Annotated in this window: 92 protein-coding genes; 51 read left to right on the plus strand and 41 right to left on the minus strand. The window is 66.3% G+C overall.

Going from position 1 to position 98,649, the window contains the following annotated elements; all coding sequences use genetic code 11:
- Nucleotides 1-140 precede the first annotated feature (140 nt).
- The 3 genes from C1878_RS14025 to C1878_RS14035 form a co-directional block, all read right to left on the minus strand.
- Nucleotides 141-1,409, minus strand: coding sequence for an ArsB/NhaD family transporter (locus C1878_RS14025; protein ID WP_114602233.1), 1,269 nt, complete (start codon nucleotides 1,407-1,409; stop codon nucleotides 141-143).
- Nucleotides 1,410-1,535: 126 nt separating this feature from the next.
- Complete coding sequence (locus C1878_RS14030) at nucleotides 1,536-2,945, minus strand: SLC13 family permease (protein ID WP_114602234.1); 1,410 nt, start codon at nucleotides 2,943-2,945, stop codon at nucleotides 1,536-1,538.
- 53 nt (nucleotides 2,946-2,998) lie between these two features.
- Nucleotides 2,999-3,970 (minus strand): amidohydrolase family protein, encoded by a 972-nt coding sequence (locus C1878_RS14035; protein WP_114602235.1) that lies wholly within the window; start codon nucleotides 3,968-3,970, stop codon nucleotides 2,999-3,001.
- A 314-nt stretch (nucleotides 3,971-4,284) separates the two neighbouring features.
- Here C1878_RS14035 and C1878_RS14040 point away from each other — a divergent pair, with 314 nt between their 5' ends.
- The 3 genes from C1878_RS14040 (at nucleotide 4,285) to C1878_RS14050 (ending at nucleotide 8,536) form a co-directional block, all read left to right on the plus strand.
- Nucleotides 4,285-5,229 carry a LysR family transcriptional regulator gene (locus C1878_RS14040; RefSeq protein WP_158539827.1) on the plus strand — a complete coding sequence of 315 codons (945 nt, stop codon included), beginning with the start codon at nucleotides 4,285-4,287 and terminating at the stop codon, nucleotides 5,227-5,229.
- A gap of 199 nt (nucleotides 5,230-5,428) precedes the next feature.
- Complete coding sequence (locus C1878_RS14045; RefSeq protein ID WP_241963763.1) at nucleotides 5,429-6,943, plus strand: glycosyltransferase; 1,515 nt, start codon at nucleotides 5,429-5,431, stop codon at nucleotides 6,941-6,943.
- A gap of 27 nt (nucleotides 6,944-6,970) precedes the next feature.
- A complete protein-coding gene (locus tag C1878_RS14050; RefSeq protein WP_114602237.1) occupies nucleotides 6,971-8,536 on the plus strand; it encodes a DEAD/DEAH box helicase in 1,566 nt (521 codons plus the stop codon).
- 701 nt (nucleotides 8,537-9,237) lie between these two features.
- Here the strand turns inward: C1878_RS14050 and C1878_RS14055 are convergent.
- From C1878_RS14055 to C1878_RS14065, 3 genes are read right to left on the minus strand one after another with little or no spacing between them, the layout of a single operon-like run.
- The gene (locus C1878_RS14055; protein WP_114602314.1) at nucleotides 9,238-9,489 is read right to left on the minus strand and encodes a hypothetical protein; all 252 of its coding nucleotides are present in this window, start codon (nucleotides 9,487-9,489) and stop codon (nucleotides 9,238-9,240) included.
- A 36-nt stretch (nucleotides 9,490-9,525) separates the two neighbouring features.
- Nucleotides 9,526-9,900 carry a DUF1667 domain-containing protein gene (locus C1878_RS14060; protein WP_241963764.1) on the minus strand — a complete coding sequence of 125 codons (375 nt, stop codon included), beginning with the start codon at nucleotides 9,898-9,900 and terminating at the stop codon, nucleotides 9,526-9,528.
- Nucleotides 9,897-13,019 (minus strand): FAD-dependent oxidoreductase, encoded by a 3,123-nt coding sequence (locus tag C1878_RS14065; RefSeq protein ID WP_114602238.1) that lies wholly within the window; start codon nucleotides 13,017-13,019, stop codon nucleotides 9,897-9,899. Before C1878_RS14065 ends, C1878_RS14060 begins: the two co-directional genes overlap by 4 nt.
- A 100-nt stretch (nucleotides 13,020-13,119) precedes the next feature.
- Between C1878_RS14065 and C1878_RS14070 the strand changes: the two genes are divergently transcribed.
- The 4 genes from C1878_RS14070 (at nucleotide 13,120) to C1878_RS14085 (ending at nucleotide 16,824) form a co-directional block, all read left to right on the plus strand.
- The gene (locus tag C1878_RS14070) at nucleotides 13,120-13,494 is read left to right on the plus strand and encodes a NifB/NifX family molybdenum-iron cluster-binding protein (RefSeq protein WP_114602316.1); all 375 of its coding nucleotides are present in this window, start codon (nucleotides 13,120-13,122) and stop codon (nucleotides 13,492-13,494) included.
- A gap of 243 nt (nucleotides 13,495-13,737) precedes the next feature.
- On the plus strand, nucleotides 13,738-14,400 hold the full coding sequence (locus C1878_RS14075; protein WP_114602239.1) for a response regulator transcription factor: 663 nt from the start codon (nucleotides 13,738-13,740) through the stop codon (nucleotides 14,398-14,400).
- Nucleotides 14,397-15,797: a HAMP domain-containing sensor histidine kinase gene (locus tag C1878_RS14080; protein WP_114602240.1), complete on the plus strand. Its 1,401-nt coding sequence runs from the start codon at nucleotides 14,397-14,399 to the stop codon at nucleotides 15,795-15,797. The genes C1878_RS14075 and C1878_RS14080 overlap by 4 nt, the downstream gene beginning before the upstream one ends.
- A gap of 94 nt (nucleotides 15,798-15,891) precedes the next feature.
- Nucleotides 15,892-16,824 (plus strand): hypothetical protein, encoded by a 933-nt coding sequence (locus tag C1878_RS14085; RefSeq protein ID WP_114602241.1) that lies wholly within the window; start codon nucleotides 15,892-15,894, stop codon nucleotides 16,822-16,824.
- A 470-nt stretch (nucleotides 16,825-17,294) separates the two neighbouring features.
- Here the strand turns inward: C1878_RS14085 and rplT are convergent, their stop codons facing one another.
- Genes rplT through infC form a run of 3 tightly spaced genes read right to left on the minus strand, consistent with a single transcriptional unit; the run spans nucleotide 17,295 to nucleotide 18,450 of the window.
- Complete coding sequence (gene rplT / locus C1878_RS14090) at nucleotides 17,295-17,648, minus strand: 50S ribosomal protein L20 (RefSeq protein ID WP_114602242.1); 354 nt, start codon at nucleotides 17,646-17,648, stop codon at nucleotides 17,295-17,297.
- A 20-nt stretch (nucleotides 17,649-17,668) separates the two neighbouring features.
- Nucleotides 17,669-17,866 (minus strand): 50S ribosomal protein L35, encoded by a 198-nt coding sequence (rpmI, locus tag C1878_RS14095; RefSeq protein ID WP_114602243.1) that lies wholly within the window; start codon nucleotides 17,864-17,866, stop codon nucleotides 17,669-17,671.
- Nucleotides 17,866-18,450 carry a translation initiation factor IF-3 gene (infC, locus tag C1878_RS14100; protein ID WP_199519357.1) on the minus strand — a complete coding sequence of 195 codons (585 nt, stop codon included), beginning with the start codon at nucleotides 18,448-18,450 and terminating at the stop codon, nucleotides 17,866-17,868. The genes rpmI and infC overlap by 1 nt, the downstream gene beginning before the upstream one ends.
- 415 nt (nucleotides 18,451-18,865) lie before the next feature.
- Between infC and C1878_RS14105 the strand changes: the two genes are divergently transcribed.
- Nucleotides 18,866-19,279 (plus strand): DUF454 family protein, encoded by a 414-nt coding sequence (locus C1878_RS14105; RefSeq protein WP_114602244.1) that lies wholly within the window; start codon nucleotides 18,866-18,868, stop codon nucleotides 19,277-19,279.
- Between the two features lie 44 nt (nucleotides 19,280-19,323).
- Here the strand turns inward: C1878_RS14105 and C1878_RS14110 are convergent, their stop codons facing one another.
- The 4 genes from C1878_RS14110 to C1878_RS14125 form a co-directional block, all read right to left on the minus strand.
- Nucleotides 19,324-19,647, minus strand: a complete 324-nt coding sequence (locus C1878_RS14110) for a hypothetical protein (protein ID WP_114602245.1) — start codon at nucleotides 19,645-19,647, stop codon at nucleotides 19,324-19,326.
- A gap of 83 nt (nucleotides 19,648-19,730) precedes the next feature.
- Nucleotides 19,731-20,576: a class II fructose-bisphosphate aldolase gene (locus tag C1878_RS14115; RefSeq protein ID WP_114602246.1), complete on the minus strand. Its 846-nt coding sequence runs from the start codon at nucleotides 20,574-20,576 to the stop codon at nucleotides 19,731-19,733.
- Nucleotides 20,577-20,665: 89 nt separating this feature from the next.
- Entirely contained in the window at nucleotides 20,666-21,664 is a 999-nt protein-coding gene (locus C1878_RS14120; protein ID WP_114602247.1) for a dihydroxyacetone kinase subunit DhaK, read from the minus strand.
- A 70-nt stretch (nucleotides 21,665-21,734) separates the two neighbouring features.
- A complete protein-coding gene (locus C1878_RS14125; RefSeq protein ID WP_114602248.1) occupies nucleotides 21,735-22,370 on the minus strand; it encodes a DAK2 domain-containing protein in 636 nt (211 codons plus the stop codon).
- 251 nt (nucleotides 22,371-22,621) lie between these two features.
- Here C1878_RS14125 and C1878_RS14130 point away from each other — a divergent pair, with 251 nt between their 5' ends.
- Nucleotides 22,622-23,443, plus strand: a complete 822-nt coding sequence (locus C1878_RS14130) for an arylamine N-acetyltransferase (protein WP_114602249.1) — start codon at nucleotides 22,622-22,624, stop codon at nucleotides 23,441-23,443.
- 119 nt (nucleotides 23,444-23,562) lie between these two features.
- Here the strand turns inward: C1878_RS14130 and C1878_RS14135 are convergent, their stop codons facing one another.
- The 4 genes from C1878_RS14135 to C1878_RS14150 are packed head-to-tail and all read right to left on the minus strand — an operon-like array spanning nucleotide 23,563 to nucleotide 26,770.
- Nucleotides 23,563-24,759 carry a histone-lysine N-methyltransferase gene (locus C1878_RS14135; RefSeq protein WP_114602250.1) on the minus strand — a complete coding sequence of 399 codons (1,197 nt, stop codon included), beginning with the start codon at nucleotides 24,757-24,759 and terminating at the stop codon, nucleotides 23,563-23,565.
- A gap of 34 nt (nucleotides 24,760-24,793) precedes the next feature.
- Complete coding sequence (locus tag C1878_RS14140) at nucleotides 24,794-25,162, minus strand: SURF2 Surfeit locus protein 2 (RefSeq protein WP_114602251.1); 369 nt, start codon at nucleotides 25,160-25,162, stop codon at nucleotides 24,794-24,796.
- A gap of 40 nt (nucleotides 25,163-25,202) precedes the next feature.
- Nucleotides 25,203-25,997, minus strand: a complete 795-nt coding sequence (gene fetB, locus C1878_RS14145; protein ID WP_114602252.1) for an iron export ABC transporter permease subunit FetB — start codon at nucleotides 25,995-25,997, stop codon at nucleotides 25,203-25,205.
- On the minus strand, nucleotides 25,994-26,770 hold the full coding sequence (locus C1878_RS14150; protein WP_158539828.1) for an ATP-binding cassette domain-containing protein: 777 nt from the start codon (nucleotides 26,768-26,770) through the stop codon (nucleotides 25,994-25,996). The genes fetB and C1878_RS14150 overlap by 4 nt, the downstream gene beginning before the upstream one ends.
- Before the next feature lie 463 nt (nucleotides 26,771-27,233).
- Here C1878_RS14150 and C1878_RS14155 point away from each other — a divergent pair, with 463 nt between their 5' ends.
- From C1878_RS14155 to C1878_RS14180, 6 genes are all read left to right on the plus strand, one after another.
- Nucleotides 27,234-27,755: a nitroreductase gene (locus C1878_RS14155; RefSeq protein WP_114602254.1), complete on the plus strand. Its 522-nt coding sequence runs from the start codon at nucleotides 27,234-27,236 to the stop codon at nucleotides 27,753-27,755.
- Nucleotides 27,756-28,072: 317 nt separating this feature from the next.
- Complete coding sequence (locus C1878_RS14160; RefSeq protein WP_114602255.1) at nucleotides 28,073-29,707, plus strand: ABC transporter substrate-binding protein; 1,635 nt, start codon at nucleotides 28,073-28,075, stop codon at nucleotides 29,705-29,707.
- Nucleotides 29,708-29,938: 231 nt separating this feature from the next.
- The gene (locus tag C1878_RS14165) at nucleotides 29,939-30,958 is read left to right on the plus strand and encodes an ABC transporter permease (protein ID WP_114602256.1); all 1,020 of its coding nucleotides are present in this window, start codon (nucleotides 29,939-29,941) and stop codon (nucleotides 30,956-30,958) included.
- A 5-nt stretch (nucleotides 30,959-30,963) separates the two neighbouring features.
- Entirely contained in the window at nucleotides 30,964-31,893 is a 930-nt protein-coding gene (gene nikC, locus C1878_RS14170) for a nickel transporter permease (protein ID WP_199519358.1), read from the plus strand.
- Between the two features lie 4 nt (nucleotides 31,894-31,897).
- Nucleotides 31,898-33,016, plus strand: a complete 1,119-nt coding sequence (locus C1878_RS14175) for an ABC transporter ATP-binding protein (RefSeq protein WP_114602258.1) — start codon at nucleotides 31,898-31,900, stop codon at nucleotides 33,014-33,016.
- Nucleotides 33,013-34,083, plus strand: a complete 1,071-nt coding sequence (locus tag C1878_RS14180) for an ABC transporter ATP-binding protein (protein WP_199519359.1) — start codon at nucleotides 33,013-33,015, stop codon at nucleotides 34,081-34,083. The genes C1878_RS14175 and C1878_RS14180 overlap by 4 nt, the downstream gene beginning before the upstream one ends.
- A gap of 246 nt (nucleotides 34,084-34,329) precedes the next feature.
- Here C1878_RS14180 and C1878_RS14185 read toward each other — a convergent pair whose 3' ends face one another.
- On the minus strand, nucleotides 34,330-35,217 hold the full coding sequence (locus C1878_RS14185; RefSeq protein ID WP_158539829.1) for a LysR family transcriptional regulator: 888 nt from the start codon (nucleotides 35,215-35,217) through the stop codon (nucleotides 34,330-34,332).
- A 264-nt stretch (nucleotides 35,218-35,481) separates the two neighbouring features.
- Between C1878_RS14185 and C1878_RS14190 the strand changes: the two genes are divergently transcribed.
- From C1878_RS14190 to C1878_RS14205, 4 genes are all read left to right on the plus strand, one after another.
- Entirely contained in the window at nucleotides 35,482-35,799 is a 318-nt protein-coding gene (locus tag C1878_RS14190) for a hypothetical protein (protein WP_114602260.1), read from the plus strand.
- Between the two features lie 102 nt (nucleotides 35,800-35,901).
- Complete coding sequence (locus tag C1878_RS14195; RefSeq protein ID WP_114602261.1) at nucleotides 35,902-38,904, plus strand: insulinase family protein; 3,003 nt, start codon at nucleotides 35,902-35,904, stop codon at nucleotides 38,902-38,904.
- 462 nt (nucleotides 38,905-39,366) lie between these two features.
- Entirely contained in the window at nucleotides 39,367-40,143 is a 777-nt protein-coding gene (locus C1878_RS14200; protein WP_114602262.1) for an ABC transporter ATP-binding protein, read from the plus strand.
- Between the two features lie 56 nt (nucleotides 40,144-40,199).
- The gene (locus tag C1878_RS14205) at nucleotides 40,200-41,129 is read left to right on the plus strand and encodes a SufD family Fe-S cluster assembly protein (protein WP_114602263.1); all 930 of its coding nucleotides are present in this window, start codon (nucleotides 40,200-40,202) and stop codon (nucleotides 41,127-41,129) included.
- Between the two features lie 238 nt (nucleotides 41,130-41,367).
- On the opposite strand, the gene C1878_RS14210 is transcribed toward C1878_RS14205, so the two are convergent.
- Nucleotides 41,368-42,348 carry an ABC transporter substrate-binding protein gene (locus tag C1878_RS14210; RefSeq protein WP_114602264.1) on the minus strand — a complete coding sequence of 327 codons (981 nt, stop codon included), beginning with the start codon at nucleotides 42,346-42,348 and terminating at the stop codon, nucleotides 41,368-41,370.
- A gap of 560 nt (nucleotides 42,349-42,908) precedes the next feature.
- Here C1878_RS14210 and C1878_RS14215 point away from each other — a divergent pair.
- From C1878_RS14215 to C1878_RS14225, 3 genes are all read left to right on the plus strand, one after another.
- Nucleotides 42,909-43,655, plus strand: a complete 747-nt coding sequence (locus C1878_RS14215; protein WP_114602265.1) for a ComF family protein — start codon at nucleotides 42,909-42,911, stop codon at nucleotides 43,653-43,655.
- Nucleotides 43,656-43,779: 124 nt separating this feature from the next.
- Nucleotides 43,780-44,052, plus strand: coding sequence for a hypothetical protein (locus C1878_RS14220; RefSeq protein WP_114602319.1), 273 nt, complete (start codon nucleotides 43,780-43,782; stop codon nucleotides 44,050-44,052).
- Between the two features lie 2 nt (nucleotides 44,053-44,054).
- Nucleotides 44,055-44,321 (plus strand): ribbon-helix-helix protein, CopG family, encoded by a 267-nt coding sequence (locus C1878_RS14225; protein WP_114602266.1) that lies wholly within the window; start codon nucleotides 44,055-44,057, stop codon nucleotides 44,319-44,321.
- 224 nt (nucleotides 44,322-44,545) lie between these two features.
- Here the strand turns inward: C1878_RS14225 and C1878_RS14230 are convergent, their stop codons facing one another.
- The gene (locus C1878_RS14230; RefSeq protein ID WP_114602267.1) at nucleotides 44,546-45,871 is read right to left on the minus strand and encodes a glycosyltransferase family 2 protein; all 1,326 of its coding nucleotides are present in this window, start codon (nucleotides 45,869-45,871) and stop codon (nucleotides 44,546-44,548) included.
- A 425-nt stretch (nucleotides 45,872-46,296) separates the two neighbouring features.
- Here C1878_RS14230 and ahcY point away from each other — a divergent pair, with 425 nt between their 5' ends.
- From ahcY to C1878_RS16635, 6 genes are all read left to right on the plus strand, one after another.
- The gene (ahcY, locus tag C1878_RS14235; protein ID WP_114602268.1) at nucleotides 46,297-47,562 is read left to right on the plus strand and encodes an adenosylhomocysteinase; all 1,266 of its coding nucleotides are present in this window, start codon (nucleotides 46,297-46,299) and stop codon (nucleotides 47,560-47,562) included.
- A gap of 154 nt (nucleotides 47,563-47,716) precedes the next feature.
- The gene (locus C1878_RS14240) at nucleotides 47,717-48,205 is read left to right on the plus strand and encodes an NUDIX hydrolase (protein WP_114602269.1); all 489 of its coding nucleotides are present in this window, start codon (nucleotides 47,717-47,719) and stop codon (nucleotides 48,203-48,205) included.
- 98 nt (nucleotides 48,206-48,303) lie between these two features.
- Nucleotides 48,304-48,849, plus strand: a complete 546-nt coding sequence (locus C1878_RS14245) for a DUF6036 family nucleotidyltransferase (protein ID WP_114602270.1) — start codon at nucleotides 48,304-48,306, stop codon at nucleotides 48,847-48,849.
- Complete coding sequence (locus tag C1878_RS14250; protein ID WP_114602271.1) at nucleotides 48,846-49,373, plus strand: hypothetical protein; 528 nt, start codon at nucleotides 48,846-48,848, stop codon at nucleotides 49,371-49,373. The genes C1878_RS14245 and C1878_RS14250 overlap by 4 nt, the downstream gene beginning before the upstream one ends.
- A 25-nt stretch (nucleotides 49,374-49,398) precedes the next feature.
- Nucleotides 49,399-49,908 (plus strand): histidine phosphatase family protein, encoded by a 510-nt coding sequence (locus C1878_RS14255; RefSeq protein ID WP_158539830.1) that lies wholly within the window; start codon nucleotides 49,399-49,401, stop codon nucleotides 49,906-49,908.
- Between the two features lie 46 nt (nucleotides 49,909-49,954).
- Nucleotides 49,955-50,119: a hypothetical protein gene (locus tag C1878_RS16635; protein ID WP_158539831.1), complete on the plus strand. Its 165-nt coding sequence runs from the start codon at nucleotides 49,955-49,957 to the stop codon at nucleotides 50,117-50,119.
- 118 nt (nucleotides 50,120-50,237) lie between these two features.
- Here C1878_RS16635 and C1878_RS14265 read toward each other — a convergent pair whose 3' ends face one another.
- Nucleotides 50,238-50,930 (minus strand): pentapeptide repeat-containing protein, encoded by a 693-nt coding sequence (locus tag C1878_RS14265; RefSeq protein WP_114602274.1) that lies wholly within the window; start codon nucleotides 50,928-50,930, stop codon nucleotides 50,238-50,240.
- A 280-nt stretch (nucleotides 50,931-51,210) separates the two neighbouring features.
- Here C1878_RS14265 and C1878_RS14270 point away from each other — a divergent pair, with 280 nt between their 5' ends.
- Nucleotides 51,211-52,074 (plus strand): MerR family transcriptional regulator, encoded by an 864-nt coding sequence (locus tag C1878_RS14270; protein WP_114602275.1) that lies wholly within the window; start codon nucleotides 51,211-51,213, stop codon nucleotides 52,072-52,074.
- 118 nt (nucleotides 52,075-52,192) lie between these two features.
- Here the strand turns inward: C1878_RS14270 and acs are convergent, their stop codons facing one another.
- From acs to C1878_RS14285, 3 genes are all read right to left on the minus strand, one after another.
- Nucleotides 52,193-54,184 (minus strand): acetate--CoA ligase, encoded by a 1,992-nt coding sequence (gene acs / locus C1878_RS14275; protein ID WP_114602276.1) that lies wholly within the window; start codon nucleotides 54,182-54,184, stop codon nucleotides 52,193-52,195.
- A 45-nt stretch (nucleotides 54,185-54,229) separates the two neighbouring features.
- Nucleotides 54,230-54,868, minus strand: coding sequence for a hypothetical protein (locus C1878_RS14280; RefSeq protein WP_114602277.1), 639 nt, complete (start codon nucleotides 54,866-54,868; stop codon nucleotides 54,230-54,232).
- 457 nt (nucleotides 54,869-55,325) lie between these two features.
- Entirely contained in the window at nucleotides 55,326-56,777 is a 1,452-nt protein-coding gene (locus C1878_RS14285; protein WP_114602278.1) for an MFS transporter, read from the minus strand.
- Between the two features lie 228 nt (nucleotides 56,778-57,005).
- On the opposite strand from C1878_RS14285, the gene C1878_RS14290 reads away from it, so the two are divergent.
- Nucleotides 57,006-58,151: a GGDEF domain-containing protein gene (locus C1878_RS14290; RefSeq protein ID WP_158539832.1), complete on the plus strand. Its 1,146-nt coding sequence runs from the start codon at nucleotides 57,006-57,008 to the stop codon at nucleotides 58,149-58,151.
- Between the two features lie 3 nt (nucleotides 58,152-58,154).
- Here C1878_RS14290 and C1878_RS14295 read toward each other — a convergent pair whose 3' ends face one another.
- Nucleotides 58,155-58,967: an SDR family oxidoreductase gene (locus C1878_RS14295; RefSeq protein ID WP_114602280.1), complete on the minus strand. Its 813-nt coding sequence runs from the start codon at nucleotides 58,965-58,967 to the stop codon at nucleotides 58,155-58,157.
- Nucleotides 58,968-59,333: 366 nt separating this feature from the next.
- Between C1878_RS14295 and C1878_RS14300 the strand changes: the two genes are divergently transcribed.
- Nucleotides 59,334-60,545, plus strand: coding sequence for an MFS transporter (locus C1878_RS14300; RefSeq protein WP_114602281.1), 1,212 nt, complete (start codon nucleotides 59,334-59,336; stop codon nucleotides 60,543-60,545).
- A gap of 7 nt (nucleotides 60,546-60,552) precedes the next feature.
- Here C1878_RS14300 and C1878_RS14305 read toward each other — a convergent pair whose 3' ends face one another.
- Nucleotides 60,553-61,341, minus strand: coding sequence for a rhomboid family intramembrane serine protease (locus C1878_RS14305; RefSeq protein WP_241963765.1), 789 nt, complete (start codon nucleotides 61,339-61,341; stop codon nucleotides 60,553-60,555).
- 320 nt (nucleotides 61,342-61,661) lie between these two features.
- Here C1878_RS14305 and C1878_RS14310 point away from each other — a divergent pair, with 320 nt between their 5' ends.
- Both C1878_RS14310 and C1878_RS14315 read left to right on the plus strand, forming a co-directional pair.
- On the plus strand, nucleotides 61,662-63,098 hold the full coding sequence (locus C1878_RS14310) for an MFS transporter (RefSeq protein WP_114602283.1): 1,437 nt from the start codon (nucleotides 61,662-61,664) through the stop codon (nucleotides 63,096-63,098).
- 211 nt (nucleotides 63,099-63,309) lie between these two features.
- Nucleotides 63,310-63,705: a metallopeptidase family protein gene (locus C1878_RS14315; protein ID WP_114602320.1), complete on the plus strand. Its 396-nt coding sequence runs from the start codon at nucleotides 63,310-63,312 to the stop codon at nucleotides 63,703-63,705.
- A 76-nt stretch (nucleotides 63,706-63,781) separates the two neighbouring features.
- Here the strand turns inward: C1878_RS14315 and C1878_RS14320 are convergent, their stop codons facing one another.
- Together C1878_RS14320 and C1878_RS14325 are read right to left on the minus strand one after the other, a co-directional pair.
- Nucleotides 63,782-64,345, minus strand: a complete 564-nt coding sequence (locus C1878_RS14320; RefSeq protein ID WP_114602284.1) for a DUF1062 domain-containing protein — start codon at nucleotides 64,343-64,345, stop codon at nucleotides 63,782-63,784.
- A gap of 720 nt (nucleotides 64,346-65,065) precedes the next feature.
- Nucleotides 65,066-65,497: an Rrf2 family transcriptional regulator gene (locus C1878_RS14325; RefSeq protein ID WP_114602285.1), complete on the minus strand. Its 432-nt coding sequence runs from the start codon at nucleotides 65,495-65,497 to the stop codon at nucleotides 65,066-65,068.
- A gap of 481 nt (nucleotides 65,498-65,978) precedes the next feature.
- On the opposite strand from C1878_RS14325, the gene sufC reads away from it, so the two are divergent.
- The 7 genes from sufC to C1878_RS14360 all read left to right on the plus strand — a co-directional run bounded on the left by sufC (nucleotide 65,979) and on the right by C1878_RS14360 (nucleotide 74,361).
- Complete coding sequence (gene sufC, locus C1878_RS14330; RefSeq protein WP_114602286.1) at nucleotides 65,979-66,824, plus strand: Fe-S cluster assembly ATPase SufC; 846 nt, start codon at nucleotides 65,979-65,981, stop codon at nucleotides 66,822-66,824.
- Nucleotides 66,825-66,836: 12 nt separating this feature from the next.
- Nucleotides 66,837-68,249, plus strand: coding sequence for a Fe-S cluster assembly protein SufB (gene sufB, locus C1878_RS14335; RefSeq protein ID WP_114602287.1), 1,413 nt, complete (start codon nucleotides 66,837-66,839; stop codon nucleotides 68,247-68,249).
- Nucleotides 68,249-69,517, plus strand: a complete 1,269-nt coding sequence (locus tag C1878_RS14340; RefSeq protein ID WP_114602288.1) for a SufD family Fe-S cluster assembly protein — start codon at nucleotides 68,249-68,251, stop codon at nucleotides 69,515-69,517. The genes sufB and C1878_RS14340 overlap by 1 nt, the downstream gene beginning before the upstream one ends.
- Nucleotides 69,514-70,887 carry an aminotransferase class V-fold PLP-dependent enzyme gene (locus C1878_RS14345; protein ID WP_241963766.1) on the plus strand — a complete coding sequence of 458 codons (1,374 nt, stop codon included), beginning with the start codon at nucleotides 69,514-69,516 and terminating at the stop codon, nucleotides 70,885-70,887. The genes C1878_RS14340 and C1878_RS14345 overlap by 4 nt, the downstream gene beginning before the upstream one ends.
- Nucleotides 70,877-71,317 (plus strand): Fe-S cluster assembly sulfur transfer protein SufU, encoded by a 441-nt coding sequence (gene sufU / locus C1878_RS14350; protein ID WP_114602289.1) that lies wholly within the window; start codon nucleotides 70,877-70,879, stop codon nucleotides 71,315-71,317. The genes C1878_RS14345 and sufU overlap by 11 nt, the downstream gene beginning before the upstream one ends.
- Nucleotides 71,318-71,686: 369 nt before the next feature.
- On the plus strand, nucleotides 71,687-73,105 hold the full coding sequence (locus tag C1878_RS14355) for an ATP-binding protein (RefSeq protein ID WP_114602290.1): 1,419 nt from the start codon (nucleotides 71,687-71,689) through the stop codon (nucleotides 73,103-73,105).
- A 272-nt stretch (nucleotides 73,106-73,377) separates the two neighbouring features.
- Entirely contained in the window at nucleotides 73,378-74,361 is a 984-nt protein-coding gene (locus C1878_RS14360) for a bile acid:sodium symporter family protein (protein ID WP_114602291.1), read from the plus strand.
- Between the two features lie 206 nt (nucleotides 74,362-74,567).
- Here C1878_RS14360 and C1878_RS14365 read toward each other — a convergent pair whose 3' ends face one another.
- Nucleotides 74,568-74,942 (minus strand): VOC family protein, encoded by a 375-nt coding sequence (locus C1878_RS14365; RefSeq protein ID WP_114602292.1) that lies wholly within the window; start codon nucleotides 74,940-74,942, stop codon nucleotides 74,568-74,570.
- Nucleotides 74,943-75,237: 295 nt separating this feature from the next.
- On the opposite strand from C1878_RS14365, the gene proC reads away from it, so the two are divergent.
- Nucleotides 75,238-76,032: a pyrroline-5-carboxylate reductase gene (proC, locus tag C1878_RS14370; RefSeq protein ID WP_114602293.1), complete on the plus strand. Its 795-nt coding sequence runs from the start codon at nucleotides 75,238-75,240 to the stop codon at nucleotides 76,030-76,032.
- A 119-nt stretch (nucleotides 76,033-76,151) separates the two neighbouring features.
- Here proC and C1878_RS14375 read toward each other — a convergent pair whose 3' ends face one another.
- Nucleotides 76,152-77,576, minus strand: a complete 1,425-nt coding sequence (locus C1878_RS14375; protein WP_114602294.1) for a C69 family dipeptidase — start codon at nucleotides 77,574-77,576, stop codon at nucleotides 76,152-76,154.
- 269 nt (nucleotides 77,577-77,845) lie between these two features.
- Between C1878_RS14375 and C1878_RS14380 the strand changes: the two genes are divergently transcribed.
- The 3 genes from C1878_RS14380 to C1878_RS14390 are packed head-to-tail and all read left to right on the plus strand — an operon-like array spanning nucleotide 77,846 to nucleotide 80,981.
- Nucleotides 77,846-78,865, plus strand: a complete 1,020-nt coding sequence (locus C1878_RS14380) for an alpha/beta hydrolase (RefSeq protein WP_114602295.1) — start codon at nucleotides 77,846-77,848, stop codon at nucleotides 78,863-78,865.
- Entirely contained in the window at nucleotides 78,838-80,328 is a 1,491-nt protein-coding gene (locus tag C1878_RS14385; protein WP_241963767.1) for an alcohol acetyltransferase, read from the plus strand. The genes C1878_RS14380 and C1878_RS14385 overlap by 28 nt, the downstream gene beginning before the upstream one ends.
- Complete coding sequence (locus tag C1878_RS14390; RefSeq protein WP_114602296.1) at nucleotides 80,325-80,981, plus strand: DUF6320 domain-containing protein; 657 nt, start codon at nucleotides 80,325-80,327, stop codon at nucleotides 80,979-80,981. The genes C1878_RS14385 and C1878_RS14390 overlap by 4 nt, the downstream gene beginning before the upstream one ends.
- Nucleotides 80,982-81,490: 509 nt before the next feature.
- On the opposite strand, the gene C1878_RS14395 is transcribed toward C1878_RS14390, so the two are convergent.
- The gene (locus tag C1878_RS14395; RefSeq protein ID WP_114602297.1) at nucleotides 81,491-82,504 is read right to left on the minus strand and encodes a DUF559 domain-containing protein; all 1,014 of its coding nucleotides are present in this window, start codon (nucleotides 82,502-82,504) and stop codon (nucleotides 81,491-81,493) included.
- Between the two features lie 371 nt (nucleotides 82,505-82,875).
- Here C1878_RS14395 and C1878_RS14400 point away from each other — a divergent pair, with 371 nt between their 5' ends.
- The 4 genes from C1878_RS14400 to C1878_RS14415 all read left to right on the plus strand — a co-directional run bounded on the left by C1878_RS14400 (nucleotide 82,876) and on the right by C1878_RS14415 (nucleotide 86,399).
- Entirely contained in the window at nucleotides 82,876-83,610 is a 735-nt protein-coding gene (locus tag C1878_RS14400; RefSeq protein ID WP_241963768.1) for a response regulator transcription factor, read from the plus strand.
- Nucleotides 83,611-83,731: 121 nt separating this feature from the next.
- Nucleotides 83,732-84,643, plus strand: coding sequence for an ATP-binding cassette domain-containing protein (locus C1878_RS14405; protein ID WP_114602298.1), 912 nt, complete (start codon nucleotides 83,732-83,734; stop codon nucleotides 84,641-84,643).
- On the plus strand, nucleotides 84,636-85,517 hold the full coding sequence (locus tag C1878_RS14410) for an ABC transporter permease (protein ID WP_241963769.1): 882 nt from the start codon (nucleotides 84,636-84,638) through the stop codon (nucleotides 85,515-85,517). Before C1878_RS14405 ends, C1878_RS14410 begins: the two co-directional genes overlap by 8 nt.
- 3 nt (nucleotides 85,518-85,520) lie before the next feature.
- On the plus strand, nucleotides 85,521-86,399 hold the full coding sequence (locus tag C1878_RS14415; protein ID WP_114602300.1) for a HAMP domain-containing sensor histidine kinase: 879 nt from the start codon (nucleotides 85,521-85,523) through the stop codon (nucleotides 86,397-86,399).
- Nucleotides 86,400-86,447: 48 nt separating this feature from the next.
- Here the strand turns inward: C1878_RS14415 and C1878_RS14420 are convergent, their stop codons facing one another.
- Nucleotides 86,448-87,035, minus strand: coding sequence for a hypothetical protein (locus C1878_RS14420; RefSeq protein WP_114602301.1), 588 nt, complete (start codon nucleotides 87,033-87,035; stop codon nucleotides 86,448-86,450).
- A gap of 226 nt (nucleotides 87,036-87,261) precedes the next feature.
- Here C1878_RS14420 and C1878_RS14425 point away from each other — a divergent pair, with 226 nt between their 5' ends.
- Nucleotides 87,262-87,792 carry a flavodoxin family protein gene (locus tag C1878_RS14425; RefSeq protein ID WP_114602302.1) on the plus strand — a complete coding sequence of 177 codons (531 nt, stop codon included), beginning with the start codon at nucleotides 87,262-87,264 and terminating at the stop codon, nucleotides 87,790-87,792.
- A gap of 153 nt (nucleotides 87,793-87,945) precedes the next feature.
- Here the strand turns inward: C1878_RS14425 and C1878_RS14430 are convergent, their stop codons facing one another.
- The 3 genes from C1878_RS14430 to ahpC all read right to left on the minus strand — a co-directional run bounded on the left by C1878_RS14430 (nucleotide 87,946) and on the right by ahpC (nucleotide 90,291).
- Complete coding sequence (locus tag C1878_RS14430; protein ID WP_241963770.1) at nucleotides 87,946-89,136, minus strand: DUF3810 domain-containing protein; 1,191 nt, start codon at nucleotides 89,134-89,136, stop codon at nucleotides 87,946-87,948.
- A 3-nt stretch (nucleotides 89,137-89,139) separates the two neighbouring features.
- Nucleotides 89,140-89,604, minus strand: a complete 465-nt coding sequence (locus C1878_RS14435; RefSeq protein WP_241963771.1) for a GNAT family N-acetyltransferase — start codon at nucleotides 89,602-89,604, stop codon at nucleotides 89,140-89,142.
- A 123-nt stretch (nucleotides 89,605-89,727) separates the two neighbouring features.
- The gene (gene ahpC / locus C1878_RS14440; RefSeq protein ID WP_114602305.1) at nucleotides 89,728-90,291 is read right to left on the minus strand and encodes an alkyl hydroperoxide reductase subunit C; all 564 of its coding nucleotides are present in this window, start codon (nucleotides 90,289-90,291) and stop codon (nucleotides 89,728-89,730) included.
- A gap of 442 nt (nucleotides 90,292-90,733) precedes the next feature.
- Here ahpC and C1878_RS14445 point away from each other — a divergent pair, with 442 nt between their 5' ends.
- Both C1878_RS14445 and C1878_RS14450 read left to right on the plus strand, forming a co-directional pair.
- Entirely contained in the window at nucleotides 90,734-90,988 is a 255-nt protein-coding gene (locus tag C1878_RS14445; RefSeq protein ID WP_114602306.1) for a hypothetical protein, read from the plus strand.
- Nucleotides 90,989-90,992: 4 nt separating this feature from the next.
- The gene (locus tag C1878_RS14450; protein WP_114602307.1) at nucleotides 90,993-91,271 is read left to right on the plus strand and encodes a ribbon-helix-helix domain-containing protein; all 279 of its coding nucleotides are present in this window, start codon (nucleotides 90,993-90,995) and stop codon (nucleotides 91,269-91,271) included.
- Between the two features lie 126 nt (nucleotides 91,272-91,397).
- Here C1878_RS14450 and feoB read toward each other — a convergent pair whose 3' ends face one another.
- From feoB to C1878_RS14480, 6 genes are all read right to left on the minus strand, one after another.
- Nucleotides 91,398-93,974, minus strand: coding sequence for a ferrous iron transport protein B (gene feoB, locus C1878_RS14455; protein ID WP_114602308.1), 2,577 nt, complete (start codon nucleotides 93,972-93,974; stop codon nucleotides 91,398-91,400).
- 158 nt (nucleotides 93,975-94,132) lie between these two features.
- Complete coding sequence (locus tag C1878_RS14460) at nucleotides 94,133-95,089, minus strand: sensor histidine kinase KdpD (protein WP_114602309.1); 957 nt, start codon at nucleotides 95,087-95,089, stop codon at nucleotides 94,133-94,135.
- Between the two features lie 15 nt (nucleotides 95,090-95,104).
- Nucleotides 95,105-95,878 carry an ABC transporter permease gene (locus tag C1878_RS14465; protein ID WP_241963773.1) on the minus strand — a complete coding sequence of 258 codons (774 nt, stop codon included), beginning with the start codon at nucleotides 95,876-95,878 and terminating at the stop codon, nucleotides 95,105-95,107.
- A complete protein-coding gene (locus tag C1878_RS14470; RefSeq protein WP_114602311.1) occupies nucleotides 95,878-96,795 on the minus strand; it encodes an ABC transporter ATP-binding protein in 918 nt (305 codons plus the stop codon). The genes C1878_RS14465 and C1878_RS14470 overlap by 1 nt, the downstream gene beginning before the upstream one ends.
- Nucleotides 96,796-97,106: 311 nt before the next feature.
- Nucleotides 97,107-97,814 carry a response regulator transcription factor gene (locus tag C1878_RS14475; protein WP_114602312.1) on the minus strand — a complete coding sequence of 236 codons (708 nt, stop codon included), beginning with the start codon at nucleotides 97,812-97,814 and terminating at the stop codon, nucleotides 97,107-97,109.
- 226 nt (nucleotides 97,815-98,040) lie between these two features.
- On the minus strand, nucleotides 98,041-98,424 hold the full coding sequence (locus C1878_RS14480) for a metal-dependent transcriptional regulator (protein ID WP_114602323.1): 384 nt from the start codon (nucleotides 98,422-98,424) through the stop codon (nucleotides 98,041-98,043).
- Nucleotides 98,425-98,649 lie beyond the last annotated feature (225 nt).

Genomic DNA, 98,649 nt, shown 5'->3' on the forward strand with positions numbered 1-98,649 from the left:
CAAGAGCATTTAGGGTACACGTTTTGACCGAGTGCGCAGTTGATGCGATTCAACTGTAGAGACAAATTATCGAACGCTGGTCAGGCTTTATGACCTCAATTTGGGTACAAGTTTTGGCCTATAACCCTCGCCCGACAGGACTACCCGAACAGCGCCAGTAGGTACACGTTCGCCAGCAAAACGGTTGCGACCATGAGGGGGAACCCTATCTTCAGGTAGCCGATGAACGTAACGGGATGCCCTTCCCGATTACCCATGGACGACAGAACGATGTTCGCGCTCGCGCCGACGAGCGTGCCGTTGCCACCCAGGCAGGCGCCCAGCGACACCGCCCACCACAAAGGCGCGATGTCGGTGCCGCCCGCGCCGAGCGCCAGCACGATGGGAATGATGGTGGCGACGAAGGGGATGTTGTCGAGCACGGCAGACACCAAGGCGCTCGCCCACAGCAGAACCACCATGGTCAAAACGACGTCCCCGGCCGTGGCCGCGGCGATCGCCTGCGCCAAAAGCCCGATGACGCCCGTCTCGACCAACCCGCCCACGACGATGAACAGACCGGCGAAAAAGCCAATGGTGGTCCACTCCACGTCCGTCACGACCTGCTCGATGCTCGTCCTCGTCACCACCAGCATGACGGCCGCTGCCGAAAGCGCGATAACGCCCGATTCGACGCCCAGGACCTCGTGGAAGGAGAACGCCACCGCCACGACGCCCACCATGGTGATGCTCTTCGCGAACAAGCCGCGATCGAGGATGTATGCGCGCTCGTCGAGCGCCATGACGGCCTCGATCCTGCTTGCGGCGGCCGTCAACTTCCTTCCGCCCAGCACCCACAGGTAGGCGACCAAAAACGCGAGCGCCACCGCCACGATGGGCCCGTTGACGACGACGAAGTCCAGAAAGCCCAGGTTCGCCGCCGACCCCACCATGATGTTGGGTGGGTCGCCGATGAGCGTCGCGGTTCCTCCGATGTTCGAAGCCGCGATCTGCGAGATCAAAAACGGCACCGGATCGACCTCCAGCATCCGGCAGATGGTCAGCGTCATGGGACCTATGAGCAGCACGGTCGTGACGTTGTCGAGCAAGGCGGACAACACGGCGGTGATCAGTATGAACGCCACCATGATGCGCCAAGGGCTCCCCTTCGCGATCTTGGCCGCCTTGACGGCCACGAACTGGAACAAGCCCGACGGCTTCATGCAAGCGACGAGCAGCATCATGCCCAACAGCACGCCGAGCGTGTTGAAGTCGATGCACGCCACGCCGGCCTCGAAATCGAGCACGCCGACGAAGACGAGCACCATCGCGCCGATGAGAGCGGCCGTGCAGCGGTGGACCTTTTCGGTCACGACCAGGGCCATGACGCCCGCGAACACGGCGATGGCAGTGATTTGCTGAAAAGACATGGGACGACCTTTGCTGAACCGCGGACGGACTGTTTTGCTTGATCGTCCGAAGAGGGAGCAGGGGAAGTAGCGCCCCCTCTTCGGAGACCGGCGAGAAAAAGCCTGCGAAACCTGGCGCGCAGCCCGTCAGACCAACCCGACGAGCTGGGCCGCAAGCGGTATCCAGGCCGCCATGACCACCGCGATGCCCACCTGCACGGGCGCGGAGACCTTGGGCAGGTCAGCCATCGAGTAGTAGCCTGGCGCGTACGTGATGGCCGGCACGGTGTCGAAGGGGAAGATGATGCAGTTGCCCGCGCACATGCCCAAGGGCAGCAGGAACAGCACGGGCGACAGGCCCGACACCGCCGCGAGCGCGGCGAGCGGGGCGGCCAGCAGGTTGATGATAGCCGGGGCCGAGGGGATGACGATCATGAGCGCGAAGATGATCAGCGACACAATGAGCACGGCCAAGAAGGAGCCCATCGCGAGCGTCTCGGGGAACACGAGCCCGCAAAGCCACGTGGTCACGCCGTTCTTCACCAGCGTCGTGCCCACCATGATCATGGTCGAGATGATGATGTAGGGAGTCCAGTTGATGCCCTTGATGTACTCCTTGTAGGTGAGGATCTCGATCTTCGGGATGAACATGAAGATGCATCCGATGGTCGCCACGAGCGTGATGTCGAGGAAGGGCACCCACGACGACGCGATCCAAAGCGCGAACATGACCACGATAACGCTCAGCACGTACTTTTCCTTGAAGTCCATCTTCGCCGGGATGGACTCCTCGCGTAGCTTGTTCCGGTAGGCCGCGATGTCCTCCTTGCTCAGCTCGGGCATCTTGAACACACGCGTCGTGAGGAACCATGCGAGCAGGGTGCACACGAAAGCCGCGGGGGTGCCGCACACCATCCACTGCAGGAAGGTGATGCGCACGTCGGCGAACTCCTGAACGAACTCGATGATGAGCAGGTTCAGAGAGGAGCCCGCCGGAGTCGCCATGCCGCCCAGCGTGGCGGATATGGCGATGCCGATCATGAACAGCTTGCCGGCCTGCCTCCCTGTTGCCTCGTCGTCGTAGATGTCGAAGAACTTGATCGCGATGGCGACGAAGATGGCCGCCGTGGCGACGTTGGAGATGAACGCCGACAGGATGCAGATCGTGATCATGAAGGCGAGGAGTATCTGCTTGATGTTCTTTCCGAAGAGCTTCATCATGTTGAACAGAAGCCGGTTGCCCAGCGGGACCTTGGTGATGGCGATGGAGAGCGCGAACGACACGATGACGAAGAAGGACGTCGTGTTCGTGAATCCCGCCAGGGTAGCGGCGAAGCTGTCGACCGCCCCGAACAGATACATCAAGGAGATGCAGATGAAGCAGGTGATGGGCGTGGCGAACGTCTCGGTCAGCAAAAGCGCCAGCGTGATGGCGAGCACCCCCACCGTGTGCAGGGCCACTTCCGAAGGCAGGCCCAACGCCTCGTAGGGAAGAACGAAGCTCAGGATGCCGAACAGAACCGACAGGCTCAGTCCGACGATCTGCTTGGTCTTCATAAGGCTCGATCCTTTCTACTCGTCGGGAAGTCCAGACGATCCCGAAAAGGCCCTCACAGCCCCAGCTTGAAGAACTCGTTGGCCGTGTCGCGGGCTATCTTCTTCTTGTCGGTCTCGCTTATCTGGAGCCCGTCGAACCACACGCAGGCGTCGGACACCTCCTCGAACGGGTAGTCCGTGGCGAACATGATGCGGTCGGCGCCCATCTGCATCATGGTGCACACGAGCGGGGGCAGCGTGAACTGGCCGCTGGTCGTGACCCACACGTTCTCGTTCAGGTACTCGGGCAGGGGCTTCTGCGCGGGCATGCCCCTCCGGCGCTTGTTGAGGTGGTTCTGGGCGCGCCAGATCAAGAACGGCAGCCCCTCGCCCAAGTGGCCCAGGACGATGCGCAGCTTGGGGTACTCGTCGAACAGGCCGCTGCACATCAAGCGGAGCGTGTGGGTGGCCGTCTCCACGCCGAACGCCCACGGCGCGCCGTGGATCCAGTAGTGCCCGTCGAGCGTGTGGGCATTGCAAGGCATGGGCTCGCGGGGATGCAGGTAGAACGGAACGTCCATCTTCTCCATCTCGGCCCAGAACGGCCGGTAGAGCGGATCGTCCAGATACAGGTAGTTGTCCTCGCTGCCGATCTGCGAGTAGCCGTTCGCCAGCACGCCCACGAACCCCAGCTCGTCGATCGCGTAGTGGAGCTCCTCGATGGCGAGGTCGGGATCCTGCAGCGGCAGCGCGGCGAACCCGCGGAAGCGGTCGGGCTCCTTCGTTATCGCGTCGGCCAGCTCCTCGTTCGCCTTGCGCGAGAGCTCGGCCGCCCGCTGCGGGTCGCAGATGGACTGGATGGCCGGACTGTTGAGGGACAGGATCATCATGTCCATGCCGTTCTCGTCCATCTGCTGGATGCGCAGATCCAGCAGGTCCAGCAGGCGCGTCGTGCGCAGGTCCTGCTCGCCGGTGAAGTAGACGAGCGATCCCCCCAGGGTGTCGGGAATGGCGAAGTGCTCTTCCAGCCCAATTTTTCCGTACATGTTTTCCTCCTTGTTCGAAAAACCGTCTCGGAAAGCCCACGACAGGGCTTTCGGGGCGCAGGATAGCAAGTTCCCGCGGCATACGAAAAATGAAATAACAGCAGGCCGCACCTCTGTTTTCCCGATCCCCCGCCGTCCATCCCCCAAAGGCGGCCATCGCGAACCTCGAAAGCGCCTATCGACAATCGGCATAGGCGTCTTCTCGTTTCGGAAAACCCCTCGGCGAGGAATCGATGCCGAACCGTGCCCCGATCGACGCGTCGCGGTCTCGTACGTTTGGTAGAATGGGGTATACGATGTCGAGGGGGTGCGGCATGGATCTTCAAGTGCTCAAGGAATACGTCGAATTCGCCAAGTATCTGAACTTCAGCGCGGCCGCCAGGATGCTCCACATGTCCCAGTCGAGCCTGAGCAAGCACATCGCCGACCTCGAGAAGAACCTGGGCTTCGTCCTCGTCTCGCGCAAAGGGACGCCGACGCTGACCCCCGCGGGGCAGATCTTCCTCGAAACCGTCGAGGACGTGCTGTTCCAACTGGAGAAAACGGTGGAGAAGTGCAAGGAGGTCCAGCACGGCCACGTCGGGCGCATCGTGATCCAGGACCCCCTGATAGACGCCACCATCGGCAACCAGAGCATCAACGCCTTCATGTACTTCTCCGAGCACTACCCCATGATCAGCATCGACCTCCACACCATACGGGGCCAGACCTCCCTGGAGGCCCTGAACGACGGGACGGTGGACATCGCGTACTACATGGCCTACGGAGACGAGGCCGAGATCATCGAGGAGCGGGCGCGCCTGGGGGTCACCGCCTTCCCCATGCGCCGTCGGCGGTTCGCGGTGTGGATGAGGAGGGACCATCGGCTCACCAACTTGGAGGAGCTGCACATGGCCGACTTGCACGACGTCCCCTTCCTGATTCCGGCGGACCGGCTGTTCGACGACTGGAGGGTGGTTCTCGAGCAGGCGAGCTTGGCACACGGGTTCTTCCCGAAGGTCAACCTCAAGGTCACGCCCACGATCAACGGCTACTTCGCCCTCAACACGAAGGACGGGGTCGTCATCTTGAGCGAGGCGTTCCTCCGGGATCCCCGCTTCCTGATGCGCGACGACATGGTCACCCACGAACTGGCCGATCCCGATTGCTACTACACGCTTTTCATCGTCTACCGGGAGGACAACGAGAACCCCGCCCTGCCCCCGTTCGTCGAGCGCCTGAAGATGGCGGCGGCGGAAGAGGTCGACCAAGGCCTGTGAAGGTCGCCGGCACGACGCGCATGCCGGCCGAGCTTCGAGCAGGGGGCGAAGCAAGCGCTCCCGGCGCGCGACGAAGCTTTCCCTGAAAGCTTGCCCGAGTTAGAGGCGCGCCGGAGCGCCTTACGGGGCCAGTTTACCGGACGGCCGGCGGCGCGGCGTCCCGTCCGCCGTTCGTCACGGTTCTGTAACCATCGGGCTCATGGAAACCGCCAGGTTCCACTCGTTCCGTGAAGCCGAGGGCCGCTTGGCCGCGAAATCGCTCCGCAAGCGGGGACGTTGCGGTATGATGGAGGGCATGGATATCGACGAGGCGGCAGCGCCGCAATCCCCATACGAGAACCCCGAGGGCGACCCCGCTCCCTCCGCGGACGGCGAAGAGCATGGCGACGAGCCCGTCGGCCTCGTCATGGCGGAACCCGAACCGGAGCCCGAGCCGCCCAAGCCGCGCGTCATCGTCATGCACGCGTCGGTCGGCTCGGGCCATCGCAGCGCGGCCATGGCCGTGGCCCAGGCCCTCGAGCTGCTGCGCGACGAGGCGGCGGCGAGGCGGCGGAACGCCGCGGACGGCGTCGACGAGGACCCGCTCGTCCCCGAGGACCTGGAGGTCGAGGTCGTCGACATCCTGGAGTGGGGGCGCATCGTGTTCGACGGCGACCACGCCGCATCGCTCTTCACGGGAGCTACCCGTCCCATCTACGACCTCACCTGGCGTTTCACGCTCACGGGCCGCTTGCTGTGGGGCGGAGGCACCGTGTGGTCGCGCGTCATGTACCCCGCCTTCACCGACCACGTGCGCGAGGTGCGGCCCTTGGCCGTGGTGTGCACGCACATCACGGCGGCGAACGTGGCCGTGGGCGCGCGCATGCTCTCGGGCGTGGAGTTCCCCATCGTCTGCGTGCCCACCGACTACGAGACGGAGGGGCTCTGGCCGCATCGCAGCGCCGATTTGTTCTGCGTGGCGAACGAGTCCATGGCCGAGACGCTGCGCCCGCGCAAGGTGGGCGACGAGCGCATCCTCATCACGGGCATCCCCACGCGCGAGGACTTCCGCCGCACCTACGACCAGCGCGCGACGCGCGAGCGCCTGGGGCTTCCGCTCGACAAGACCGTGGTGCTGGCGCTGGCCGGCGCGCAGCTCCCCCGCCCCTACGTGCACTTCCGCGAGGCGCTCGACAAGCTGCTGCCCTACGTGCACGCGCTTTCGGACATGCACTTCGTGCTCGTGGCGGGCAGCGACGCCGAATACGCGCGTCACCTGCGTCACGAATGCACCGAGCTGGGGCTCTCCAACGTCACCGTGCTCGACTACGTGGAGGGCATGGCGGCGCTCATGGCGGCGAGCGACCTGGTGATCTGCAAGTCCGGCGGCCTGGTGGTCACGGAATGCCTGTGCGCGCAGGTGCCCATGATCCTGCTGGGCCGCGCCTACGGCCAGGAGAAGGTGAACGTGCTCATGCTCACCGCCGTGGGCGCGGCGATGCACGTGACCACGTCGCGCGAGCTCTTGGACGCCTTGCGGCACATCGAGAAGAACCCGGAGAGCATCCGGTCCATGCTCGTCAACGGCAGGTTCCTGCGCCACGAGTCCGCCGCGCGCGACGTCGCGCACGCCGCGCTGGAACTTGCCGCGCATCCCAAAAAACCCGACGACCCGCTGCGCAAGAGGCACTTCATGGGCTTCTACTGGGGCGGGAAACCCGCGCATATGCGCTAACCATCGAAAGGAACGCAAGCGATACCCATGACCGAATTCAACGAACTGGGGCTTTCCCCAGAAGTGCTCGACGCCGTCGCCCGCTTGGGCTATGAATCCCCCACCCCCGTGCAGGAGCAGGCCATCCCGCTGGTGCTGGAAGGACGCGACCTCATCGCCGCCGCCAAGACCGGCACGGGCAAGACGGCCGCGTTCTCGCTGCCCACGCTGGACGGCCTCGGCCACGCCAAGGGCGGCCAGGGGCCGCTCATGCTGGTGGTCACGCCCACGCGCGAGCTGGCGCAGCAGATAGGCGAGGTGTGCTCCGCCGTGGCGGTGTCCACGCACCACCGCATAGCCACCGTGGTGGGAGGGCTGTCCTACGAACCGCAGATCCAGAAGCTCAAGCACGGCGTCGACGTGCTCATCGCCACGCCGGGCCGTTTGGTGGACCTCATGGAGCAGGGCGCCGCGCGTCTGGGCGACGTGGAGGTGCTCGTGCTGGACGAGGCCGACCGCATGCTGGACATGGGCTTTCTGCCTTCTATGAAAAAGATCATCGGCGCGACGCCCGCCTCGCGGCAAACACTTCTGTTCTCGGCCACCATCGACCGGTCTATCATGGGCAGCGTGGGCAAGCTTTTGCACGACCCGGCCATGGTTGAGATCGCGCACAAGGGCGACACGGCCGACACGGTGGAGCAGTTCATCGTGCGCGCGCCGCAGACGCTCAAGCCGGCGCTGCTGAAAGCGGTGCTCGCCGAGAAAGGCCACGAGCGCGTCATCGTGTTCACGCGCACCCGCAGCCGGGCCGACGCCACGTGCCGCCGTCTGAAGAAGGCGGGCTACACGGCCGAGGCCATCCACTCCGACCGCAGCCAGAACCAGCGTCGGCGCGCACTCGACAACTTCATGAACGGGGCCACCGACGTGCTCGTGGCCACCGACGTGCTGGCGCGCGGCATCGACGTGGAGAGCGTCGACCACGTCATCAACTACGACCTGCCCACCGTGCCCGAGGACTACGTGCACCGCATCGGCCGCACCGGCCGCGCCGGCGAGGAAGGCTGGGCCATCTCGTTCGTGAGCCCCGAGACCGAGGACGCCCTGCGCGACATCCAGAAGCTCATCAAGCGCGAGATCCCCGAGATGGAGATATCCACGTTCGACGAGGAGGAGGCCCTGGCCGAATCCGCCGCCCACGCCACGCGCAAGGCGGCGCGCACCGATCCCGAGATCGCGCAGGCGGCCCGCGAGCTGAACGCGCGCGAGCGCAGGAAGCAGCGCGCCCGCGAGGCGGCCGCCGAGGAAGCGCAGGCCGCGCCCGCCAAGGGACAGGGCTCAGGCGCGAAGGGCGGCGCCAAGAAGCGCGCGACGAAGAAGCCGGCCGGCACGGCGGGAGCCCAACCCAACCGCCAGCGCCCCGCGCAGAAGGGCCCGAAGAAGCCCGCCGGCAGCAAGGGCGCGGCGAACGCGGCGGGTCGCCAAGCGCAGCCGAAGCAGCAGGCGTCGAAGGCGCCCTCCGCATCCAAGCCCGCGCGCGGCGGATCCGACCTGCGCCCCGGCCGTGCCCACCGCGCCGACGTGGCCAAGCGCCGCGGCAAGCAGCGGTAAAAACGACAGGCACGCGGGCACCGCTCTTTCCGCCGCGATACGCGCTCGGCGGACGGGCGCGCATCGCGGTGCGGCGCTCGAAGGGCGCGATGCGGCGCAGTGATTTTGACGCGCCCGCGCCACGCCGCGGGCGCACGGGCGCGGCGTGGCGTGCAAACCTCCGCACGAAGCCTTCGCGAAAGGCTCCCTCGCACGGGGGCCACCATACGCCCCTCCCCGTGCGCTCCGGTTCGCAAACGGCAAGCGGCGGCACGTGTCGACGACGGTTAGGCAGAAAGAACGGCGGTTTCTGCTAAAAAATTACGTTTGTGCATGACCTTTTTGAAGGATAATTAAAAGTACATTCCGACCATCAGGCCTTTTAGAAGATGACCTTTTTACATCTATATAAAAAGTCAGGGAAATTCGTTCACAAACGTCATTTTTTAGCAGAAACCGCCGGACAAGCGAGTTTTCTCCTTGGTTAGAGCGATCCGCCGTTAAACAAGAATTGACGCAAGCCCGTTCGAGGCCGTTAACGCCAGGCCGCCTTCAGACGCCAAGCAGAGGCGCGTCGATGGCGGCTTAACAGCGAAAAGAGCGGTAGCCACGTCACTCGGACGCGGACGGATGAGGGCGGCTTGTAAATGTTCTCGAGGTCGCCGCGTGCGATCGGGTACCCGGGCGGCTGCGGCTTCACCCGCTCTTGAGGCCTTTCGCCTCTATCCCATAGGATCCTTGTTCTGGTTGGCGGCCACGCGCACCAGGCGGTTGGCCAGCCACACCGCCCCCACCAGCACCACCAGCGCGCCGCCCGCCAGCAACCAAGCCCCCTGCAGCAGCTCCCCCAGCAGAAGGAACGCGGCAGCGGCCGCAACGAATATGAGCGCGACCACGCCCACCGCAACGACGGCCGTTCCCGCAAGGCGCGCGCCGCGCCCTTCCTCGTGCTCCCGCTGTTCCTCGTCCGCCATGGCGGCCACCCTGTCCCTTCGTTCGATCCGTGCCCGCTATGGTACGCTTTTCGTGGCCACCACGGCCACGCCGGTTCCGCACACGTCGGCGACGACGACGTCGCCCGCCGCGACCGGCGCCGCAAGGCGCGCGGCGGAACAGGCGGACAGCACGTCGGCCATGAGGTCTTTCGGCACGGGGGCGGACGTCTTCACGCTCACCGGCTCCAGGCACCCCTCAACGGGTAGAACGGCCGTCACCATGCGCTCGGGCGCCGTGGCCTCGCGCGCCGCGTAGTCGGCCCCGCGCTTGCACGTGTTGCCCGACACCTCGGCCACGCCCCCCTGCTCGTCCAAGGCCACCTCCAGCTGGCAGCCCAGCGGACAGCAGATGCAGGTGAACGTGGTTATCTCAGTGGCCAGCTGCATCATTCGGCTCCCCCTCCCGCCACGTCGGAGCGGCCCTCGACACGGGAGGAGGCGCCGAGGGGCATTGCTTCGGAGGCATCCTCGAATCGGCCTTCCACGCGCACGTGAAGCGAAGAGAGCCCCGCCACGTCGGCGCCTGTAAGCTTGATCTGCACCATCTCCGCCGGCACCGCCACCATGGTCTTGGCTTTCTTCACCGTGCGCATCGAGCCGTCGGCGGAGACGCCCTCCACGAAGAAGCGCGGTTCGCGCAGGGCGCGCGACACGCGCAGCGACAGCGTGAGTCGCTCGTCCGCGCCCGTGGCCGGATCGATGCGCTGGGGCACCACGTAGCGCACGCCGTCGTCGGGAAGCACCGGCACGGGCGCGGCTGAAGCAGGCGCGCCCGTGCTCTCAGGCGTTTCCAACGCATCGTCGACGACGCGCGCGGGCGAACCCGGCGCCTCCCGAACGCACGAGCCGCCCGCCGCGACGCGGCGCGCGTAGGCGGCGGCCGCCCTGCCGGCAACCTCCCCCTCCGCCGACGCGTGGTCCACCAAATCGTGCACGTGCAGCGCGTTTCCGCAGGCGAACAACCCGGGCACGCTCGTGGCCAGGCGGTTGTCCACGCGCGCGCCGCCCGTCGTCGCGTCGAGCTCCGCTCCGGCCGTCTTGGCCACCTCGTTCTCGGGAATGAGCCCCACCGACAAGAGCAGCGTGTCGCACGGCACGCGCCGCTCGGTGCCCGGCACGGGCGCGAGCGTGACGGGGTCGACGTCCGAGACGTGCACGGCCCCCAAGCGCCCCTCCCCCTCCAGGCGCGTTACCGTGCGGCTCAGGTACAGCGGGATGCCGAAGTCGTCCAGGCACTGCACGATGTTGCGGCGCAGGCCCGAGGGATGGGGCATGAGCTCGTACACGCCCTCGACCTCGGCGCCTTGGGACGCCAGGCGGCGCGCCATGATGAGGCCGATGTCGCCCGACCCCAGGATGACGGCGCGCCGGCCCGGCAGGCAGCCCTGCAGGTTCATGAAGTTCTGGGCGCTTCCGGCCGAGAACACGCCCGAAGGACGGCTCCCAGCCATGTTGAGCGCGCCCGCCCCGCGCTCGCGCGACCCCGTGGCCAGCACGACGGCGCGGGCGCGCAGCACATGGGCGCCCGCCTCGCTGACCGCGTGCACCGCAAGCTCGCCCTCGCCGGCGCGCGCCGCGTCCACCGACAGCACGGACGCGCCGCGCAGCACCTCCACGCGCCCGTCTCCGGCGCTTTCCCCTGCGTCGTCGATTTCAGGCGCGCGCCTCTCGAGCGAAGCGGCCTCGCGCGCCGCGTACTCGGGCCCGGTGAGCTCCTCGCCGAAGCGGTGCAGGCCGAAGCCGTTGTGCACGCACTGCTTCAGGATGCCGCCGAGCTTCGCCTCGCGATCCACCAGCAGCACCCGGGAGGCTCCCCCGTCCGCGGCCGCGCGCGCCGCCGCCATGCCCGCCGCGCCGCCGCCCACCACCACCACGTCGTAAAGGTCGTCCGGGAAACCCGCAGGCGGCCCGTCGAACGGCGACGCCCCCGTAGGGGCGCTCTCCAGAGCACCCGTTCCGGCACAGGCGGAAAACCGACGGGAATCGGCCCCCTGCCCCGCCCGCGCGTCCTCGAGACGCGCCAATTCCGCGTAATCCCCTCGCGCGGTCGCGACCAAGGGCGATCCCGGTAGCCGCTTGTCCAAACGGTCCGGCGCCACGCCTGTCTCGCGCGCGACGATCTTCGCGATCTCCGGCGAGCAGAACCCGCCGTGGCACCGTCCCATCGTGGCGCGGGTGCGCCATTTCAGCGCGTCGAGCGACAATACGGGCACCGGGCCGTGCAGCGCCTCTACGATCTCGGCCTCCGTCACGTCGCAGCAGCGGCACACCACGCGACCCGCGCGCGGGTCGGCGGCGACGGCCCGCGCCCGTCCGTCTTCGTCGAGCTCCGAGAACGGCACTGCACGGCGCCGGCGGGGGTCGAAGTCCGCGCGCGCCGGCGCGTCCAGCAACTCCGCCACGTCGCGGGCGACGTCTGCGGCCACGGCGGGCGCCGACGTGAGGCCGGGCGAGTCGAAACAGGCCACGTTGAAGAAGCCGGGGGCGTCGTCCGGCTGGCCGATGGCGAAGTCGCCGTCCGCCCCGGAGGCGCGCAGGCCCGCGAAGTTCGCTATCACGCCGCGCGTGCCGGCTCCGGGCCAGGTGCGGCGGGCCGCCTCGAGCACGAACGCGAGGCCCTCGGCGCTCGTGGACACGTCGTCTTTGCTCCCCTGCTCCACGGCGTTGGGCCCCACCAGCAGGTTGCCGTGCACGGTGGGCGTCACCAGCACGCCCTTGCCCGCCCGCGACGGCGCTTGGAACATCGTATGCGAGAACGTGCGGCCGAAGTCGGTGTCGTAGAGGCAGTACTCCCCGCGGCGCGGGACGATGCGCAGGCGCCGCTCGCTCACCAGGTTGTTGATCTCGTCGGCATGCACCCCGGCCGCGTTCACCACGGCCCGGGCGGCCCAGCGCGCCCCCGACGCCGTTGCCACCAGATAGCGGGCGGCCGAGCCGGCATCGCCGTCCTGCGAAAGCCGCGCCACGGAGCTCACGCGCTCGTTGAAGCGCAAGCGCGCGCCGTGGGCGACCGCCTGCTCGACGCACGCGAACGCCGCTTCGTACGGATCGCAGATGGCGCCCGTCTCGGCGAGCAGCGCCCCCTTGACGGCCGCGTCGACCTGCGGCTCCAGCGCGCGCACCTCGCCTGCGTCCAGCTCGCGCACCCCTTCGACCCCGTTTCGGGCGGCGCGCGCCACGAGCGCTCGCACGCTCGTCAGCTCCTCGTCGGAGAACGCCAGCACGAGCGACCCGTTGCGCCGGTACGCGAACCCCAGTTCGTCGGCCCAGCGCGCGTACAGGCGCGACCCCTCCACGTTGTAGCGCGCTTTGAGCGTGCCGGGCGCTGGGTCGTAGCCGGCGTGCACGATGCCGGAGTTGGCGCGGGTCGCCCCGCAGGCCACGTCGTTTCCCGCCTCGAGCAGGACGACGTCCAGCCGGTAGCGGGAAAGCTCGCGCGCGCAGGCCGCGCCGGCGACGCCCGCGCCGATGACGACGACGTCGCAAAGAGGTGCGTTCATGGTATCCATGTCGTTCAGCTTACTATTTTTCCCCGTTGGGCGAAAGAGCGGATGCAAAATCGCGCGAACACGTTATCGTATGGCAGACGGATTCAGCGAAAGGGTGCTCATGAGGATCGCAGTGGCGAGCGAAGGCTTGGGGGTCGCCCCCCGTTTCAGTCAATGCTCGAGCTACATGTGTTACACGGTCGACCGGGGCGTCATCGTGGAATGCCAGAACATGCCGAACCCCGGCATGTCGACGGCCAAGCTCGTCACGTTGTTCTCCGAAATGGGCGTGGACACCATCATCGTGGACGCCATCGACTACGACGTGGCGAACGTGTTCTGCCACGCGGGCATAGAGGTGATAGCCAGCGCACGCGGCGGCACGCGCGAGGTGGCGCAAGCCTACCTCACCCGCACGCTCACCGGCGTCGACGAGCTGTGCCATCTTGGCGACTGGGAACACGACGACCTCGACCACGATCTCGCCGAGGCGTAAAGCCTCGCAAGGCCGCCGCTGGCGGCCTTTTTTATCTTTCCAAATTGCCAGACGAAGCCGGCGAAGATCGCGCCGCTCGGTCCCTGGCTCCGAAATGCACCCCTTCCCCAGCAAAACGAAGGCACTGCCCCGCAGGATCCTCGCTCGCCGCGCCAGCGAAACGAGCCCTTCCGTCGATACAGCTTCGTGACACGTTCGTGAGACAATGGCCTCTACGCACAACAGCAGGAAGGAGGGCCGGCCATGGCGCGCATACTCGTAGCCGAAGACGAACGCCCCATCAACGACCTCGTCTGCCGCAACCTGGCGCTCGTGGGTCACGAGGCCGTTCCGTGCTTCGACGGCGACGAAGCCCTGCGGCTCGCCGGACAAGAGCGCTTCGACCTCGTGCTCCTGGACGTCATGATGCCGGGGCCGACGGGCTTCGAGGTGAAGCGGCGCATGGACGCGGGCATCCCCGTGATATTCGTGACGGCGAAAGACGACCTGGCCAGCCGTTTGGACGGACTGGGCATGGGAGCCGACGACTACGTGGTAAAGCCTTTCGAGATACTGGAGCTGCTGGCCCGCGTGGAGGCGGTGCTGCGGCGCACCGACCAGCACCAGCGCTCGTTCGAGCACCAAGGAGTGCGCGTCGACCTGGCCACGCGCCAAGCGTTCAAAGACGGCGTGGAGGTGGCGCTCGCACCCAAGGAGTTCGACCTTCTGGAGACGCTCGTGGTGAACCGCAACCTGGCCCTGTCGCGCGAGCAGCTGCTGCGGCTGGTGTGGGGCTACGACTTCGAAGGCGAGAGCCGCACCGTGGACATGCACGTGCTGCGCCTGCGCAAGAAGCTGGGCTGGGAGGACGTCATCCAAACGGTGTACAAAGTGGGCTACCGCCTGAGCACGAGGCGGCGCGCATGAGGTCGCTGCGCTTCTGGCAGAAAGCCTACCTGCTCACGTTGGCCCTGTTCCTGGCGGCGCTTTACGGAGGCGTCGCGTTCATCGGCTGGCAGAACCAGCAGCAAACCATGGCCAGCGAGGTGGAGAAGGCGCGCGGCGAGCAGAGCTTCGTCGCGCAAGGGCTCGCCCAGGATCTTGCCGCCGTCGAAGGCGGCAACGCGCGCTTGCAGAAAGCGTCGCTCGCCCGCTCGTACGGCACCTACTACGCGCAAAACGGCATCCTGCTGGCGGTTTCGCAAAACGGCGAGGAGATGTTCTCCAACCTACCCGCTGGAGGCGACGCCGCCCTCGCGGCCGACAAGGGCCGGCAAAGCTGGGCGCTGCGCACGCTCGACGGCACGCCCTACCTGCTGGTGGCGTCCGCCCTGCCGGGCGGGCTGGACGACTACGCCCTCGTCTGCGGCCGCTCGATGGAGCAGCTGTACGCCACCTGGGCGCAGATGCGCGCGACGCTCGTGGTCAGCAGCACCATCGTGTCCGTCGTGCTGGCGGCGGGCCTGTTCCTCATCCTCAGACGCCTGGCGAAACCGCTCGAGCGCCTGGCAGGGGTCGCCGACGAGTTCGCCGCCGGCAACTACGCCGTGCGCGCCGAAAAACGCAGCGACGACGAGGTGGGCATGCTGGCGGCGAGCCTCAACGCCATGGCGGACGCCGCCGAGCGCGACATCGCCGAGATACGCCGCGTGGCCGAGCAGAACGCCCGCATGGCGGCGAACCTCTCCCACGAGATACGCACGCCCCTCACGGCCATCAAAGGGTACGCCGAGTACCTGCGCATAGCAGAGCCGACGGACGACGAGCGCGAATCGGCCCTGCGCTACATGACGGAGCAGAGCACGCGCCTGCAGGGCATCGCGCAGCGCATCCTGCAGCTCTCATCTCTCGAGCACGGCGACGTGGAGTTCGAGCCCGTAGAACTGGGGGAGGTGATCGACCGGGTGACCCGGTCCGTGCAACCCCTTGCCGAGCGACAGGGGGTCGAAGTGCGCGTGAAGCCCTTTGACCCCGCCAGCGTGCTGGGCGACGCGATCCTCCTCGAAAGCCTGTTCACGAACCTCGTGGAGAACGCCGTGCGGGCCTGCGAGCCGGGCGGTCGCGTGGACGTGGGAATCGAGGCGCGCGGGTCCTCGGTCGCCGTGCGGGTGGCCGACGACGGGCGCGGCCTCGCGCCGGACGAGCTCGCGCGCCTCGGCGAGCCGTTCTACCGCCCCGACAAGGCGCGCAGCCGCGAAGCGGGCGGCGCGGGTCTCGGCGTGGCGCTCTGCAACGAGATAGCCCGAGCCCACGCCGCCGAGCTCGCCTTCGCCTCGGAACCGGGGCGGGGAACCACGGCCGCCGTTCTTTTTACCGGTTCGTGACAACTCGGTGCCCGTGCCGTGACCGCCGCGGGCGATACTTCGAAGCACCGAAGCGCGCACGGCGCCTCGACACCGAAAGACAAGGAGCGCACCCATGAGATCGAAGATAGCGAGAGGCGAATCGTTCATCGTCATCGGCGTAGCCGCGGCCCTCATAGCCATCTGCGTCGCGGGCCTCGGCTCGTTTCTGGCCCACGCCGAAGGAGCCGAAGCCGACACCGTTCACGACGAGGCCCTGCCCACCGCCGACCTGACCCTCACCGACGAGGTGACCGCCCCGGAAGGGCTGACTGTGAAAGTGGACACCCGCGGCATCGACCTGCCCGAAGACGCCGTATCGGCCCAGTACGCCGCAGCGCTCGCAGCCGATATCGCCGAGCACTCGTTCAACCTCGCGCCCTCCGGCCGTTGCGCCGTCTCGCTGTACGACAGCGCCACGACGCTCGACGAGGACTACTACGGTTTCTCCGGCCTGTACTGGAACGTGGAGCTGGAAACTGAAAACGGCCTCATCAGAACGAGCATCGCGGCCTCCTCCGGCGTCGACTTCCAGTCGAACCTGGTCCTGCAAGACAAGGTGGACTGGCAATGGTTCGACACGTGGAACGGCGACGAGAGCAGCAGCGGATACTACGGCACCGAGCAGGAGCTTGTCGCGCAGTACGAAGAGGTAGTCGAAAAGTACGGCGAAGACTACGGCAAGCCGCTCATGACCGAAGACGAGATCGCCTACGTGCACGACATGAAGCGCGTCGCCATGATGGAGAACGCGGCGAGCTGGGTCGAACTCCCCCATGCCGAGAAGGCCGTCGAACTCGTGAACGACCGCGGCATCGGAAACGGCGCGACGGCCGTATCCGCCCGCACGCTCATGAGCGGAGGCAGCTCCAGCATCGGCTCCATCTACGTGGTAGAGGTGACACTCGACGACGGCACCTACCTGTTCGTGAACGTCGGCGAGGAAAGCCTGGAACTGAGCGGCTACCAACGTTCGGCCACCGACCTTCCCACCCTTATGTACGAATAGTACTTCGAGAAACGAGGGAACCGGCCTTCCGGTCATTTCAATGTCCTAAAAAGTGCCTGACCCCTTTTAGGATACGGTCATTGCGAGACTCCCCGTAGGGGCGATCCCCTGATCGCCCCTTCCGGCGAAGCCGGAAAAGCAACCGGAACCCGCATTCCCGCGCTCCGCGCGAGCGGGCGATCTGGAGATCGCCCCTACGAAAGAGCAACGTGAGAACCCTCTTCCTCTCTCTCATCGAACGAAGGCCCTGCCCCCCCCCCGCAGGACCTTCGTTCGGCTCACCCGCAAGAAGCCCATCCCCGTGTTGGCTTCAGCTCGCGCCCAGGGCCGAGGGGGCCGTGCAGTGCGACGAACTTTCGCGAAGTGTGTGAGGAGTACTGCACGGCCCCCTCGGCCCGCCCCGCAGGTAGAAAAAAGCCCCGCGAGATTTCGCAGGGCTTTCATCAATCTATGACGGGTTAGCAGTCGGCCTACAGGGCCTTCTTCGCCACTTCCACCACGGCGGTGAACGCCGCAGGGTCGTTGACGGCCATGTCGGAGAGCACCTTGCGATCCAGCTGCACGCCGGCCTTCTTCAGGCCGTTCATCAGCACGGAGTAGCTCAGGCCGTTGATGCGGGCGGCCGCGTTGATGCGGGTGATCCACAGGCGGCGGATCTCGCGCTTCTTGTTGCGGCGATCGCGGTACATGTACTGCAGCGAGTGCTGCACCTGCTCCTTCGCGGCACGGTAGGAGCGGGACTTCGCGCCGTAGTAGCCCTTGGCGCGAGTAAGAACGGTGCGACGCTTCTTATGGGCGTTGACTGCACGCTTGACACGAGGCATGGATGATCACTCCTTATCGATTAGCGAAGCCCGAGGTTGCGGGCGATGACCTTCTGGTCGGACTTGGCCACTTCGGTCTCGTGGCGGAAATTGCGCTTGCGCTTCTGGCTCTTCTTCGTCATGATGTGGCTCTTGAACGCCTTGGAGCGCATGATCTTGCCGGAACCGGTGACGCGGAAACGCTTCGCGGTGCCGCGATGGGTCTTCATCTTAGGCATTACTCGTCCTTCCCTTCAGCTTCCTTCTTCTCGTTTTCCTTTTTCTTCTTCGCCGCCACCACCGAAGGCAGGGGAGCGATGAGCATGTGCATGTTGCGGCCTTCCATCTTGGGCTGGTTCTCGATGACCGCTTCGTCTTTCAGGTCGTCGGCCAAGCGCTCGAGGATGGTCAGACCCAGTTCCGGGTGCGCCATCTCGCGGCCGCGGAACATGATGGTGATCTTCACCTTGTTGCCGTCGTCGAGGAAGCGCATGACGTGCTTCTTCTTCGTCGTGTAGTCGCCCACGTCGATCTTCGGCCGGAACTTCATTTCCTTCGTCTCGACCTTGCTCTGGTTCTTGCGGGCCTGCTTGGCCTTGATGGCCTGGTCGTACTTGAACTTGCCGTAGTCCATGATGCGGCATACGGGCGGTTCTGCGTTCGGCGCGATCTCCACGAGATCGAGTCCTTGGTTGTCGGCGACCCGCTGGGCCTCCGACGTCACGTAAATGCCCATCTGCTCGCCGTCGAAGCCGATCAAACGGCATTCGCGGACGGTAATTTCTTCGTTGAGCCGAGGCTCTTGAGCAGCTATCGCGCTCACCTCCCAATCTTTAAGCGTTTGTCGCGCTTCAATGAAAAACCCGCCGCCTTGGCAGGCGACGGGTTCGCATTCAGATGACCGGGCCGCATGCGGCCCCGTATTCGAGCGACCCATCAGCAGCCGAAGCGCCGAATCAGGTGGAGGGTCTCCCCTCGCTTGAGTAAACAACTTGCTTATTCTAACACAGCCGATTTCCAATGCAATTGTTTTCGCACCTTTTCTGAAACCTTTTTTGCACGCCCTCTTCCTTCCCCGACACGGGGAGCACGCCGCGCTCCAGGCGCCCCACGGGAGAAACCCGCCGCTTCCCTCTTCGAGAACAACGGTGCCCGCGCGGTTTGCTATACTCGCGTCATCAGATGCCCGCATGCTTCGGCCTTGGCCCGGAGCCCGCCATTGACGACGGAAGGACACCATGAAACGCCTGCCCCGCCTGCTCATGCTCGCCGGCGCCTGGATCGCCTGCATCCTGGGGTGCGTGGGCGTGTTCGTGCCGGTGCTTCCCACCACCCCGCTGTTGCTGCTGGCCACGTTCCTGTTCGCCAAATCCTCGCCGCGCTGCCATGCATGGATCGTCTCCACGAAGGTGTACCGCACCTACGTGGCCGCGTTCAAGGAGGCGGGGGGCATCCCCGCCGCGACGAAGGTGCGCATCCTCACCGTGTCGTTCGTGCTTATGGGAGCGAGCGCGCTTATTGTCCAGAAGCCCGTCGTCTGGATCGTCCTGGGCTGCGTGGCCGTGTTCCTGATCTACCTCATGTGCGTGCGCATACCCACCATCTCGCTGGAAAACGCACGTACGGCACGAGATGCTAAAGAAGCGGATTAGCCCCTCGTGCGGGGCGCACGGAAAACGCGCACCCCGCACGACCCCTAGTTCTTGTCTTCGTACAGCTCGATCACGGCGCCGTCCTTCTCGACGAAGGCCAGGCGCACGCCGGGGCCCGCATCCATGGGGCCGCAGATGATGCGGTCGGCGTCGTCGGCGTAGGCGTCGAGGTCGTCCACCGCGTAGGCCACGTGCCAGCGGCGATGCAGCTCTTCAGGGAAAGGCGTGCCCTCTTCGAACTTGAGGTACTCCACCTTGTAGTCGTAGTCGTCGACGTTCGACACCCAGAACTTCATGGCCTCGTTGTAGGCCATGTTCGGCTTCTTCTCCGTTATGGGGATGCCGATGTGCATATAGGTTGCGGTCATGATGCGCTCCTCTCGATTTCCCGGACGATGCCTGCTGGCGCCGCACGGGATCCTTCGACTTCGGCGGCTCGCGCCGCCTTCGCTCAGGATGACATCCTGAACATGTCCATGGCGGCTTCGGCGTCGGCCTGCATGGCTTCGGTGGCGGCGTTTGCCAGGGCATGGAAGTACTTCGGATGCTTCTCGGCGATGAGCGCCTCGACGGCGCGCACGCCCGCGTTGCTCATGTAGCTGAAGTAGTTGATCTTGCGGATGCCGGCGCGGATGGCCGCGCGCGTGTCCTCGCACGACAGCCCGCTGCCGCCGTGCATGACGAGCGGCACGCCGCAGCGGATGCGAAGTTCCTCGATGAGCTTGAAGTCGAGCTTCGGAGCGGCCTTGTAGAAGCCGTGCACCGTGCCCACGGATGCCGCGAGCGCGTCGATACCCGTGTCGGCCACGAAGCGCGCGGCTTCGTCGGGGTCGGTGTACACGTTCTCCCGGTCGTCGTCGGCAAGCTCGAGTCCCTCGTGTCCCGTCGTGAAGCCGATCTCAGCCTCGACATCGGCTCCGTACTCGTGAGCCAGCTCCACGGCACCCAACGTCAGCGCCACGTTCTCCTCGTAGGGCAGCTGCGAGCCGTCGATCATGACGGCCGAGAACCCCAGATCGAGCGCCCGACGCACGTAGTCGATGTCTTCGCCGTGGTCGAGCATGACGCACACCGGAACACGCGACGCCTCGGCGCGCGCCACCATGATGGGGCCGATCACGTCGATGGACGTCTCATCCTCGTGCAGCTGGGCGTGCTGGATGATGACGGGCTCGTCGCGATCCTCGGCCGCGCCGATGGCCGCCAGCAGCAGCTCGAGGTTCGGCGTGTCGAAGGCGGCCGCCGCGCAGCCTTGCTCTTCCGCCCAAGCGAGGACGGATCTCAGGGAAACCAGCAAAAGGGGCTCCTTTCGGATCGAGGGGAGGGGGCCTCCCTGTCGCGCGGCGGCGAAACCGCGGTCGCCCACGCCGCGCGAGGGAGGGCGGGCTACTTCTTCAGATACGGCGTGTTGCAGGGGGCGTTCCACAGGCGCAGCAGCTCGTCGTCCATGCGCGCCATGAACATCTGGAACCCGGCCTGCTCCTGCACGGTCAGCATCTCGCCCACGAAGTTCGCGACCACTTCGATATCCTGCTTCGCCAGCTCCTTGACCGCGGCGCGGTACACGATGAGCTGCTCCATGAGCGTGGTGGCGCCCGAGCCGTTAACGATGAGCATGACCTTCTCGCCCGGCTCGATGCCGATGTCCCGCACCAGCGCGTTCACCATGATCGCAGCGGTTTCGTCGGCGGACTTCATGGGCTGGCGGCCGCCGCCCTCCTCGCCGTGCTGCCCCATGCCGATCTCCATCTCGTCGTCGCCGAGCTCGGCCAGCAGCGTGCCCGTCTGCGGGTGCGTGGCGCCGCGCACGGCCACGGCCAGCGTGGCCATGTTGTCGGCGAAGCGCTGCGCGACGGCGGCAACCTCCTCCAGGCTCCCGCCCTCGGCGGCTGCGGCGCCGGCGATCTTGTACGTGGGAATGCAGCCCACCAGCCCGCGACGGTCGTCGGCGTTCTCGCGCGTGGCGTTCGACACGTCCTCCTGCGTGACCACGCGCGCCACGTTCAGACCCTGCTTCTTGCACTGCTTCATGGTCATGTTGCCCGTGAGCATGTCGCCGGCGTGGTTGAGCACGATGTAGAGCACGCCCTTGCCCTTGTCGGCCAGCTTGATGGCGTCGACGCAGGCCTGCGGGCCGGGCGCGGCGAAGATGTCGCCCACCACGTCGATGTCAACCATGCCCTCGCCCACGAAGCCCTCGATGGCCGGCTCGTGGCCGGCGCCGCCCTGCGTCACGATGGTCACGCGGTCCGCCTCGGCCAGCTTTTTGTTGACGACCATGTTGTCCTCGCCCAGCTCGAGGATGTCGGGGTTGGCCATGGCCAGGCCCTCCAGCAGCTCGGCAGTGAGGTTCTCGGGGTCGTTGATGAACTTCTTCATCTGCACGGTGCGCTCCTTCTGGTCGGATGACAGCCGGAATAGAAAGGCCCGCCGCGCTCGCGGCAGGGCCGGTACCCTAGCGTTGCGCGGCGCCTTCCGCAAGCCCGCGGAAGAACAGCGAGGTGGACACGGCCCCCGCGTCGGGCGTGCCGATGGTGGCGTCGCCGTAGCTGCGGGCGCGGCCGAACTTCGAGGCGAAGCCCTCGGAGGCGCGCGCGCCGTTCTCGGCCGCCTCGGCCGCCGCCGCGAACACGGCCTCGGCGCCGCCCGGCGACGTCTCGACGGCCTGTGCGGCGGCTACGGCGGGGACGAGCGCGTCCATCATGGTCTTGTCGCCCACCCGCGCGTTCGTGATGTCTTGCATCTCGGCCAGACAGCCGGCGAGCATGCGCCGCGCCGTATCGGCGGAAAGCTCGTTCTCGTCATCGCCCAGCTCGACGCCCAAACCGCCTATCATCGTGCCGTAGAGCGGACCGGCGGAGCCTCCGCGCACGGCCATGGCGGCCGTGCCCAGGTCGTCAAGGAAGTCTTTGATGGACGCATCGTTCCATGCGGCCACGTGGTCTTGCACGAGCTTGGCGATTTTGGTGATGGTGACGCCGTGGTCCCCGTCGCCGAACTTGGAATCGATGTCGCTCAAAACGTCGGCGTTGTCCAGCATGAGCCGAGCGCTGGCCGAGAGCATGCGCCCGAACGTTTCGCGGTCGATCATGGGAGCCCCTTTCCCGTCGGTAATCGCTTGCGCCCAACTCTACCCGCATCGTCCGGCTTGGTCAATGACGGAGCGGAAGGCTGCGGCAAAAGACCGCCAGGGGCGCAGGTGAGACGCCTGTCCTCTTCGCGTTCCCGCGACAGGCACGCGAAGAAAGGCTCTCTTTCCCGCGGTGTTTGCGCTATCATGGGCAACGTGACGCCGCAGGCTCAGGGAAAGCCCGGGCGCCGTGGACAGGACAGGGGATATCCATGGGGAACGAATTCGCTCTCAGCGCGCGAGACGCGTGCGCCTACCTCGAACGCATCGGGCTTGGTCGGCCCGAGCAGCCCACGCGGGAAGCGCTCGACGACCTCGTCTACGCGCATCAATGCTCCATTCCGTTCGAGACCATCGACATGTACCGTTGCGCCGAACCGCCCGACCTCGCACTCGACCGCGTGTTCGACAAGCTGATCACCCAGCACCGCGGAGGCTACTGCTTCGAGCTGAACGCCCTGTTCGAAGCGCTGCTCGCCAGCTTGGGCTACGAGGTTCGCCCGTGTCTGTGCCGCGCCGTGTGCGGTGCCAAGGTGAAGGACCCCATCAACCACCGCGCCGTGCTCGTGAACTTGGACGGCGAAGAGGTGCTCGCGGACGTGGGCTTCGGAGGGCCGCTGCCCTCGGCCTCGCTCTCGCTGGTCGACGGGCAGGAGCAGATCATCCGCGGCGAGTCGTTCACCGCGCGCCGCATCGACGATTACTGGTGGGCCGTCGACCGTGTGACCGGGGCGAAGAAGGACCTCTACGGCATCGAGGGGCCGTCCCGCACGCAGACCGAGCTGGAACTGTGCCTGGCCGCCGTGACCGACAAGGACTTCGCCGCGCTCAACCTGGCCTGTTCGCAGCCGGGCATGGAGTTCTACGAGCACCGCATCGCCAACCTGCGCACCAAAACGGGCTACTACGGCATCTGGGACGACACGCTCACCGTGCGCGAGAGGGGCGAGAAGGTCCGCACCGCGCTCGCCGACGAGGCGGCCTTCGCCGACGCCTGCGAGCGGTACTTCGGCTTCCGTCCGCACGGCGCGTAGCGCGCTCGCCCGTCCGCTTCCGCCCGCAGGCGCAAAAGCGGACGGCAGGTTGGCGCAACGGAACGGCGGGGCCGGCCGCAGCGTCGGCAGGTTCCGGCGGCCGGCAGGCTGCCGGAACCCTAAGCGTTGATGTACACGTAGATGATGCGGACGGTGTCGGCCAGGTTGCCCGACATGTTGGCCGTGGTGTAGTTGTAGGACAGCACGGCCGACCATTCGTGGGCGGCGCCGTTCAGATCCACCGTGCCGGAGAACGAGCAGTTCTCCTTCACAAGCGTCGTGCCGTCGGTGTCGTACGTGGAGTACACGGTCTTGTCCTCGGGCAGCGTCGCCGCCCCTTCGGCCACGGGGATGCCGGCCTCCTGCAGCGTCTTCTCCACCACGTGCTCGTTCTTCACCGCGTCGGCGAAGCTGAGCGATCCGTAGCCGAGCGCGGCCGTGGAAGCGGAGTAGCCCGCCTGCACGACCTTGCCCTCCTCGTTCAATCCCAGGTACACCGTGGGAGTGCCCGTGCGCGTGTCGGCCGGCTCGTCGGTGAGCGCCACCGTCACGTTCTTCTTGACGGGGTTGCCCTCCTCGTTCACGTCCTTCGAGCTGGTCACCTCGGCGCCGTGTTTGAGTGCCGCCACGGCCTCGTCCTGGGTGAGGCCGAGCACGGAGGCCAGATCGGGGGCCTCGGTCTTTTTCGCCGTCTCGGTGGAGGCGTCCTTCGTCTCCTCCTGCTGGATGGCGGTGACCTCCTGCGCGTCCTGCTGCTGCTGCGTTTGCTGCGTCGCCAGCGTCTGGCTCTCGTCGATCAGGCGGAACGTGAAGTAGCCCAGCGCGGCCAGCAGGACCGCCAACAGCACCACCACCACGATGAGCACGCGCCGCATGCGGCGCGATTTGCGCATATGAGGGGGCACGTCCGGCTTGTCCTTCTTGCCGTGGCGGCCCACCGGCTGCTCGGGCTCCAAGGGCAGCTCGTCCTCGGCGAGCAGAAGCGGGGGCACCTCGCGCGGCTCCAAGCTGTCGAAGGCGTCGGGGTACTCGTCGTCGGTGTCGCCTTTGTAGCTGAAGCCGCCGGCGTGCGCCGGGCCTTCGGAGGAGCCGCCCACCGGGGCGAACGCCTGCGTCAAGCCGATGGCGTTGTCGCGGCCTTCCGCAGGGGCGTCGGGCTCGTCGACGACGGGATCGACGCTCACCGGCGAGAACGCCTCCGTCAAGCCGATGCGGTCGTCGCGCTCGTCGTCCGGAACGGGAGCGTCGGAAGCCGACACGCGATCGGCGGGATTCGATGAGGTGCCATGGGGTTCGTTTGCAGCGTGTTTGGGCATCGATTAACCTTCCTACCAGAAAAAGGTGCGCTCGTTAGCGCATGAAGAAGAAGTAGTACACGGCGAACCCGACTATGAGCAGCAGGGCCACCGCCAGAACGGCCTTCTGGGCTGCGGGCATAGGCGCGCTCGCCAGATCTTCGAGCTGTTGCTCGCGATACGAGCCCTCGCGCTCGGGGCGCGCGTCGTCCTGCCCGCCCGCATCCGGCGCGTCTCCCGCCGCGGCGTCCTCGGCGGGAAGGGGTTCGTCCGGCTCGGCGATCGGGACCTCCGGCTCGTCGACGGCCGTGACGGGCTCGGGCACGGCCCCGCTCGGCTCCGTGCGCGCCCCGGCCTGGATGACGATATCGTCCTCGTCGTCGGCCGAAACGGTGATATGGGAAAACGCCTTCTCGTCAGCCACGGCAACGTCCTTTCGTGTCCTGCCGATTATAAGGTACGGTCTATCCGCGCAAGCCCTTGTCCAAATAATATCCATCGGGCGAGAAGCGCTTGCGGTACGTGAGGTAGCTTGCCATGACGATGGCGACGGTGTTGGCCGCGGACAGCATGAGCATGACCACGATCTGGTACTTCGCGGCCGCCACGGGGTCGGCGCCCGCCAACAGCTGGCCGGTCATCATGCCGGGAAACGTCACGATGCCCGCAGCCGACATGTTCGCCAGCACCGGCGTCATGCCCGCCCCGATGGCGGCCTTGAGCGACGGCGCGGCCGCCTCTCCGGGAGAGGCCCCCAGGGCCACGAGCGAGAACATCTCGTTTGCGCGCGCGTCCATGTCGGAGAAGAGCCGGTCGATGGCCACGGCCACGGACGACATTGCGTTGCCCATGATCATGCCCACGATGGGCACCACCTGCCGCGCGTTGAACCACGGGTCGGCGTGGATGACGCCCTCCACCACGATGAAGCCGATGGCCGTGGACGACACCAGAAGCGACACGAATACGGAGGGAACGAGCCCCGGGATGCGGTTCTTGACGCGTGACGTGGCGATCTGGGTGGCGGCTATCACCATGCCCGCCAGCACGAGCCCCACGAGCCACCACGTTTGGAACTCGAACAGGTACGTGAGCAAGAAGCCCGCGGCCAGAAGCTGCACGAAGCAGCGCACGGACGACACGGCGATGCGCCTCGTCTGCCCCAGCTCCAGCTTCCACGACACGAGGCCCGCCACCAACATGAGCGCGCTGGCCGCGAACAGCTCCACGTAGCCGATGTCGACCACGCCGCCGCTCACGGTCGCTCCCCTTCCCCAACCGCCGCAGGTCTCTCGGACGCCAGGTCCTGCAGGGCGGCGTAGTCCGCCGGGTCGAACCCCTCCGCGCAGCTCGCGCCGTCCGCGGCGATCGCGGCGTCGGCGTAGGCGAGCCGCCCGTCGCGCAGCTCGAAGGAGCCGGACGCGAAGCCGTCCGCAGCCCGATGGCGGATGCGCAGGCACGTGGTGCGCTCGTCGACGAGCGCCTTCGTCAAACGGCCTATGGCGCAGGCCGACTCGTCGTCGAGGGCGGCGTCCACCTCGTCGAGCAGCATGACCGGGGGTCGCGTGGCGAACGCGCGCAAAAGCGCGACGCGGGCCGCCTGGCCGCCCGACAGCTGCGAGACGTCGCGGCCGAGCTCGACGTCGGCCAGCTCGGCGAGCGCGAGCATGCGGGCAAGGGCCTCGTCGGCGGGCGGGCGCTCCCCCGCGTTCACCTTGAGCGTCCACGGCAGGCGCAGGTTGTCGCGCACCGTACCCGCCACGAGGGACGCCTGCTGCGGCACGAGGCACACCCGGCGCCTCCATTCCGACGGCTTGAACGACGAGGAAGGGACCCCGTCCAGATACAACTCGCCCGACGAGCGCTCCATCATGAGCGCGCACGCGCGCAAAAGCGTCGACTTGCCCGCCCCCGACGGGCCCACGAGATCGTAGACGGAGCCGGCCTCGAGCTCGAGGCCCACGTCGTTCAGAAGCGGCACGGCTTGGCCGTCGCGCGAGTAGGATACCGAGAGATGTTCGACTGAAAACAATGGCATGCGCCTATAGTATCACCGTTCCCCGGCGTCGTCCGAGCGCAGGGCTCGGAGCACGGAAAAGACCCCCGGATCGCCGGAGCCTTGCGGAGCGCGGGGGACGGAAGCCGTCGACGGCTGCGAGTCAGTGCTTCTTGTTCCACCACCACGCGCCGATGAGCAGCGCGCAGAACACGAGGTCGGCGAAAGCGGCGGTGTTGGCGGTGGCAAGCACGAGAACCTTTCCGATAGGGTGTTGTCGATCTGCCGTCAGTATAGCGCCCGTCGCGCCGCAGGGAAAGAGGTCGGCGCGGCCCGTATGCGAGCCGATCGATTTTGTTACCTTTCACCCGCCGTCCCGAGCAAGCCCCGTCCCGGTCGGGGCCCTGTCGAAGCGGCCCTTGCCGGCCGCTTTTGACGACCCGCCCCGTTTGGCGTAGCATCGAGGGACGCGCTAACCGACCGAGAAAAAGGAGCTGCCATGGAAGCGTTTGACATGTTGAGGAACCGTCGGAGCATTCGGAAGTTCAAGTCGGATCAAGTGTCGGAAGACGCCCTCGAACAGGTGCTGGAGGCCGGGCTGTACGCCGCGTCCGGCGCCGGGCGGCAGAGCGCCGTGACGGTGGTCGTGCAAGACCCCGCGACCGTCGCGAAGATCGACGAGTTGAACGCCAAGGTCCTCGACTCCGACCAGGCCGTGCACCCCTATTACGGCGCCCCCACCATCCTCGTCGTCCTCGCGCCGAAAGACGCGCTGACGCCGACGGAGGACGCGGTGCTCATGGCCGGCAACATGCTCAACGCGGCCTACGCCGCAGGTCTGGGCTCGTGCTGGATCCACCGCTCGAAAGAGGTGTTCGAGATGCCCGAGGGCAAGGAGCTTCTGCGCGCCTGGGGCCTGCCCGAGGACATGGCGGGCGTGTCCTCCATCGCCCTGGGCTACGCCGACTGCCCGCAGCCCGAGGCCGCTCCTCGCAAAGAGGGGCGCGTCGTCCGAGCGTAGCGCCCCGTTCCACCTGGACAGCGCCCGGAGGCGGGCCCTCGCCTCCGGGCGCCCGCCGTTTCACGCCGTTGCGGCCTCCTTCCCCCTCTCCTTTCGCAGCCTGCGGCGCTTCCGAGCGCGCCTTTAGTCGGATTTTCGCACCGCAGGCGGACAAAAATCGTTTCAATGCGGTAAATTACCTGCTGCACCTTGCTCTATTGTACTAAAGTATACGGATACGCAACGGTTGCCCCCAAGGCGCGACCGGGCGTAGCGAGCTGAAAGCTCGAAGGAGGGCCCCGTTGGGAAGCGGGGTTTGAGGGAAGGAGACATCCTTTATGGAAAGTAAGAGTTCGTTCAGCAGGCGTCAGTTCATGGAGCTGCTCGGCGTGTCTGCGGCAGGCTTCGGCCTCGTCAGCATGGCGGGCTGCGGCGGCGGTGGCGATGACGCCAAGAATGACGGCGGCTCGGACGGCGCGGCCGGCGGCGGCGCGTCCGACACCATCACGTACAGCCTGACGGCCGACCCGCGCGCGGTCGACCCGGCGTACTTCGACGACGGCGAGTCCGCCGTGGTGTCCTGCAACATGTACGAGGGCCTGTACCAGTACGGCAAGACCGACGCGAAAGTGTCGCCCTGCCTGGCCAAGGAGCTGCCCGAGATCTCGGACGACGGCCTGGTCTACACGATCAAGCTCAACGAGGGCATCAAGTTCCACGACGGCACCGACTTCAACGCCGACGCCGTGAAGCAGTCCATCGAGCGCCAGCTCGAGCCCAACCGCAACTCCGACATGCCCTACGCGTCGTTCGTGTTCGGCGAGAAGGAGCTCGAAAACGGCGTGGACACGGTCGAGGCCGTTGACGATTACACCGTGAAGATCACGATGCGCGCGGCTTCCGCCCCGTTCGTGAAGAACCTCGCCATGGCCCTGGCCTCCCCCATCGTGGCGCCGAGCGCCATCGAGAAGGCCACCGACGGCCAGGCCATCACCGAGCCCGTGGGCACCGGCCCCTACAAGTTCGTCAACTGGACGAAGGGCGCCTCCATCACGCTCGTGGCGAACGAGGACTACTGGGGCGACGCTCCCAAGACGAAGAACCTCATCTTCAAGATCATCACCGAGGGCAACACCCGCATCACGTCGCTCATCAACGGCGAGTGCGACATCATCTCGAGCGTCGACCCCTCCGCGGTCGACCAGATCGTCGACGGCGGCTTCGAGCTGTTCTCCGAAGACGGCATGACCATCAACTACATGGCGTTCAACACCGAGACCGGCAAGTGCACCGACCAGGAGGTCCGCAAGGCGGTGGCCCAGGCCATCAACGTCGAGGAGATGGTGAAGTCCATCTACGGCGACTACGCCACCGTGGCGAACTCGGTCATGCCCCTGTGGATGGCCCCCTACGACAAGGACGTCAAGCAGACGGCCTACGATCCCGAGGCCGCCAAGAAGACGCTGGCCGACAAGGGCATCACGTCGCTGCAGTGCATCACCTACACCACCGCCCGCCCCTACAACCAGAAGGGCGGCAGCGACCTGGCCCGCATGATCCAGGGCTACCTGGCCGAGGTCGGCGTGGACGTGAGCATCACCGAGTACGACTGGACCACCTACAAGACCAAGGTTCAGACCGACCCGTACGACATCTGCTTCTACGGCTGGACGGGCGACAACGGCGACCCGGACAACTTCATGAACCTGCTCGCTGACACGAACTGGTCCATGAACGTGGCCCACTGGCAGGACGACGAGTACAAGGCGCTCATCGCCGAGGGCCTGGCCACGCCGGACGGCGACGAGCGTGACGCCATCTACCTGAAGTGCGAGGAAATGGTTGCCGAGAAGCAGCCGTGGGTGCTCATCTCCCACTCCAAGAACCTGCTGGGCTACAGCCCGAAGGTCAAGGACTTCTACTACCATCCCACGGGAGTCGCGTTCTTCAAGGGCGTCTCGAAGGAAGCGTAACCGCTGTTCCCGGCGTTCGCGAGGACGCCGGGTTTTTCCTTGTGCGGCCCGTGCGTCGTATTCTCGTAGCGCACGGGCCGCACTTGCGCTACACTGTCATCCGGTCGTAACGATCCGATGATCTGCACGTCAAAGACGAGTTGGCGTGCTCGAAGCCGGGGGCCACGGGTCTCCGGCTTCGTTCCTGTATCCGTTCGGATAGCGGTGCAGGGCAGGCAAGAAAGGTGCTCTATGCTCAAATACATCCTCAAACGAATCCTTATGGTGATTCCCGTTTTGCTGGGTGTTACGATCATCATCTTCCTCATCACGCGCGTGTTGGCCCCGGACCCGGCTCCGGTGGTTCTGGGCGAGCACGCAACCCCCGAGGCGATGGCGACGTGGCGCGCGGACAACGGGTTGGACAGCCCCATCTGGATGCAGTACATCAACTTCATCGTGGGCGCCGTGCAGGGCGACCTCGGCTTGTCCTACTACACCCACCAGCCGGTCACGGCCGAGATCGCCGCGCGCTTCCCCGCCACGGCCGAGCTCGCCATCTGCGCCATCATCGTGGCGTCGCTTCTGGGCGTGACGCTGGGCGTGCTGGCGGCGGTGAAGAAGAACAAGCTCGCCGACAACGTGAGCATGCTCATAGCCCTGGTGGGCGTGTCGATGCCCATCTTCTGGTCGGGCATCCTGCTCATCTTGCTGTTCGCCGGCATCCTGCACGTGCTGCCGTCCAGCGGGCGCGTGACGCCCCTGCTCCAACCAACCGGAGGAACCGGGTTCTTCATACTGGACACCATCATGCGGGCCGATTGGACGGCTTTGGGCGACGTGCTCATCCATCTGATCCTGCCCACGCTGGCGCTGTCGTTGTACTCCATGGCCATCATCACGCGCATGACGCGCTCGAGCATGCTCGAGACGCTGAACGCCGACTACATCCGCACGGCGCGCGCCAAGGGCCTGAAGAAGGGCACGGTGAACATCAAGCACGCGCTGCGCAACGCCATGCTGCCCGTGTCGACGGTCATCGGCCTGCAGTTCGGCAGCCTGCTGGGCGGCGCACTGCTCACCGAGACGGTGTTCGCCTGGCCCGGCATCGGCAAGTTCGCCGTGGACTGCGTGCTGAAGAGCGACTTCCCCGTGGTGCAGGGCATCGTGCTTTTGGTGGCCGTCATCTTCGTTATCATGAACCTGGTCGTCGATATCGTGTACGCCTACCTTGACCCCCGCATCAAGTACGGCGCGAAGGAAGAGGGGTGATATCGATGAGCAAGAACGAGAAGCTCGCCACCGAGCCGGCCGCAGGCGCGGCCTTGGCCGTGCAACCGGTCAAGGAGAAGCGCGAGAGCATCTGGAAAGACGTGTTCGCCGGCATCGTGTCGAACAAGGCGTCGCTCATCAGCGGCATATTCATACTGATACTCGTCATCATCGCCTTGGTCACGAAGTTCGTGCCGGGCGTGCTGCCCTACGACCCGTACGCGCAGAACCTGAGCGAGTCGCTGGTCGGGCCTTCGGCCGCGCATTGGTTCGGAACCGACATCCAGGGCCGCGACATCTTCAGCCGCGTGCTCGTGGGCACGCAGATCACGCTCACCGTGGGCCTGGCCGCCGTGGCCATCTCGCTCACCATCGGCGTGCTGCTGGGCTCCATCGCGGGCTACAAGGGAGGCAAGACGGACACGGTCATCATGCGCGTCATGGACATGATGCTGGCCATCCCCTCCATCCTTCTGGCCATCGCCATCATGGCGGCCCTCGGGCCCGGCATCGAGAAGGCGGTCGTGGCCATCGGCCTGGTGTCCATTCCCGAGTACGCGCGCATCGTGCGCTCGGAGATACTGTCCATCAAGGAGAACGACTACGTGGCAGCGGCGCGCGTCGTGGGCGACTCCAACGCCGCCATCATCTTCCGCCACGTGCTGCCGAACGTGCTGCCCTCCATCATCGTGCGCGCCACGCTGGGCATCTCCACCGCCATCCTGGACGCCGCGGCGCTCGGCTTCTTGGGCCTGGGCGTGCAGCCGCCGGCGGCCGAATGGGGCGACATGCTGGGCCGCGGCCGCAACGAGCTGTTCCGCGCTCCGTGGCTCATGATCTTCCCCGGCCTGGCCATCACGCTGACCGTGCTGGCGTTCAACCTGCTGGGCGACGGCATCCGCGACGGCCTCGACCCCAAAGCAAGGAAGAGGTGATCGCATGCTGTTATCGGTGAAGAACCTCTCCACGGAGTTCCCCGTCAAGAAGGGCGTCGTCAAAGCCGTCGAGGACGTGAGCTTCGACGTGGACGAGGGCGAGATCCTGGCCATCGTGGGCGAGTCGGGCTCGGGCAAGTCCGTGACGAGCCTGTCGGTCATGGGCCTTCTGGCCGAGCCGGGCCATGTTGCCGGCGGGTCGATGGAGTTCGAAGGCAAGGACCTGGTGCACCTGTCCGAGCGCGAGTATCGAGCGCTGCGCGGCAACGACATGGCCATGATCTTCCAAGAGCCCATGACGTCGCTCAACCCCGTGTACCGCGTGGGCAAGCAGATCGTGGAGGCCATCCGCACGCACGAGAACGTGTCGAAGAAGGAGGCACGCGAGCGCGCCATCGACATGCTGCGCAAGGTGGGCATCCCCAGCCCCGAGAAGCGCATCGACGACTACCCGCACCAGATGTCGGGCGGCATGCGCCAGCGCGTGATGATAGCCATGGCGCTTTCGTGCAACCCGAAGCTCCTGATAGCCGACGAGCCCACCACGGCGCTCGACGTGACCATCCAGGCGCAGATACTGGACCTGCTGCGCCGCCTGCGCGACGACACCGGCATGGCCGTGCTGCTGATCACGCACGATCTGGGCGTGGTGTCGGAGACGGCCGACCGCGTGGTGGTCATGTACTGCGGCCAGGTGGTGGAGGAAGCCGAGGTGCGCACGCTGTTCGACCACCCCATGCACCCCTACACGCTGGGCCTGCTGAAGTCCATCCCCCGCCTGGAGGACGACGACTCGAAGCGCCTGTACATGATCAAGGGCATGGTGCCGAACCCCCTGGAGATGCCCCCGGGCTGCCATTTCTCGGACCGCTGCGACTCGTGCATGGACATCTGCCACGAGAAGATCCCCGACCTGGTCGACCTGGACGGGCACAAGGTGCGCTGCTTCCTGTACGAGAACGCGGAGGGCGAGGCGAAGAGCGACGCCGCCATCGCCGAAGCCGAAGCGGAGGCCATCGCCGACGTCGAGGCCGCCCGCAACGTGGAAACCGCCGAGGCCCTGCTCGCCGGCGAGGAGTTGCGCGAGGCCGAGGTCGAGGACATTGAGGAGGCGAGCCGATGAGCGAGCACAACGAGCAAGTCGCTGGCGCCGCCCAGCCGCAGGCGGGCGCGGACGGCGCGTCCGCGCCCGAGCAGGATATCCTGCTCGACGTCCAGCACCTCACGAAGCGCTTCGCCGCCGAGACGAACTTCTTCGGCAAGGCGACCTCGCACGTGCAGGCCGTGGACGACGTGAGCTTCCACATCCGTCGCGGCGAGGCGTTCGGCCTCGTGGGCGAGTCGGGTTGCGGCAAGACCACCGTGGGCAAGATGCTGGTGAACCTGCTGCGCCCCACGTCGGGCAAGATCGTCTTCGACGGCCACGACCTCACGGCCATGAAGCCGGGCGAGCGCAAGCAGTACTGCAAGGACATCCAGCTGATCTTCCAGGATCCCTACGCGTCGCTCAACCCGCGCATGCGCATCGGCGACATCATCGCCGAGCCCATCCTCACGAACAACATCCTGCCGAAGGACAAGGTCGAGGATCGTGTGAACGAGCTTCTGGAGTGCGTGGGCCTGGCGAACTACATGCGCAACCGCTACCCCCACGAGTTCTCGGGCGGGCAGCGCCAGCGCGTGGGCATCGCACGCGCCCTGGCCGTGAACCCGAAGCTCATCGTATGCGACGAGCCCGTGAGTGCGCTCGACGTGTCCATCCAGGCGCAGGTGCTGAACCTGCTGGACGACCTTAAAGAGCAGTTCGGCCTCACGTACCTGTTCATCGCCCACGGCCTGAACGTGGTGAAGCACGTGTCCGACCGCGTGGGCGTCATGTACCTGGGCAAGATGATGGAGATCGCCCCGAAGAAGGCGCTGTACGCCGACCCGCTGTCGCCGTACACCCAGGCGCTGCTGTCGGCCATTCCGTCGGTCGACCCCGCCACCAAGAAGGACCGCATCATCCTGGAGGGCGACGTGCCCTCTCCCATCGACCCGCCGCCGGGCTGCCGCTTCGCCGGCCGCTGCTTCGCGAAGGTCGAGGGCTGCGACGAGGTCATGCCGCCGCTCGTCGAGGTGAAGCCGAACCATCAGTGCGCTTGCCATCGGTACGACGAAGGCGGGCCGGGGACGGCGGTCGTGGCGTAGCGCGACTTGCGTTATTCAACCTGCGACGGGAGGCATCCAGGACATGCCCAGTCGCTCAAACAGTCCTGACTCGCACGGAGGCCCCACTGGGGCCTCCGGCTCGTGCGGAACTCGCTTGGTGGGCACGCCCTGGATGCCTCCCTGCTGCAAGAGGGCAGGACGGGTCGACGAGCGGGTCAGGGAGAAGGGGGATCGACCTGCGAGGTTTGGGTTGATGGGGGGCGTTTTAGGACCTGGCGCTCGGCCTCAGCTCGCTCGGAAGCCGGCGGTGCGGAGGTGAGCAGCTAGGAAGTCGAGGAACTTGAGCGACTCGGCGCTGGCGCGGACGCGGGACGGGGTGCCCACGACGATGCGGCGCTGGAAGTCGGGTTCGGCAAGGCGGACGAGGCGCACGCTCGATCGGTCGGGCGTACCCCAGCTGATCTCCGGCCAGAAGCCCACGCCCTGCCCGAGGCCGATCATGCGCTGCACGACCGACGGGTTGTCGCTCTCGAACGCCACGACGGGCTTGAACCCGTGGCGCGCGCACAGGTCGTCGCAGATGCCGCGGAAGCGGCGCGACCCGGCCAGGCACACGAATTCCCAGCCCTCCAGATCGTGCAGCGACAGCTCGGACCCGGCCAGGGGGAAGTTTGAGGGAACGGCTGCGAAGATGTCCTCCACCAAGGACACGGCCGCCTCGCCACCGGCCAACGCTGCGTTGGCCGAAGCCGAAGCCGGAACGGTATCCACCAGCACGTCAGCCTCGAAGCCCCGATCGCCCTGCCCTATCTTGAACAGGGTTCCGGGATGCGCCGCGCGATAGGCCGTGACGGCGTCGATGGCGATGCTCGAGGCGGACATCAGGCTGATGCGGACCGTGCGCGCCCCTTCCTCATCAAGAGAGGCGAGCTCGGCCGCCACGCCGTCGAGGGCGCGCACAAGCGGGGCCACGCGATCCCTGAGCAGGCGCCCGCCCGGGGTGAGCCGTATGTTCCGCCCCACGCGCTCGAACAACGGGGAGCCCAGCTCGTCCTCCAGACGATGCAGCGAGCGCGAGAGCGCCGGTTGCGCGACACGGAGGCGCTGCGCGCTTCTGGTGACGTGCTCGCTTTCGGCAACGTCGAGGAAGTACCTCAACTGCACCAGGTCCATGTCGCACCGTTCCTTTCGCCGTCGAAACGTCGCCGAAAGACGCGTTTTCGACAACCGCCTCGTGGGGCAGAGGCGCTGCACTTGCCCCACGAAAAACGCTCCGGCGGCATGCTTGCCCCCGCCATCGTCGTTCTCGTTCTCGTTCTCGTTCTCGTGATACATATCATAATTGATATTGATTTTGCTTGAAACATATATTTGATTGCATTGTTTCAGAATCATATCATCGTACAGGACGTCAAGAGAAAGAAAGGTCGTTTCAGCATGGCTGAGATACTCGAGGCGGCGATGCTGGTCTGTTTCGGACTGTCGTGGCCGCTCAACGCGTTCAAGAACTACAAGGCGGCCACCGCCGTCGGAACGAGCTGGCAGTTCATAGCGCTCATCACCGTCGGCTACGTGGCCGGCATCGCGGCGAAGTTCGCGTCGGGCCAGACCAACTGGGTGCTCGTCGTGTACTTCGTCAACATGGTGTGCTTGGCGGCGAACTGGCTCGTGTACTTCAGGAACCGCCGGCTCGACAAGGCGCAGGCCGCCGCTCGCGAAGAGGGGCGCTCCTTCGAGCAGGCAACGGTAATCTGATGATGCGGTGAACGGCTCGGACGCCGGCAAGCGGCCGGTCGGGGGTTGTGCGACAATGAGGGGAAACTCTTATGGCGCACTCCTTACGAAAGGCGACCTCCCATGGAACTGGAAATCGACGACCGATTGCACGGGTTCACCGTGCTCACGCGCGAAGAACTGCCCGAGATCGACGGCACGGCGTACACGCTCGCACACCGGAAGAGCGGCGCGAGGCTGCTCTACCTGGCGAACGACGACGCCAACAAGGCGTTCTCCATCGCGTTCAAGACCCCGCCGGCCGACGACACGGGCGTGTTCCACATCCTTGAGCACTCGGTGCTGTGCGGGTCGGACAAGTTCCCCGTGAAGGAGCCGTTCGTCGACCTGCTGAAAAGCTCCATGCAGACGTTCCTGAACGCCATGACGTTCCCCGACAAGACCATGTACCCGGTGGCCAGCACCAACGAGCAGGACCTGCTCAACCTCATGGACGTGTACCTGGACGCGGTGCTTCATCCGGCCATCTACCGCAAGCCCGCCATCTTCGAGCAGGAGGGATGGCACTACGAGCTGGCGGCCGACGTGGAGGCCGACGAGGGCGATTCCGTGGCGGGCGAGATGGTGGCGAGCACCGAGGCGCAGGACGGCTCCGCCGAGCTCGTGCTCAACGGCGTGGTGTACAACGAGATGAAGGGCGCGCTGTCCGACCCGAACTCCGTGCTCTACGACGAGTTGCAAGCGGCGCTTTTCCCCGACACGGCCTACCGCTTCGAGTCGGGCGGCACGCCCCGCGCCATTCCCGACCTCACCTACGAGCGGTTCCTCGAGGAGCACGCGCGCCACTACCGCCTGAGCAACAGCTACCTCACGCTCTACGGCGATGTGGACCTCGACCGCATGCTGGCGTTCTTGGACGAGGAGTACCTCTCCCCCGTGTCGGACGAGGAGGCTGCCCGCGACGCCGCGCGCACGGAGGCCGGCGAGCCGCCGCTCGCCCCCCACGCGCTGGAGGCCCAGGCCCCGGTGACGAACCCCGACGTGGTGAGGATCATGGACACGGCCCCCGAGAACGCCTGCGCGGGCTTGGGCTACGTCATTGGCGACGTCGCCGAACGGACGCGCATCGTGGCGGTGGACATACTGCTGGACGCGCTCATGGGCAGCAACGAGGCGCCCGTGAAACGGGCCCTGCTGGACGCCGACTTGGCCGACGACGTGCAGGCTTTCCTGGCCGACTCGCTGCTGCAGCCGTTCGCGGTCGTGCAGTTGCGGGGCTCGAAGCCCGGGGCCGCCGAGCGGTTCCGAGGCGCCTTCGAGGACGCGCTGCGCGCCGTGGCGGAGCAGGGCGTCGACCGCACGCTGGTGGAGGCGTCGCTCTCGCGCGCCGAGTTCGTCATGCGCGAGCGCGAGTTCGGCATTCCCGACGGCGTGGCGCTTTCCATGACGGCGCTGTCGGGCTGGCTCTACGACGACGAGATGGCCACGACCTACCTGCGCTATGAGGACGACTTCGCCTTCCTGCGCCGCGAGCTGGACAACGGCTACTTCGAACGCCTGCTGGTCGACGTGTTCCTGGAGAGCGACCACTGGGCGCTGGCCGAGGTGCGCCCCGTGGAGGGCGGCGAGGACGCCTACGAGGCCGACCGCCTGCGCGCCGCCGAAGCGGGCATGGGACCGGACGACTTTGCGCGCGTGGCCGACGAGGAGGCCGAGCTGCGCCGCCTGCAGACCGAACCGGACGCGCCCGAGGCGCTCGCCACCCTGCCGCGCCTGTCCGTGGCCGACATCGGAGGCGCACCCGAGGAGCCTTCCTACGGGCTGGTGGACGGCACCCCCGTTCCCTGCCTGCGCCACGACGTGGCAACGCACGGCATCGCGTACGCCTATCGCTACTTCGATCTGGAGCGCGCGAGCTTCGAGGAGCTGCCGTACGTGAGCGTGCTGGGGCTCGTGCTGGGCAAGCTGGGCACCGCGCGGCACACGGCCGCCGAGATCGACACGCTGGTGAACGGGCGGTTGGGCAACCTCTCGTTCTACGCCGAGATCCACGAGAGCGAGAACGATCCCCACGCGCTGACGCCGAAGCTCGTGGTGAGCGCGAGCGCGTTGACCGAGAACGTGGAGGCCACCTGCGAGCTGCCGCTGGAGATCATGCTGGAAACCGATTTCTCGGACACGGGAAAGATCAAAGATGTGCTGCAGCAGAAGCGCATAAGCATGGAGCAGAGCTTCGCCGCGGCGGGGCACGCGGCCGCCATGGCTCGCGTGGCGTCGTACTACCTGCCCGCCGGCGTGCTGCGCGAGCAGCTGGGCGGCGTCGACTTCTACCGCTTCCTGAAGGATTTGCTGGCCCATTACGACGAGCGCGCGGACGAGTTGGCCGAGCGTCTGGCCGACCTTGCCGGGCGCCTGTTCGTGGACGACGGCTGCACGGTGAGCTTCACGGGCGCCGACGGGGACTTCGAGCGCTTCTGGAAGGCCGGCGCCGTCACGGGCCGCACGGGCTCCTCCGCCCGTCCGCTGGCCGCTCCCGAGCCCGTCGTGCGCAACGAGGCGTTCGTCGTGCCCTCCGACGTGTGCTACGCGGCGCAGGGCTTCGACCGGCGCGCCACGGGCGGTGCCTACACGGGCGCCTGGCAGGTGGCGGCACGGGCGCTGTCCTACGACTTCCTCTGGAACGAGGTGCGCGTGAAGGGCGGTGCCTACGGCGCCGGCTTCGGCGCGACGCGCACGGGCAACCTGCGCTTCTACTCGTACCGCGACCCGCACCTGGACGAGACGCTCGCGCGCTTCGCCGACTCCGCCGCCTGGCTCGCAGCGTTCGAGCCGGAACCCGAGGCCATGGAGGGGTACGTGGTGAGCACGGTGGCCGGCTTCGACGCGCCGCTCAAGGCCCGCATGCTGGCCCGCCGCCAGGACGGCGACTTCTTCGGCGGCCGCACGCCCGAGGCGCGGAGGCAGACCCGCGAGGAGATGGTGGGCGCCGATCCGCAGGCCGTGCGCGCGCTGGGCGCCCCGCTGGCCGACGCCGTGTCGCGCGACGCCGTGTGCGTGTTCGGCGGCAAGGACATCCTCGAGGCCTCCCGTGCCGGCCTTGCCATGGTGGACCTGTTGAACGAGTAGCGCGCCCTCCCGCAGCCCGCACCGAAAATGCGCTCCAGCAAGCTAACGCGCTGGAGCGCATTCGTTTTTTCATCCTCCTTTTTCCATCGTCCGGTCTTCACCACCCGTTTCCTTAAACGCCCCCTCCTCGATGCTCGTTTTTTCCTCGGCGTCGACAGGCGTTCGCACACGATGTTTCATGTGAAACATTTGTACGTTTTTCCGAACGGTGCGCTCGCCTTGTCGCAAACAAAAAGAACATTCATGTTTCCGCACCGGTCATTTGAGCTAGAATTAGCGGTTGGAACGAATCGGCGCATGAGAGGGTCGCCCGACCTTCGCGATCGACCGGCCGCGCCTGCGGACCGGTGGCCCGAAGGCGGCACGCGTTCAGGGGGTTCGCGGCCGCCGCCGCTTGACCTCATGCGCCATAAATGGTAGTAATAGAGTATCAATTAGAGGGAGAGACGGAGAGCACCTGCCATGTTGGAACTGAAGAACCTCACGTTTGAAGTGCCGCTGTCAGAGGGCGCCCAAGAGACGAAACGCATCATCGACGACCTCACGCTCACGATCCCCGACGACCGGTTCACGGTCATCACGGGCCCGAACGGCGGCGGCAAGTCGACGCTCGCCAAGCTCATCATGGGCGTGGAGCAACCGACGGGCGGCCAGATCCTGTTCGACGGCGAGGATATCACGAACCTGTCCATATCCGAGCGCGCCAAGAAGGGCATCGGCTACGGCTTCCAGCAGCCCGCCCGCTTCAAGGGCATGAAGGTGAAGAAGCTGCTGGACATCGCCGCCGGCAAGAAGCTGCCCATGCTGGCGTGCAACGAGTACCTGGCCCGCGTGGGCCTGTGCTCGGCGAACTACCTCACCCGCGAGGTGGACAAGAACCTGTCCGGCGGCGAGGTGAAGCGCATCGAGATAGCCACCATCTTGGCCCGCGATCCGAAACTGGCCATCTACGACGAGCCCGAGGCGGGCATCGACCTGTGGAGCTTCGACCGTCTGACCGAGACGTTCCGCGACATCCACGAGGCGCGCGACGGCCGCTCCATCGTCATCATCTCGCACCAGGAGCGCATCATCCAGCTGGCCGACGAGATCGTGTTGCTGCGCAACGGCAAGGTTGTCGAGACGGGCTCTCCCGCCGACCTCATGCCGAAGCTCGGCTTCGTGGCGAAGGGCATACCCGGCTGCACGTTCACCGAGCCGCCCGAGCTGCACCTCACCGAAATCGCCACGACCTGCTAACCCCTGGCGGCGCGCCAACGCGCGCGGGCCGCACGAACCCTGAAAAGGAGGCCATCATGGCCGTTGATCTTTCCCCTATCGACGAGAGCCTGCTCGCCGAGATCGCCAACATACACGGCATGCCGAAAGGCGCGTTCAACATCCGCAAGGACGGACAGCTCGTGGAACGCCATTCCTCGGCGAACATCGAGATTTCCACCAAAACGGACAACCCCGGCATCGACATCCGCATCAAGGCCGGCACGAAGGGCGAGACGGTGTACATCCCCGTCATCGTCACGCAGGCGGGCCTGAAGGACGTGGTGTACAACACGTTTTACATCGAGGACGACTGCGACGTGACCATCGTGGCCGGCTGCGGCATCCACAACGAGAGCCACCAGGCCTCCGAGCACGACGGCATCCATACGTTCTACTGCGGCAAGAACAGCCACGTGAAGTACGTGGAGAAGCACTACGGCGAGGGAACCGGCACCGGCGAGCGCATTTTGAACCCCGTGACGAACGTCGTCATGGAGGAGAACTCCAGCTGCGAGATGGAGCTCACCCAGCTGCGCGGCGTGTCGTCCACCGTGCGCGACACGAACGCCGAGCTGGGAGCGAACGCGAAGCTCGTGCTGACGGAGAAGCTGCTGACGCACGACGACCAGGTGGCGACGTCGAACATGAAGATCGAGCTCAAGGGAGACGACTCCAGCGTGCAGGTGGTCTCGCGCTCGGTGGCGCAGGACAACTCCAAGCAGATCTTCAACCCGCTGGTCATCGGCGAGGCGGCCTGCCGCGGGCACGTCCAGTGCGACGCCATTATCATGGGCAAGGCCAAGGTCACGGCCATCCCCGGCATCGAGGCCGCCAGCGAGGACGCCATGCTGGTGCACGAGGCCGCCATCGGCAAGATCGCCGGCGACCAGATCGTCAAGCTCATGACGCTGGGCCTGAACGAGGAAGAGGCCGAGCAGGAGATCCTGGAGGACTTCCTGAACTGATCCGTTACGTTGGCCTTGCGGCCGGCGAGATAGAAGATTCGATGCAGGAAAGGGGCCGCGAAGGCCCCTTTCCTTTTGAGGGCCGCATTGCAGGTCGTCGGAAGAAGGGGCATCGGCCGAGGCGGACAAGGTCGCCGCCTGCATGAACGAGCAAGCGCCCGTCGCTTTGCATGGCGACGGGCGCTTGCTTGCGAATCCCGGCAGGCTCAAGCCTCCCGCCGACGTTCGATCGGAAACGCTATGCGGCCTGCGGCTGGACGGCGTTCTCGCCGGCGTTGTCTCCTGCGTCGCCCTCTTCCTCATCGGCATCCGACCCGTCGCCGTCCGAGGTGCTGCTCGCCGCCGCGTTGCCCTGCTGGGTGGTGGTGCCCGTGCCATTCGTCTTCGTGGACGTGGCGCCCGCCGTGAGCGGCAGCGTCGACGTGTCGAGCGCGGAGCCGAGCCACTTCTTCTCTATGACCGACACCATGCCGCCGCCCGTGAGCGACTCGACCGCAGCGGACACGGCCTGCTTCAGCTCGGTGTTCGTGTCGAGCACGCCGACGCAGTAGCCGCCGGGCTGCTGCATGAGCGCAACGATGTGCGCGTCGTAGCCGTTGCCGTTCGCGGCGTACATGCCGATGATGGCGTCGGCCGCCACGTACTGCACGGTTCCCGCGTCGAGGTCGGAGAACGCGCTCTTCAGATCGTTCTCGGCCACGAGGGAGTCCTCGCCGAACTCGTTGGTGACCTGCCAGGAGCTCGTGGACGACACCTGGGCGGCTATCTTGGGTGCGGACGCCTTCGTGGGCACCGTCGTGTTCGATGTCGTGGAGAACAGCGCAACGCCCTTGGGCAGGTACGCCGCCGACCGCCAGAACGACACATCGGTTTCGGAGCCGATACCCATGGCGATGTCGACCTTGCCCTCCTTGAGCGCGGTTTCGGGGTCCGTGCCCACGTCGACGATCTCCAGCTTCAAACCCAGTTCGTCGGCGAGCGCGGCGGCCACGTCGACGTCGATGCCCACGATCTTGGACGAGGACGAGGGTGATCCGGCCATCGGCGGGGATCCGGCGTTCACGCCCACGCGCAGCGTGCCGTCCTTGCCGATGGTCGGCGTCGTTACGGTCGGGCTCTTCTCGGGAGGGGTGTAGCTTTGCTGCGACGAGCACCCTGCCAGCACCATCGCCAGGCAAGCGGCCGCCGCGCAGCATGCGAGCGCCTTCATACGCTTCATATTCGGTGTGCCTCCATCCGTTTCTCTCTCAAAGCGCCCCTTTCGACTGACCTAGTCTTTGCCCCCACACTCGCGCACCGGAGCCCAAGCTTGCACCGGGAACCCTCTCGCCCGTCGCGGCCGTATGTCGCGTTTGTAAACGGGCGGTGCGACTTACCTCTAGGATGCGCCATGATCGCCGACCGACCGAGCCGGTGCGACTTACGTGGATCCTTTCGACCGCATCTGCCATGGACTTGGGGCAAACGCCCCGCAACTACAGACTCGAAAGAAGCACCGTTCAGTTTACCAGATAGGGAAAACCCTCGGAAGCACAGCCCCCAGAAACGCACGAATAGGTCCGGAGGAGCGCTACCGTTCGCATTCGCCATCTTGTACGCGGGCCGGAGTCGAAGCGGCTTCGCACGGCGGCCGCACGATCATGCAAGGTTGCGGTGGCGGGCGCGCAAGGCTCGCGCGGCCGACGAGCAAGGTCCGCGCGGTTTTCGCGCAAGATCCGTGCAAGGTTCGCGCGACGCGGCGACGGTCGGAATACGGTCGGCGGGCAAGGTTGCGGCGCTATGCTCGAAGGCATGTCCTTCCTTGTCGAAAGAGCGCACGTGTACGCCGCCGGCGCGGCCGAGGCCTTGGCCGAAACGCTGTGGCCGACCCGCTGCGCTGTGTGCGACGCGCCCGGGGAGGTGCTGTGCGGCTCTTGCCTGCGCGCCCTGCCCTATCTGGACTGGTGGCGCGCCTGCCCGAGATGCGGGGCCCCGTTCGGGCGCGTGCAGTGCAGCGAGTGCAACCCCGTGACGCTTTCGCGCGCGGGTCGGGACGGCGTGCCCTTCGACGGGTGCGCGAGCGCCGTCACGTTCGAGGAGGATGCCGCCCGCATCGTGCGCGCGTACAAGGACCAGGGGGAGCGCCGTCTGTCCGAGTCCATGGCCCTGCTCATGGCTCGCGCCTGCCCGCCCACCTGGGAGGCCGACGCAGTGGCATTCGTGCCGGCCTCGTCCGCCGCAAGGCGGCGACGCGGATTCGACCATGCGGAGCTGCTGGCGCAGGGCGCGGCGCGGCGTCTCGGCCTGCCGTGCACGTCGCCGCTCGCCCGCCCCCGCACCCGCGACCAGCGCTCGCTGTCGCGCCGGGCGCGCCTGGACAACACGGCCGGCCGCTTCGAGGCCCTGCCGGGGGCCACCGTGCCCGAGCGCGTGCTGCTGGTGGACGACGTGTGCACCACGGGCGCCACGCTGTTCGACGCCACCGACGCCCTGCGCCGCGCCGGCGCCGAACGCGTGTGGTGCCTCACCTTCGCCCGCGTTTGGTAGAACCGGCCCGCAATGCAGAAAGGACGGCCTTCATGAACGACCCGTAGGCGGCATCGGCTTGGCCAACTTGACCGAAAATCAAACGATCATTATACTTATGCAATACAAAAGTAGGAGCCTTGATATGGATCCAAACATCACCGTGCATCGTCGCGTTCGAGATCGTCACCCGGAACTTGCGAACGACGACGTACTCGCAGCTTGGAAGAACGCCATCGCATCTACGCAGAGAATACGGAAGAGCCCGAACGAATACGTTGCCATCGGCTTCGACGGCAACGGGAGACTCGTAGAGATGGTGGCAACCCGGCTCGCCAACGGCAATTGGCCCATATACCACGCCATGACGCCGCCTTCCGCGAACACGTTCAAAGAGCTGAGGATCGAAAGGAGCTGAAAATGGAATACAAAGCAGACGACGGCACTGTCTTGACCGACGAAATGCTCGACAAAATGGCGGAAGAATACGAAAAAGGCACGTGGCGCGGACACGGAGAGGTTGTCATGGGACGTCCGAAACTCTACGACGAGGACATGGAGACGGTGTCTTTCCGCCTCCCCCGCTCTCGCATCCGAGCCGTCGAGGCCGCAGCGAAGCAACGAGGCGAAAGCAAGTCGGATTTCTTCCGCAAAGCCATCGACAGAGAGCTTATGAACAGCAGGTAGCCTCGGCGGAGGCGAACCAAACGCGGTGCCCCCCCTACGCCCTGCGACGCCCCCGGCACCGAGCGCGGCTCCCTCCGCCGTCCCTCCCTTCGCCGGCGAGAGTGTTCCGGCTTCGCCGGAATCGACGGACTGCGCGGTTTTCGCCATCGCGTGCCATATCGAAGGCGAAAAAAACGGCGGGCCCGCAGGCCCGCCGTGCGATGTTTCCGGCTTTCAGCCGAACGTTATATCGTGCGCTCGCGCTTGGCGTTCGCGGCGGCGTCGGAGAACTCGGCCACGTCCACCGAAATGCTGTGCTGGATGGGCTTCCACTTGCACTTCTTCACCAGCGCGACCAGCGCGATGGGGATGTAGGTGAGCATGAAGAAGGGGAACGTGAACATGTAGAGCACCTTCTTGCCCGTGGCGGCGTGGATGGAGTCCCACTCCACGAACGTGGTGAGCACGCCGAACATGAACATGAACACCAGGTAGTTGAACAGGCAGAAGAAGATGGACGAGAGGGACGAGGCTATCATGATGCCCGTGGACATCATGCCCGTGGCCGCCAGCACGATGATGATGGCGTTGAACAGCACCGACACGATGGTGAGCAGCATGCCCGGCGCGATGGTCATGAGCATGTCGTAGCAGGCGAAGCGCGCGCCCTTGGGATTTGCCACGGTGCCCTTCACCAAACGGGCGCCGTAGTGCCAGAAAACCTGGTAGAAGCCCTTGGCCCAACGGAAGCGCTGGTTCCACGAGTCGCGGAACGTGGTGGGCTGCTCGTCGTAGAGGATGGCCGTGGGGGTGTAGCTGATGCGCACGCCCTCCAAGATGCTGTTCGTGGAGAACTCGATGTCCTCGGTGAGCAGGTGCCACTTCCAACCGCCGTGCTTCTCGATGATGTCGGCGGCGATGAAGAAGCCCGTGCCCGACACCACGCAGCTCGTGTTGAGCGTGAGGCGCGCCTGGCTCAGGAACTTCGCCTCGCGCAGGAACCACACGGCGTAGCCGGCGGAGATCCAGTTCGAGTCGTAGTTCTTGGAGTTGCGGTAGCTGGTGGACGCCTTGGCGCCGTTGTCGAACGTGGCGTTCATCTCGCGGAAGTAGTTCACGTCGAGCACGTTGTCGGCGTCGAACACGAAATAGGCCTCGTAGCCGCGGTCGGCGTACTGCTCGCGGATGACCTGGAAGCCGTAGTCGAGCGCGTAGCCCTTGCCCACTTCCTTGTCGTTGCGGCGGGGGAACACGATGGCGCCGGCCTCGCGGGCCACGTCGGCCGTGTCGTCCGTGCAGTTGTCGGCGATGACGAACACGTCGATGAGCTCGGTCGGGTAGTTCTGCACCTTGATGGAGTGGATGAGGTCGCCGATGACGGCGCTCTCGTTGCGGGCCGAGATGACGGCGGCGAAGCGGTGGTTCTTCTTGGCGACGAGCTTCTTGGGCTTGCGCGTGAGCACCACGAACACGTAGTAGAGCTGATAGGTGTAGCAGATGCTGAAAGTGAGAAACACGCAGAAATTGAAGATGTCGACGAACGATATCTGCGAGAAAAATTGGTCTAGCACTCCATTTGCTCCTTTTACGGGCCGTCCCGCTTTCGCGACCGGCCGTCCTCTGCCCACTCGCACGCGCGCCGGCAGAAGGGCCTCGGCGCCCGTTAGCTGCCTGGTGCGTTTGAAATGCATGTGCCGTTGTGCGAGTTCGCAAGCTCGGACGATTATAGCGACTTCGCGGCCGTTCGTCCTAACGGGGAGTCTCTTCGTTGCCGTTTCTTCCGTTTTTTGCGAGGGAAATGCCAAGGATTCACAAACGTTGTGCATACGAACTCCACAAACGCCGCCGCTCGCACGTGCGGCGAAAGCGCGCGAGGCGCCCTTCTTCCGTCGCTTTTATGAAACGGACGGCGGCGGGTGCCGTGGCGATCGGAGCGTGTGCTACGCTTGCGGTTACGAGATTCTCCCTTGCTTGAGCACCATATACAGGAGGCATCATGCCCGAGAACTACGACATCAAAGACATCGCGCTGGCCGACGAGGGCCTCGCCCGCATCCGATGGGCCGACCGCGACATGCCCGTGCTCGCGTCCATCCGCGAGCGCTTCGAGCGCGAGCGCCCGCTGGAGGGCGTGCGCATCGGCGCGTGCATGCACGTGACCACCGAGACGGCGAACCTCATGCGCGCCCTCACCGCTTCGGGCGCCAAGGTGACGCTGTGCGCGTCGAACCCGCTGTCCACCCAGGACGACACGGCGGCCGCGCTCGTGCGCGACTTCGGCATCTCCGTGCACGCCGTGGCCGGCGAGGACATGGGAACCTACGAGAAGCACATCGAGGCCGTCATCGCCACGAACCCGCAGATCATCATGGACGACGGCGCCGACCTTGACACGGCGCTGCACACGAGGTTCACCGACAAGCTGGAACACGTGCTGGGCGGCACCGAGGAGACCACCACGGGCGTGGTGCGCCTCATGTCCATGGCGGCCGAGGGCACGCTCGCCTATCCCGTGTTCAACATCAACGACGCCAACACGAAGCACTGCTTCGACAACCACTACGGCACCGGCCAGTCCACGCTCGACGGCATCATCCGCGCCACGAACCGCCTCATGTGCGGGCGCACCATCGTCATCTCGGGTTACGGCTACTGCGGCAGCGGCCTGGCCCTGCGCGCGAAGGGCATGGGCATGCGCGTGATCGTGTGCGAGGTGAACCCCCTGAAGGCGCTCGAGGCGCACATGGAGGGCTACGAGGTGATGCCCGCGGCCGAAGCCGCACGCTTCGCCGACGTGTGGGTCACGGTGACGGGCAACTGCAAGGTGGTGGACGCCCCCGCCTTCGAGAACATGAAGGACGGCGCCATCGTGTGCAACTCCGGCCACTTCGACTCCGAGATCAACCTGGTGTGGCTCGAGGAGCACGCCGTGAAGAAGACGGAGCTCAAGCCGCTGGTCGAGGAGTACACGCTGGGCGACGGCCGCACGGTCATCGTGCTGGCTCAGGGGCGCCTCGTGAACCTGTCGTGCGCCGAGGGGCACCCCGCATCCGTGATGGACATGAGCTTCGCGAACCAGGCCCTGGCCGCCGAGTACCTGTACCTCCACGCCGGCGAGCTGGAGAACAAGGTGTACGACGTGCCGGCCGAGATCGACGACGGCGTGGCCCGCGTGAAGCTGGAAACGCTCGGCATCGAGATAGACACGCTGACCGAGGAGCAGATCAAGTACATGAACTCCTGGGACTTCAGCCAGGCGTAGGAACCGCATAGGACGCGGAAACCCGATGACGCCCACGTGCCTCGACGCCCCGTTCGCACCAGCGAGCGGGGCGTTGCTTTGAACTCGCGGACAACCCGCAAAAAGAGACAAGCCGGCGCGAACCTCGGCCGAGAACGAGGAAAGGCGGTAGCCCATGGACGTGACGTATTCGACGAGCGAGGGACGATTCAACTACCGGGTGGGCGCGGTTGCGGTCGACGCGGGGCGGCTGCTCGTCATGCGCGATTGGCACTGCCCTTACCTTTACCTGCCCGGCGGCAAGGTGGAGCTCCACGAAACGGCGGAGGACGCCGTGCTGCGCGAGCTGCGGGAGGAGATGCAGGCGGAGGCGCGCATCGTGCGGCCGTTGTGGCTCAGCCAGGCGTTCTTCACCGAAGACGCCAGCGGAGAGCGGTTCCACGAGCTGTGCCTCTACTTCCTGGTGAGCCTGCCCGACTCCCTTTTGCCCTCGCACGGCGAAACGTTCTCGCGCGAGGAGAACGGGCGGCGGAACTCCTTTTTCTGGCTGCCGTTCGAGCAGCTGGAGCGGGAGTACCTCCACCCCTCGTTCGTCAAGTCCGCGATATTCAACCTGCCCGAGCACTTGGAACTGGTGAGCGAGAGCGAGTTGCTTCTAGCATAGATTCAGTCGTTTCGGCCCGCATGATTCTCATTTTCTTGCGTCGTATAGTATTATTATATATAATTAATACTATTGAACGAAACGAGGGAGGCGGAGGCATGGACAAAACGGAACTCGTTGACAAGCTTGCTCGCGTTGACGAAGATGCGTTCTTCTCCGGAGTTGGGCGGGACGGTCGCAAGGTGCGGGTGATCGTCGTTGGAGCGAGCGCCCTTTTGCTGAACGACCTGTCGGCAACTCAGAAAACGAAAGACGTTGACATTTTCGAAGCGGAATCGTCGGTACGCGAGTGCTTGTACCGCGACCCGGACTTCAACTCGCAGTGCCAGGCTTTCTGCTCCTGCCTCCCCTACAACTTCGAGGACAGGTTGGTGGAAATCGGGCTCGACACCATGTCGATAACGTATCAAACTCCTTCCGTGGAGGATTTGGCGGTAATGAAGCTCTATCGTTGGGAGGACCCCGACAAAGCCGACCTAACTGCCGAGGGTTTCCTCTCCAAACTCGACTGGCAACAGCTCGATTACCTTGTTCACGATCCGAGCGAAGCCGCCGCTTCGAGATCGGTCCCTCCCGAGCGCGACCGGGAGTTCCAGAACTTGCTGCACAACTACGACGAATACCGAAAGGAGTGGAGAAGATGAGGGGGAGCTTCGGCCATTTTCTCCTCGGATACTGCCAGGAGCTTACCGGGTGCGACGGCACCTCAAGCCTGAAACGCCTCTTTCAGGCTATGCGCTCGAACAATCCGCGCGCCGCCGAACCGTTGCTGCTGCTCGCCCTTTGCCAAGGGCGCGAAGGATATCTTCTGAAAACGGCTTCGAATACGAAAGTGGAATCGTCCTACCGTGCTTTCCTGTCCGATTATCGCGAATCCGGCAAAGCGCTGGAAACGTACCTCGACACCCTTCCGGAAGGAAACCGCTTCAAGAAAGCCTACGTTGCCTGGCAAGCGGAGCGAACCCGACTCCAGCGCGATCGGCTCACGCTCGAAAACGTAAGCAGAGACATAAGCGAAATGCTTGACGAGAAGAGGATTTCTCGTGCCGATGCCTGCCGTGCTCTGAGTTTGAACAAGGGAAACTTCTACGCGTTTCTCAAGGGGGATACTTCGAAGCTGAGTCGCAAAACCGCCGTCGATGCCTACAAAAAACTCGCGAACATCTAAACGGGCGGCGAGGAAGGCGGCAACCATGGCTAAGGTGCTGGTGCTGGTAAGGCACGGGAAGGCGCAGAAGCGCTCCGCCGACGTGCCCGACGAGCTGCGCGCGCTCACAGAGGCCGGGCGGAAGGCGCTCGCCGCCCATCTGCCGCAGGCGCTCGCGCTGCTCGACGTCGCGGACGGGCCGGACGTCGCGGTGCTCGCAAGCCCGGCCGTGCGGACGAGGCAGACGGCCGACGAAGTCGCGAAGGCCCTAGGCGCCGGGGCGCCCGTCGACTGCGAGAGCCTTTTCGCCCAGGACGCCGAATCGTTCATGCAGGATGTCGCGAACGCGTCGGCGGACATCGTGGTGGCCGTGGGGCACAACCCGTTCGCGGAAGAGCTGACCGAACGGCTCTGCGGGGCGCGCATCGGGTTCTCGACCGGGGCGATGGCGGCGATCGAGCTGTCCGAGGACACGGACGACGGAACCGCACGGCTCCTTTGGTTCGTGCAGGGACCCCGGCCGCGCCCGTCGTTGAAAGCGACGGCCCTCCGGTAACCGGAAAGATGGTATGATCTGGTCATCCGAGGGAAAGGCGGCCGTCATGAAAATCTTGGGCATGGGCGTTCCGGAGATGTTCATCCTTGTTATGTACGTCTTCTTTATCGCGATCTTCGCCGCCGTCGTCTACGCGGTGGTGAAAGCCGCGGTCAAGAAAGCCATCATCGAGGCGCACGACGAGATAGAGGCGCGCGGCAAGCAGGGCTGACGCCGGACGTGCGACGCAGGGCTGAACGGGCGGCGCGCAGGGCCGGTTGCGCCGACGCGCGGCGAACCGCACCGCGCCGGGCAGGCGCGCGTTCGGTCGAACACCGTCCGGCGCGACGCTAGTCGGCGATAACGACGCCGAGGCGCTGGGCGATGCCGGCGGCTTGGTACAGGTCCATGCGACAGCCGCGCAGCTCCCCCATGGCGTCGGACAGCACGATGTCGGCCAGCTGGCAGGCGGTGAAGTCGATGCCGGACAGGCTCGTGCGGAAGAAGCTCGTGCCCACGAAGCGCACGTCGTCGAACGCCGTGCGCTTGAGGCGCGCCTCGGACACGTCGGCGTGCGAGAAGTCGGTCGCACGGGCCGTCGCGTCTTCGATCTTGGCCTTCGCGAGCGACGCATAGGAAAGCGTCGAGTCGCGCACCTCGACGCGGCGCAGCACGGCCTCGGTGAAGTTCGCTCCCGTGAACTTGCACGACGCGAACGTGCAGCGTGTGAAGTTCGCCTCGGAGAAGTCGCTGTTGGAGAAGTCGCAGCCGGAAAACGCCACATCGGCGAACGAGGCACGGGAGAAATCGCAGCCCGCGTAGCGGCAGCCCTCGACGCGCGCCTCGGACAACTCGAGCAGCGCGAAGTCAACGCGCGCGGCCTCGTCGCCCGAGACGAGCACGTGCGCCACAAGGGGGTCGCCGTCGCTCTCGTGCTCGATCCACGCCGCAAGGGATCCCGCATCGGCCAGCTCGCCGGGAACGGCCGGGTTCGCAGGCATCGGCGAAGCGTGTCGGAACGAGTCGTGCGAACGGTCTTGCATGGGACGGCCTCCTTCTCTCCCCGCCATTCTACCTGAACGAGAAGATGCGGGAGCGGCAGGCGGCCTGGGTTTCGCATGGCGCACAAGCAGGGCGCTGGCGGGCCGAATCGCAACGCTCCCCTAATCATCAGGTGAAACGTTTTTCCTGTATGATAGAATCGAGCCGATGGCCAGCCCCGGCGCCCCTTTCGGGCGACTCCGGGCGAACCGCCCGACCGCTCTCCTGACGCCGGCGCGACGCACCGGGCGGAATCGGCGTCGTCGGCATAAGGAGGTTGCCATGCAACAGCCCTTGCTCCTGTCCACCGGCGAGTTCGCGCAGATGTGCAACGTCAGCCGGGAGCTCTTGGTGCATTACGACAAGATCGGCCTGCTCAAGCCAAAAGAGGTCAAGGGCAACGGCTACCGCTACTACTCGCTCAAGCAGCTGTACCTGTTCGACGTCATCAGGTTCTTCATGGACACGGGCATGTCCACGAAGGAGATCAAGGAGTATTTGGACGGCCGCACGACCCAGCTGTTCCTCGACAGCATCCAGACGAGCATCGACCGCATGCAGTTGCAGCGCGACATACTGGACGCCCGCATCGGCATGATGGAGAAGATGCGCTACATCACCCAGCGCGCCGTGACGTTCCCCAAGGAGCAGCCGCGGCTCTCGTATTGGGACGAGATCTGGTTCCTCACCACCGACGTGCGTCGCGAGCGCACGCAGCAGGTGTACGCGCAGGCCGTGAGCGAGCACTCCGACTTCTGCCGCAACACCGCCGGCATGGCCACGTTCCCCCTGGGACGCGTCATCGACATCCCCGACCCCCGCAACCCCGCCGAGTTCTACTACACGAAGCTCGTCACCTGGGTGTCCCCGCCGAAGAACCCCGAACGGCTCGAAGGGCGCATCGAGCGCAAGCCGAAGGGCAACTACGCCGTCATCCTGCACCAAGGGGGCACGAGCACGGTCGAACGCTCCTACGAGAAGCTGCTGGACTACGTGGAGCGGGAGGGCTTCGAGATGCGGGGGCCGCTGTACGAGCTGGACATGAACTCGTATCTCATGTCGGACTCGGCCGACGACTACCTGCTGCACATCTCGGTGCTCGTGGACGTGGAGGACGCCGCCGACGCGTTCGCGCCGAGGTTCTGACGCCCCTTCCCAGCTCGGATAAGCCGGGAAACGCGCAACCGCCCGCGAAGGAGAACGTCGCGGGCGGCACGCCAAGGAGGAGGTAGGCCGCCCGGGTGGGGTGGGCGGCAGCGTATGGTTAGGCGCTCAAGCGCTTGGTTTCCCGAATGAGGTCGCGAACCACGGAGGGCTCGGACAACGTGGAAACGTCGCAGAGGTCCTCGGTCTCCTGCGCGGCGATCTTGCGCAGGATGCGGCGCATGATCTTGCCGCTGCGGGTCTTGGGCAGCGCGGCCGTGAAGTGGATGACGTCGGGCGTGGCGATGGGGCCGATGCTCTCGCGCACGTGCCCGACCAGCTTGGCGCGCAGATCGTCGTTGATGACCGTGCCCTCCTTCACCGTGACGTAGGCGTAGATTCCCTCGCCTTTCACCGGGTGCGGGCAACCCACGACCGCGGCCTCGGCAACTTGCAGGTACGACACGAGCGCGCTTTCCACCTCGGCCGTGCCGATGCGGTGTCCCGACACGTTGATGACGTCGTCGATGCGACCCGTGATCCAGAAGTAGCCGTCCTCGTCGCGGTAGGCGCCGTCGCCGGTGAGGTAGCGTCCCGGCACGGGGAAGTACACGTCCTTGAACGCGGTCTCGTTCTGGTACACGCCCAGCATCATGCCCGGCCAAGGCCGCGAGACGACCAGGGTGCCGCCCTCGTTCGGGGCCGCCTCGGTGCCGTCGGGACGCAGGACCTGCGGGGCCACGCCGAAGAACGGCAGGGCCGCCGAGCCCGGCTTCATGTCGACCGCGCCGGGCAGGGACGTGATCATCACGCCGCCGGTCTCGGTCTGCCACCACGTGTCGGCGATGGGGCAGCGGCCCTGGCCGATGGCGGAGTAGTACCACATCCACGCCTTCGACGTGATGGGCTCGCCCACCGATCCCAGAAGGCGCAGGCTGCTGATGTCGTGGCCGTTCACCCAGCGCTCGCCCTCCTTCATCATGGCGCGGACGGCGGTGGGGGCGGTATAGAGGATGTTCACGCCGAACTTCTCGACGACCTCCCAGAAGCGGTCGTGCTTCGGGTAGCTGGGCACGCCCTCGAACATGAGCGACGTGGCGCCGTTGGCCAGCGGGCCGTACACCAGGTAGGAGTGCCCCGTGATCCAGCCGACGTCGGCCGTGCACCAGTAGATGTCGGTTTCCTTGAGGTCGAACACGTACTTCATGGTGAGCGTGGCGTACAGCAGGTAGCCTCCGGTGCCGTGCACGATGCCCTTGGGCTTGGCCGTGCTGCCGCTGGTGTAGAGCACGAACAGCGGATCGTTGGACTCCATGCGCTCCGGCTCGCAGACCGGCGACGCGCCCGCCATGAGGTCGTCCCACCACAGGTCGCGCTCGGCCTCCATCACGGTGCGCTTCTCGATGCGGCGCACCACGACGCAGCTCTTCACCTGCGGGCATCCTTCGAGGGCCTTGTCGCAGATGCCCTTGAGCTGCAGGATCTTGCCCGAGCGGTAGCCGTAGTTGGCCGTGACCACCACGCTGGCGCCCGAATCGACGATGCGGTCCTTCAGCGCCTCGGCCGACAGCCCGCTGAACACGACGCAGTGAATGGCCCCGATGCGGGCGCACGCCAGCATTGCGATGGCCAGCTGGGGGATCATGGGAAGGTAGAGCACCACGCGGTCGCCCCTCTTCACGCCCAGGCCCTTCAGCACGTTCGCGGCCTTGCTCACCTCGCGGTGCAGGCGCTGGTACGTGTAGACCTCCACTTCCTCGGAGGGCTCGCCCTGCCAGATGAGGGCGGCCTTGTTGCGGCGCGGGCCGTCGAGGTGCCTATCGAGGCAGTTGTGGGACGCGTTGAGCTCGGCGCCGCGGAAGTAGCGGACGAACGGCTTGTCGGAGTCGAAGTCGTACTCCTCCACCGCGTCCCACGGACGGTACCAGTCGAGCGTCTCGCGGGCCATCTGCCCCCAGAACGCCTCGGGCTCGTCGATGGAACGGCGGTACAGCTCGTCGTAGTCTTGGCGGCTCTTCACCAGGGCCTTGTAGCTGAACTCGGGGGAAGGCTCGATCGTTCGCTCGTCTTTGAGCATCTGCCTGATAAAGGCGGCACGGGTGTTGTGCTCCATGGTGGGTCCCTTCTACTCGTCTTGGGAGGATTCGCGGATGCGCGCTTAGGCGACGTTGTCTTCTCGGGTGAGGTCGATGTACACCACGTTGTTGGCCACGACGGGCATGTACATGGCCTTCAGGTGCAATTCTCCGGGGCTGCAGGCGCGCAGGCTTCCGCCCAAGTCCGGACGGGCGTGCATGAGGTGGGCGAACGTGTCCTCCAAAAGGACGGTCTCGTGCATGCCCTGGCACTCGTGCAGGGCGAGGCACAGCGCGTCGACCGTGCCCGAATCGCATCGGGCGCACCAGTCGAAGTCGGCGATGTCCATGAGCACCACGGCGTAGGCGATGAGGTCCTTGTCGCGCAGGCAGGGCACGAGGCGCTCGAGGTCGACGCGGGAGAGGGGCTTGCCGTCCAGCAGTTCGTCGAGGCGCAGAAGCGCGTCCCTCCTCAGGTAAACGGGGGCGTCGCTGGCGGCGAGAGCCACGAGGGGCAGCGTGTCGATGAGTCGGGAAACGGCGGCGATCTTCGTCGCGCGGCTGGCGTCCTCGTCGAAGACGCGGGCGAGCGGCTCGAGTCCGCGGGCGTCGACGCGGGCGGTCTGAGCGAGCAAGGCGCTCAAGGTAACCGGGGGCCGATTGGTTGCGGGGTTCTGGTTTTGGCTCTTCGTCAGTTCGATGACTCTTTCCTTCGCGTTCATGATGCGCCTCCTTCGCGTTCAACTCATATTGTCCTCACGGTTCGGATCGCCGCCGATCGGTTTCGATCGACGAAGGTTCGGGCCGACGCCGGGACTCGGAGTGCACCAGCGTCGGTCGCCGTGGGCCCATCATGGGGGTTGCAACGATTACAAGGTCAAGGAAGCGCGCGCACGGACCCCTCCGGCCGGTGGAATTTCGACCGCGAGCGGAGGAAAAACGGGCGAAAAGAATCGTGCGGGACGGGTCGAAGGCTAGGCGGCGTTGAGGTCCAACTGCATCAAGTACACCTCTTCGCGCAGGTCGCGGGCCGTTTCGCGGCTGATCTCGCCCCGTTCGCGATCAAGCCAGCGGTTCAGTCGCTGACCCAGTGAGTGACTCGGTGACCCAGTAACTGACCCAGTAAGTGACCAAGTTGAGTTCCGCGCGACCGCCCCGACAGGGCCGCGCTCGCCTGCTTCAGCGGCCGCTGCACGGCGGTTCGACCGGCTCGGTCGCCGAACCGCCTCGCTTCTCGCGCGCTCGCAAAGCCCTGGAGTAAAAGAACGCGAGCACCAGCCCCGCCGCCGCGATGCCCACGGCTATCGTCAGCGTGTGCGCGAACGCCGACGCGTACGCCGGGGCCTTCGCGAGCCCTGCCGCCGTGTCCCTGAGCACGTCGGCCGAGAGCACGCCCACGAACAGCGACGACCCGATGGCCGAAGCTATCTGGACGGCCGTCGAGTTGATGGAGGCGCCGTGCGGGTACAGGTCGGGCGGCAGCTGGCCGAGCGCCGCGGTCTTGGACGGGGCGACCACGAAGCCCGCGCCCGCGTACACCGCGGCCGAGGACGCAACCACCAAAGCGACCAGCAGGCCCTCCGCCGAGAAGAACGCGCCAGCCTGCCCTATCAGCACCAGCACCAGGCCGCCCGGCACGAGCGGCCATATGCCCCACCGGTCGAACACCTTGCCGCCCAAAAACGTGAACGCCGCGTTCACCAGAACGGGACCCATGAGCAGCATGCCGGCGAGGAACGGCGTGTACCCCAGCGCGCCCTCGTAGTACAGCGGAAGCAGGATGCTCATGGAGAAGGACGTGAGCATGCCCACCATGACCAGCACGATGCCCGCCGCGAACCTCGCATGGCCCAACGGCCGCAGGTTCAAAAGCGGGTCGTCCAAAACGAGTTGGCGCCAGACGAACAACCCGAGCACCGCCGCGCCGGCTACGAGGGCCGCGATCGACGGCGCCGGATCGTGGGTGACCTCCCCCAGCCCGTACATGAGCGCCCCCAGACCCACCGGGCCGAGCACGACGCTGAGAAGGTCGATGGAGGAGCGCTCCGTCGCGCGCGTCCCATGAATCAAGAAGTATCCCGTCGCCAGCAGCGCAAGGGCCATGACGAGCGGCGTGACGAACAGGGCGCTCCAACCGAAATACGTCAGCACCAAGCCCGACGCGGTGGGGCTCACTGCCAATCCCACCGCGATGACGCCGCTGTTCAACGCCAGGCGGGCGCCCCTGCTCCCGGCCGGCGAGTTCGTCATGATGGCGCTGGTCACCAGGGGGAAGAACAGCCCCGTGCAAACCGCCTGCACCAGACGGCATCCGAACAGCGTAGGGAAATCGGGGGCGAGCAGGGCCAGCCCGCTGCCCAGGGCCATCGCTCCGCAGCCCGCGAAGAACACCCGGCGCAAACCGAAGCGTTTGAGCAGGAAGGCCGACAGCATGATGGACGTGGCGGCCACCACCATGTACCCCACGATCAACCAGTTCGCCACGGAGAGCGTGACGTCGAAGCGGCGCGCCACCTCGGGCAGGGCGGCGTTCATCATGCTCTGCCCGAACGACGCGGTGAACGAGCATCCCAAAAGGGCGGGCAGCAGCGCGCCCGCAGCGCCCTTTCCCGACTCCGCAGCCTTGCCCATCCGACCCTTCTTTCCGCGCTCTCCGCACCATCTTAACGCCGCACCAAGGCGGCCAACCTCCTCAGTCTAGCGACGGCCCGGCAGGAAGACGAAAACTCCCCAGAGGCGCTACGATACGGTAATCGAGCCGATCGTCTCCTGGCACAAAATCCACCGTTCGAGGTTCGACGGACGCGTATAATGGGCGCGTGCGCAGTCGGGCGCATCGGCGAAGGAACGGGAGGGCGCATGGACGTTGACGTCGGCATCGCCCTCGACTCCCTATCCGTCGTGTTCATGCTCGTCCTGGTGGGGGGCATGTGGGGCTCCCGCGCCAAAAGCGCGTCGAGCAAGCTCTACTTTTCGCTGGTCGTGGCCGTCATCGTCCTTTTGTGCTCCGACATCGGGTACATGGCCCTGCTCGGCAACGAGGAGGCGCGCGGCGCGCTGACGGCCGTGAAGAGCCTCTACTTCGTTGCGAACGCCGCCGTCATCTGGATCTGGGCGATCTACGTCGACTACACGGTGCTCGGAGACCGCACGCGCTTCAACGCCTTCGGAAAGCTGTGCACCGCCATCTTGGCCGTCAACCTCGTCCTGGTCGCCATCAACGCCGTCACCGGCTGCATGTTCTCCATCACCAAAGCCGGAACGTTCGAGGCGAACCCCGCAGGCATGTGGGCGTTCACCACCCTCAACTACCTGAGCGCCATCGTCATGCTGGTGGCGCTTCTCATGCACAGCGCCGAGATCAGGCGCGGGGTGCTCGTCCGCTTCGTGCTGTTCCCCATGATCCCCTTCGCGGCCGAATCGGTTCACCTGGCCGACCCGAGCTTGGTGCTGACGTGCTCTTACGCCGTTTCGGCGCTGATGGTGTTCCAAATATCCCAAAGCAACCTGGTGTACACCGACGAGCTGACGGGGCTCGGCAACCGAAGGCGGCTGACCGACCGTCTGAGCCGCTGGTTCCACGGCGTGCAGAACGCCGCCGTATGCGGGATCATGATCGACCTCGACGGCCTGAAGAGCATCAACGACACGCACGGGCACGCCGCGGGCGACGAGGCCCTGATTTTGGTGGGCGACGCGATCCGCGCGAGCGCGCCCAGGGAGTCCGTCGCGGTCCGCTACGGCGGCGACGAGTTCATCATAGCGTGGAATGCGGACGAAGGGCCCGAACCCGAGGCCGTCGCGGCGCAGCTCGAAACCGAGAAGGCGACGGCGAACGAGCGCCCCCGCCCCTGGGGGCCGCTCGACTTCAGCGTGGGGTTCTTGCGAAGCGACGCGGCGTCGTGCCCGGATCCCGAGGCGTTCGTCGAGCGGCTCGACGCGCTCATGTACGAGGCGAAGCGCCTCAAGAGGCCCGTCGGCTCCGGGCAAGCGCAGACGGACTGAACTCTACCCCTTCCGCTTCGGCAGCTGCAGCGCGGCGGCGGCGTAGGCCATCCAGCTGCGCGGGACCAGGCGCGTGGCGAACACGAGCGCCTTCGGCACGATGCCGGGCACGCAGAGCGTCTTGTTCCAGCGCAACGCCCGCAAGCCGGCTCGCGCGACGCGCGGGGCGCCCATCGCCGCGTGCGCGAGCAGCGTCTGGCCGGCGTCGGCCGCGTTCCAGAACTCGGTGCGCACGGGGCCGGGACACAGCGCGGTCACGTGCACGCCGGAAAGCCGCAGCTCGGCGTGAAGCCCCTGCGTGAACGTTTGGACGAACGCCTTCGAGGCGTAGTAGGTGGACATGAAGGGGCCGGCCATGAAGCCGGCCATGGACGCGACGTTGAGGATGCCTCCCGCGCCCCGCTCGACCATGCCGGGGGCGAACGCGCGGCACAGCTCCACGACGGCGGCGACGTTGACCTGCATCAAAGCGCGCTGACGCGCAGGGTCGCTCTCCACGAAGGGCGCGTCGCAGCCGAAGCCGGCGTTGTTCGCCAGCACGTCCACCTCGAGCCCCAGCTCGTCCACCGCGGCCTTGACGCGTCCCGCCGCGCCGCGGTCGGAAAGATCCTGCGCCACCACCTGCGCCGCGATGCCGTAGGCCCCTTCCAGCTCCGACGCCGCCTCGCGCAACCGCTCCTCGCTGCGCGCGACGAGGACCACGTCGCAGCCGTCGGCCGCGAGCAGGCGCGCCAATTCCAACCCGATGCCTCCCGACGCGCCGGTGACGAGCGCCACGCGCCTTCCGTCCGCCTTCGCCGCACCCGCGCCCGCCATAGCCGCCTCCTTCGCTCGCCTGCCGCCAGCATAGCAAAACGCGCGGACGTGCGCGCGGCACAAGGCGGAAGCGAAACGCAACGGCAACCGCAGCGGGCGAACCCGCGGCGCCGAACGATCCAAGCGGACGCAAGAACCGACCGCCGGGCCGTGCGGGCATGCCGGAGCCGACCGCCCCGTCCGCAGGGGCCGATCGGCGAACCCGCGACCGCCGCCCGTGCGCTCGATGGAGGCTTTGTCGCGTTCCGAGCGAATTTTGTCATGTTCTCGGCAAATTCCCACCGGCCCGGCCGGACGCATGGCATACTGTCCCAGCCGAATTCGAGCACCCGTGCAAACATCGTCCGGAAAGGAACCGCGCCGCCCATGAAGAAGAGCCTCCTCGCCCTCGCCAGCGGGTCGTTCGCCCTCGGTTTCGCCGAGTTCGTGATGATGGGCATCCTCGCGAACACGGCCGCCGGGCTGAACGTGAGCGTGCCCGCCGCCGGAGACTTCGTGTCCGCCTACGCCCTGGGCGTGTGCGCGGGCACGCTGTTCCTGGTGTTCGGCCGGCGCGTGCCGCCGAAACGCCTGCTGCTCTTCTTCGTCGCGCTCGTGGCGGCGGGCAACGCCTCGGCCGCCCTCGCCCCGAGCGCCGAGGCCCTCGTTGCGGCGCGCTTCGTGTCCGGACTGCCGCACGGGGCGTTCTTCGGCACGGCCACCATCGTGGCCAAGGAGCTCGCCGACCCCGGCCGCGAGGGTCGGGCCGTATCCGTCATGGTTCTGGGCCAGACGCTCGCGAACATGCTGGGGGTGCCCGGCGGAACGCTCTTGGCGAGCCTCGTGTCGTGGCGCGCGGCTTTCCTGTTCGTCGCCGTGTGGGCGGTGGGCTCCCTCGTCTTGGTCGCGCGCTTCGTGCCGCGCGTCTCCCCTATCCCCGACGCAGGGCTGGCAGGCCAGTTCCGCTTCCTGAAGAAACCTGCGCCCTGGCTGATCATCGGGGCGGTGCTGCTGGGCAACACCGGCATCTTCTGCTGGTGGAGCTACGTGTCGCCCTGGCTCACCGACGTCGGGGGCTTCCCCGCCGTCGACCTGCCGGCGCTGCTCGTGCTGGCAGGGCTGGGCATGGTGGCGGGCTCGCTCGTGGGCGGAAGGCTTGCCGACCGCACCACGCCCGGCAAGATGGCGGCCCTCGGGCAGGCCATCGCCGGAGGCGTGCTCGCGCTGATATTCCTGTTCTCGGGCGCGCAGGTTTCGGCCGCCGGGCTCATGTTCCTGTGCTCGTTCGGCATGTTCTTCGTGTCGAGCCCCCAGCAGCTGCTCATGGTGGAAGTGGGCCGGGGCGGCGGCGAGATGATAGGGTCGGCCTGCGTGCAGGTGGCCTTCAACCTGGGCAACGCCTTCGGCGCGATGATCGGCCAGGCGGTGCTGAACGCCGGGGCCACCTACGCGTGGCCGAGCCTGGCCGGCGTGCCGTTCTCGCTGGCGGCCGTGGCGTTGCTGGTGGCGTTCTTCACGCGCTACGAGCACCGCTACCGCGGAGGCGGGCCGCGACGGGCTCAAGAGGCCCCCGTCGGCCCCAGCGCGCAGCGGGCGTGACGCGCCCCTAAAGCGCAAGCAGCCCCTGGCTTGCCAGCAGGTAGCCCAACGCGGCCACCCAGAGCACAGCCGTCGCGACCCGCACGGCGTTCGGCACGCGCAGGTTCTTGGAAGGCAGCATGAACATGGCCACCAGCCCGCCCAGCGCGCCGCCCAAATGCCCGCTCACGGATATGCCCGGCACCAGGAAGGTGTACGCCACGTTGACGGCGATGATGGTGAGCATGCTCTTGCTGTACTGGGCGAACACCGAACGGTTGCCCTTGTGCAGAAGGCCGAGCAGGGCAACGGCCACGAACAGGCCGAACACGCTCGTGGAGGCGCCGGCGCTCACGGTGGCCCCGCCGCCCAGGAACACGTCGGCCGCGTAGGACACGGCGTTGCCCGTGATGCCGCCCACGAAGTAGAGCGCCAGGAAGTTCCCTTTGCCCAGCACGCGCTCCAGCACCTCGCCCACGCTGTAGAGCGCCACCATGTTGAAGCCCAGGTGCATGAGGTCCATGTGCAGGAACATGGGCGTGACGAACCGGTACAGGTCTGCCGCCGACTGCACCCACGGCGCGTACATGGCGCCCATCTCCACGAGCACCCGGGTCGATATGTTCACGCGAAAACCGGACAGCACGGCCTCGACGGCGAACACGGCGACGTTGAAGGCGATGAGGCAGAGCGTGACCATGCGGAAGCGGTTGCGCTGGAGGAAACCGCGCTGGTTCTGCTTCATCATCCGCTTCAGCTGCTCGTCGTCGATCACGTTGCGGGCGGGAATCGGCGCGCTGCTCTGGTCTTCCGGCACGGCTTGCTCCTTGGGGAACGGCATGGCTGCTTGTTGTTTCTACGGCATCCTACCACGACCGCCACCGGTTCCGCGTTACGGTTGAATCGACGACAACCCCTCGCCCGGCCGCCGAGGGCGGCGAAACCACAACCTCTCCACTTACGCCGGCTTGAAGATTCCGCTAGGATGAATGCGATACGAACGTCTGCGCCTATTTCTCACGGAACCGAACACGAACCGAATACCGTCGCCGCCGCGCGACCCCGCCCCCGTGCGCCCTGGTGCGGGAGGGCTCGGCCGCGCACGGCATCCCGCACCCAGAAAGAGGTACCAACCGCATGAGTTCAACCCCCATCCGCAACGCGGCAGCCGTGCTTTTCACCGTGGCGTTCGCCACGCTGCTCGCCACGTTCAACGAGACGTTCCTCAACGTCGCCCTCACGCCCATCATGGCCGACTTCGGCATCGACGCCGGCACCGTGCAGTGGGTGACCACCGCCTACATGCTGGCCGCCGCCGTCATGGTGCCCGTGACCGGCTTCCTGTACCGCAGCGTGCCCACGAAGCGCCTGCTGATCGTCGCGCTCGCCTTGCTGCTTGCCGGCACCGTCGCGGGCGCGTTCGCCCCGAGCTTCCCCGCCCTGCTCGCAGGCCGCATCGTGCAGGCGCTCGGCACCGGCATGATCGTGCCCATCGGCATGAACCTGACGCTGGCCGTGGCGCCGCAGGGCAAGCTGGGAACCTACATGGGCGTGGTGAGCGCCATGACCACGCTCGGACCCGCGTTCGGCCCCATCGTCGCCGGCGCCGTGCTGGCCGCAGGCAGCTGGCATATGCTGTTCGCGGTGTTCGGCGTGCTGGTGGTGGCGTGCCTGATTGCCGCCGTGGCGTTCGTGCCCGACGCGGCGGAGCTCACGAACCCCAAGCTCGACCTCGCGTCCACGGTGCTGGTGGGCCTCGCGCTCATCGGCATCCTCTACGGCATCTCCACCGCGTTCTCGGGCGCGACGGCGATTGCGGCGATTGCACTCGTCGCGGGCGTCGGCTGCCTGGTCGGCTTCGTCGCGCGCCAGCGCGTCGTTCCCGAACCGCTCATCGACCTGCGCCCGTTCTCGAACCGCGGGTTCGTCTGCGGGCTTCTGGTCATCGTCATCGCGCTCATGACGGTGTTCTCCATGAACATGATCCTGCCGCTGTTCATGCAGGGGTCGCTGGGCTTCTCGGCGCTCGACGCGGCCATGACGCTGCTGCCCGCGTGCGTGCTCTCCTGCGTGCTGGCGCCCGTGGCCGGCAAGGTGTACGACCGGTTCGGCCTGCGCCTCATGCTGCCGGCGGGCCTCGCGCTCATGACCGCGTTCGGGTTCGCGCTGTCCACGTGCACCGAGCAGGCGGGCTCGCTTCAGATCGTGGCGTTCTACGCGCCCGTCATCATCGGTTGCGCGCTGTCCATGGGGCCGGCGCAGAGCTTCGCGCTGTCCAGCCTGAAGCCCGAGCTGTACCCGCACGGCGTGACCGTGGTGTCCACGTCGTTCCAGATCGCCGGCTGTCTGGGATCGTCGCTGTTCGTGGGCGTGCTCTCCGGCGTGCAGGCCGCCTCGCTCGCGCAGGGCGCGGACGCGGCCGTCGCCACGGCCGGCGGGTTCCAGACGGCGTGCCTCGTGGCCGTGGCGCTGGGCGCGGCGGGCTTCTGCCTGTCGTTGGCGCTCGGCCGCATCGAGCGGAAGCGCCGCGCGAAGAACGCGCCCGCGGCGAAGGCGGCCGCGCAAGCTCTGTAGGGCGAAGGCGCCCGGCGAGCGGAACGGATGCGACCCCACGGGTTCTCGGCAGCTCGGCAGGCGCGATCCCTCCGCCCTGTCCGCTCGCCTGCAAGTCGACGTTCGGCGCAGGCGCCCCTTCGCCCGCGCCGCGCTGTCGGGTACAATGCGGCGTGCGGGCACCAAGCCGGAGGAAGCCGGCGTCGAGCACCCCGCGGGCGAGGAGGCGCGCATGCGCAAGATGAGCGACAAGGAGTTCGAGGACGCCGTCGAGGAGGCGCTGGAACGCATTCCCGCGCGATTCCTGGAGGCGCTCGAGAACGTGGCCGTGGTGGTGGAGGACGAGCCGAACGACTACCACTGGGACGCGCTGGAGGCGCCCGACTCGCTCGGTGCGGCGACGTGCGGCGACGAGCTGCTCGGGCTCTACGACGGCGTGAACCTGCTCGATCGGGCCGACGGCTACGACGGGGACCTGCCCGACGTCATCACCGTGTTCAAGGGCCCGCACGAGCGCTGCTTCGGCTCGCGCGAAGAGATCGTCGAGGAGATAGGCAAGACGGTCGTCCACGAGATAGGCCACTACTTCGGCCTCGACGACGACCGCCTGTACGAGCTGGGCTACTAGCGCGGCAGGCGGAGCATCGCCGATAACAGGGGGAGGGGGCTTTCACCCCCTCCCCTCGACGCCGTGCCTCAACCGGTCAGTCCCGCTGCGGCCGCACGATGACGGCCTGATGCGGCCGGAGCTTGGCCGCGAGCACGTCCGTTCCGTCGGCGGCGCTCACACGTCCCGCCTCCGCCAGATGCTCCAGCTCGCTGCGCGAAACGCCCAGCTTCTTCCGCAGCACCTCGGCAAGCCGCATGCCCGCAAGGGGCCCGCCATCGATCTCGACCCGGCAATCCTCGCCGTCGTCGGGCGCGGGGCCCTCGACGACGAAGGACACCGGGGCCCGCCGCGCGCCGTTGCGCTTCAGCAAGCCCGCGTCGAGCGAGCATCGAAGCGCCAGTCGAGCGTCGTTGCCCAGGAACCGGTCCAACTCCTCGCTGCCGATGCTCCCCGGCCGCGCACGGCCCACCACGGAGCAGTTCCACACCGCGCCGCAGGTCGAGCACCGGTAGATGAGCCATACGTCCAAGCGTTTCTTCTGGGCGTTCACCCGAAACGCACCCGTGGACGAGAACGCCGCGTCAGCACCGCATTTCCCACAAGCGCGCAGGGCGGCCGGCGCCTCGGCCGGCGCCACGCGCCACGCTATTGTTTTCATAAGGGGTTTTGCCTTCCTTCGCAATCCGATCGCATTCGAAAAGGAAGGCGGGCACAGGCGGAACGACGCTGTTGTTCAGCTTTTTCATAGGGAACCTCTCTGATTGTCTCGACCGGAAAAGCCCATCGCAAAGCAACCGCGCGTCAGCGCGACGGCAGGCAGGGCAAGGTGTGTCGCGTGGTTTACCGGTTGGGAGGAACGGTCATGAGAGAGGTCCTTTCAAGGGAACGAGCCGTTCGCGGCTCGGGCGCCATCATAACGGACCGGACGGCGACGCGTCAACCGCACAGGTAGCGCACCCGCTTTCACCTTGCCTTGCCCTAGCGTCAGGGACAGAGAGAACAACCATCTTGGCACTATATTGACCGATTCTCTGCATGCGAACCTGCTCTCGATTAGCGCTGATTTACGCGATCTGGGCAAACGATCAGCGTGGGCGGCAGGTGACGGGTGGTGAGAGCGTTTTCAGTCCGAAACGTGCAGAGAATCAGTCATTACTGTGCCAAACGTGGGGCCGGTCTGCGATCCGGAAGAGTCGAACCGGTCCGTCAGCCAAGACCGGCCGGAACCGAGCGAAGGGGCACGCCGTTGCGTCCCTTCGAGGCGAGCGGCCCTGCGCCCATTCAAGCGACCTGCAAGGTCGAGCAATCGCAGGCCTCTGCCACGCCAAGTCGTTGCGCGCTCTTGCACTTTCCCTGTTGCGGAGCGCCGCGCGTCCGTTCACGCACGCCCCGGCACGGGCGCCCCCGCTCCCGCCAGGTCGGCCAGGGTCACACCGTCCACGTAGCGCTCGATGACGTCGTCGAGGCCCGCCCAGAAGCGCACCGTGGTGCATGCGTCGGAGCGCGGGCACGTCGACCCCTCCTCCAGGCTTTTGCAGGCCACCGGCGCCGTCGTGCCCTCCACGGCGCGCAGCACGTCGCCTGCGCGCACCGCGTCGGGGTCCTGCGCAAGGGCGTAGCCGCCGCCCTTGCCGCGCACGCTGCGCAGCAGACCGGACTGCACGAGGGGTCGCGCCAGCTGCTCCAGGTACTTCATCGAGATGTCCTCGAGCTCCGCCGCCTCGCGCAGGGACACCTTCCCTCCCGGGCCTGCTTGCGCTATGCACACCATCAAGCGCAGCGCATAGCGTCCTTTCGTCGATACGAGCATAAAACCGTCCTTTCGTCCCGCGCCATCGGAGCCCGACGTTCTCGTTGCGCATAGGGCGCGGCCGCTTGCGTAGCCCCGCCGCATCTCCAACGTAGCCGCGCCCGGCAACTCATCACGTTTTCAGCGCCGTTGCGTCCGCTGAACCCCGACGCTCCCTCGCGCCGTCGCGTTCGACGCCTCGAGGCGCCCACGCCCTCGGCGCCGTCAACACTCGGCGACCCGACATGCGCTCGGCACGACCGCGCAACGCCCCGACGCGTACTCGATGCGGTTACCCGTTCGAAACAACCACTCCCTGAACGTCGCCTCACCCACGGGACAGCGATACGCTGGCCGAGCGCGATCGCCCGGCAGCTTTCCGATCGCCCGCAGCGCGCTTGCAGTAAATTCTAGTGAAATAGTAGGATTAAGTCTTGACTTTTATCCTGCGCAATCTATTTTAATCATAGCAAAACTATATGATTAATGAAAGGCATGCGACATGGCAGACGAGCACACCATCAACCAAACGCCCGAAACGGGCGCTGAAACCCTCCTTTCCGTCCAGAACCTCACCGTCTCGGCCGACGGCAAGACCATCCTGCACGATGTCGACCTCGCCGTGGGCGCGGGCGAGACGCACGTGATCATGGGACCGAACGGCGCCGGCAAGTCGACGCTCGGGCACGTGGTCATGGGCGATGCCGCCTACGACGTGGAAGACGGCGCCGTCGTGTTCGACGGCATTGACGTGACCGACCTCTCCCCCGACAAGCGCTCGCGCGCAGGGCTGTTCCTGAGCTTCCAGGCTCCCGTGGAGATACCCGGCGTGCCGGTGTCCAGCTTCCTGCGCGCGGCCGCCGCAGGGCGCGAAGGCGTGGGCGACTTGAAGGGCAAGCAGTTCCGCAAGCACGTGCGCGAACTGGCCGGAGAACTGGACATGGACCCGGCCTACCTGGACCGCGAGCTGGGCGTGGGTTTCTCCGGCGGCGAGAAGAAGAAGCTGGAGATGCTGCAGCTGCTGCTTCTGCGCCCGAAGCTGGCCATCCTGGACGAGACGGACTCGGGGCTGGACGTGGACGCGCTCGGCGTGGTGTCGCGCGGCATCGACGCCTACCGCCGCACGGCGGACGGCGCGCTGGTCATCATCACGCACAACACCCGCATCCTGGAGCACCTGGACGTGGACCGCGTGCACGTGATGGTGCGCGGGCGCATGGTGGCCGAGGGCGACGCGTCGCTCGTCGCGCGCATCGACGAGCATGGTTTCGAGCAGTTCGAGCAGGCCGCGCCCGACGCGGCCCCCGACGAGCGGGCCGAGGCAGCGCCCGTCGCCGCGGCCTGTTAGGGAGGCCGCCCCATGGAAAAGAAACGCACGCAGGTCGACGACATCGACCGCAGCCTATACGACTTCGCCGACGACGAGGCGGGAGCCGAGCGCCTGGACGCCGGCCTCACGCCCGGGATCGTCCGCGAGATCTCGGCCAAGAAGGACGAGCCCGACTGGATGCTGGACTTCCGCTTGCAGGCGCTCGACACCTACCTGCACATGGCCGCCCCCGACTGGGGCCCGGCGCTCGACGGCCTGGACATGGACCACATCGTGACGTACGTGAAGCCGAACACCGAGCAGCAGAGCGACTGGGAGAGCCTGCCCGACGACGTGAAGAACACGTTCGACCGCCTGGGCATCCCCCAAGCCGAGCGCGCCTACCTGGCGGGCGTCGGCGCGCAGTACGACTCGGAGCTGGTGTACCACAACATGCAGGACACGGCCGCGAAGCAGGGCATCGTGTACTCCGGCATCGAGGAGGCGCTGCACGACCCGCAATGGGAGCCCCTCATCCGCAGCAAGTTCATGACGCTCATCCCGCCCACCGACCACAAGTTCGCCGCGCTCCACGGCGCGGTGTGGAGCGGCGGCTCGTTCGTCTACGTGCCCGCGGGCGTGAAGCTGGACTTCCCCCTGCAGAGCTACTTCCGCCTGAACGCGAAGGGCGCCGGGCAGTTCGAGCACACGCTCATCATCGTGGAGGACGACGCCGACCTGCACTTCATCGAAGGATGCTCGGCCCCGAAGTACAACGTGGCCAACCTGCACGCGGGCGCCGTGGAGCTGTTCGTGGGCAAAAACGCGCGCCTGCGCTACTCCACCATCGAGAACTGGTCGAAGAACATGTACAACCTGAACACGAAGCGGGCGCGCGTGGACGAGGGCGGCGCCGTGGAGTGGGTCAGCGGGTCGTTCGGCAGCCACGTGGGCTACCTCTACCCCATGTCCATCCTGGCCGGGCGCAAAAGCACCTGCACGTTCACCGGCATCACGTTCGCCGGCGCCGGGCAGAACCTGGACACCGGCTGCAAGGTGGTGCTGGCCGCGCCCGACACCTCGGCGGCCGTCGAGACGAAGTCCATCTCGAAGGGCGGCGGCATATCCACGTTCCGCTCGTCGGTGGTGGCCACCGAGGCCGCGCACGGCTCTGCCGCGAGCGTGTCGTGCCAGTCGCTCATGCTGGACAACGCCAGCCGCAGCGACACCATCCCCGCCATGGACATACGTTGCAAGAACGTGGACATAGGACACGAGGCCACCATCGGCCGCATCTCCGACGACACCGTGTTCTACCTCATGAGCCGCGGCGTCTCGGAAGAGGAGGCCCGCACCATGGTGGTGAACGGCTTCGCCGAGCCGGTGTCCAAGGAGCTGCCGCTCGAGTACGCCGTGGAGATGAACAACCTCATCAAACTCGAAATGGAAGGGGCGATAGGATAATGGCTGCCACACCTGCGGCGTCCGCGAACGCGGCGCCGACCATCACCTTGCACCACGTGAACGCCATGCCGGCCCCAACGTGGCACCGCCTGCGCGTGAACGAGACCGGCGTCGAGTTCCCCGCCGATCTGCGCGCCGAGCCCGACGTGCAGGTGGAAGCGCCGCAAGAGCTCCTGGGCGAACCGGGGGCCTTCGAGACGGCGTTGAAGCGGCTCGAAGCGCACCTGAAGTCGACCGGCGAGCTGGCCGCAGCGTCGCCTGCGGGCGCCGTCGCCGACCCCCTCGACCAGCCGGCCCTCTCCGCGTTCCAAGCCGCCTCGGCGACCGTCGAGGCGTCCGGCTCCCTCGAGCGCGCCTTCGAGACGGGCATGGGTTCGGAGGCCTTCGCGTACCTGCGCGAGGCGGCCGGCGAGCCCGTCGTCATCGCCACGGCACCGGGCCAGCAGGGCGCCCGGGCCGCCGTGCGCGTGCGCGGCGTGGACGGGGCGGCGAGTGCGGCCGCCGTCGACGTGGTGGCCGCCGAGGGCAGCGACGTTTCCGTGAGCATCGCGCTGGACTCCCCCGAGCCAGGCGCGGGCGCGGTGGGCTGCTCGCTGCGCGTGTTCGCCGGACGCGACGCGCGCGTGAGCATCACCTCCACGCAGACGCTCGACCCCGCCTGGATCGCACTGGACGACACCGGCATGATGCTGGACGAACGAGCCCGGGCGGACGTGCGCCACACGGTGCTGGGCGCCGGGCAGTCCTACACGGGCCTGGCCGGCGACCTGCGCGGCGAGGAGGCGAAGGTCGCGGTGGACACGCGCTACCTGGGCAGCGGCGCGCGCGAGCTCGACTTCAACTACGAGCTGCGCCACCACGGCGCCAAAACCGAGAGCGCCATGAACGCGAACGGCGTGCTGGCCGGGGCGAGCTCGAAAACGCTGCGCGGCACCATCGACTTCGTGCGCGGCTGCAAGGGAGCGAGCGGCCAGGAGGTCGAGACCGTGCTCATAGCCGACGAACGCGCCGCCAACCGCACGGTGCCCGTCATCCTGTGCGGCGAGGACGACGTGGCCGGCAATCACGGAGCCACCATCGGACACGTGCGGCCCGAGCAGCTGCTGTACCTGGCCAGCCGCGGGCTCTCGCCCGAGGCGGCCGAGCAGCTGTTCCTGCGCGCCACGCTGGAGGAGGCGGCGCTCTCCGCCCCCGACGACGCAACCCGCGCCGGCGTCGCGCGCCTGGGCCGCGCGTTGCTGGAAGACTTCGAGGAGGAGATAGCATGAGCACCGTGATGGAATCGACGAAGGCGGCCCCGTCGGGCGCCGCGCTTCGGGAGGACCCCGCCGTCCTCGACAAAACCGCCTGCGCCATAGCCGACGCGGCCGCCGCGGCCGCCGGCTCCAGCGCCACGGCGCGCCCGGCGGACCCCGCCGACATCGCGGCGAGCCCGTTCAAGCGCGACTTCCCGCTACTGGCGAACCATCCCGAGCTCGCCTTCCTGGACAGCGCGGCCACCGCGCAACGCCCCAAAGCGGTGCTCGACGCGCAGCGGCGCTTCTACGAGGAGATGAACGCCAACGCCCTGCGCGGCCTGTACCGCCTGTCGATGGAGGCCACCGAGGCCATCGAGGTGGCGCGCGAGCGCGTGGCTCGCTTCATCGGCGCTCCCAGCGCCCGCGACGTCGTGCTGGTGCGCAACGCGAGCGAGGCCCTGAACCTGGTGGCGAAGGCGTTCGCCCCCACCGTGCTGGGCCCGGGCGACGAGGTGTGCATCACCATCATGGAGCACCACTCCAACCTCATCCCCTGGCAACAGGCCTGCCGGGCGGCGGGCGCGAGGCTCGTCTACCTCTACCCCGACGAGCAGGGCGTCATCCAGCCCGAGGAGATGGACGCCAAGATCGGGCCGCGCACGAAGATCGTGGCCGCCGCGCACGTGTCCAACGTGCTGGGCATCGAGAATCCCATCGCCGAGCTGGGACGGCGCGTGCACGCCCGCGGCGGCTACCTCGTGGTTGACGGCGCGCAGTCCGTGCCCCACATGAAAGTGGACGTGCAGGCTCTCGATTGCGATTTCTTCGCGTTCTCGGCCCACAAGGCGTTTGGGCCCTTCGGCATGGGGGTGCTTTGGGGCAAGCACGAGCTGCTGGAGGCCATGCCGCCCTTCCTCACGGGAGGCGAGATGATCGACAACGTGACCGAGCAGGATGCCCAGTGGGCGCCCGTGCCCGAGAAGTTCGAGGCCGGCACGCAGGACGCCGCCGGCATCTACGCCACCGCGGCGGCCATCGCCTATATGGAGGCCGTCGGGCGCGACGTGATCGAGCAGCGCGAGCGGGCGCTCGTGCGCGACTGCATGGAGAAGCTGGCGGAGCTGCCCTACGTGCACGTCATCGGCCACCCCGACCCCGACCAGCACCACGGCGTGGTCAGCTTCAACGTGGAGGGCATCCACCCGCATGACGTGGCCAGCATCCTGGACATGCAGAACGTGGCCATCCGCGCGGGGCACCACTGCGCCCAGCCGCTGCTGGCGTGGCTGGGGCAGGAGTCGTGCTGCCGCGCGTCGTACGCGTTCTACAACGACGAGGCCGATACCGACGCGCTCGTCGAGGGCCTGAAAACCGTTTGGAGGACGTTCAATGGCGAGTAACATCTACACGGCGGCGCTCATGGAGCACAACGCCCACCCCGACTACAAGTACGACATGGACGCGCCCACGTCCACGCTCGACGGCGTGAACCCCAGCTGCGGCGACGAGCTTGTGCTGGCGCTGCGCGTGGAAGACGGCGTCATCGAGGAGGCCGCCTTCACCGGCCACGGCTGCGCCGTGAGTCAGGCGTCCGCCGACATGATGGCCGACCTCGTGACCGGCGAGACCGTGGAAGAGGCGCGCCGCCTGATAAGCCTGTTCCTCGCCATGGTGAAGGGAGAGGAGCTCTCGAGCGCCGAGCGGGAGGATTTGGACGAGGCCGCCGAGCTGGAGTCCATCAGCCGCATGCCCGCCCGCGTGAAGTGCGCCGAACTGGCCTGGCGTACCTTGGAACGGATGCTGGACGAGCAAGGCCCGCAATCGGTTTGAGCGCGCGGCTTGACGCGTCGAAGTCGGTTCCTCGAAGCACGATGCCGGTGATTCGATGTCGTACTTTTGGGCAATTGCGGATATGCCGATCGATGCAAAAGAAGAGTATGACGGTTTGATGTCGCAATTCGTGATATCAAACACAGGCCATGGGCGGGGAGGAACGTGCAAGCTGCCCCTTGTGTTCGCGGAGCAGGGATCACGACCCTCGTGCAAAAGGCGAGCCAAGAAATGATCCTCATCGACAACTACGTCGATCTTGGCACGCTGAACATCCTCGCAAAGAAGAGGGATTCAAGCAGCAACTTGCCTAGTAACTGACTTACGAGTAAGATACTCGTAAGTCAGTTACTGCAAAGGAGTGTTGTCATGTTCGTAGGTCGAGAGGAAGAGCTGGGCGTGTTCGAGCGCTTGTACCGAAAAGGCGGCTTCCAGATGGTCGTTCTCTACGGGCGCCGACGCATCGGGAAAACGACGCTGCTCGACAAGTTCTCCGAAGGCAAGCCCACCCTGTACTTCACCGCGCAGGTTCAAAGCGCCGCTTTGAACCTGCGCGCCTTTTCTCGAACGGTTTACCAATTCTTCGATCTGCCCGTCGCCACCGGAGCGTTCGAATCGTGGTCGGACGCCTTCTCCTTCGTTGTCAACCGAGCGAAGTCGGTGCCCAAGCCCATCCTCTTCGTTTTCGACGAGTTCCCGTACGCCGCCGAGTCCGACCCCTCGCTTCCCTCCACCTTGCAAATCGCCATTGACCACGAGTTCAAGGACACCAACCTGCTCCTCGTGCTCAGCGGAAGCAACGAAGGGTTCATGGAAGGGAAAGTCTTGGGGAGGAAAAGCCCTTTGTACGGGCGCCGCACCGCGCAGATCAAGCTGCAGCCATTCGACTACCTCGACGCCGCTCGCATGATGCCCGCGAAATCCGATGAGGAGCGCATCGAATACTACGCCACTTTCGGAGGCACACCCTACTACCTTTCCCAAATTGATCCGGACGCCTCGTTCGAAGAAAACGTCGAGCTGCAATTCTTCAACAAGGCCGGACTCCTCTACGAGGAGCCCATGATGCTTTTGCGCCAAGAGCTGCGCGAACCGGCGAACTACAATTCGGTGATGAGCGCAGTGGCAGGCGGCGCGACCTCTCCCAAGGAGATCGCCGAAAGCGCCGGGATCGAGCAGAATTCCATTGGAAAATACCTCAAGACGCTCGAAGGGCTCGACCTGATCGAGCGCAGCGTCCCGTTCGGCGACAACCCTGAAAAGTCGCGTAAGTCCATGTATTCGGTGCACGACCCCTTCTTCGCCTATTGGTATCGGTTCGTGAGCCGCAGCGTGGGCGCCATCGAAAGCGGGGCGGGGCATGCGGTCGCGCAAAGAACCGCGTTCGGAGAGGCGTTTTCCGCGTACGTGGGCAAGCGGTTCGAAGCCGTCTGCCTGCAATGGCTCATTCGCCGCAATCGCCAGGGAAGCCTACCGTTTTTGGCCTCCTCGTTCGGACGATGGTGGGGCACCGACCCCGCCGCGCACGAGCAGACCGATATCGACGTCATCGCCGCCGACAAGCCGTCGAAGAGCATCCTGCTCGGCGAGTGCAAATGGCGGGAATCCTTCGACGAGACGGAGGCGCTGCGAAAGCTGGAAGCGCGCGCTTCGCTCGTAAAAGGATACGACAGGCACTCGTTCGCGCTGTTCGCCAAGAAGCCCCTGGGCAATGTGACGAAGAAAAAGCACGCCTCGCGCGACGATCTGCTCCTCGTTTCAGCCGCAGACCTCTTCGAAGACCTGTAGGAAGCGCGACTCGACGAGGAAGGCTTTGCCGCGGCTGTCGTGGTTCTTCGACGCGACAGGAACCTCGCGGAGGTCGAGGGGTTCGATCTCCGCTTCGAACCAGCGAACATGCACCGCCGACCCGTCGTGGACGAGTATCAGATTTAGTTAGCCTTTCAAACTAAATGCTTCTCGATAGCCCATGAAAGCGATATACTTTCTTGGCCCCTCCGACATGAAGGGGATGCGTCCGGCCCCGCGTGCCGGACGTTTCCGTCGAAAGGAATCGAACCATGAAAGCACTCGCGAAGATCAGCGACTTCGCGGGAAAGTACATGGCGATCATCGCGCTCGTCGTCGCGATTATCGCCCTGGTCTTTCCCGAGCCCGTGTCCGCCGTCGTCAAAACCAGCTACGTGAACCTGCTGCTGGGCGTGGTGATGTTCGGCATGGGCATGACGCTCAAGCTGGCCGACTTCAAGGTAGTGTTCACCAAGCCCAAGGCCGTCGTCACGGGGGTTCTGGCGCAGTTCGTCATCATGCCGGTGCTGGCGTTCCTGCTCACCGTGGTGTTCCAGCTGCCGCCCGAGCTGGCGGTGGGCGTGATACTGGTGGGCTCGTGCCCCGGCGGCACCAGCTCCAACGTCATGACGTACCTGGCGCGCGGCGACGTGGCGCTGTCGGTGGGCATGACCGCGTGCACCACCGTCCTGGCCCCCGTCGTCACGCCGTTGCTGGTGCTGCTGCTCGCCGGCCAGACGGTCGACGTGAACGTGGTGGACATGTTCCTGTCCATCGTGCAGGTGGTGCTCGTGCCCATCGCGCTGGGCTTCCTCATCAACTACTTCTTCGAGAAGGCGGCGGCCGCGTGCGCGAGCGTCCTTCCGCTCGTGTCGGTGGTCGGCATCTCGCTCATCATCATGGCCGTGGTGGCCGCCAACCAGGCGAAGCTGCTCACGGTGGGCCCGCTCATCATCGCGGTGGTCGTGCTGCACAACGTTCTGGGCTACGCGCTGGGGTACCTCGCCGGCCGCGTCCTGCGCCTGTCGAAGGCGCAGCGGCGCACGCTGTCCATCGAGGTGGGCATGCAGAACTCGGGCCTGGCCACCTCGCTTGCCACCGTGCACTTCGCTGCCATGCCGCTGGCCGCGGTGCCCGGCGCCGTGTTCAGCGTGTGGCACAACATATCCGGAGCCGTGTACGCGAACATCCTCGCCCGCTCGGCCGGCAAGGACGAGGGGGACGCGGCGGACGACGCCGAGCGCGCGACCGCCTAGGGACGGGCGGCTTCGCCCGCCGTCGGCTCGAACGCAAGGCGTGCAAAACAGCGCGATGAGTCCGATGCCGTTCCCCGTCCCGACCATGGCATCCCGCAACCGGCGCGCCGATCCGGGGACCGAACGCGGAAAGGGGCCCGCTCTTCGGCAGCGCCCCTTTCCTTCCGCATCGCCGGCAGAGAACCGCTGCCGGTCGGCCCGCGCCGCTACTCGGCCCAGTCGTGGATCACAGCCTCGATGTTGTTGCCCTCGAGGTCGTACACGAAAGCCGCGTAGTAGCCGGGATGGTAGTCGCGCGGGCCGGGAGCGCCGTTGTCGGTGCCGCCGGCGGCCAGCGCCGCCTCGTAGAAGGCTTTGACCTGCTCGGCGTCCTTCGCAAGGAAGGCGACGTGGGCCGGAACGGGCTCGCTACCCTCGGGAAGCGGGGCCACCCACACGTCGCCCGGCTCGCCCTCGACACGCAGCTGCAGGCCGCCGGGATACTCGATGCCCTTCTCGTAGCCGAGCGGGGCCAGCGCCGCCTCGTAGAACGCCTTGGCTCCCTCGACGTCCTTCACCTTCACGCTCATATGGTCGATCATCGCGATCCTTTCTCTCGGGAGATGCCGTCGCCGCCAGTGTAGCACGGACCCGCAAAGGCCGAAGGTTTCACCCTCTCTACGCCGACGGCCGACAGGCAAGGGACCGCGCAGGGTCGAGGAAACTCGTGTTCGACGAGCGCGCAACGGCATGGAACGGCACCGGCAAGGGACGTCGCAAGGAAACATGCTGTTTTGCTGACGAGTTCGCCTGCGAGTCGCGATCGCGTTACGCGCGGCGCCCCTCGTGCCTTACAATCGGAAAAACGTTTCAACCGCATGACGGAAAGAGGGCGCTATGGCAGATCGCGACGACATCACGCTGGGCTTCATCGGATTCGGGAACATGGCGCAGGCCATGGCGCAAGGGCTCGTGGAGTCGGGCGCGCTGCCGGGCGAGCGCATCTACGCGACCGCCGCGCACTTCGACAAGCTCCAGAAGAGCACGGCCGCGCTGGGCGCCTGCGCCTGCGAGACGGCGCGCGAGGTGGTGGAGGCGAGCGACTTCGTGGTGCTGGCCGTGAAGCCCTACCTGGTGGCCGACGTGGTGGAGCCCGTGCGCGACGCGCTTGCCAACAAGGCCGTGATATCGGTGGCCGCCGGCTGCGACTTCGCGTTCTACGAGGGCGTCCTCGCCCCCGGCACGCATCATTTGAGCACCATTCCCAACACCCCCATCGCCGTGGGGGCGGGCGTGGTGGCCTGCGAGCAGCGCCACTCGCTCGACGACGGCGAGCTAGCGGCGTTCGAGTCCCTGTTCGGCCAGGTGGCGCTCATCGAGTGGGTGGACGGCAAGCTGCTGTCCACCGCCAGCTCCGTGGCCGGCTGCGGCCCCGCCTTCGCCGCCATGTTCCTAGAGGCGCTGGGCGACGCGGGCGTGAAGCACGGCCTGCCGCGCGCCACGGCGTACCGCCTGGCCGCGCAGATGATGATGGGCACGGCCAAGCTGCACCTGGAAACGGGCACCCACCCCGGCGCCATGAAGGACGCCGTGTGCTCGCCGGGCGGCACCACCATCAAGGGCGTGGCCTCGCTGGAGAAGGACGCCTTCCGCGGCGCCGTCGTCAACGCCATCGACGCCATACAAGGTTAGGGCGTCCCCGCCGTTCGGCCGCCTAAAACGCGACGGCGGTCTCCGGCCGCGGCCCCGCGCTGCCCGAAGACCGCCGTCGCGGACAGCGCTACGACCGACGCGCTGTCCGCGACGGCTCCCTACAGGTTCGCGTCCATCTCGTAGGACAGCTGGGAGTCCTCGGCGGACTGCATGACCAGGTCCTGCGCCATCGAGCGCGCATCGACCAGCATCTCGTCCATAAACGCGCGGTTGGCCTCCGTCAGCGCCGCGGTCAACTCCTCTCCGGAGAGCGCGGCGGTCTCTCGGTCGGTGCGCTCCACGAACGCGCGGGCCTTGCGACGGCAGGCGGAGAGGTAGTCCTCCACCGGCTTCGCGAACATCGCGTAACGCGTCTCGGCCAGCATGCTCAACGTGCGGTACAGCCAATACGCGCTGTCGCTCTCGGGGCGAACGCCCGCTTTCTCCCAAACGGGATGGACGGTCGACGCGTTCGCGAAGAACGGCACGAACGGAGAGAACGCCGTGGTTGCCAGCGCCACCCAGTGGACGCCTGCGCGCTCGGCGGGCAAGCCGGGTCGCAGCTGCAGCACATGACCCTCCTGCGTGCGCGACAGCGCGATGGACCGGTAGCGCGTGCGGGTGCGCTCGTCGCCGTCGGTTCCCAGAGGATCGAAAGGCGTGGCGTTGTAGTGCGAGCCCAGCACCCAGGCCACATCGTCCACGTCGATGAGGCGGTTCGCGCGGCGGATAAAGGGCAGGTCCAGATCCTCCGGCTGCTGTTCGACAGCCGGGGTCAGATAGCGCTGGCCGTACCACACGCGCGGCGCGTTGTAGTGCAGGTCCTGCTGCGAGTACGTGCCGAATATCCGCCGGAAGTCGAACGTGCCGGGATCGGGGTTCAGGTGGTGCTCCGCGACGAACTCTCGTATGCCCTCCGACCACTTGAAGTCGGGCGAGGCGAAATCGACCTCTTGGATGGAGATGCGGTTCGCGCACACGGCGTAGGCGTCGTCGGGAACGCGCTGGGCAACCCAGTGGTGCCCCGTGGCCAATTCCATGTACCACACCTCGTCCGCGTCGGCGAGCAGCACGCTGTTGCCTTCGGCCGAGCCGTGCGCTTCAACGATGGCGGCGATGCGCTCCACGCCCTCGCGCGCCGACTCGACGAACGGCAGCACGACAGTGACCAGGGCGTCCTCGGCGAGCCCGTCTTCGACGAGCGGGTCGAAGGCAAGAACGCGGTCGTTGGCGTAGGTGCTCTCGGTGGCGCTCATGGCCACGCCCGCCTCGTTGATGCCGGCTTCCTCGTACAGGCCCTCCCCCGTATCGCCCTCGGGCGTGGACGTGTAGCGCAGCCCCCGTCCATCCAACTCGCACGCGAAACCGTTGTTGGCCGACACGAACCGCTCCTTCCGATGCATCCGCGCCGGCACCACGGTGAAGCGCTTGGGGGCGCAGGCGTCGTGATGGTCCTCGGTGCGCGCGATCATCGTCGAGCCGTCGACGGACGCGGCTTTGCCGACGAGCACGGACGTGCAAGCGCAATGGGTGGGTCGGGCCATGGAGGCCTCCTGTTCCTCGAACGCGCCGCGCCGGGCGGCCCGCCGATTCCAGGCGCCAAGGTTCGCGAAGCTTGGCGCTCATGTTCAGATGCGCTCATTCTACTCCTTCGAGCGACGCGTCGCATCTGTCCGTGCGGCTCGCGTGGAGCAGCGCACGGACGGGCGCGCTTGTGTTACGATGCAGGTACGAAACCACGCGCGGCGCTCTCGCCGCGCGGCCGGCGAACATGGGATCGGCGCCGCCATTCCCCTGCGAAAGGACGGCAGACATGCCCATCAACAAGGCGGTGCTCGCCGCCTTCAGAGCGGCCACGAGGCTCAGGCCCGACATCAAGGAGTTCTACGCGACGCAACGCGCGGCCGAGGACATGCTCGCCAAGCTCACGCTGCGCGACCCCCGCTGCCGCATCGAGGACGTGAGCGCCGTCATGCCCGACGGCTTCGAGGTGCTCTTGCGCGTGTTCACCCCACTCGACATAGACTTCTCGCTGACCTCCGGCCTCAAGGTGACCGAGGACTCCCGCGGCACCATCCTGTTCTTCCACGGCGGCGGCTGGGTCAACGGCGACGTGGACTTCTACACCGACGCCTGCACGTCCATGGCCCTGCGCCTCGAGCGGCGCGTGGTGTCGGTGGACTACCGGCGCGCGCCCGAGCACCGCTTCCCCCAGGCTCCCGAGGATTGCTACGAGGTGACCCGGCAGCTGCTGGCGGGCGAGCTTCTGGCCGACGTCGACGCCGACCACGTGGTGCTGTTCGGCGACAGCGCGGGCGGCAACTTGGCCGCGGTGGTGTCGCTCATGGCCCGCGACCGCGGCGAGTTCATGCCGCGCACCCAGATGCTGCTCTACCCCGTGACGTACAACGACCACGACCCCTCCACCTCGTTCTTCGACTCGGTGCGCGCAAACGGCGAGGACTACCTGCTCTCGGCGCGCGACATCAAGGGTTACATGGAGCTGTACGCCTCGAAGCCCGAGGATCTGCACAGCCCCTACTTCGCCCCGCTGCTCGAGCCCGACCTGTCCGGCCAGCCCCGCACGCTCGTGGTCACGGCCGAGTACTGCCCCTTGCGCGACGAGGGCGAGGTCTACGCGCAGCGTCTGGCTGATGACGGCGGCGACGTGCAGTGCTATCGTGTACTCGACGCCGTGCACGGGTACCTGCTGTACCCGACGGTGTTCAACATCGTGAAGGACACGTACCGCATCATCAAGAGCTTCTTGGATGGGGACGAGCTTGCACAGGAAGGTGAGCCGGCTTGGCTCGAGATACTTGGTACCGCTTAGACAACGTCGGCAAGTTCTACTCGTCGCAGGCGGGCAGCTCCGCCCAGACGGTGTTCCGCTATGCGGCCGAGCTGGTCGACGAGGTGGACGAGACCGTGCTGCAGCGCGCCCTCGACAAGACGGTGGACACGTTCCCCGGCTTCAACGTGTGCCTGCGCAGCGGCATGTTCTGGCACTATCTGGAGCAGTCCGCCAAACGACCCCTTGTGACCTGCGAGAACCTGCCGATATGCTTCGGCCTGCACGTCCACGCCAAGAGCGTGCTGTTTAGGGTGAGCTACTACCGCAACCGCCTGAACCTGGAAGTCTCGCACATCGTGTCCGACGGGCGCGGGACCTTGAACTTCTTCAAGGCGTTGCTCTACGCCTACCTGCAGGAACGCTACGACGTCGACGGCATCTTGCCGGAATACGACGGCTCCGACCACCAGAAGTCCGAGAACAGCTTCGACAAGTACTACGAGCGGGACAAGGCCGCCTCCACCCGCGCGCCCAAGGTGTACCGCATCTCCGGCTGGCGCGACGTGGCCGACCCCACGTTCATGGAGTACCACCTACCCGTGCGCTCCATGCTCGATCTGGCGCGCTCCCACGGCGTGAGCCTCACGTCGCTCGTCATCGCCGCGGTCATGTGCTCCATCCGCGACGAGATGCCCCGGCGCGAGCGTCACCGGGCCATCCGCATCGACATACCCGTGGACCTGCGGCAGTTCTTCAAGTCCACCACTACCAAGAACTTCTTCGGGCTGGCGTTCGTGTCCTACGTGCCCGGCGACGAGGACGAACCCGTGGAACAGGTGGCCGAGCAGGTGCAGGAGCAGCTCAAAACAGCCACACTGCTCGAAAACCTCAAACCCCGCATGAACCGCATGATCGCGCTGGAGAAGAACCCTCTTCTGCGTCTGGCGCCGCTGTTCGTGAAGGACGCCATCCTCGAGCTCGTCAGCCGTTTGACCGCGCGCGAGACCACCACCACCGTCTCGAACCTCGGACGCATCCAGATAGACGAGCGGCTGGCCCCCTATGTTCGCAGCGTCAACCTGCTCACCTCCACCACCGGCATCAACTTCCTGCTCTGCTCGTTCGGCGACGACTTGTGCGTGGGCATCTCCACGGCGTATTCGAACCCCGACGTCGTCAAGAACTTCTGCCGGTACTTCTCGTCCCAAGGCATCGAGGGGTACGTCAACATCAACAAAACGCGCGAGGAGGTTGCCGAAGACCTGCGCGAGACCAAGTTCGAGACGTCGGTCAAACGCCTGGGCGGCCAAGCGCCCGCGCACGGCGGGACAGCGGAGCAGACCGAGCGGCAAACGGGAGCGGACAAACCCGGACGAGCCGAGAGGGAGGCGGAGACGGGCGGACGCGATGAAAGCCGTGCCGAATCGAAGAAGTCCGAGCGCGCCGAGAGGAAAGCCGCCCGGGCGAGGGCGGCGGCGGACAAGAAGGAGGCCCGGCGATGAGGCGATGCGACAAGTGCGGCGTCGGGTTCGCCGGCGACCTCGACCGCTGCCCGCTCTGCCAAGCCGAGCTCACGGGCCAGGCGGAGCCCTCGGCGTTTCCCAAGAACGAGGTGCGCAAGTCGGGTGCCATGGCGCTGAGGGTGCTGGCGTTCGCCACCGGGGCGTGCCTGCTGGCCATGCTGTTTCTGGGGCAGTTCGTGTCCCTGCCGGGCGACATCGTGCTCACGGTGTGTCTGGGCCTGGTGGTGAACTACCTGTTCGTGCGCAACATCCTCGTGCATACCCCGGATTTTTTGCGCGTGGTCGTGCGCTACTTCCTCATACTGCTGGCCATCGCGGCCCTGTGGTACCTCATCACGCGCAACCCGGTGGTGACCACGTTCGTCATACCCGGCATCTGCCTGCTGGCGCTCGTGTTCGACGCCGTGCTCGTGGCGGTGTTCCGCGGCACGTTCGTGTCGGGCTACGCGAAGTACCTGCTGTTCGACGTGGTGCTGGGACTGATCCCCCTCGCGCTCGTGGCGTTGGGCCTGACCACCTGGGACGTGCTCGCCAACGTGAGCGCACTCGTGTCCAGCGTGTTCCTGCTGGCGCTTATCGTGTTCACCCGCAAGCAGCTGGCCGCCGAGGTGCGCAAGCTGTTCTCAGCGTGACGACCACGGGAAACGCCGACAGGCGCGAGGCGAACCGCCGGTTTGACGGAGGCTGCCATAACCAACCCGGTCGCCTCGCCGCGAGCACACCGGGTAAACCGTTTCGCCGCTTCGCACAAGCCGGCGAAACGTGGTCGTTCGCACTCGCATACCGGCATTATCTCGTCCAAATGTCGCGCGCCCCCGCCCGACCCATCCCAACATCGCTCCGCCCGGCCTTCGTACCGCCTCCGGCACCCCGTCCCAGCCAACTTGGCACAGTAATGGCAGATTCTTTGCATCCAACCTGCTTTCTAGAGGGATACGCTTTTCGCCCAAGATTCGCGATCAGGGGAAACCCCGAAGAGGGCAGAAAGAAGCGCATCGTCGGCGTGCTTTCGCCTCCAAACTTGCAGAGAATCTGTAATTACTGTGCCACGGACCCCTGGCGCGACGCCGCGAGGTCCCGCCGAGGACGCGGACCTCGTTTCAGCGCCGCAAGCGACTCGTGCGCGACTGCGCGCGGCCGTTTACTCGTACCCCACCGGCAACCCCAGCTGTCTCCTGAGCTTCAGCTTGCGAGCATGGTAGTTCGTGGCGCGAATCTGCGAGTGCTTCCCCAGATGCCGTCTCAACGTGTACGCTATCGTCTCGGTCGCAGCGAAACTGTCCAGCTCGTCGTTCGTGACGCCCACCACGGTCCAGCCCATGGACATCAGGGCGTTCGTCCTTCTCGAGTCCGCAATGCGGACGAGCTCCCCCTCGTGGCACTCCTTGCTCTGGTACTCCACATCCAGCTTGTTTTCGGGCCAGCAAAGATCGGCACGAAAGGACCTCTTCCCGGAAATCGCCCGCGCGGCCCTGCTCGCCTTCACTTCGTAGTTCATATGGGGGATTCCCAGACCGTAGCCCCCGTGCCTGTGCGGCAGCCCGAGGACGAGAGCCTGCTTCGTCTCGCGCGCCGAAGCGGAGCCGTCGACAAGATAGCGGACGATGCGGGCGACCTTGCGGGCGCCGTAAACCGAAGGGTTCAGCGCCACGTAGTCTCCGAGTTCCCGCACGGAAGCAAGCGGAACCACGTCGTAGGCGGACGAGGGACCCGTACGCTTGGTCTGGTACGTTCCGCATAATTCGTAGCCCAGCTCGAGCAGGGCAACCGCGCTTTTCTCCCGAGTCGCCTCGTGCGCAAAGGCGAGGGCCGGCACGCTGGCGAACACGCCGTCCTCCAGCTGATAGAACGACGCACCCAAAAGGGACGCGGTGCAGGCATGCCACCGGCAAGTCCGCGAGGCCCGGTGCCGCACGGCGCCCCCGACAAGGACGTGCCAGGGGCCTTCAATGGCAAGCCCCGGGTAGGCGGCCTCCAGACGACCGACCGCAGCTTCGACCTCGTCTGCGGACGGCGCGCAGTCGGGCAGAACGCAAGACCTCCCCTTCACCGGAAGAAGCGCCGCAGGTTGAACCTGGCGCAGTATCCGCAAAGCCGTTTCGTACCCGAAGAATATGCGCGGACCCTCGTTCGCGCGCGAGATGGAAGCAGGCATGGAACCTCCCCTGCAAGCCCGTTGCTCAGAGGATCTTGCAAGCGTGGTAGGGGAAGCGAGGGCACCGTTTCCGCAATGGGCTGCTTCGCCGGGCGAAGAGCGCCTGCACTGGCTCTTTGATAGCGCTATTCTAGCAGCAAGATGCGACGCGCGGCACGAAAATCACCGATCCTCTGCGTCGAAGCGTCTTCGAGAAGGGTCAAGCGTCATTCGCATCTTTCGCGATCTGGGAAAACGTCGGGAAGAGATGCCGTTCGCACGTTTTCCTACGAGTCCTTCCCGCCAAACCTGCAGGGAATCGGTGATTTCCGTGCCGACTGCAGTACGAACGCGAGCACCCCGCTTCGCTCGGTATGCGAAAACGAGCGTCCGTGCTCTCCCTGTTCCGCTACAATAGCCATATGGAAGACAACGCGCGCATCCTCGTCATCGAGGACGACATCGACATCAACGACGTGATGGCCACCTCGCTTCGGAAGGCGGGCTACGCATGCGAGCAGGCGTTCTCGGGAAGCGAGGCCCGTTTGCTGCTGAAGGCGGCGGCCTTGGAGGGCGAAGCGCCTTTCGACCTCGTCATCACCGACCTCATGCTGCCGGGCGCGTCCGGCGAGGACCTCGTTCGCGAGATCCGCAACCGCAGCGACGCGCCCATCATCGTCGTGTCGGCCCGCACCGGCACGAACGACAAAGTGGAGCTGCTGAAGCTGGGTGCCGACGACTACCTGGCCAAACCCTTCGATCTGGACGAGCTGCATGCACGCATCGCCGTGCAGTTGCGCCACGCCGCCCGCGGCGCCGGCCGCAGCAGCGCCACGCTGCGCTTCAAAGAGTGGGTGCTCGACACCGAGGCGCGCACCCTCGTCGTCGCCGGCGCGCCGGTGAAGCTCACGCGCCTGGAGTACGACATCGTCGAGACGCTGGTGCGCCGGCCCAAGAAGGTGTTCACGAAACAGGACCTGTTCAGGGCGGCCTGGAACGAGGAATGCTTCGTGGAGGAGAAGGCCGTGAACGTGCACATCAGCAACATTCGCGGCAAGCTGAAGGCCACCGGCACCGAAGGGTACATCGAGACGGTGTGGGGCATCGGATTCAAACTGGCGGACTGATGAGCGGACCGGCAGCTCCAGCGATCTTTACCCTTTCTTAACCATTTCCGAGCGGATTGCTGAACATCTTTTCCGTATCGTGGTGGACGTGGGGAAAACGACGATACGGAAGGAGCGCAGCGTGAACGTAATCGAGACGCACGGGCTCGTGAAGACCTTCGGCGGCCGGGCGGCCGTCGACCAGTTCGACATGCACGTGAACCAAGGCGACGTCTACGGGTTCGTGGGCCGCAACGGCGCCGGCAAGACGACGGTGATGAGGATGCTCGCAGGACTTGCCGCCCCCAGCGGCGGAGAGGTGCGGGTGTTCGGAACGGAGCCGAAGGAGGCGGGCACGTCGCGACGCATCGGAACGCTCATCGAGGCGCCGGGCCTGTACGGATCCATGACCGCCTACGACAACATGATGCTGAAGGCGCTCGCGCTGGGGCTCGTCGACCCGAAGACCAAAGTGCAGAACCTGCTGGCGTTCACCGGCTTGGGGGCTGCGGGCTCGAAGAAGACCCGGAACTTCTCCATGGGCATGAAGCAGCGCCTGGGCTTGGCGCTCGCGCTTCTGGGCGACCCCGACCTGCTGCTGCTGGACGAGCCGCTCAACGGGCTGGACCCCGAGGGAGCGCGCGAGGTGCGCCAGCTCATCATGCACCTCAACGACCAACGCGGCATCACGGTGGTGGTGAGCTCGCACGTGCTGGAGCAGCTGGGCAAGATGGCCACGCGCTACGGCGTCATCCGCGAGGGCCGCATGGTGCGCGAGATGTCGGCTGCCGACGTCGACCAGGAGTGCAGCGACTTCCTGCGCCTCGATGCCGCGAACCCGACGCTCGCCCTGGCCGTGCTGCAGGAGCGGTTCCCCGCCCTGCGGTTCCAATCCATGCCCGACGCGTCCATCCGCATGTACGGCAGCGTGGACGCTGGCGAGATCGGCTCGACGCTGAACGAGGCGGGCATCGCCGTTCAGGGCCTGTACGCCCACAAGCGCGACCTGGAAGAGTTTTTCGTTGAGATGATGGGGGCTGAGTACCGTGGTTAATATCATGAGAATGGACGTGTACCGCCTCGTCCACGGCAAGTCGTTCTGGATATTCCTGGCCATCATCGTGGGCACGGCGGCACTGGCCACCGGCATGATGAGCGTCGTCACGAGCCCCGAATTCATGCAATCGATGCAGTCGGCCAGCGACGTGGCGGCCCGTTCGGGCTTCAAGCTCTCGATCACCTCCAGTCCGGGCGGCCTCGATGCGGGCGACTACGCCGACGTGGACGCCGCGCTCGCCATGCTGTCCGGGGGCATCACGCAGATCGCCTATATCGGCAGGCTGTTTCTGAACGGTGGGGCGCTCACCGTCATGTTCGCCATCTTCCTGTCCATCTTCCTGGCGTCCGAATTCGAAACCGGCTTCAGCAAGAACGTGTTCACCGTGCAACCGAACCGCCTGGCGTTTCTCGGCGCTCGCGTCGTCGAGATCGTCGTGCTGGCCGCGGTGTTCGTCGCGGTGGCCTTGGCGGCGTCGCTCGCGTCGGCGGCCGTGTTCGGGCTCGACCTCGCCCCCACCCCCCTGCCCGACTTCCTGCTGTGGGGCGTGCTCGTGACGTTCGTGACCGCCGGATTCGGCATGCTCACGGCGCTGTTCGTATGGCTGACGCGCAAGATGGCGGTGGGCATCGTGGCGGGCGTGCTGCTGTCCACTGGCCTGGTCACGAGCATTATCCAAGGCATCCTGCTGCTGTTCCCCAATCTGAAGCACCTCGCCGACTTCACGCTGAGCTCCTGCATGGCCTCGCTCGGCCAAGGTCTGGACGTAGCGGGCGGCCTGAGCTCGGTGCACGTGGCCGTCGTGGGGTTGGCGTTCATCGTGCTCGGCGCCGTGCTGAGCGCCGTCGCCCTTCAAAAGAAAGATATCTAGACTATGGAAATAGCGGTCGCCCTGCTCGCCGTCGCCGTCGTCGCGCTGACGGTCCAACTCGTCCGTTCGGAACGGGAGCTGCGCGCCATCGCGCGGTTCCTGGTGGACCGCGACACGCAGAGCAACGCCCGCGTCACGGTGTCGGTGCACACACGCGGGTTCGTGCGCCTGGGGCAAGCCGTCAACCGTCAGCTGGACCGCCATCAAGGCGAGCGGATAGCGGCCGAAGAGGGCAAACGCGACCTGCGCCGCGGGCTCACCTACCTCTCGCACGACATCCGCACGCCTCTGGCCGGCGCGCAAGGCTACGCGCAACTTGTGGCCGTCGAGGAGGACGAGGCGCTGCGAGCGCGCTACCTCGACGTGGTGGGACGGCGGCTCGACGACGTGGCGAGCCTGCTCGACCAGCTGTACGCCTACGCCCAGGTGCAGGATCCCGACCATCGCATCGAGCGCGAGCCCGTGAACGTGAACGACGTGCTGGCGGAATCACTCGCATCGCTCTACACCGCGTTCAAGGAGCGCGGATGGACACCCTCCATCGAGCTGGAAAACGAGCCACTCGTTGCCCCTTCGGATGTCGACGCGCTGGCGCGCATCTTCCGCAACCTGGCAGTGAACGCGCTGCGCTACGGCAGCGACGCGCCGAGCATCGTGCAGAGCGGGCGCACGGTCGCGTTCTCGAACCGCGTGGCGAACCCCCAGGACGTGAACGTCGAGCGCCTGTTCGAGCGGTTCTACCAGGGCAGCGCCGCCCGCACCGGCGAGGGAAGCGGCCTGGGGCTGGCCATCGTCGAGCAGCTGGCAAAGGCGCTCGGCATAACCGTGTCCGCCCGGCTCGACGGCGACGTGCTGTCCATAGCATTGGCGTTCCCCGAGTAGCGCGTTTCCCCGATGCCGGATCCGGCCGCTGCAGGAAGAAGCGCCACCCTACAGGCGCGCGATGAGCACGGCAAAGACGGCCGCGAACACGCCGACGACGGCGAGGGGCACGGCCCCGTCGACGAAAGAAGCCAACGGCGGCAAGTGGAAGTACAACACGTAGCACACGAGGTTCGCCACCGTGACAAGCGCTATGACGGCGGCGATTGTCCAGAACGCTCCTAGGGGCAGCGCCCCTGCGCCCAGCAGCGCGTTCGCCACGGCCAGCTCGAGAGCCGCCCACAGGACGAACAGCAAGAGCTCCGTGGTGACGGGCCGCTGGAAGAAGCGCACGGTCACGAACGCCAGCACCGCATAGGCCGCCACGCCGCCCACGGCGAACGCCCAGCCCGGCGCCGCGCCGACGCCCGCGCCCGACCCCGCGAGCGCGCCGAGGCCCATCGCCAAAAGCACGATCGCCGCGATGCCGCCTGCAACCGCGCCCAAGATGAAGCCGACGCCCACGGCGTACATTGCCCCGGTCGCTTTCGGCAGCGCGGGGTTGAAGAACACCCACCACCATGCCAAGTACAACGCCGCGCACACGGCCAGGGCCGCATGGCCCCAAACCAAGGTTCCGGGAACGGTGGATTCCATTGCTCGTCGCCTCCTACGCTCGACCGCACCGCGCTTTCCGCGCAAGAGCCGAACGACTTTCAACGTGGCCCTCGCTCCTTCGCAGCTCCCGTTATACACCACCTTCGGCAGAATATCGGACGCAACGGCGAACCGTCACGATTCCGATCGCCAACGATGCGAATCCTCACGCAAAGACGTACAATGCGGGAGAGGTCCGAAGACGTTTGGCGAGAAAGGAACGCCCATGAACATTCTGGTGGTGACGGGAAGTCCGCGCAAGGGATCGAACACCGACCTCATGGCCTCCGCGTTCGCGGAGGGCGCGCAAGAGGCCGGGCACGACGTGACGGTGCGGCACCTGCACGAGCACAAGGTGGAGCCGTGCCTGGCCTGCGAGTACTGCTTCGCGCACGACGGAACGTGCGTGCAGAAGGACGCTATGAACGAGCTTCTGGCCGACGTGGACGCGGCCGACGCCCTCGTGGTGGCGTCGCCCATCTACTGGTTCGACGTGTCGGCGCAATCGAAGTGCTTCATCGACCGCCTGTACGCGCGCGCCCGCAAAGGCTTCTCCATCAAGGCGTTCGCGTTTCTGCTGGACTCCGGCTCGCCGGGCGTGTATGCCGCGGCCGAGGCGCAGCTCGCCGACATCTGCGGCTATCTGGAGTGGGAGAACAAGGGCACGTTCACCGCTCCCGGCATGAACGGCCGCGGCTCCATCAAGGACACGGGCTATTTGGACGGCGCGCGGGAGTTCGGGCGGACGTTCGCATAGCTGCCCATCGCGACGACGCCGCCGTCGAGCGGACGATCAGAAGGAGGCCGTGTCGAGGCCGCCGTCTCGACACGGCCTCCTTTGCGAGGCGGCGGGGCCGCTTCCGCAGCAAGTCCGCCATCCCCCCCCCCCGGTTGCCGCGAGCCGCTCCGCCTAGGAAAGCTCGCCTTGCGCGTCGACGGGATCGTTCGCCTCCGCCCTCTGCTCGGCCAGCAGCAGGTCGACCATGCGCCCGTAGCTTTGCATGCCGTCGGACTGGTTGTTCGCCTTGAGGTACGCGTCGTTCGCGGCGTTGGAGGCGTCCTGCACCGGACCCTCGTACTGCGCCCAGTGCTGCGCGCGCTGGGCCAAGTCGCGCTGCACCGCGGGCGCGAGGCCGGCCGCGATCCGCGACGCCGCCTCCGGATCGACCTTCCGTAGCGCGCCCATGGCGTTGTCGTACGCCAGCAAAAGCCCGCTGTAGCGCATGAGCGCGTCGCCGGACTCCTTGCAGGCCAGATACGCGATGAAGTTGGCCTCGTCCTCGCGCATGAAGCCGCACTGGTGCGCCAGCTCGTGCGCCATGGTTCCGGGGACCGAGAAGAACGGGTTGTCCACGTTGATGTTCGACTCCATGGTGAAGGGGAAGAACATGCCGCCGATGTTGGCGTACGACATGAGCTTGGAGGCGAGCACGGGCTTGGGCGGCGAGTACAGCGGCCGCTCCAGCACGGGATAGCGCTCGGCCAGCGCGCGCATGGCCGCCACCGACTCCCGCGCGTAACGCTCGAACTCGCCCGGCTGGGCAGCGAACAGGTCGGCGTCGACGCCCAGCTCCGCGCGCTCCCGTCCCAAGCCCTCGGCGAGCGACGCGGCGAGGCGCTCGAGCTCCTCCTGCCGCTCGACCGCATCGATGTCGGCCATCTCCGCATCGTAGCCGGTGTACGAGGAAAAGGTGTGCCGATGGTAGTTCAGCCCGCATAACGCGGTGAAGGAGAAGAACGCGACGCAGGCTATCGCGACCGCCCCCATGACAGCGCGGTACGCGATCAAACCGCGCTCGCCTTTGCCCACGACGATCTTGCGGACGTAGTACGCGACGTAGCCCAGGCAGAACAGCAGGAACAAACCCGCAGCCCACTCGGCAACCGAGAAGCCCACGAGCGACGGCAGGAAACCCACCGCCGAGGACAGCGCGGGGTACACCGTCCTGCCGTACGCCTCCGCCCAATCGGGATGGCCCTGGGCGAGCAAGGTCGCCGCCAGGGCGACCACGCCGAGCGGGATGAGCAGCATCCGCTTGAGCAGGAACTTTTTCTCGCCACCGTCCGCAGCGCGGCGCCGCCCGCCTTCCCGACGATCCACGAGCTAGACCTCCAGCACGAACAGGTCGTCGGACTCGTCGTAGGAAAAACCTGCCGCACGAAGCAGCGCGCGAGAGGCTTCGTTTCCAGAATCGGGCTGCACGATAACGCGCTCGGCGTCCGGCTCGGCGGCGATGCGCTCGACCAGGAGTTCAAGGGCCGCGCAGGCGACGCCGCAGCGCAGAAAGGCAGCCTCCCCCACCAGGTAGTCCAAGCTGTACGATCCTTCGGCAGGCTGCGTCCCGTTCCAATCCTCGCCGCCGCGCGCGAACGGGTAGTACTGGCAAAAGCCCGCAGGCGCGCCGTCGGCTTCGATGACGAAGTGGCGGATCCACGAGAACGCGCCTTGACGGCCCTCCGCCTCTTCGATCCAAGCGTCTGGATGCTCGAACCACGGGCGCACGTGCTCGGCGGCAAGCCACCGCCGCAAACGGGGCACGTCTTCGTCTTCGAACGGTCTGAGGGCCACGTCCACGGGCGTCCTTTCGTCGACTGGGGAGTTCGTTCCCATGATAGCGCAGTGCGGCCTCGGGCATGCCCGAGGCCGCGTTCGCGACGAGCTATCGCCGAAACGGGTTCGACTGCGCCCGCCTTACAGCTTGCCCACCAGGTCGATGCCCGGGTGCAGCACCTCGGAGCCCGGCACCCAGCGCGCGGGGCACACGGAGTCGCCGTGCTCGGCCACGAACTGGCTCGCCTGCACGCGGCGCAGCAGCTCGGCGGCGTTGCGGCCGATGTTGCCCGCGTTCACCTCGTAGCACACGATCTTGCCCTCGGGGTTCACGATGAAGCTGCCGCGCTCGGCCACGCCGTCCTCCTCGATGTACACGTCGAAGATGTCGGCCAGCTTGTGCGTGGGGTCGGCGAGCATCGGGTACGGCAGGTTCTTGATGTTCTCGGAGGCGTCGTGCCACGCCTTGTGCACGAAATGCGTGTCGCAGGACACGGAGTAGATCTCGCAGTCGGCGGCCTGGAACTGGTCGTAGAGGGCCGCCAGGTCCTCCAGCTCGGTCGGGCACACGAACGTGAAGTCGGCCGGATAGAAGAAGAACACGCTCCAGTGGCCCAGCACGTCGTCCTTCGTGACGGTTTTGAAGTCGTCGTTCGAGAACGCCTGGACGGAGAAATCGTCGATCTCGCGGTTGATCATGGACATGTTGCTCGCTCCTTCGCGTCTTCGACGAGCTGGTCGGGCGGCTGTCTGCGACCTGCGAAACGCCTGACGGCGCATGTCTTCGCGATCCGCAGCACACCCGCCTTGCTCGCCGCATTTGTTATCTTGTGCTTACTTTCTCATATTTGATACTTTTTGAATAGCATTTAAAGATTCCTGCCGAAAATCTCCAAAACCAGGATCGGACGTTTTGCCGACAGCCAGCCTAAGCGGCCGCTTGACCTGCCGCGTAAGATCCGCGGCGGATCCGTGTAAGGTCCATGCAAGGTCCGTGAGACAAATCCGCAGATCAACAGTGATATGCTGCGAACAGCAGCAGCTAAGATCGGAACGAGGCGCCCCCTGCCGCTCATTGCACCTGCAGCAAACTTGACCAACCACTATTTTAGTAGTACTTTAAAGTAGTACTAAAGGAAGGACGGGTATGGACGATATCATCGTGCACCCGCATTCCCTTAAGCACGGGCTCACCAAAGAGGATGTCGCGTACGCGTGGAACAACTTTGCAAGGAAGAGACCGCGAGGCGACGATTACTGGGTGGCTTTGGGTTTCGACGGCAAAGGCCGCGAGGTAGAGCTCGTCGCTGCGGTACTGGCCGACGGCACGTTGCTGCTGATCCACGCGAAAACGCCGGCAACGAAGAAGTTCAAGAAAGAGCTCGGGTACGGAAGGAGGTAGCAACATGGAGTACACGTTGAAAAGCGGCGCGGTGGTGACCGACGATGATCTCGAGCGCATCGCCGACGCGTTCGAACGCGGAGAATTCCCTAGCAAACCGGGCAAACTCGTGGTGGGTCGCCCTCGCCTCTCCCACGAGCCGCTGGAAGTGATCTCGTTCAAGGTTCCGCGTTCCATGGCGCAAACCATCAACCGGGCCGCCGAGGCTACCGGAGAAAGCCGCTCCAGCTTCCTGCGCGATGCTGCCATGGAGAAAGCCGAGCGCACGTTGGCCGCGAGTTAGCATTGCGAGCATGGCGCGGCCGTGATTATGGCCGTGCCAACTTCCCGGCTTTCGGGTTCGACCGTCCTCGTGTGCCGTGGTACAACCCGCTCACCAACCCTCGAGAAAGCCACGCGGAGCCCCCGCCTACCGCGGCCGGGTTTCCGCCAGACCCTCGTCGGGAAGCTTCGCCTTGGCCGGGGCCTGCGCGCAGCCGTCGCACGAGGGCGCGGCGCATCCGGAGCAGCCGCCGCATCCGCCCACGCCGGCGCGGCGCCGGCGCACCATGCGCCGCACCACCAGCACGACGGCCAGCGCGACCGCGAGGCCGACCGCGACGGTCCACACGTCCCCCGCCGGCAGCTCGAGGAACAGCCCCACGCCGCGCACCGCGAGCGCGGCCACCCAGGCCACGGCGAACTGCCCGAACACCATGGCCAGCGCCCAGCGCCCGCCCAGCTCGCGCTTCACCGAGGCGATGGCCGCCACGCACGGCGTGTACAGCAGGCAGAACACCAAAAGCCCCAGCGCCGCCAGCGGCGTGATGGCCGCCACCAGGGCCGCCGTCGACCCGAACAGCACCGACAGCGTGGACACCACGCTCTCCTTCGCCATGATGCCCGTGACCAGCGCCGTGGAGATGCGCCAATCGTCGAAGCCGAGCGGCGCGAACACCGGCGCGATCCAACCCGCCACCACGGCCAGCATGCTGTCGGCCGAGTCGGCCACCACGTTCAGCCCGAAGTCGAACATCTGCAGGAACCATATGACGATGGTGGCCACGAAGATGATGGTGAACGCCCGCTCCAGGAAGTCCTTCGCCTTCTCCCACAGAAGCTGGCCCACGTTGCGGGCGCTGGGCATGCGGTAATTCGGCAGCTCCATGACGAAGGGCACGGCCTCGCCCGAGAACATGCCCTTGCGCATCACGAGCGCGGCCAGCACGCCCACGACGATGCCGCCGAAGTACAGCCCCACCATGACGATGGCGCCGGTGGCCGGGAAGAACGCCGCCGTGAAGAACGCGTAGATGGGCAGCTTGGCCGAGCAGCTCATGAACGGCGTGAGCATGACCGTCATCTTGCGGTCGCGCTCGGAGGGCAGCGTGCGCGACGCCATGACGGCCGGCACGGTGCAGCCGAAGCCCACGAGCATGGGCACGATGCTGCGGCCCGACAGCCCTATCTTGCGCAGCAGCTTGTCCATGACGAACGCCACGCGCGCCATGTAGCCCGAGTCCTCCAGAAGCGACAGGAAGAAGAACAGCGTGACGATGGTGGGCAGGAAGCTGAGCACGCTGCCCACGCCGTTGAACACGCCGTCGATGACCAGCGATTGCAGCACCTCGTTGACCTGCATCGCAGCCAGCCCGTTCGCCACCACGTCGGTGAGCCACCCGATGCCGGCGTCCAACACGCTCGACAGCCACGCGCCCACCACGTTGAACGTAAGCCAGAACACGATGGCCATGATGGCCACGAACGCGGGGATGGCCGTGAACGTGCCGGTGAGCAGCCGGTCGATGCGGGCGCTGCGCGCGTGCTCGCGGCTCTCGCGCGGCTTCACCACGCACTCGTCGCACACCTTCCCGATGAAGGCGAACCGCATGTCGGCTATGGCCGCCGCGCGGTCCAAGCCGCGCTCCACCTCCATCTGGCGCACGATGTGCTCGAGCATGTGCCGCTCGTTCGGATCGAGGTGCAGCTTCTCCAGCACGAGCCCGTCGCCCTCGGCCAGCTTGCTGGCGGCGAACCGCACGGGGATGCCGGCACGCTCGGCGTGGTCGCCCACGAGGGTCATGATGCCGTGCAGGCAGCGGTGCACCGCGCCGCCGTGCTCGTCGGCCGCGCAGAAGTCCTGGTGGACGGGCGGCTCTTGAAAGCGCGCGACATGCAGCGCGTGGTCCACCAGCTCGCCGATGCCCTCGTTCTTCGAAGCCGAGATGGGCACCACGGGAACGCCCAGCAGCTTCTCCATCTCGTTCACGCGGATGGTGCCGCCGTTGCCCTCCACCTCGTCCATCATGTTCAGCGCCACCACCATGGGAACGCCCAGCTCCAAAAGCTGCATGGTGAGGTACAGGTTGCGCTCCACGTTCGTGGCGTCCACGATGTTGATGATGCCGCGCGGTTGCTCGTCCAGCAGGAACCGGCGGGTGACCACCTCCTCGCTGGAGTACGGCGACATGGAGTAGATGCCCGGCAGGTCGGTGACGTTCGCCTCCGCATGGCCTCGGATGGTTCCGTCCTTGCGGTCCACCGTGACGCCGGGGAAGTTGCCCACGTGCTGGTTCGCTCCGGTGAGCTGGTTGAACAGGGTGGTCTTGCCGCAGTTCTGGTTGCCCACGAGCGCGAACGTGAGCGGCTCGCCTTCGGGCAGCGGCTGCTCGTCGTCCTTGTCGTGGAACTTGCCGCCCTCGCCCAGGCCCGGGTGCGGCACGCGCTCGGCGAAGCTGCGGCGCGCCCGAGGGCCGCCGGTGCGCTCGGCCGCGGCGTCGCGCTCGTCGGTCACCTCGATCTTGCGGGCGTCGTCCAGGCGCAGCGTGAGCTCGTAGCCGTGGATGCTCACCTCCACCGGATCGCCCATCGGAGCGTGCTTCACCATGGTCACGTCGACTTGCGGAATGATGCCCATGTCCAGGAAGTGCTGCCGCAGCGATCCATCGCCGCCCACCGCCACCACCGTGGCGGTCTTCCCGATGGGCAGGTTGTTCAAGGTGCCCACGTCTCGTCTCCTCGCGCAGCCGCAGCGAATCCCCCTCGCCCGGCCCCGTTAGCCTTCGTTTACTTTCGGGAACCATAGTACCGCTAATCGGCCCGGATGGCACGAGAAAGTTTCCCAAGGTGAACGATTCGTGTATCGAGGAGCGAATGCGCCTCGTTTCAGTCGGACGGGAGGAAGGCGCCCGCGTCGAGCGCGATGTCGAAGCGCAGCCACTGCGTGCCGTCGCGGTCCTCCAGACGCGCGCCGATGTCGCCGCCCATGCGCTCCAGCAGATGGCGCGCGATGGCGAGGCCGAGGCCGGAGCTTTCCTGCGTCCGCGATCCGTCCGCCGTGTAGAACGGCTGGAACAGGCGCTCCGCCTGATCCTCGTCGAGCGCGTCCGCGTCGTTGGCGAACGTGACGAGCACGCGACGACCGTCCTCTTCGGCGGTCTGCCGCACCGACACCTCCAGCGCGGACTTCGCGTACTTGCCCGCGTTGTGCAGCAGATTCGAGAACACGCGGTCGAGCGCGTCCTCGTTCGCGCAGGCCGGCACGGCGCGCTCCGGCACGGACAGGCGCACGTCCAGGCCCCGTTCGGAAAGCAGCCGGTACTGCTCCGCCACGGCCTCCCGCAGCGCGCGGCCGACGTCGACCTCCCCCAACTCCAGCTCAACGCCGTCGCCCTCGAGGCGCGAGAGCTCGTAGAACTGCGCGACGAGGCGCTCGAGCGAGGACGCCTTCCGCCTGACCGTGGCAAGCGAAGCGCGCGTGCCGTCGTCCAGACGCGCTTCGTCCACCAGCGCCAGATACCCCCTGATGGAGGTGAGGGGCGTGCGCAGGTCGTGGCTGATATGCTCAACCTGGGCTTTCAGATCGGCTTCGCGGCGGGCGTGCTCCACGCCCTGCCGACGGATGCCGTCGAGCGCCGCGTTGAGGGTGCCGAGCAGCGCCTCCAGATCGCGGTCGGGCTGGGGCAGCCGCACGATGCGGTTCTCCTCCAGCTGCGCCACGATGGCGCGCAGCTCGCGGTCGACTTGGCGAATCGACCGCCTGAGCAGGAGATAGCGCACGCCGAACCAGACCGCCGCCGCGATTGCGCAGACCAGGGCAACCGTCAACAGGGCATCCGCCATGCGCCCTCCCCTCGCCTACAGCTCGACCTTGCGGGCGCGCCACACGCCCGCGACGGCGAACAGGGCCAGGCCGGAGAAACCGGCGATCAGGCACCTTGCCAGGCCGAACGGCTTGTCCCAAGGGAAGTCTCCGCCCAAAAAGGCCATGTTGACTTCGTTTCCGAAGATGTTGGTCGGTAGCCAGCTGGCGAGCACGGCCACCGGGTCGATCCGCAGGCCGACGAGCGCGAGCACCTGGGGCACGACGAACACGACGACTATCCAGGCGACGATGGCGGCCGTCGTTTTGGCGAAGTAGCCGTCCAAAGCGACGGCGAGCACGACGGCGGCCACGATGGAGGGCAGCCCGGCCGCAATAGCCGCGAGCAGGACGCCCACCGGTTCGGCAACGGGGCCTTCGAGCAAGAGCGCCGCGCTTCCGATGTAGACGACCAGCACCACCGCCATGGACGCGAGGCCCACCGCAACCGAAACGATGCACTTGCCGACGAAAAGGCTCGTGCGGGAGCACCCGTGGGCGATCGCGTTCTTGCACGTGCCGTTCTTCCGATCGTCGGCGTACAGCAAGGCGACGAGCACCCCGGCCAGGGCGAACAGCATGGTGAACATCCCCAGGAGGTTGCTCAGCGAGAAATGGACGGTCGCGTAGGGGAACGTGGGGTCCACGAACGTCATGACGTACAGGACGATGTTCGCCGCCAGCACGACAACAACCAATGCGACGACGAGCAGGTACGCTTCGGTGCCGCGCGCGATGCGGTAGAACTCGCCTTTCATATAGTTCAGCATCACGCAGCCCCCTTTTCCTTCATTTCAAGATAGTACTGCTCAAGCGACATTTTCCGGCGCTCCAGCTTGCAAACGCCCAAACCCTGGGCGCTGGCGAGCGCGCTGTACGTTTCGACGCTCGCCTGGGGGTCGAAGATGCGCACCGTGCCGTCGGGCAGCACCTGGTAGCGCTCGTGGCGCAGTTCGCGCTCGAGCAGCACCGTGTAGCGGGCCGGGTCCGACACGCCGATGTCGATGCAATCGGCGCAACGCGTCTGCAGCGTTCGGGCGCTCACCTGCTCGACCAGACGGCCGCGGCTGAGGAAGGCGTACACGGTGGCCAGCTGCTCGAGCTCGGCCAGATGGTGGCTCGACACCACGATGGTGATGCCCTTCTCGCGGTTGAGCTGCTGCAGGAACGTGCGCATCTCCACGATGCCGCTGGGGTCGAGACCGCTCGTCGGCTCGTCCAAGATCAGCACTTCCGGCTCTCCCATCAGCGCCATCGCCAGACCGAGGCGCTGTTTCATGCCCATGGACAGCTCGCGGCACCGAAAGCCCTTCGCGTATGTCAGCCCCACGACGTCCAGCACGCGAGCCACGCGGTCCTTGCCCGGAACGCCTTTCTGGATGCGGCAGCACTCCAGGTTCTTCTCCACGCTCAGGGCGGGATAGAAGCCGGGCTGCTCGATGATGGCGCCCACCCGCGCCCGTTGCCGCTCCAGGTCGCGCGGAGCGTGCGAGCCGAACAGCCGCAGCTCCCCCTGCGTGGGGAACGCCAGTCCGCACAACAGTTTGAACAAGGTCGACTTACCCGCCCCGTTGTCGCCCACCAATCCGAACACGTCGCCGCGCCGCACGGTGACGCCCACGTCGTCCAAGGCGGTGAAGGCCCCGTAGCGCTTCGTGAGCCCTTTCGTCTCGATCACTGCATCCATCGAACAGGTTCTCCCTTTCTTCCGCTCGTTCATGATAGAGGAACCTTACGGCAGCGGCGCTTAATAAGTCCTCAAGAAAGGCTAAGGAAAGCGTAAAGGCGCGCGGCGCGGCGTTTCGGGAACACCGCCGAACGCGCATGCCCGCCCGGTGACGACGAGCGCGCCGTCGGCAAAGAGCCCCTCCGCTGCCGCTGCGGGGGTCCTTCGACTACGCTCGCTCCGATCGCTCGCCCGAAACGGCACAATGTCCTAAAAGGGGACAGTCCCCTTTTAGGACACGAAAGGGGACCGTCCCCCTTTCGGGGCGTTTCTCACGCCAGCTTGAACCCGATGCCCCAGACGGTTTTGATGTACTCCCCGTCCGAGTCGACGGCGGCCAACTTCTTGCGGATGTTGCTCACGTGCACGTTGACGGCGTTCTCCTCGCCGTAGTAGCCGGCCTTCCACACCAGCTCGTACAAGCGCTCGCGCGAGAACACCTTGTCGGGCGCCTGCATGAGCACGTGCAGGATGTCGAACTCGTGCGCGGTGAGCGCGAGCTCGACGCCGTCGAGCGTCACGCGCCGCGCAGCCGTCTCCAGGCGCAGAGCGCCGCGAACGAAAACCGGGTCGTCGTCGGTGCCGCCGTCACCCGCACGCGCGGCGCCCCGGTAGCGGCGCAGCACGGCGCGCACGCGCGCCGATACCTCGTCCGGCTCGAACGGCTTGACCACGTAGTCGTCCGCGCCCAGGGCCAGCATGTCCACCTTGTCGGAAAGGGCCGCCCGCGCCGACACGACGATGACCGGCACGTCGAGCCCGCGCTCTCCGCGCAGGCGCGCGACAAGGTCGGCGCCGTCCATGCCGGGCAGCATCAGGTCCAGCAGAACCAAGTCGAACGCCTCGCGCTCCACAAGCAGCAAAGCCTCGGTACCCGAGAACGCTTGGACGACCGAGAAGCCGTCGCGCGCCATTATCTTGACGAGCAGGGCGTTGATGTCCGGGTCGTCTTCGACCACGAGAATGCTGCACGCGTCCATGTCGACCGCCCTTTCTCCGTGCGCCTCTAGAACCCGCACACGCCTCGTTGACTTGAAGCCGCTCACATTATCGGCGAAAACGGGCGGCCCGTCGAGAACGAAGGGGCTGGGGCAGGATCGCACGAGAATGCGGGAAGCAGCGAAAGGATGCTTTGAAGATCGACCAGGACAGGGAGCGAGGCTGTTGGCGGCTCCCTTGACGGCTCCCGGGTCGCCGCAGCCAGGCCTAGCCGCGCTCGAGCCCGTCGACGTAGGCGCTCCACTTGGCGAACGACTCGTCGCTCATGGCGTGCTCCATCTTGCAGGCCTCTTCGTCGGCGGTGGCCGAGTCGATACCGAGCATCTCGGTCATGAACTTGAACAGGAGCCGATGGCGGTCGAGCACCCGCGTGCCGTATTCCAGCCCTTCTTCGGTCAGGGTGATGTCGCCGTAGGGCGGTTGGTCGACCAGGCCCTTTTCCTTCAGAACCGAGAGGGCCTTGCTCACCGACGCCTTCGCGACGTCGAGGTTCTCCGCCACGTCGACGGAGCGCACGGCATGGTGCCCGAGCCCGCCGAGCACGACGATGGCCTCCAGGTAGTCCTCGCAAGACACGGATATCTTTTCCACGAACACCGTTCCTTTCGTCGTCGACCGCCCGACTCCGGCTCGCGCTGCGGGTCGAGGCGGCCTCGCCGCCTTCCATGAGGGGTCGGCGTCTTCGCTGCAAAGACGATATGAGTAGAACATTGTGAGCCCCTACTTCATATCGTCTTCTCATTTGACCGTGGATCTTTGGGCTGATAATGGTCGCGTCCATACAACCGGCAATTCTTCCCAGGTTGCCACATATAC

This window comes from Gordonibacter sp. 28C, from assembly GCF_003339845.1.
In the GTDB taxonomy this organism is placed as follows: domain Bacteria; phylum Actinomycetota; class Coriobacteriia; order Coriobacteriales; family Eggerthellaceae; genus Gordonibacter.

Bases quoted from the DNA above. Each gene is read 5' to 3' on its own strand.
- C1878_RS14240 (WP_114602269.1), top strand. From the start codon at position 47,717: ATGGACGTGACGTATTCGACGAGCGAGGGACGATTCAACTACCGGGTG.
- C1878_RS14220 (WP_114602319.1), top strand. From the start codon at position 43,780: ATGGATCCAAACATCACCGTGCATCGTCGCGTTCGAGATCGTCACCCG.
- C1878_RS14025 (WP_114602233.1), bottom strand. From the start codon at position 1,409: ATGTCTTTTCAGCAAATCACTGCCATCGCCGTGTTCGCGGGCGTCATG.
- C1878_RS14190 (WP_114602260.1), top strand. From the start codon at position 35,482: ATGGCTGAGATACTCGAGGCGGCGATGCTGGTCTGTTTCGGACTGTCG.
- sufC (WP_114602286.1), top strand. From the start codon at position 65,979: ATGGCAGACGAGCACACCATCAACCAAACGCCCGAAACGGGCGCTGAA.
- C1878_RS14165 (WP_114602256.1), top strand. From the start codon at position 29,939: ATGCTCAAATACATCCTCAAACGAATCCTTATGGTGATTCCCGTTTTG.
- C1878_RS14130 (WP_114602249.1), top strand. From the start codon at position 22,622: ATGGGGAACGAATTCGCTCTCAGCGCGCGAGACGCGTGCGCCTACCTC.
- C1878_RS14040 (WP_158539827.1), top strand. From the start codon at position 4,285: ATGGATCTTCAAGTGCTCAAGGAATACGTCGAATTCGCCAAGTATCTG.
- C1878_RS14175 (WP_114602258.1), top strand. From the start codon at position 31,898: ATGCTGTTATCGGTGAAGAACCTCTCCACGGAGTTCCCCGTCAAGAAG.
- C1878_RS14030 (WP_114602234.1), bottom strand. From the start codon at position 2,945: ATGAAGACCAAGCAGATCGTCGGACTGAGCCTGTCGGTTCTGTTCGGC.
- C1878_RS14470 (WP_114602311.1), bottom strand. From the start codon at position 96,795: ATGGATGCAGTGATCGAGACGAAAGGGCTCACGAAGCGCTACGGGGCC.
- C1878_RS14210 (WP_114602264.1), bottom strand. From the start codon at position 42,348: ATGAAGCGTATGAAGGCGCTCGCATGCTGCGCGGCGGCCGCTTGCCTG.
- C1878_RS14245 (WP_114602270.1), top strand. From the start codon at position 48,304: ATGGACAAAACGGAACTCGTTGACAAGCTTGCTCGCGTTGACGAAGAT.
- C1878_RS14310 (WP_114602283.1), top strand. From the start codon at position 61,662: ATGAGTTCAACCCCCATCCGCAACGCGGCAGCCGTGCTTTTCACCGTG.
- acs (WP_114602276.1), bottom strand. From the start codon at position 54,184: ATGGAGCACAACACCCGTGCCGCCTTTATCAGGCAGATGCTCAAAGAC.
- C1878_RS14060 (WP_241963764.1), bottom strand. From the start codon at position 9,900: ATGATGCAGCTGGCCACTGAGATAACCACGTTCACCTGCATCTGCTGT.
- C1878_RS14225 (WP_114602266.1), top strand. From the start codon at position 44,055: ATGGAATACAAAGCAGACGACGGCACTGTCTTGACCGACGAAATGCTC.
- sufU (WP_114602289.1), top strand. From the start codon at position 70,877: ATGGCGAGTAACATCTACACGGCGGCGCTCATGGAGCACAACGCCCAC.
- C1878_RS14355 (WP_114602290.1), top strand. From the start codon at position 71,687: ATGTTCGTAGGTCGAGAGGAAGAGCTGGGCGTGTTCGAGCGCTTGTAC.
- C1878_RS14070 (WP_114602316.1), top strand. From the start codon at position 13,120: ATGAGGATCGCAGTGGCGAGCGAAGGCTTGGGGGTCGCCCCCCGTTTC.
- C1878_RS14195 (WP_114602261.1), top strand. From the start codon at position 35,902: ATGGAACTGGAAATCGACGACCGATTGCACGGGTTCACCGTGCTCACG.
- C1878_RS14215 (WP_114602265.1), top strand. From the start codon at position 42,909: ATGCTCGAAGGCATGTCCTTCCTTGTCGAAAGAGCGCACGTGTACGCC.
- C1878_RS14375 (WP_114602294.1), bottom strand. From the start codon at position 77,576: ATGGCCCGACCCACCCATTGCGCTTGCACGTCCGTGCTCGTCGGCAAA.
- C1878_RS14425 (WP_114602302.1), top strand. From the start codon at position 87,262: ATGAACATTCTGGTGGTGACGGGAAGTCCGCGCAAGGGATCGAACACC.
- C1878_RS14415 (WP_114602300.1), top strand. From the start codon at position 85,521: ATGGAAATAGCGGTCGCCCTGCTCGCCGTCGCCGTCGTCGCGCTGACG.
- C1878_RS14290 (WP_158539832.1), top strand. From the start codon at position 57,006: ATGGACGTTGACGTCGGCATCGCCCTCGACTCCCTATCCGTCGTGTTC.
- ahcY (WP_114602268.1), top strand. From the start codon at position 46,297: ATGCCCGAGAACTACGACATCAAAGACATCGCGCTGGCCGACGAGGGC.
- C1878_RS14465 (WP_241963773.1), bottom strand. From the start codon at position 95,878: ATGCTGAACTATATGAAAGGCGAGTTCTACCGCATCGCGCGCGGCACC.
- C1878_RS14475 (WP_114602312.1), bottom strand. From the start codon at position 97,814: ATGGACGCGTGCAGCATTCTCGTGGTCGAAGACGACCCGGACATCAAC.
- C1878_RS14035 (WP_114602235.1), bottom strand. From the start codon at position 3,970: ATGTACGGAAAAATTGGGCTGGAAGAGCACTTCGCCATTCCCGACACC.
- C1878_RS14265 (WP_114602274.1), bottom strand. From the start codon at position 50,930: ATGCAAGACCGTTCGCACGACTCGTTCCGACACGCTTCGCCGATGCCT.
- C1878_RS14380 (WP_114602295.1), top strand. From the start codon at position 77,846: ATGCCCATCAACAAGGCGGTGCTCGCCGCCTTCAGAGCGGCCACGAGG.
- C1878_RS14295 (WP_114602280.1), bottom strand. From the start codon at position 58,967: ATGGCGGGCGCGGGTGCGGCGAAGGCGGACGGAAGGCGCGTGGCGCTC.
- C1878_RS14180 (WP_199519359.1), top strand. From the start codon at position 33,013: ATGAGCGAGCACAACGAGCAAGTCGCTGGCGCCGCCCAGCCGCAGGCG.
- C1878_RS14360 (WP_114602291.1), top strand. From the start codon at position 73,378: ATGAAAGCACTCGCGAAGATCAGCGACTTCGCGGGAAAGTACATGGCG.
- C1878_RS14395 (WP_114602297.1), bottom strand. From the start codon at position 82,504: ATGCCTGCTTCCATCTCGCGCGCGAACGAGGGTCCGCGCATATTCTTC.
- C1878_RS14135 (WP_114602250.1), bottom strand. From the start codon at position 24,759: ATGCCCAAACACGCTGCAAACGAACCCCATGGCACCTCATCGAATCCC.
- C1878_RS14300 (WP_114602281.1), top strand. From the start codon at position 59,334: ATGAAGAAGAGCCTCCTCGCCCTCGCCAGCGGGTCGTTCGCCCTCGGT.
- C1878_RS14315 (WP_114602320.1), top strand. From the start codon at position 63,310: ATGCGCAAGATGAGCGACAAGGAGTTCGAGGACGCCGTCGAGGAGGCG.
- C1878_RS14250 (WP_114602271.1), top strand. From the start codon at position 48,846: ATGAGGGGGAGCTTCGGCCATTTTCTCCTCGGATACTGCCAGGAGCTT.
- nikC (WP_199519358.1), top strand. From the start codon at position 30,964: ATGAGCAAGAACGAGAAGCTCGCCACCGAGCCGGCCGCAGGCGCGGCC.
- C1878_RS14065 (WP_114602238.1), bottom strand. From the start codon at position 13,019: ATGGATACCATGAACGCACCTCTTTGCGACGTCGTCGTCATCGGCGCG.
- C1878_RS14075 (WP_114602239.1), top strand. From the start codon at position 13,738: ATGGCGCGCATACTCGTAGCCGAAGACGAACGCCCCATCAACGACCTC.
- C1878_RS14155 (WP_114602254.1), top strand. From the start codon at position 27,234: ATGGAAGCGTTTGACATGTTGAGGAACCGTCGGAGCATTCGGAAGTTC.
- C1878_RS14280 (WP_114602277.1), bottom strand. From the start codon at position 54,868: ATGAACGCGAAGGAAAGAGTCATCGAACTGACGAAGAGCCAAAACCAG.
- C1878_RS14445 (WP_114602306.1), top strand. From the start codon at position 90,734: ATGGACGATATCATCGTGCACCCGCATTCCCTTAAGCACGGGCTCACC.
- C1878_RS14200 (WP_114602262.1), top strand. From the start codon at position 39,367: ATGTTGGAACTGAAGAACCTCACGTTTGAAGTGCCGCTGTCAGAGGGC.
- C1878_RS14450 (WP_114602307.1), top strand. From the start codon at position 90,993: ATGGAGTACACGTTGAAAAGCGGCGCGGTGGTGACCGACGATGATCTC.
- C1878_RS14270 (WP_114602275.1), top strand. From the start codon at position 51,211: ATGCAACAGCCCTTGCTCCTGTCCACCGGCGAGTTCGCGCAGATGTGC.
- proC (WP_114602293.1), top strand. From the start codon at position 75,238: ATGGCAGATCGCGACGACATCACGCTGGGCTTCATCGGATTCGGGAAC.
- C1878_RS14160 (WP_114602255.1), top strand. From the start codon at position 28,073: ATGGAAAGTAAGAGTTCGTTCAGCAGGCGTCAGTTCATGGAGCTGCTC.
- C1878_RS14205 (WP_114602263.1), top strand. From the start codon at position 40,200: ATGGCCGTTGATCTTTCCCCTATCGACGAGAGCCTGCTCGCCGAGATC.
- C1878_RS14365 (WP_114602292.1), bottom strand. From the start codon at position 74,942: ATGATCGACCATATGAGCGTGAAGGTGAAGGACGTCGAGGGAGCCAAG.
- sufB (WP_114602287.1), top strand. From the start codon at position 66,837: ATGGAAAAGAAACGCACGCAGGTCGACGACATCGACCGCAGCCTATAC.
- C1878_RS14285 (WP_114602278.1), bottom strand. From the start codon at position 56,777: ATGGGCAAGGCTGCGGAGTCGGGAAAGGGCGCTGCGGGCGCGCTGCTG.
- C1878_RS14325 (WP_114602285.1), bottom strand. From the start codon at position 65,497: ATGCTCGTATCGACGAAAGGACGCTATGCGCTGCGCTTGATGGTGTGC.
- C1878_RS14105 (WP_114602244.1), top strand. From the start codon at position 18,866: ATGAAACGCCTGCCCCGCCTGCTCATGCTCGCCGGCGCCTGGATCGCC.
- C1878_RS14110 (WP_114602245.1), bottom strand. From the start codon at position 19,647: ATGACCGCAACCTATATGCACATCGGCATCCCCATAACGGAGAAGAAG.
- rpmI (WP_114602243.1), bottom strand. From the start codon at position 17,866: ATGCCTAAGATGAAGACCCATCGCGGCACCGCGAAGCGTTTCCGCGTC.
- C1878_RS14050 (WP_114602237.1), top strand. From the start codon at position 6,971: ATGACCGAATTCAACGAACTGGGGCTTTCCCCAGAAGTGCTCGACGCC.
- C1878_RS14320 (WP_114602284.1), bottom strand. From the start codon at position 64,345: ATGAAAACAATAGCGTGGCGCGTGGCGCCGGCCGAGGCGCCGGCCGCC.
- C1878_RS14255 (WP_158539830.1), top strand. From the start codon at position 49,399: ATGGCTAAGGTGCTGGTGCTGGTAAGGCACGGGAAGGCGCAGAAGCGC.
- C1878_RS14460 (WP_114602309.1), bottom strand. From the start codon at position 95,089: ATGGCGGATGCCCTGTTGACGGTTGCCCTGGTCTGCGCAATCGCGGCG.
- C1878_RS14345 (WP_241963766.1), top strand. From the start codon at position 69,514: ATGAGCACCGTGATGGAATCGACGAAGGCGGCCCCGTCGGGCGCCGCG.
- C1878_RS16635 (WP_158539831.1), top strand. From the start codon at position 49,955: ATGAAAATCTTGGGCATGGGCGTTCCGGAGATGTTCATCCTTGTTATG.
- C1878_RS14045 (WP_241963763.1), top strand. From the start codon at position 5,429: ATGGAAACCGCCAGGTTCCACTCGTTCCGTGAAGCCGAGGGCCGCTTG.
- ahpC (WP_114602305.1), bottom strand. From the start codon at position 90,291: ATGTCCATGATCAACCGCGAGATCGACGATTTCTCCGTCCAGGCGTTC.
- C1878_RS14125 (WP_114602248.1), bottom strand. From the start codon at position 22,370: ATGATCGACCGCGAAACGTTCGGGCGCATGCTCTCGGCCAGCGCTCGG.
- C1878_RS14340 (WP_114602288.1), top strand. From the start codon at position 68,249: ATGGCTGCCACACCTGCGGCGTCCGCGAACGCGGCGCCGACCATCACC.
- C1878_RS14055 (WP_114602314.1), bottom strand. From the start codon at position 9,489: ATGGCGGACGAGGAACAGCGGGAGCACGAGGAAGGGCGCGGCGCGCGC.
- C1878_RS14185 (WP_158539829.1), bottom strand. From the start codon at position 35,217: ATGGACCTGGTGCAGTTGAGGTACTTCCTCGACGTTGCCGAAAGCGAG.
- C1878_RS14080 (WP_114602240.1), top strand. From the start codon at position 14,397: ATGAGGTCGCTGCGCTTCTGGCAGAAAGCCTACCTGCTCACGTTGGCC.
- C1878_RS14390 (WP_114602296.1), top strand. From the start codon at position 80,325: ATGAGGCGATGCGACAAGTGCGGCGTCGGGTTCGCCGGCGACCTCGAC.
- C1878_RS14085 (WP_114602241.1), top strand. From the start codon at position 15,892: ATGAGATCGAAGATAGCGAGAGGCGAATCGTTCATCGTCATCGGCGTA.
- C1878_RS14420 (WP_114602301.1), bottom strand. From the start codon at position 87,035: ATGGAATCCACCGTTCCCGGAACCTTGGTTTGGGGCCATGCGGCCCTG.
- rplT (WP_114602242.1), bottom strand. From the start codon at position 17,648: ATGCCTCGTGTCAAGCGTGCAGTCAACGCCCATAAGAAGCGTCGCACC.